The sequence below is a fragment of the Mesorhizobium sp. RSR565B genome (genome assembly GCF_054719465.1).
On the sequence record NZ_JBTTIE010000001.1, the window covers coordinates 3,782,806 to 3,892,324 of the forward strand.

A 109,519-nucleotide genomic window follows, 5' to 3' on the forward strand; every position below is an offset into this window, starting at 1 on the left:
CAGCTCCGGGATGACGTCGAAATTCATGCCGTAGATCGAAGCCACCAGCGTCGGCGGCAGGAAGATGACGGCGGCGACCGAGAAGATCTTGATTATGGCGTTCTGCTCGATCGAGATCATGCCGAGCGTCGCGTCGAGCAGGAACGAGATCTTCTGCGACAGGAAGGTGGCGTGGTCGGCGAGCGACAGGACGTCGCGCGATACTGTCTTGATGCGGGCGCGGACGTCCTTGCTCATCTTGATCTGGGTCGCGACGTGGGCAAGGAAGCCGGTGAGGCGCTGCAGCGAGATCAGGCTGTCGCGGATCGAGGAGGCAATGTCCTCCTTGCGGCCGATGGCCTTGAGCAGTTCCTGGAAGTCGCGATTGCGCTTGTTCACCTTGGTCGACCGCGCTTCGAAGATATCGCGCGAGATCGTCTCGATGTCACGGCCGGCGCGTTCGAGAATATCGGCTAGGCGATCGACGATCGCCTCCAGCAGGCCGATCAGGATGGTGTTGCCGGTGGTGCAGCCTGTCGCCACCTTCTCGGCGCGCAGGGGAAAGGTCTTGAACGCCTTCGGCTCATGATAGCGGATGGTGACCAGTCTCGGGCCGGCAAGCACAAAGGTAACCGGTGACATCAAGGGATCATCGATTTCGGTCTGCGCCGGCAAGGTGGCGGTCATGAAGTAGGCGCCGTCCTCGATGTAGAGGCGGCTCGAAATCTCGATCTCCTCCATCTCCTCGCGCGTCGGGATGGCAACACCGAGCCAAGTCTCGATCGTTGTTTCTTCTTCCTTGGTCGGGTTGAGAAGGTCGGCCCAGACGACCTGATCGCCATTGGCCACGAGATCGTCGGCGAGGCGCAGGCGATCATTGTCGACGACGAAGGCCTTGATCATCGCCGGTCTCCGTTGGTTGAGCCCAAGGTTTCGTTTAATAGCGATGGGTCTTGCACGCGCCGCCGTTCCCACGGGGACGGCCAAGTCGCATGCAAACGGCCATAGACCCGGTGCCAAGGGCAGTCAAGCGAAGCGGCATGCCGGCTCCTCCACTTGACGAAGCCGTGATCGGCCGCCGTCAGCGCGCCAGCCGCGGCGCCTCAGGTGTTGAACTTGAACAGCAGGACGTCACCATCCTGGACGACATATTCCTTGCCTTCGTCGCGCGCCTTGCCGGCTTCCTTGGCCGCCACTTCGCCGCCCAGCGTGATGTAGTCGTTGTAGGCGATGGTCTGGGCGCGGATGAAGCCGCGCTCGAAATCGGTGTGGATGACGCCGGCGGCCTGCGGGGCCTTGTCGCCCTTGTGGATCGTCCAGGCGCGCGTCTCCTTCGGCCCGGCGGTGAAATAGGTGATGAGATGCAACAGATCGTAGCCGGCGCGGATGACCTTGTTGAGGCCAGGCTCGTCCAGCCCGAGCGAGGACAGGAACTCCATCTCTTCCTCGTCGGAGAGCTGGGCGACTTCGGCCTCGATCGCGGCCGAGATCACCACGGTGCCGGCGCCTTGCGCGGTCGCCATCTTTTCCACGGCTTTGGTGTGCTCGTTGCCGGTGGCGGCGTCGGCTTCGGCGACGTTGCATACATAGAGCACGGGGTGCGAGGTCAAGAGGTTCAGTCCCTGCAGGATGCGCAGGTCTTCCGCTGAAATGCCGTTGAGCAGGATGCGGGTCGGCTTGCCGGCCTGGAGGAGCTCGAGTGCGGCCTCCATCATCGGCAGCACGGTGGTTGCTTCCTTGTCCTTGCTGCCAGCGCGCTTGCGGATCTGCACGATGCGGCGCTCGAGGCTGTCGAGGTCGGCGAGCATCAGCTCGGTCTCGACCGTATCGGCGTCGGCGACAGGGTCGATCTTGCCCTCGACATGGGTGATGTCGTCATCCTCGAAACAGCGCAGCACATGCACGATGGCGTCGACCTCACGGATGTTGGCGAGGAACTGGTTACCCAGCCCTTCGCCCTTGGAGGCGCCGCGCACCAGGCCGGCGATGTCGACGAAGGAGATGCGGGTCGGGATGATCTCCTTAGACTTGGCGATTGCGGCGATCTTCTGCAGCCGCGGATCAGGCACCGCCACCTCGCCGGTGTTCGGTTCGATGGTGCAGAACGGATAGTTGGCGGCCTGCGCCGCCGCCGTCCTGGTCAACGCGTTGAAAAGCGTCGACTTGCCGACGTTGGGCAAGCCAACGATGCCGCATTTGAAACCCATGTGTCCGGTCCTATCGGGAAACTAGAAATTTGATGAGGGCTATGGGCGATAGGGGTGAGCAACGTCAAGCCCCGCAGTCCCGATCCTATCGACGCTCAGTCCTTCTTGCCGAACAGTTTCTTCAGCATGGCGGCCATAGGGCCGCTTTCCGGCAGCTTGGCCGGCGCCTGCTGTGGCCGTGCCTGGCGGATGTGGCTTTGAGCCTTTAGACCTTCAGCCTTCGGCGCCTTGGGCGGCGGCCGGTCGTCGTCGCTGGTCGGCACCAGCTTGTCACGCAGGGCCAGAGTAATGCGGTTCATGAAGGAACTGTCGTCGCCCTTGGCCAGCAGCCCGGCATCGTCGGCGATGGTGTCGAGCAGCACGTCCAGCCACTCGCGATCGGCCTTGGCGAAGTCGCCGAGAACATGGGACTGCACCATTTCCCGGACGCCGGGGTGTCCGACGCCGATGCGCACGCGTCGAAAATTCTTGCCGACATGCTGGTCGAGCGAGCGGATGCCGTTGTGGCCGCCGGCGCCGCCGCCGACTTTGACCCGCAATTTGCCGGCCGGCAGGTCGATCTCGTCGTAAAAGACGGTCAGCGCCTCGGGGCCGAGCTTGTAGAAGCGCAGGGCTTCGCCGACCGGCTGTCCCGACAGGTTCATGAAGGTCTGCGGCTTGATCAGAAGAATCTTTTCGCCGGCAATCGTGCCTTCGGCGATCAGGCCCTGGAACTTCTTCGACCAGGGCGAAAACGAATGGCGGCGGGCAATTGCGTCCGCCGCCATGAAGCCGACATTGTGCCGGTTATCAGCGTATTTCGCGCCCGGATTGCCGAGGCCTGCAAAAACAAGCATCGTCTGCTCCGGGCTCGAAAATTACTTCTCTTCGGCAGCAGGAGCCGCCGCTTCGGGGGCTGCCGCTTCCGCCGTCTCTTCCGTCTCCGGCTTCATCGCCGAGGAGCCGGCAATGGTCGCGATGGTGAAGTCGCGGTCGGAGATCACCGGCTTGACGCCGGCCGGCAGGGTTACCGCCGAGATGTGGATCGAATCGCCAATGTCGGCGCCGGTGAGATCGACGGTGATGAATTCCGGGATCGCATTGGCCGGGCAGTGGAACTCGACTTCATGACGCACGATGTTGAGCACGCCGCCGCGCTTGATGCCGGGCGACTTGTCTTCATTGATGAAGTGGACAGGCACGTCGACGTTGACCTCGGTGTCCTTGCCGATGCGCAGGAAGTCGACATGGACCGGGAAATCCTTGACCGGGTCGAGCTGGAAATCCTTGGGCAGAACCTGGATTTTCTTGCCGTCCACATCGATCGTGGCGATCGTGGTCAAAAACCCGCCGCCATGGATTTTGTAGAAGACGTCCTTGTAGTTCAGCGCAATCGCCAGGGGAGGCTGTCTGTCGCCGTAGATAACTGCAGGCACTTTACCGTTGCGGCGAACTGCACGGGCGGACCCCTTACCGACCTGTTCGCGCGCTTCGGCCTTGAGCTCGTAAGTATCGTGGCTCATGGCATTTCCTTTCGCGTTTTATGGAGCGTTTGCGGTGGCAGTGTGCCTGGACCGTAAACGTCGAAAGCCGCCAGGCCTGGATGTCCGAATGCCAGAAACCGCATACGCGGAGCTTTGTTCGGGATCACAAGGGAAGGCAGCCTTCCGCCGCGTTGCCTCCAAGGGTGTCTACGCGGGTGGCGGCTCTATAGCGGAAGGCGGGCAGGCGTGCAAGCCATGGCGGGCAAGGGCGGCCGATGCCTGCGTTGGGCGCGCCGCATTGCGCTCAGGCCGGCAGGTTGGTGGGCGGATTTGATCCGTTTCCCTTGGCGCCACCGAGCGTGGACAGAGCGCTCAGCAGTTTCGTCCGGTCCTTGCCGATCATGAGCACGCCGCTGTCGGGCGCCAGCAGCGCCGAGAACGGAAGCATGGCAGCGCCGATCGAGGAGGCCTCAGGGCCGAATTGCCCCGACACGATCTCCGGCGCCACGATGCCGATTGCGCTGGCCTGGTTGAACTGGGTCTGCACCCTTGCCAGCAGTTCGAGATGGATCGGCCTGGGCAGGATCGAGTCGAGAACGATGGCCTCGATGTCGATGATGGAGGTGATGGCGATGATCGCCTCGACCAGCGCGCTCGCACAATCGTCGATCCATTCGAACAGCGGCACGCGCGCTTCGGGTGGCAACGGATCGAGTTCCCGCACACGATTGATCACCACGCCGCGCGACCTCAGGTGATTGACCAGCACATAGATCGAGGCGCGATGCAGCAGGCTCTGGTAGCGCGCAGGCTTCGCCGCCACCGAATCGAGGCTTGAGGGCGAGACCGGCAAGGGTCCGAGGGCAGCGCTGTTGCCATGCGGCCCGGTGTGGACCCTGCCGCCTTGCACCAGGCCGCCGCCGACAAAAGTGTCGATCGAGATGTGCATGAAATCGCGGAAGCGGGCGCCGGCGCCCTGGACAAGTTCGGCCAGCGCCGCCGACGTGGCGTCGTTTTCCACGAACACCGGCGTCTTTGCCGGCGTGGCAAAGCATGTCGTCAGGTCGATCGCTTCCCAGCGGCTGCCGAGATCGTCGGGAAAGCCGAGTTCCTCGCTCCAGCCGCCGAGGAAATAGGGGGAGGCAATGCCGACGCCGACGATGCTTGCATCGCCAAGTCCGTCGACGAGTTTCTCGAACGTGGCCAGCGCCATGTTGCCGGCCTTCAGCACCAGATCAGGATCGGGGAAGCGGTATTCGTGCGACTCTCTTGCGCGGATTTCACCGGCGAAGTCGACCAGAACGGCTTCCAGCGCACGCCGGCCGATCTTGATGCCGACGCTGTAGATGCGTTCTGGTGTCAGCCGGTAAAGCGTGGAGGGCGATCCGCGTTGCCCGAACCTTTTCCCCACTTGCTTTACGAAACCGGAGGATTCCAAGCCGTCGACGATGGCAGCGACCGCCGCCGGCGTCAGGCTTGCCGCGCGCGCCAGATCGGACTTGGAGGCTTCCTTGAGGCGACGGATGGCGTCGAGCACGAAACGCTCGTTGTAGTGGCGAACTTTGACAGAATTGCTGCCTTTCCCTGACAAAACCCACGTCTCCTCAAATGTCGCCGTTCTTACCGCAAGAGGCCGAAACCACCTTCGGCCGAAGCATCCTGCGATGCCTGTGCGAGAGGCGACAGTGCGCGTCGGAACCATGGAAGTCAATTTTGCCGTTGCGCCTTTGCGCGATTTAATATAGCAAATTGAAAAAATAACTAGTCAGGGAGGAGACGTGCTGCACTCGGGCACACAAAGCGAAGCCGACGCTGCGGAGGTGCGGGCTGTTCCCGTTGCGCTGGTTCAGGCGGCGAAGGCTTTCGGCGGCACGATTGCGCTCAAGGACGCCTCCTTCGAATTGCGCTCCGGCGAGGTGCTGGCGCTGCTTGGCGAAAACGGCGCCGGCAAGAGCACCTGCGTGAAGCTTCTGGCCGGTGTGCATTCTCCCACCAGCGGTCATGTCGAGGTTGACGGCAAATCAGCCGTGTTCCATTCGCCGCATGACGCGCAGGCGGCCGGCATTGCGGTCATGCACCAGCATCCTGGCCTGTTTCCCGATCTGTCGGTGGCGGAGAACATCTATCTCGGCCACATGCCGCGCGACCGCTTTGGCGGCATCGACAATGCCGCCGTGCTGGCCGGCGCCCGCAAGGTGCTGGCCACCGTCGGGCTCGATGTGCCGGCGGCAACGCGGCTGGGAACACTGCGTACCTCTGAACAACAACTGGTCGAGATCGCCCGCGCGCTGTCGCTGGATGCCCGCGTGCTGATCATGGACGAACCCACGGCCGCATTGTCGCAACGCGAGGTCGAGCGGCTGTTTTCCGTCGTTGCCGATCTCAGGCTGCACGGCGTGGCGATGATGTTCGTCGGCCACCGCATGGATGAAATCTTCCGCATCGCCGACCGCATCGCGGTGCTGCGCGACGGGCGCCTGATCGGCGTCAAGCCGAAGGCCGAGCTTGGCCGTGCTGCCGCCATCAGCATGATGGTCGGGCGTGAAGTCACCGACCTCTATCCCGAACGGCGCCATGCCTCAGGCGCGCTGGTGCTGGAGGCGAAGGGACTTTCGCGCGCCGGCGGGTTTGCCGGTATCGACCTCAAGCTTCACGCCGGCGAGGTGCTGGGGCTTGGCGGCCTGGTCGGCAGCGGACGCACCGAGATTGCGCGCGTGCTGTTCGGTATCGACCGGCCCGACGCCGGCGAAATCCTGATCGACGGCAAGCCCGTGCAGTTCGCCTCGGCGCGCGACGCCATGGATGCGCGCATCGCCTATGTGTCGGAAGATCGCATGGGCCAGAGCCTGGTGATGGATTTCTCCATCCTCGACAATGCGGTGCTACCTGTTCTCGACAAGGCCGCACAACGCGGTCTCTACGGCACCGACCGCGCCATCGGTCTGGTGGCGGACTGGCTGAAGCGCATGAAGCTGCGCTTTTCCGGCTACGGGCAGCCGGTGAAAGAGTTATCCGGCGGCAACCAGCAGAAGGTGGTGCTGGCCAAATGGCTGCGCACCGAGCCGCGCGTGCTCATCCTCGACGAGCCGACGCAAGGCATCGATGTCGGCACCAAGGCGGAAGTGCATGCAATGATCGCTGACCTTGCCGCGCAAGGCATGGCGATCCTGCTGATCTCGTCAGAGATGCCCGAGCTGATCGGCATGTGCGACCGCATTATCGTGTTGCGCGAAGGCCGCCAGACTGCCGAGTTTTCGCGCGGGCAAGCCACGCAGGAAAAGGTACTGGAAGCGGCGACCAGGACCGATGAACGTGCCGGCCAGGCAGCGCAGATAGAACGCGCCGCCGAGGAGGAAAAGGCAAAAGGACCGTTCGATTTTCTGAAGCGGCGGGAATTCGGCCTGCTTGCGGCGATGCTCGCCGTCGCCATTCCGGTCACCATCATCAACCCGCGCATGGTGAGCGCGGCGAACCTCACCGCTGTGTCGATGGACGCGGCCTTGCTGATTGTCGCCGCACTGGCGCAGATGCTGGTGCTGATCACCCGCAACATCGACCTGTCGATCGCAGCTGTGATCGGCCTCTCCGCCTATATGGCGGCCAGCATGGTTCAGGCCTATCCCGGATTGGACATCGGCATCGGCCTGATCACCGCCTGCGCGGTCGGCGGCTTTGCCGGACTGCTCAACGGCCTTGTCGTTACCAGGGGAAAGATCCCGGCCATCGTCGTTACGCTGGCTTCGATGTCGATCTTCCGCGGCTTCAACTCGATCTGGGCGGCGGGCGACCAGGTCAGCGCCGACGAAGTCACGCAAGCCTGGCTCGACATGACCGGGCTGAAGATCGCCGGCGTGCCGCTGATCGTCGTCATCGCTATTGTCATCCTGTGCGCCGGCTATGTGCTGCTCTATCGCACCGCAACCGGACGCGAGCTGTTTGCCACCGGCTCCAACCCGGACGGCGCACGGCTGATCGGCATTCCGGTCGACCGGCGCATCCTGCTGGCCTTCGGCATGGCCGGCCTGCTCGGCGGCCTGTGCGGGGCGCTGTGGGCATCGCGCTATGCCACCATCGATGCCCGCGTCGCGCTCGGCTTCGAGCTCACCGTGATCGCCTCCGCCGTGGTCGGCGGCGTCGCCATCCGCGGCGGCTCGGGCACGCTGCTCGGCATCATCCTTGGCGCGCTCACGCTCTTGGTCATCAAGAACGGGCTGACGCTGGTGCGCGTCGATCCGCTCTGGCTGCAGGGCGTCTATGGCCTGGTGATCCTGGTTGCCATCGGCATCGACACCTTCATCGTGCGGCGCGCCGAACAGGCGAGACAGGCGAGGGCGAGATGAGAAAGTTTATCCGCTCGATCGACTTCTGGGATCTGCTGCTGGCGACCGCCTGCCTCGCCGTCTTTATCTATGCGGCGGTGTTCGTGCCGAATATCGTCTCCGGCTTCAACCTCTCGCAATTGGCCGCAAGCGCCTCGGAAAAGGCGTTGCTGATCCTGCCGATGACGCTGCTCATCATCACCCGCGAGATCGACCTGTCGATCGCCTCGGTGCTGGCGCTGACATCCGTGGTGTTTGGCCTGCTCGTCCAGGGCGGCGTGCCGACGCTGGCGGCCATTCCGCTGACGCTGGTCTTCGGCGGCCTGCTCGGCGCCTTCAATGGCTATCTGGTTTCAGGGCTGGGGCTGCAGTCGCTGGTGGTGACGCTCGGCACCATGGCGCTCTATCGGGGCATTGGCTACATCCTGCTCGGCACCGGTTCGGTCAACATATTGCCGCCGGCGGTCGTCGATTTCGGCATCAGCAATCTGCCGGGCACACAAATCCCGTGGACCATCGTGCCGTTCCTGCTGCTGGCGCCGATCTTCGCGGTGGTGCTGCAGAAGACGCCGACCGGCAAGCGCATCTATGCGCTCGGCGGCAGCCCCGAAGTGGCGCGTTATTCCGGCATCGATACGCGCAAAATGGTGCTGAAGCTGTTCGTCGTTTCGGGCATGGTCGCAGCCATCGCCGGCATCGTCTATACCGCGCGCCTCTCCAACGCCCGCGCCAACAATGCGCTCGGCATGGAGCTCGATGTCATCACCATCGTGCTGCTCGGCGGCGTCAGCGTCTTCGGTGGTAAGGGGCGGCTCACGGGGGTCATGCTGGCGCTGCTGTTGATCGCCATCATCCGAAATGTGCTGGCGCTCAACCAGATCGGCGGCGACGCTCAAGGCATGATCATCGGCCTGCTTCTGATCGGCTCGCTGCTGGTCGGCAATTACTGGCGCTCCCTGGAGGAGCGGCTGTCAAGATCGCGCGTCCTGCGCGAAACCAAGGGGTGATCTCGGGCCCCTTTCTTCAAGCCCGAATTCTGACGGAGGAGACACAATGAAAGCGTTTAGAATAGCCCTGCTCGCATCCGCGGTTCTGCTTGCGCCGGCCTCGCTGGCCTACAGCCAGGAATGCGCCAAGGAACCGGTGACCGTCGGCTTCCTGCCCAAGCTCGACACCGATCCCTACTTCAAGGTGGCTTTCGACGGCGCCGAGGAGGCTGCGAAGGAAATTGGCGGCACCGCCACCCAGGTTGCCCCGTCGCAGGCGACGGCCGAGGCACAGATCGAATTCATCAACAGCCTTGTGTCGCAGAAGGTCGGGGTCATCGCTATCGCCGGCAACGACGCCAATGCGGTTGCGCCTGCGCTGAAGCGCGCCGTTCAGCAAGGCGTCCGGGTGATATCGTACGATTCCGACGTCGCGGCCGATGCGCGCGCGGTGTTCGTGAACCAGGTGAAGGGCGACAGTCTGGCCGAAATGATGCTGGAAAGCGCATTCAACCTCAGCGGCGGCGAAGGCGAGTTCGCCATCCTGTCGTCGACGCCGACGGCGACCAACCAGAACGCCTGGATCGACTTCATGAAGGCGAAGATGGCGGCAGAGCCGAAATACGCCAAGATGAAACTGGTGCAGGTCGCCTATGGCGAGGAGAGCGAGCAGGTCAACCAGCAGCAGGCCTTGGCGCTGGTGCAGGCGTTTCCGGATCTCAAGGTGATCATCGTGCCGGCAGGCATTGGCCTTCCGGCGGCCGCGCGCGCACTCGAGGAAGCCGGCATGATCGGCAAGGTCAAGCTGACCGGCCTTGCGCCGGCCACTTTGATTTCGAAATACATCAAGGATGGCTCTGCCCAGGATATCTGGTGGAATGTCACCGATCTCGGCTACCTGACCTATCAGGCGGCCCAGGCGCTGGCGCAGTGCAAGATCACCGGCAAGGAAGGTGAGAAGTTCACGGCGGGCAGGCTCGGCGAATACACGATCGGGGCCAGCGGCGAACTGATCCTTGGCCCGGCCAAGATCGTGACGCCGGAAAACCTGGCCGAGTTTAAGTTCTAAGCCTCCCAAGGCCCGGCGGGCGCCGGTTCAAGCCGGCGCCCGCTCGTTCAATTGTCAGTCGAAAAGCGTGAGGGCGACGATGAAACTCTTGCTGGCAGGCGAGACCTTCGCGGCGACGACCTCGGTCGCTGCCGGCGGCGACGTTCTGACAAGTGCGACATGGGTGAATGGCGCGACGGCCTTCAATGCCGCCCTTGCCGCAGAGGGCATAGCGGTGACGCAGATCGGTGGCGATCGCTGTGCGGCCGAATTTCCGTATGACCTCGACGCGCTGGCCGAATACCAGGCGGTGGTGATCTCCGATGTCGGCGCGCTGACCTTGCTGGTCACGCCGGAGGCCGGCGCCGGGCGCATCGGCGTCAACCGCCTCGACGTCCTCAAGGCCTATGTCGAAGGCGGTGGCGGGCTGATGCTGGCCGGCGGCTATATGGGGTTCCAGGGCATGTTCGGCACGGCGCGTTTCCACGACACCCCGGTCGAGGACATCCTGCCCGTGCGCTGCCTGCCATTCTCGGACGGGCTGGAAGTGCCGCAAGGCCTGCAGCCGTCGATCCTTCAGGCGTCGCATCCAATCCTTGCCGGTGTCGCGGGCCCGTTGCCGCCGATCCTCGGCATGAACAAACTCGATTTCAGGCGCGATGGCTCGTCCCAGCTGCTGGCGACCTGCCATTATCGTGGCACGGACTGGCCGCTGCTTGCTGCTCGCAGCGTTGGCCACGGCCGCACTGTCGCCTGGGCGACGGATATCGGCCCGCACTGGCTGTCGCAGGACTTTCTCGGCTGGCCGCTCTACGGCAAGCTGATGGGCAACGTCGTGCGCTGGCTGGCCGGCAAGGATTAAGCCTGGCGTGTTTGTAGGGCAGCTAGTCCGGCTTGCTGCTCAACGCTTCGCGCAGCGCCTGGATCCGCCGATTCAAGGCATCGAGATCAGCCATCGTCATTCCCGAGCGTTCGATCAGGGTTTCGTTGAGGCAGTTGCACTGGACGAGCAGCGCGCGGCCGGCAGGCGTCAGGTCGACCTGCACTTGGCGCTCGTCCGTCTGGCTGCGCTGGCGGGTGACGAGACCGGCCTGTTCCATGCGCTTCACCAGCGGCGTGATGGTGCTCGATTCCAAAGCGAGCCTGTGCGCAATCGAGCCGACCGACATCCCGCCGGCTTCGGCAAGTGCGTTCAGCACGAGATATTGCGGATAGGTGATGCCCATCTCGTCCAGCATGGGCTTGTAGGTGCGATTGATTGCCATGCTGGTGGCGTAAAGCGTGAAGCAGAGCTGGTTGTCCAACGGGAGAGGCACGAGGCATTCCTTTGCCGACTGAGCACATCAATATGTAGCACGAAAAATGATATCGCGATACATATTTTCTGTAGACAAGGATTTGGACCTGCGCTAGTCGTATGGTTATCGCGATATTGATTATCGCGGAAGCAATCAATGGAGAGCGAGATGACCAAGCCCGGCAGCAGCACGATCACCACCAAGGACGGCACCGAAATTTTCTACAAGGATTGGGGAACGGGACAACCCATCGTCTTCCATCACGGCTGGCCGCTGAGCAGCGACGACTGGGACGCCCAGATGCTGTTCTTCCTGTCCAAGGGCTATCGCGTCATTGCCCATGACCGGCGCGGCCATGGCCGCTCCACCCAGACCGATACCGGCAACGAGATGGACACCTACGCCGCTGATGTCGCGGAGCTTGCGGCGCATCTCGACCTCAAGGACGCGATCCATGTCGGCCATTCCACCGGTGGCGGCGAAGTGGCCCGCTATGTCGCGAAGTACGGTTCCGGTGGCCGTGTCGCCAAGGCCGCACTGCTCGGCGCGGTGCCGCCGATCATGCTGAAGACGGCGGCCAATCCGGGTGGCCTGCCGATCGAGGTGTTCGATGGTTTCCGCTCCGCCCAGGCAGCCAACCGCGCCCAGTTTTTCCACGATATTGCGGCCGGCCCGTTCTACGGCTTCAACCGCCCCGGCGCCCAGGTATCGCAGGCTGTCGTCGAGAATTGGTGGCGCCAGGGCATGATGGGCGGCACCAAGGCGCATTATGATTGCATCAAGGCGTTCTCGGAAACCGACTTCACCGACGATCTGAAGGCCATCGACGTGCCGGTGCTGGTCATGCATGGCGACGACGACCAGATCGTTCCGATCACCGACTCCGCGCTGCTGGCTGTCAAGCTCCTCAAAAAGGGCGAGCTCAAGGTCTACAAGGGTTTTCCGCACGGCATGGCGACCACCCACGCCGATGTGATCAACGCCGACCTGCTGGCGTTCTTCAAGGCGTAGAATCGTTCAGTTGAATAGACATCGTCCAGTTGGATAGGCAAGGCACCCGCCGCCGGGCGGGTGCCTTTGCTTTCATCGAAATGTCAGCGAGGCGGTGCCTTATTTATCGAGAAAACCAGTGATCAGCTTGACGGTCGCGTCGGGATTTTCCTCCATGATCCAGTGACCGGAGTCGGGCACGATGCCGCTCGTTACATCGGTCGCAACAAGCCGCAGGAGATCGGCCTGCGTAGTGCCAGCGGATTTTTCACCGCCGACAGCCAGTAGCGGCATGGTCAGTTTGCCGCCGGCGGCAAGCATCGCCTGGTTGTCGATCGCGTCCTGGTCAAACGCCTTGAACTGCTCGAAAGCGTCATGCATCGCATGCGGGCGGGCATAGAGTTTGGCGTAGTGCCTGCGCGTCGCCTCGTCGATCTTCTTGGGGTCAGCCGACAGCTCGTTGTAGAAGCGGTCGAGATAGATGCGCTCGCGCCCCGCGACCAGCCGCTCCATATCAGGGCCGCGGAAGTTGAAGTGCCAAAGCAGCGGGCTTTGCTTGATCTTTTCCCAGTCGCCTATGCCGGGCAGCGGCGCGTCGATGATAACCCATTTGGTGATGCGCTTGGGATACTGAGCGGCGAGCGCATAGCCGACCATGTTGCCGATGTCGTGGGTGACGAGATCTGCCTTGTCGATCTTCAGGGCATCCAACACGCCGGCGATGTCGACGGCCTGGTTCTTCTTGGCGTAGCCCGCTTCCGGGTGGGCCGACAGACCCATGCCGCGCAGGTCCGGCACGATGACGGTGTGGTCCTTTGCGAGGGCGATGGCCGCGGCGCCCCACATGTCTCCGGTATCGGCAAAGCCGTGCAGCAGCACGACGGCGGGACCCTTGCCGCCAACGCGCACATAGAGTTTGGTGCCGTTGGTTTCGACGGACTGCGTCTTGAAACCCGGTGGAAAGGGAACGATGCGTGCCGTCGCCGGCAAGGTAACAAGAAGCACACCCAATACGGCCAATACGATCTTGCGCATGTCATCCCCAGAGACGTCGAAGGCCCCAAGCCTTCGTTGATGACTATCTCTAGCAGGCTTTTCAACCAGCGCATGGTGAAAGAATCACAGAGGGCGCAGCAATGCCGCGCCCTGCGTCAAATCCGCAAAATCGACCGGTTTTATCTGGCCGCCGCTTGCGCCTTCCTGGCTTCCTTCATGTTGGGCAGGAACACCGTCAGCAGGCCGAGCAGCGGCAGATACGAGCAGATCTGGAAGACGAAATCGATGCCCTTCATGTCGGCGACGACGCCGAGCACGGCGGCTGCAATGCCGCCCATGCCGAAGGCGAAGCCGAAGAAGATCCCGGCGATGGTGCCGACACGTCCCGGCACCAACTCCTGCGCAAACACGACGATGTTGGAGAAGGCCGAGGACAGGATCAGGCCGATCAGCACCGTCAGCACCATCGTCCATTCGAAATTGGCGTAGGGCAGCGCCAGCGTGAACGGCAGCACGCCGACGATCGAGAACCAGATCATCGCCTTCTGGCCGTAGCGGTCGCCGAACGGTCCGCCGAGCAGGATGCCCAGCGCCGAGGCGCCGAGGAACAGGAACAGCATGACCTGGCTCATCTGCACCGACACGCCGAACTTATGGATGGAATAAAAGGTGTAGTAGCTGGAGAGCGAGGCGATGTAGGCGTTCTTGGTCAGCACCAGCAGCGTCAGCACCGCCAGCGCTCCCATCACCTTCTTGCGCGGGAAGGGGGAGACGAAGCTTGCCGCCTTGCGATTGCCCTGCGCGGCGCGCATCCGGCTGTACCAGCCGCCGACCCGCGACAAAACGATGATGCCGATCAGAGACCCGACGGCGAACCATGAAATGCTGGTCTGGCCGAAGGGCACGACGATGAAGGCAGCGAGCAGCGGCCCCATCGACTGGCCGAAATTGCCGCCGACCTGGAACAAAGATTGCGCCAGGCCAAAGCGGCCGCCGGAGGCAAAGCGGGCAATGCGCGAGGATTCCGGATGGAAGATCGCCGAGCCGATGCCGATCAGCGAGGCGCCGACCAGAAGCAGCGCATAGTGGCCGGCATAGGCGAGCACGATCAGGCCAATCAGCGAGGACGCCATTCCGTAGGGCAGCGAATAGGGCATTGGCCGCTTGTCGGTGATCATGCCGATGACCGGCTGCAGCAGCGACGCCGTGACCTGGAACGTGAAGGTCAAAAGACCGATCTGCCAGAAATCGAGACCGTAGTTCTCTTTCAGCAGCGGATAGATCGCCGGCAGCAGCGATTGCATGATGTCGTTGATGCCGTGGCAAAAGCTCACCGCCAGAATGACGGTGAAGGCGGTCGCCTGGGCTGAAGGGAGGCTGGCGCTTGGCTGCGGTGCAATGCTGGTGGCTGTCGTATCGGTCAAGGCAGGCTCCGAGGTCTTTTTGGCGGGTGTTTGCCCGCGGGCAGGCTTGGCGGCCGCTCCCGCGGACCGCCTTAAGGACGCTCGTCTGAAGCGCTTGGGCGACGCCCCTGCGGAGCGCCTTGGGGATGGCTGCCTTATAAGCCGCTTGCCAGGCGACTTCTTTCGTGGTTTGGTCCAATAGTTTCGCAAGTGGGCCATAGCCGATGCCACATGGCAGGGACATCTTCCGCGCCGGCAATGCCGATCTCGGCCGATTGCACGAAAGCCGCTGGCAGTGGCTGGAGGCGGTTTCCGGGCCGGCGGTGGCTTTGCCGACCGAATATCCCGACGGTTACCTCGTGCCGCAACACCGCCACAGCCGCAGCCAGCTGCTGCATGCGCTGGTCGGTGTCGTGCTGGTGACGACCAGGTACGGGCGCTGGATGGTGCCGCCCGACCACGCAATGTGGATACCGGCCGGCACCGAGCATTCTGTCGAAATGCTGGGCGACGTCTCGATGCGCTCGGTCTATGTCATGCCGGGCGCTATCCCCGGCCTGCCGGAAGGTTTGCGCGTCGTCGGCATCACCGAGCTGATGCACAGCCTGATCGTCGAATCGGAAAAGCTGCCGCAAGGCAGCGAACTGGAAGGCCGCGGCGGGCTGATCATGAACCTCTTGCTGCACGAGATCCCGACCTTGCCGGAACGGCCGCTCGGGCTGCCGTTCCCGTCCGACCCGAAGCTGGCGGCGCTCTGCCGACGCTTTGTCGCGGCACCTTCGCCGCACGCCACGATCGACGAGTGGGCGGATGCCGCAGGCATGAGCCGCCGTTCGTTCACCCGCGCCTTCCAGCGCCAGACCGGACTGTCCTTGTCGACTTGGCGCCAGCAGGCCTGCCTGTTTGCGGCCCTGCCCAGGCTCGCCGATGGCGAGCCGATCACCAGGGTGGCGCTCGACCTCGGTTATGACAGCGTGCCGGCATTCATAACCATGTTCAAGCGCATGCTTGGCGCCTCGCCGCGCGGCTATATGCGCGGCGCCCGCGACGAAGGCATGCGGCGGGCTCAGCCTCGACTTGAGGCCCCGGCGCCGTAGCGCCAGGAAAAGCCCGCAGTACTTTGCCGTAGGCCCTAGTCCAGCTGAACGCCGCTGTCCTTGACGATCGGTTCCCATTTGGCGAGTTCGGCCTTCACATGCACTCCAAGCTCTTCCGGGGTGGAGGCCACGATCGAGGCGCTGAACTGGGCCATGCGGGCGATCACATCAGGGTCTTTCAGGGCTTCAACTGCCGCCTTCTGAAGAACGGCGACGACCTCCGGCGGCGTGCCTGCGGGCGCGAACAGAGCGTTCCAGCTGTAGGTTTCATAGCCGGGAATGGTTTCGGCAATGGCCGGTATGTCGGGGAAGGAGGGAACGCGCTCCTTGGTGGTGACGCCAAGCGCTCTCAGCGTCCCGCTCTTGATATGGCCCGATGAAGAGGGGAGGTTGTCGAACATCATCGGCACCTGATTGCCGATAACGTCGTTCAAGGCCGGTCCGGCGCCCTTGTAGGGAATGTGCTGCATACTGACGCCGGCCATCGTCTTGAAAAGCTCGCCGGAGAGATGCAGCGGGGTGCCATTGCCTGATGAGGCGTAGGCATATTTGTCCGGGTCCTTCTTCAGCATCTCGATCAGTTCCTTGACGTCCTTGGCGGGGAATTCAGGGTTTACGACCAGGACGTTTGGCACCAGCACGAGCAACGATATCGGCGCAAAATCCTTCTCCGCGTCGTAGGGCTTTGTCTTCAGGATCAGCGGGTTGAGCGCGTGGGTTGCGACCGTGCCCATCAGGATCGTGTAGCCGTCCGGTTCGGCTCGGGCGACCTGGGCAGCGCCGATGCTGCCCCCGGCGCCGCCGACATTTTCGACGACAATCTGCTGGCCCAGCTTTTCGGACATCTTGTTGGCGACCAGGCGCGCGACCAGATCCGTCGAGCCACCGGCGGAAAAGGGGACAACCATGGTGATGGTCCGGTCCGGAAAATCGGCGGCCCAGGCCGCCGGTGCTGAAAGGGTGGCTGCGATGGAAACCGCGAGCCCGAGCAAAGTCCTACGCCGCATCTGCTACTCCTCCGTTGATTGGAGGGGCAGTATGGCCATGGTGAACTCCTCGCACAATGCAACCATGGACTGACTGCCCGCCTCAGGAGATCGGGCTTGACACCGATGCTTCGGTTGGCGTGCGCGAGAACGCCTCACCCCTCAGTTCAATCAGCCTTGGTCCAGCTGAAAACAAGCCATTTGTATCGTGACGTCTCTTCAGGCTCGGCCGTGTAGGTCATCTGCATGTCGCCGCCCTCGGCGTAGATGTCGAGCCTGGGCGCCGTGTCCAGTTCGAGCCACAGGGAATCGTTCTTGAACGACCATGTCCCGCACCAGACGCAAGGCCCCGATGCCGGGTCACCCGGTTGGTGAAAATTGTAGCGGCCGTCCGCCGTGATCTCCAGATAGTCGAAGGCGCCATAAAAGGCGGTCACAGTCTGCTGAAATTCGGTCGCAGACGCTTCCTGGTCGGGCTTCGCCGGCTCTTTCAGATCACGCGGTGGCCGGATTGCGGACCCTGCGATGCTCCATTTGCCGATGAAATCCTTTTCGGTGGGAAGATATTCCGTTTGCGCCTGCGCGGTCGAAACCGGAGCGATTGTCGGCGCATAGGCCGCGCTGGCGATGCCGATTGCGAGAAGCATTCCTGCGATGCCTGCAGCCTTGATTCGATTGCGCATCAGCTGGCTCCTTTCACGACGGTTTGGGGCAGATTCCAAAAAGGAGATTACCCCCGAGCCAGGCCCGTGGGCACGCTTTTGGGCAACATGGATTAATCGAACAGGCTCGACACGGACTCTTCGGTCGCTGTGCGCGAAATCGCCTCGCCCATCAGGTCGGCGATGGAGATGACGCGGATATTCGGGGCGTCGAGCACGCCTTGCGTCGGCTGGATGGAATCGGTGATCACCAGTTCCTGCAGCTTCGAGCCGCTGATCCGGGCGACCGCACCGCCCGACAGCACGCCGTGGGTGATATAGGCGGTGACGCTGGTAGCGCCGTTGGCGAGCAGCGCATCGGCGGCGTTGCACAGCGTGCCGCCGGAATCGACGATGTCGTCGATCAGCAGGCAATCCTTGCCGGCGACCGCGCCGATGATGTTCATCACTTCGGATTCACCGGGACGTTCGCGGCGCTTGTCGACGATGGCCAGTTGTGCGTCGAAGCGTTTGGCGAGCGCGCGGGCGCGCACCACGCCGCCGATGTCGGGCGAGACGACCACGACATTGGCAAGCTGTTTGTATTTTGCCTTCACGTCACGGGCCATCACCGGCACCGAGAACAGATTGTCGGTAGGAATGTCGAAAAAACCCTGGATCTGGCCAGCATGGAGGTCGAGCGTCAAGACGCGGTCGACGCCGGCGCGGGTGATCATGTTGGCGACCAGCTTCGCCGAGATCGGTGTGCGGCCCGAGGCCCGGCGATCCTGCCTGGCGTAACCGAAATATGGGATGACCGCGGTGATGCGCTTGGCCGAGGAGCGCATGAAGGCATCGATCATGATGAGCAGTTCCATCAGATGATCGTTGGTCGGGAACGAGGTCGACTGCAGGATGAAGACATCCTCGCCGCGCACGTTTTCCTGGATTTCGACGAAGATTTCCTGATCGGCGAAGCGTCTGACGCTGGCCTTGCCCAGCGGGACATTGAGATAGCGGGCGACCGCTTCGGCCAGCACCCGGTTGGAATTGCCCGCGAAAAGCTTCATGCACCGTTCCTGGCGAAGGATGGGGAGGTCCTCTTAATCGGGCTTGTAGCGAGCCGTGCCGGTATTGCAAGCCTCGTTGACGGGAATCCGCCGGCTAATCTCAAAAACGTCAACAGTGAACGGAAGCCGGTAACAGGCGGATCAGCCGGCGCTGCCGCCGAGCCAGGCCGCGAACTGGTCGATCGTCTGGTCGGCGATCGCCTGCATGGTAGCGGGTGCAACCGCGGGCCAGCCTTCGGCGGCATTGACCGAGGGCGCCTTCTGCTGGCCATTGATGCGGTGTAGCCGGTTGCCAGCGGGGTCATAGACGTCCCAGACATAGATAACGGTGGTATCCTTGCCTTCCGTCATGGTCGAGAAGTAGCCCTTCAGCACATGGGTGGCGGCCTGGTCGGCGCTGCCGGCAAGGGTGATGCCGCGCTGCTTGGCGCGTGTCTGCAGTTCGGCCGTCAGCGGCGTTGCCGCTTCCACGGAGGCGCCGACGATCGGCGCGATCTGCAGCCGGGTCTTCGACAAAGCGGCGGCGCTCTGCGCGGGGTTGGCGGGTGTCGTGGCGCCGACGGCCGGCGCTGGTGTGGCGGCGGGCGCGATGCCCGGGGCAGCCAAGGGCTGAGCCGGTTGGGCCGAGGCTGCCGGCGGCGTGATGGCGGACGGCTCAAGGACCTCCTTGGCATTGGTGCAAGCGGCCAGCACAAGCGCTGCGAGCAATGACACGGTCGTCACATGCGATCGTCTCATCTGCCCGAAAACTCCTTAGTCGCGAACGCCCCCGCGTGGACCAACCATTATGGATTCACTGTACGATCAAGTCGAGATCATGGCGTGAAAGCGGCTTCGGCTGGGATTCGGTGGTCAGGTAGGTGCGGCCAAGCGTCATCGCCGTCTCGGTTTCGGAGTCCATGATGATCATGTGCGCGAACAATGTCATGTTGGGCGCGATCGGCTCGGGATTGCCCTGGTAGAACATCGGCATATCCATCCAGGACGGGGTGAAGCGGGCGCCGACGGAATAGCCGCAGGCGTTCAACCGATGCTTGGTCAGGCTGTGCGCCTCCAGCGTGCGGGCATGCGCGTCGAAGACGTCGCCGAAGGTGTTGCCGGGCGTCATCGCCTTCTCGACCGCCAGAAGAGCCGCGCGGGCGGCGTCGAACAGCTCCTGATGGCGCTTCGACGCCTTGCCGGTCAGCACGGTGCGCATCATCGGCGCGTGATAGTGATGGAACACGCCGGCCCATTCGAGCGTCAGCTGATCGTTCTTGGTCAGCTTGCGGCGCCCGGCCTTGTAGCGGCAGAGCAGCGCGTCGATGCCCGAGCCGATGATGAATTCATTGGCCGGATAGTCGCCGCCGCCGGCAAACACCGCGCCCTGCATGGCGGCAAGGATCAGCGCTTCGTCGCCGCCCTGCTTGATCAGCGGCAGGGCCGCGTCGAGCGCGTCGTCGGAAAGGTTGGCGGCCTTTTCGGCCTTGGCGATTTCAGCCGGGCTCTTGAACAGGCGCAGACGGCCGACAATACCGGAGGCGTCGGCGATCTGGCCGAAGGTCTGCAGCTGCTCGTCGACGCGGCGGCCATTGAAGGCGGTCAGGCCATGGGTGTCGTATTCGACGCCGATGCGGGCGCCGAGGAGATTGAGGTCGTTGAGCAGGTTGCGCAGGTCGACCGCCGGGTTGGCGCCGTCGCGGTCGGTCCACAGCACGATGTTGTCGATGATCGATGTGTGGCGCGCCTGGCGCAAATCGGCCGAGCGGGTGAGCAGCACCATCGAGCCGTCAGCCTTCACAACCAGGCACTGGAAGAAACAGAAGCCGAACGTGTCGTAGCCGGTTAGCCAGTACATGCTCTCCTGGGCGAAAAGCAGTACAGCATCGAGCTTCTTTTCCGTCATCTCGATCATCAACCGGTCACGCCGGGCGTCAAATTCCGACCGTTCGAAATGCAGCGCCATTATCCGTTCTCCAAAACAATTGCCGAAACCTGCCGACCGTAGTCCGGTTCCTTGCGATGCGTCGCGCGCCGGTAGGAAAAGAAGAGATCCTCCTCGGCATAGGTGCAGCGGCCAAGCCCCTGCGCGGTCACGCCAGCCTTCTTCAGCCGGTCGACCGTATAGAGGTTGAGATCGAACATTGCATGCGCCGGATTGGCCGAAGGCGCGAAATAGCCGATGTTTTCGGCATCGGCTTCGACGAAACGGGCGACGAATTCCGGCCCGACCTCGTAATTGTCGGGGCCGATCGAAGGACCGAGAACCGCAATGATGCGCTCACGGCGGGCGCCGAGGCTTTCCATCGCGGCAATGGTGTTTTCAAGCACACCGGTAAAAGCGCCCTTCCAGCCGGCGTGTGCAGCGCCAATGATGCGCGCTTGCGCATCGGCGAACAGCACGGGGCCGCAATCGGCCGTCGAGGCGCCGATGGCGATGCCCGGCCGGTCGGTGACGATGGCGTCGGCCTTGGGCCGCGGGCCGGGAAAGGGTTCCCTGGCAATAACGACATCGGGCGAGTGGACCTGATGCGCGGTCAGGAGATGGCTGGCCGGCACACCCATCCAGGCAGCGACGCGGCGGCGGTTCTCGGCGACCAGCATCTGATCGTCATCCGAGCCGGTGCCGATGTTAAGTCCCTGATAGATGCCGCCGGAGACGCCGCCGATACGGGTGAAATAGCCATGGCGGATACCTCGCGGCTTGGCCGCTTCCAGCAGCGGCGAGCGAACAGGATCCGGTTTGGTCTGATTCAGCATGGATGGGTTTGTTGTCCGCGCCGGCGTTTTCGTCAAGGCGAAGTTCGGCCGAGTGATTGCGACAGTGCTGCCGCGTCGACTTTGCATTGGCCAAAAGCAGGCATGCGACCACAAGCGACATGGCGAGACGGCTTGTAACGATCTCTGAGGGTCAGACTGGCTGATGCGGCAGGATTTTCAGGATTTTGAACAGCGTGCCCATGCCGTCGGGGCCGGCCAGGCGCTCGACGGCATCGGCAATGGTTTGTCGTGCCTCTTGGCTTGCCTGGCTGCCCAACTGGCCAGCTCGCTCAAGCAATCCCGTGCCAAGCAGAAAGTCGCCCTGCGTCGCCAATTCCACATCGAGGCCATGCGCCCGCACGACGGCGGCCAGTGCAGCGAAGTCGACATGGGCGGTGAGATCGGCTTCGCCGGGATTGGCCAGCACATCTTCGGGGGCGTGCCTGCGCACGGCCTGCAATGTGTCGCCGAAACCGGGCTGGAGATGGCCGTAATCGGGGAACAGCCCGGCGCCGCCGTGGTCGGCTATGCGTTCGGCAATGGTCGCCATCAGTGCCGCGCGGGCCGGTGCTATTTCGAAAATAGAGCCTTGTGGCGCCTCGGCGGCGTCTTCCGGCAGCAGCGTCGCCTCGACCGAGCCGGCGCCGGCGAAGAAGCTCAACTCGTCTGAGACATCGAGGCCGATCACCCGTTCGCGCCAGCCGGCGCCGGCGCGGATGAACTGGCGGATCGGCACAGCGTCGAACAATTCGTTGCCGACAATCAGCAACGGCGCCTGCGGTAGTGTGGCGATGGTTTCGTGCCAGCCGAGCTCAACCGAAGTTTCGGCAAGCGTCTGCTTCTGGATTTCAGTCAGCCGCGGACTGGTCTCGACCAGAGCGAAGGATGCTCCGGCGGCGATAGCCGGATCGAGCCGCGTCAGGGTGCGAAGCATGTCCTTCATCAGCGTGCCGCGGCCAGGCCCGATCTCCGCGATGGTGACCGGCAGGGGTCGGCCGATCGCCAGCCAGGCCTGATAGAGCCAGACGGCGACGAGTTCGCCGAACATTTGGCTGATCTCGGGTGCGGTGACGAAGTCGCCGGCGGCGCCGAACGGCTCGCGCGTGGTGTAGTAGCCGTCGCTGGGATCGAACAGGCAGAGCGCCATGTACTCGTTGACGGGGAGGGGGCCGAGCGCGCCGATCAGGTCGACGATGCGGGTCTTCAGCCGTGTCATGCCGGCTGTGGTTGCGGCGCCGGTTTGGCTGTGGCCATCGCCCAGATGCCGGCCAGCACCATCGGCAGCGACAGCACCATGCCCATGGTGAGCCAGCCGCCGAGGAGGTAGCCGAGCTGCTGGTCGGGCTCGCGGAAGAACTCGACGAAGATGCGTGACAGGCCGTAGCCGCAAATGAAGGCGCCGCCGACAAAGCGCGGCGTCTTCAGCTTCAGCCGCGAATGGGTGAGGAAGCGCAGGACCAGGAACAGCACCGCGCCCTCGAGCAGCGCTTCGTAGAGCTGGCTCGGATGGCGAGGCTCCAGGCCCGCGACACAACCCGCCACGGTCTGCTGGAGACGCTCGTTGCAGAAGACGACGCCCCACGACACGTCGGTCACGCGACCCCAGAGTTCGGCATTGACGAAGTTCGCGATGCGGACGAGGCCGAGCCCGACCGGCACGCCGGCTGCCACCACGTCGAACAGCGTCCAGGTGCGGATGCCGCGCTTGAGGGAAAACAGCGTCATGGCGAGGATGACGCCAAGCAGGCCGCCATGGAACGACATGCCGCCCTGCCAGACGGCGAAGATGTCGAGCGGGTGGTCGATATAGCGCTTTAAATCGTAGAAAAGCACATAGCCGGTGCGTCCGCCGAGCACGACGCCGACGGCGGCCCAGACGATGAAATCGTCGAGGTCGATCGGCTTCATCGGCAAGACGCCATCAGGCCACAGCCTTGTGTTGGTGACGAGCCGCTTGGCGGACCACCAGGCGAACAGGATGCCGACGATATAGCCGATGCCGTACCAGTGCACAGCCAGCGGGCCGATCTGAACCAGGATCGGGTCGATGTTGGGGAAGGACAGCGACGCCATCGGCAGCGGGAAATAGTCGTTCAACAGGATCTCCTGGGAGGGCTCGCGTTAGGGCGCGGACCATGCGGCAGGGTTTTGGCGGGGTCAAGGCAAGGTGACGACAGCCTGATCGTCAGAGATAATGGGCTCAACCCTGCGGCTTGCCGGCGACCAATTGCCTGAGCGCATCGTTGATCCTGTCTTGCCAGCCGGGGCCATCTTCCTGGAAATGGTCGAGCACGGCGCGATCGATCCTGATCGAGACAAGCTCGCGAACGTTTGGTGCGGCGGAGGGTTCGCGAATGGGAGGCGCGGGTTTCTTGACCGGCTTGAAGGCCGCTTCAGCGGCTTCCATCGGATTGGTCGGTCGGCGCGGGGGCGTTGCCATTGGTTGATCCTGAATGAGAGTGACTCTTGCCTGGAGCAAGTCGTGAGGAAAACTAGGCCGCTGGTCTGTGAAGACCAGTAACTTCACTTGGTTCTCTCTGCCATTGCCCTGTATTTGGCTTCAAGCCTGTCCAGCACCTCGTCGCCAGGCTAGACCCGGCCCGCACTGGCATCCGAAATGCCCTTTGCGAGTGCTGCATCGAGTGCTGCAAAGCGCTTCTCCAAGTCCGCACTGTCCGTCACGGCAACCGTCGTTCCAAGAATCCATTTGCGATAATAGCAATCTGTCGGCCGGACCTGAGCCAAATCGCGTCCGACATGAAGCCGCACCAGCTTCAACGTTCTTGCATTCCGCAGGCAGTGCCACTACGTCAATTCCAGCAAGCGAGGATTTGCCATGTCGACCGGACCGAACCGCATTCTCGATGAATTCGCCAAGCTGATGACCGATGCCGCGGGTGCCGCACAAGGCGTGCGCCGCGAGGTGGAGACTGCCTTCAAGGGGCAGGCCGAGCGCATCCTCAACACCATGGATGTGGTGCAGCGCGAGGAGTTCGAGGCTGCCCGCGACATGGCTGCCAAGGCCCGCGAAGAAAACACCAGGCTGGCCGCCCGCATCGATGCGCTCGAGGCCAGGCTTGCCGAATTGACCGGACAGGCCGCACCTGTGGCTGCGGCAAAGCCCAAAGCAAAAAAATAAAATTTGAACTTTTCCACAAAGCACAATCCGAAAAAATGCTTTGCCGTGAATCGTTTACCGGCGATGCATGAATCTTTGTGACAGCGCCTTTCCACATGCTGATGACGCAGTGCGAAAAATTAGGCTGTTCACGCGACTCCCGATCAATAGACTGAATTTGTTGCATGATTCGGAGCAGGGTCATGCGGCCGGGCGGTGGGGTCCGGTCCGGGGTCTTTGTGTCGTGAAGTCCTGGCCGTCCGAGTTCAAGACAAGATTGTTCGTCGTGTGTGCCCCGCGGAGCGTGTGGCGCTCCCCTGAACACAGGAAGCATTCCATGGAACTTCTCGAACTCGAATTCTCCCGCGAAATCCATCCGGTGGATGTCATCGAGCAGGTCGCCCATAACAATGACTGGTCCTTCGAACGGGCCGGCGATGACGAAATCTCGATCTCGGTTGCCGGCAGCTGGACCGATTATCACGTCTCCTTCTCGTGGATGGAGGACTTCGAGGCGCTGCATCTGGCCTGTGCTTTCGACATCAAGGTGCCGGAAGCCCGCGCGCTGGAAGTGATGCGGCTTTTGTCGCTGATCAACGAGCAGATGCTGTTTGGCCATTTCGATCTCTGGGAGCAGGAGGGCGCGATCATGTTTCGCCAGTCACTGCTGCTCGCCGGCGGGGTCGAACCGTCGAGCCAGCAGGTCGAGGTGCTTTTGTCGTCGGCGCTTGAAGCCTGCGAATGCTATTTCCAGGCCTTCCAGTTCGTTGTCTGGTCGGGAACCTCGGCCAAGGATGCGCTGGCCGGTGTCCTGTTCGAGACCTATGGCAACGCTTGAGCTTCCATGAGTTCGAGCAGCGCGCGCAAGCCCGAGATCAGCTTTGCCGATTTTGATCGTGTCGACATCCGTGCCGGCACGATCGTCGAGGCCGAGCCTTTCCCCGAGGCGCGCAAACCCGCCTTCAAGCTGAAGATCGATTTCGGCCCTGAGATCGGCGTGAAGAAATCCTCGGCACAGATCACGAAATACTATGCGCCGGAAACGCTGGTGGGACGGCAGGTGTTTGCGGTGGTGAATTTCCCGCCGCGCCAGATCGGTCCGTTCATGTCGGAAGTGCTCACGCTCGGCTTCCCTGATGAAGAAGGCGCCGTGGTGCTTGGCGCCATCGAGCGCAAGGTGCCGGACGGCGGGCGACTATTTTAGGAAGATTGCGTCAGGCGGCCAGCTTGCGCGTGGTGCCGAGCGCCTCTTCGACCGTGTCCATGAACATCTCGGCGCAGGCTTTCCAGCTGTAGCGCATGGCGCGTTCGCGCGCCTCGGCGCGGTCGACATTGAGCGCGGCGAGCGAGGCCTTGCGCAGATCGGTCGACACCGCGCCGCCGATGCCGTCGCCGACAATGTCGATCGGTCCGGTGACCGGATAGGCGGCCACCGGCGTCCCGCTGGCCAGCGCCTCGATGATGACGTTGCCGAACGTGTCGGTGCGGCTGGGGAAAACGAAAACATCAGCCGAGGCGTAGATCTCGGCCAGCTCATCGTTCGGGCGATGGCCGAGAAAATGCGCCTGCGGGTATTTCGCCCTGAGCCTGGCCAGTTCCGGTCCTTCGCCAACGATCACCTTGCTGCCGGGCAGGTCGAGATCGAGGAAGGCGCTCAGGTTCTTCTCGATGGCGACGCGGCCGACGCACAGGAATACCGGGCCGGGAAAGCCGAGGTCCTTCTTCTTGTCCGGGCGGAAGTGATCGGTGTCGACGCCCCGCGTCCACGGCCTGAGCTTGATGAAGCCTCGCGACGCAAGGTCCTCCGCCAGCGACTGGGTGGCGACCAGCGTGCCTTGTCCGGAATTGTGGAAATCACGCAGCCAGCGATAGGCCCAGCTCTCCGGCACTGGCAGGCGGGCGCTCAGATATTCGGGAAAGCGGGTGTGATAGCTGGTGGTAAAGGGACGGCCGGCATTGCGGCAATAGCGCCGCGCCATGATGCCGAGCGGGCCTTCGGTGACGATATGGATATGGTCGGCCTTGCGAGCCTCGATCAGCCGCGCGACATGACCGGGCGTGGTCAGCGCCAGCCTGATGTCGGGGTAGGTCGGCAACGGCAAGGTGCGAAAGATGTTCGGGGTCAGGAAGTCGACCGCAACGTCGAAGGTTTTCAGCGTTTCGGTGAGCCGCTCCAGCGTGTGGACGACGCCGTTGACTTGCGGCCGCCAGGCGTCGGTGGCCATCAGGATGCGCATGGCGGTCCTTTGCTCGGATCAACGGTTGCCTTGATGCGATAGCGGTACGGCCCGGCTGCCCTCGCTTCGCTCCACCGCACCCGGGCAGGCACGAGGTCGAAGTAAGGCGGCTGAGCCGAATCAACTGAGGTCGCGCGCTTCATGCGCGCTCTTGACCATGGTTTCATGACGGGCGGATGAAGGTGGTTTTTGGCCGAGCCCCGCCTTCCAGATCATGCTTTGGTCAGGCGGGCACCTTGATTACCGCCCTTAGGCCGCCGAGCGGGCTGTCTTCCAGCATGATGTCGCCGCCATGGCTGCGGGCAATATCGCGGGCGATAGAGAGACCAAGGCCGGTGCCGCTGGCGTCTAGGTTGCGCGCCTCGTCGAGCCGCACGAACGGTTTGAACACGTCTTCGCGCTTTTCCGGCGGGATGCCCGGACCGTCATCGTCGATGGTGACGACGAGTGAGCCGCGGCCGTGATCGGCGCTGATCTCCACCGTCTTGGCATAGCGCAAGGCATTGCCGGCGACATTGGACAACAGCCGGGCGAAAGCGTGCGGGCGCACATGCACGTCCGGATCACCGGCAAGCACGGTCGATAGCTTGCGCTTGTGCAGCGACGCCTCCTCGCCGAGCTTTTGGAAATAAGCCTCGAGATCGAAATGGCCGGCATCTTCCGACGCTTCGCCGCGGGCAAAGGCGATATAGCCTTCCAGCATCGACTGCATGTCGTCGATGTCCTGGTTGAGCGCGGCCTTGGTCTCGGGCTTGCCGCCGGCCAGCGCCAGCTGCAGCTTGAAGCGGGTGAGGATGGTTCTGAGATCGTGGCTGACGCCGGTCAGCATGGCGGTGCGCTGTTCCAGCTGGCGTTCGATGCGCTCGCGCATCTGGATGAAGGCAAAGCCGGCCCGGCGGACCTCCTCGGCGCCGCGTGGGCGGAAATCGCGCGGCATCGGCCGGCCCTTGCCGAAGCTTTCGGCGGCCTCGGCCAGAGACAGGATCGGCCGGATCTGGTTGCGAAGGAAGGGGATGGCGATCGTCAGCAGCACCAGCGACGTCCCGACCATCCAGATCAGGAAGATGTGGGTGTTGGAGGCATAGGCCTGGCTGCGGCGCACGAAGACGCGCAGCACCTTGCCCTCGAGCTGGATGCGGACCTCGACGATGTTGGAATTGCCGACCGTGTCGATCCAGAACGGGCGGTTGATCTGGCGGGTGATCTCGGTGGAAAGGACGTCGTCAAGGATCGAGAAGAAGGGCTTGGGTCCAGGCGCCGGCAACGGGTCGGGCGGCAAGAGGTCGACCTTCAACTGCATGCGGTCCTGGGCGATGCGGATGATGTTGGCGTAGTCGCCATCATGCGGATAGGTCTCGATCATGTCGATGATCGCGGCGATGTCGCGCACGGTGGCCTGCGACAGGCGCTGCGTCACGGTTGCCCAGTGGCGTTCCATGAAGTCGAAGGCGACGACCGACTGCAGAAGGATCATCGGCGCGATGACGATGATCAGCGAGCGGGCATAAAGCCGCTTGGGCATATAGAACGCAACCAGCCGCCAGAACCGCTTCCAGGCACGCGGCATTGCTTTCAGCGCGCGTGATACGCGCGCGCCAAAGCCGCCTTGTTCCGGCCGTTCCAGTTGCGTGGTCGCCATTTATCCTTCCGCTGGGTCAATGGCCGCTGGTCGATGGCCACATATCTATGGCCAAAGGGCGGCCGTCAGCGGCATTCTATTCCACGCTGAGCCGATACCCAATACCGCGCACCGTCTGCAGCCAGACCGGATTGGACGGATCGCGCTCGATCTTGCGGCGCAGCCGGTTGATCTGAACGTCGATGGTGCGCTCGCCGACTTCCGAATCGTCACCGACAAGCTCATGGCGCGGGATGGTTTCGCCGGCCCGCGCGGCAAAGATCGCCAGGATCTCCTGCTCGCGGTCGGTCAGCTTCAGAGCCTCGCCGCCCCGCTTCAGCTCGCGCCTGGCGATCTGGAAGGTGTAGGGGCCGAAGACCAGCTGCTCGACCTTGGGCGTCGTCGCCGGGCCGCCGCGGCGCAGGATGTTGTTGATGCGCAGGATCAGTTCGCGCGGGTCGAAGGGCTTGGGCAGATAGTCGTCGGCGCCGGCCTCGAGCCCGGTGATGCGGCTGTCGGTTTCCGATAGCGCGGTGAGCATCAGGATCGGCACGTTCTTCTCCGCCCGCAGCGCCTTGGTGAGGTCGACGCCGGTCTCTCCGGGCATCATGACGTCGAGGACAAGGAGGTCGAAGTCGAGCCCGGCGAGCTTGCGCCTGGCCTCGCCGGCATTTCCGGCGACAGTGACGCGAAAGCCATTTTCGGTCAGATACTGCTTGAGCAAATTGCGGATGCGGGTGTCGTCGTCGACCACAAGCAGATGCGGCGCGTCATCGTCCGGCGCCGTCGGCTGGTCCACCCTCTCAATGGTCTCCATGACTTTTCCCTGACATGTTTGCAGGCACAATGTCGATCTGCGCCCTTAGTTCCGGATTGACCATGGCTTCCAGGAATCGTTCGATCAAGGGACGCTCGCTGGCTCCGGAATCTTCCAATGCAGCACGGATGCGGCGTGACTGTGGCCGCGCCAGGGCCAGCGCCAAGGCGCGGCCCTTGGCTGTCGGATAGAGCTCCCGCTGGCGGCGGTCGCGCGGACCCTGCAATTGGACGACATGGTCGGTGTCGATCAGCTGCTTGAGCACCCGCGCCAGGCTCTGCTTGGTGATCTTGAGCACGTCGAGCAGTTCGGCGACCGTCAGTCCCGGCCGGCGGTTGACGAAATGCAGCACACGGTGATGGGCGCGGCCAAAGCCGTAATCGGCCAGGATTTGGTCCGGATCGGAAGTGAAATCGCGATACGCAAAGAAGAACAGTTCGATGATGGCGAAGTCGATGCCGTCCTCGTCGGTGATCGGTGTCTTGATCGGTTTTCCGGCAGCTGGGCTTCGATCCGTCATCATTTCTCCGTCCATAGAGGGAAATTATGTCAGTACTATTGACGTAATTTCCCCGCAATGGTAATTTTTGACAAGCTTTTCGGGTGAATGCGAACGAAAAGGCAAGGGAGTGCGGTTTTTCCGGAACTTCCTGAGTTTGCCAGAGTTCGATTCTCCGCTTACGCTTCAAGGGCCGCCCGACGCGGCTGTCGCGCAACAAAAAACAACACTAATGATGTGCGGGTCGCCGCCCGCGGGAGGTTTCCATGGCATCCGTTCCCTTCGACCAACTGGACGGCTTCATCTGGATCAACGGCGAGTTCGTCAAATGGGCCGACGCCAAGATCCACGTGCTGACCCACGGCCTGCACTATGCCAGCGCCGTCTTCGAGGGCGAGCGCGCCTATGGCGGCGCCATCTTCAAGCTCAATGAGCACACCGAGCGTCTGCATGAATCGGCGCGCCTGCTCGGCTTCAATATTCCCTATTCCGTGGCCGAGCTCAATGACGCCTCGACCACGCTTCTGAAGAAGCAGGGTTTCCAGGACGCCTATGTCAGGCCGATCGCCTGGCGCGGCAGCGAACAGATGGGGGTGTCGGCGCAGAACAGCCGCATCAACTGCGCCATCGCCATCTGGCAATGGCCGAGCTATTTCGACCCGGCGCAGAAGCTCAAGGGCATCCGTCTCGATCTGGCGGAATGGCGCCGGCCCGATCCGCGCACCGCGCCGTCGAAGTCGAAGGCCGCCGGCCTCTACATGATCTGCACCATGTCCAAGCATGCCGCCGAGGCCAAGGGCTATGCCGATGCCATGATGCTCGACTGGCGCGGCCAGGTCGCCGAAGCAACGGGCGCCAACATCTTCTTCGTCAAGGATGGCAAGATCCACACGCCGAAGCCCGATTGCTTCCTCGACGGCATCACCCGCCGCACCGTCATCGGCCTCGCCAAGGACCGCGGCCTTGAAGTCGTCGAGCGCGCCATCATGCCTGAGGAACTCGAAGGCTTCGAACAGTGCTTCCTCACCGGAACGGCAGCGGAAGTGACGCCGGTCTCCGAGATCGGTCCGTACCGATTCGAGGTCGGCGAGATCGACAAGACTTTGATGAACGACTATTCTGCTGCGGTGCAACCTAAGCATGCGATAGCCGCAGAATAACGAAAGTCACAGCTTTTTTCGCAAGCAGGGGCGGTTTTGAGGCCGGCCCCTTTATTTCAGCATCTGTGCATTTGACTTTCGTACAATTCAGCGTCTCATGATGGTGTCGGCCCGGGAGGCTGGCAGCTATGGAGGGACTAGGTACATGGATACGAATACGCTCATTGCGCTCGTTGTACAGGTAATTGCAGGTGTTGTCGGTGGTCAGGCGGTCGGCGTTGCGCTGAAGAATGCGGCGATGGGCCAGTTGACCAAAATCCTCGGCGGCGCGGTTGGCGGCGTTGGCGGGGCGGCGATCCTCGGCAGCCTGCTCGGCGGCACGGCCGACCCGGCAGCGGCTGCAACGGCAGCGGGCGGATTGGGCGATACGCTGAACCTCAAAAACCTGCTCGGCGGCGCCGGCGGCGGCGCCATCCTGACCGGCATCATCGGTGCGGTCATGGGCGCGATGAAGAAGTAAGCCAACTAGATCATTCACCGTTTCACGGCGAATGATCTAGTTTGTTGTTTTACGCAATTCCGGACGGAAAACCGCTTTACACTTTTCCTGGAATTGCTTGAGACTGAGGCTTCGTCAAATGGGCGGCCGTTGGGCCGCCCATTTCTGTTTTAGGACGGACTGTTTGCCTTTCAGCAGTGGACGGCCTTCGCCCGCGCCTCTACATCACGCTGGAACAGCGAAAGGACAATCATGGGTCAGCTCAATGCCGGCATCGTGCCGGTCACGCCTTTCCAGCAGAACTGCACCATCCTGTTCGACATGGATGACAAGCATGGCGTCGTCGTCGATCCGGGCGGCGACATCGACAAGGTGCTGGCGGTGCTGAAGGACAATGCGATCACCGCCGCTGCGATCTGGATCACCCATGGCCACATCGATCACGCCGGCGGCGCCATGGAGCTGAAGGAAGCACTCGGCATCGAGATCATCGGCCCGCACGAAGCCGACAAGCTATTGCTCGACAATCTCGAGAACCAGGGCCAGCGCTACGGCATTGCCGGGGCGCGCAACTGCGTGCCCGACCGGTTTCTCGCAGAGGGCGAGACGGTTTCGTTCGGCTCACATATGTTCGAGGTGCTGCACTGCCCCGGCCATGCGCCCGGCCATGTCGTATACTACAATCGCGCGGCGAAGTTCGCTCATGTCGGCGACGTGCTGTTTCGCGGCTCGGTCGGGCGCACCGACCTGCCGGGCGGCGACCATGCGGCGCTGATCGCCTCGATTAAGAACAAGCTTTTGCCGCTCGGTGATGAGATCGGCTTCATCTGCGGCCACGGCCCGGGTGGCCGCTTTGGCGAGGAGAGGCGGACCAATCCCTTCCTGACTTAGCGATGTCTTTCTGCCAAAAAAAAGCGCTGGCCTTGCGGTCAGCGCTTTTTGTGGGACAGGGAAGCTCAATTCGCGACGCAGAAATGCTGCTCACCGTCATTGCCGGTGAACGTGCCGCTGCGGGCATTGAAGCTCCGGTAGCGGTCCGAGCAGTATTCGTACCAGTCGCGGGTCCACGGCTCGGCATAGCGGTCGGCATAGACGACCCGCGGTTCGGCATAGTAACGGCGCACCGGCGCCGGCCGCACTTCGCGGTAGTCGTAATCGTCATCATAGCTGCTGTAGCGCGGCTGCGGGTTGCTCAGCGCACCGGCGATCAGAGCGCCGGCCGCAAGGCCGACGACACCGGCCGCAAGCGCGTCGCCATTATGATGACGACCATGGCCATGATGCCAGCGGTTCCAGTCCTTGGCATTGGCGGCAGGCAAGGTGGCGAGGGTGGTCGCGGCGAGAGCGGCGCCCAGGATGGCGGTCTTGAAAATGCGATTCATTTTGGTCTCCTTCGTGCCGGCCCGGATAGTTTTCGGGGATGCGGTCCAGCCTAGGGGACGATTAATAGAAGACCGTGGCTGAACGGGGGCTGAACGGAATTGGCTGATACGATCCAGTTCTTGCGGCAAAACCAAGCGCGTACGCAAGGCGCTCCGCCTCGTCAATCTCCGTCCGGACTGTCTTGAGCCGGCTTAGCCGACCGACAGGTTGACGGCCTTTGGACCCTTGCCGCGCTTGTCCGGCTCGGTGTCGAATGTCACTTTTTGTCCATCCTCCAGACCGGAAAGACCCGAAGCCTGCACGGCCGAAATATGAACAAAGACATCCTTCTGCCCGTCGTCGGGCGTAATGAAGCCGAAGCCTTTGGCATGATTGAAGAATTTGACGGTGCCGGTCTGCGGCATGGGAAGCTCCCTTTGATCCCATAAAGTCCAGTTTCGGGCCGGCAAATGCCCGAAGGGAAATTTGTCCTTTATTTTAGCGCTATCGGCAAGAGAAAGTTTTGGCGACGGCGGCAACGCTGAAGGCTGGTCAAATAGATCGTGGCACCGAAGGCAATTCGCGCCAGACGATTGCTCCGGCGATCAGCCACGGCATTGACCGATAAAGCGTCCTTTGCCTCCGGCGACGGCGGTCATGAAAAAGGCGCAACGGGAAACGTCGCGCCTTCGAAACTCTGGACGGCTGACAAAGCCGGTTCAAACACGCTTTAGGTGCTTTTTCGAGCGCCCGACGGGCGCGCGGGCACCGCCGGTTCAGGCCGCGCGGAGGTTGACCGCCTTCGGACCCTTGCCCATGCGGTCGGGTTCAACGTCGAAGGTGACCTTCTGGCCGTCGACGAGGGTACGCAGGCCCGAGGCCTCGATCGCGGAAATGTGGACGAACACATCCTTGGCGCCGCCGTCGGGCGTGATGAAGCCGAAGCCTTTGGTCGCGTTGAAGAATTTAACGGTGCCGGTCTGGGCCATTGGGGAAACTCCTTCACCCGTGTCAGTCTTATGGTTTGCCCGCCGCCTGGCATCGTGGGCAAGTCCCGGTGGTTGCTTCGGCAGTCCTGCATTTGCGCATGGTAAAACCCCCCGCCGAAAATGGGGCCGTCAGAGATTCACAGTATCGGGGAAAGGTCGTCCAAAACGTTCCGCTCTCCGGGTCGCAAATGCCCGAACACAAAATTTATCGCACGGAAACGTGATCGTTGCAAGATAGCGCCGCGGGCCGCGTCCATCGACGCATCCCAACGAAGGCGCTTCGATAAACCTGGGTTCTTAAGTTTCATCAGCCAGAGCCCGGCCACGCATGGTCCAGCGGTTTGGTCCAGGGCCAAAGCAATGCGCGGGCCGGGCATCGCATGGCTCCCGCGCCGCAAACGGGGGTTGCATTTGGCAAGGGAATGGCGAGGATCGACAGGCGCGTTTTGCGCCGGGGACGGGGGTCTCGAGGGAGGCATATTCATGAGATTTCTTGCGACGATCTTCTCGCGCCAGGGTTTTACTATTCTCTTCCTGTCGGGTCTTCTTGCGGCCTGCACCGTCGTCGTCGATGACGGGCCGGGACCACGTCCGCGCCCGCCACGGCCGGAACCGGAATTCTGCACCAGGCAATACGAGCCGGTCTGCGCGCGGCGCGGCGGTGACCGCCAGACCTTCGCCAATGCCTGCCTTGCCGAACGGGAAGGCTACCGCATCGTTCGCGACGGCCCTTGCCGCGACGGCGGCGGTGGTGGCGGTGGTGGCGAAGAGCCGACATTCTGCACGCGCGAATACGCCCCGGTCTGCGCCCGCCGCCATGGCGAGCTGCGCACCTTTCCCAACGCCTGCGAGGCCCGTGCCGCCGACTACCGCGTCGTCGAGGACGGCCCCTGCTGATTTTTCCTTCTCCCCTGTCGGGTGAGTCCGCCGGAGGCGAATTCACCGTCCCACTGGCACGATAAAAAAGGCGGCGAATGCCGGGACCCTGCGAAGCAGCGGGGACCGGGCGGGTGGACCGGACCACCCTTGGTCCTTCGCAGGCTCAGGGCGTTCGAAACTCGAAAAGCCAACAATTGGCTTTTCGTCCGCTGCGCGGACCGCTTCTCACCTCCAAGGGAAGAAGGATACCTTGTCGAGCGTGGCTTCGTCGACGTCGCGCGAGCGGCTCGACGAAGAACGTCAAGCAAGCCTCCGTTGCAGAGTTTTGGGCGAGATCGTCAGTCCGAGATCGTCAGTCCATTGCCGGCAGGTGCGCCAGGCGCGCCCTGCCTGGTCAGCCCTTCGACTTCGGCTTCAGGCTGCTCTCTGCCTGCTTGACCGAGGAACCGAACGGGGAGGCGGCCTTGGCCACCACCTTGTCTTTCTTGGGCTTGCGCGTTTCGCGATTGCTGCGCTGCTGACCCTTGGCCATCTGTCTGCTCCTTCGTACGTGCTGGGTGGGTGCGGTGTCAGACTGCCTGGCTGTCGGGGACAGCCGGGGCGTCCGCTACTTCGAGGTTGTCTTCCGTGGTGACCCGCTCATAGGTCTCCTCCTCGCTGCGGATGCGATATTGCGGCGAGCCATCCTTGACCGGCAATCTGCTCTTGATCTGAAACAGCTCGGCGGTCTTCTGGGCGAGCCCGCTGCGGCTCTTCATGCGCACGGTCTGGCCGATGGCGAAGAGGTGCGAGGGCGTGTCGGTGCGCGGACGCGCATTCTGCTGGAAGCGGATCATGCTGCGTTCTCCTGGTCGCGCCTCAGCGCTGTTTCGAGTTCGAGGTAGTCGATGGCGACAAGCTGGCTGGTGGCCGGGTTCTTCACCGCCCTTGCCGGCAAATGGATGAAGGTGGCGACGCGACGCCAGGCAAGCCGCGACATGCCCTCGATCAGCTCTTCGTCGTGATCGATGTCATAGTCGCCGGCCGGCAGTTGCCCTTCCAGCCCGCCAAGCACGAAGGGTGCCGCGAAATGGGCGATGGAACGGGTGGTGCGATCCGGCATTGGCTTGGCTCTGGTTCGTCGATGCTTTCCGGCATCAACCGGGAACTCAACCATCGGCGATTGGAATGAGTTTGGCGGGTCGAGTATCTCCGACGCCGCTATATGCCAAGCTTGACCCAAAAAACGATCTCAGATCAATAATCCGAAATTGTTGGCTATTCAAGCTGATTTCCGCCACGGCTCGACCGGTATAAAAAATTTCTCGTATAAACCCCTAATAAATCTGCTATCGTGGAACAATATCAGCCAATTTCTTATTTAGAGCGCATCGGAATAATTATTCCGGTGCCCCTAAGATTATTTTTTACGAAAGGCAAAAATATATGAGATTCATGAAAACGCCGGATCGTCCGACCGCAACAATCGAGCCAATCGTCCTCTTCCCCAAGGCAATATCAGTGCGCCTGACGATAAGAAGCGACGAAGCGGCACGGCGCAAGATTGCCGACACCGACGGCACGCAACGGCGGGAGCGCCGGCTCGCCGAGAGCAACCGGCTGATTTGAACGCTACATTTTCCTGGAATTCCTCTAGAGTTTCGAAGAGGTCCGCGCCCTTGGCGAGCCCACTCTTCCCTTGAACCTGCAGCGCCGATGGCCTAGATCGCGGCAAGCGGACAAAACACGGCAGGTTTCCCATCAACAGAGATCAGAGAAGAGCGGCGGGTGCTGGAGCTGGCGGACAGCCGCCGCTGGGCCTCGACCAATATGTGCAGCAGGCGCTGCAGCTGCATCAGGCCGGGCGCCGGCAGGAGGCCGAGACGCTGTACCGGCAGGTGCTGGCGCGCAAGGCCAATCACCCGGCAGCGGCGCATTTCCTGGGCCTGTTGCTGCACCAGACCGGGCGCAACCCCGAAGGCCTGGAGCTGATCGAGCAGTCTGTGCGTCTGCAGCCGAAGAATCCCGATTTCCTCAACAATCTCGGCACGGTGATGCGCGATCTCGGCCGCATCGCAGCGGCCGCCGATTTCTTCCGCGGCGCGGTAGATCTCAAGCCCGACCAGCTCGCGGCACGCGACAATCTGGGTTCGGCGTTGAAACAGCTCGGCCAGTTCGAGGCTGCGGAGGACATCTATCGCGGCACAATCGGGCGCAATCCCTTCCATGTCCGCGCCCGCATCGGGCTTGCCGAAACGTTGCAGGAAGCCGGTCGTCTGGACGAGGCGCTGGCGACCTTTCGCGAGGCGCTGACGATCCGGCCCAGGGATGCCGACCTGTTGCACGGGCTCGGCGTCGGGCTGATGGAAAAAGGCAAGCTCGATGAGGCGGCCGACCTGTTCCGGCAGGCGCTGGCGATCACGCCAGGCATGGCAAAAGCCTGGCTGATGCTGACGCAGGTCAAGCGCCAGAAGGAGCGCGACGCCGAACTCGCCGGCATGGAGGCCCAGCATGCCAAGGCGCCGGCCGACAGCCTGGCGCGCATGCAGCTGTCCTTCGGTCTCGGCAAGGCCAATGACGATTTGAAGGACTACAACAGGGCCTTCGACTATTTCGCTGAAGGCAATGCGATCCGCCGCAAGGGCATCGATTATGATCCGGTCAGGACGCGGGCCGAATTCGAGGCGATGAAGACGGTGTTCAACGCCGGCTTTTTCGAAAAGCACAAGCCAAGTGCAATCTCCGACGACACGCCGATTTTCGTCGTCGGCATGCCGCGCTCCGGCACCACGCTGGTCGAACAGATCATCGCCAGCCATCCACAAGTCTATGGCGCGGGCGAGCTCAGCATGTTGAAAACCGCGGTCGGCAAGCAATTTCCGCTGACCATGCCGGGAGGTTTCCCCTGGGGACTGGTCGATGTATCCGACGCGGAGTTTGCGGAGGCGGGCCAAGCCTATCTCGACATGCTGCATGAGCGCTATCCCAACTTCAGGCATGTCACCGACAAGATGCCCGGCAACTTCCTGCTCATCGGCTTCATCCATATGATGCTGCCGAAAGCCAAGATCATCCATTGCGCGCGCGATGCGGCGGCGACCTGCCTTTCGATCTACAAGGTGCATTTCCGCGGCGACAACCACCGCTACGGCTATGATCTGGGCGAGCTCGCCGATTTCCACAACATCTACACCGACATCATGGCGCATTGGCACGATGTTCTGCCGGGCGTCGTCCATGACGTGCGTTACGAGGATTTCGTGGCCGACCAGGAGGGACAGACGCGGGCGCTGATCGGGCATCTCGGCCTGTCCTGGGACGACAAGGCGCTGTCGTTCCACGAGACCGACCGCCCGGTGCGCACGGCCTCGGCCGCGCAGGTGCGCCAGCCGATGTATCAGGGCTCGGTCGATCTCTGGAAGCGCTATGGCGACAGGTTGAAGCCGCTGCTGGACAAGCTGGCCTGAGCAGCGGCTAAAGCTCGATGAAGGGCTGGAAGCCGCCGAAGATCATGCGCTTCATATCGAAGGGCATGGGCCCCGAATCGGGCGTCAAACGCGGATCGGCCATAACCTTGGCCATTACCGCGTCGCGGCTTTGCCTGGACGAATAGACGGCCCAGGCGAAGACGACGATCTCGTCGTCTTTTGCCTGAACGGCACGCGGAAACGAGGTCAACTCGCCATAGGGCACGTCGTCGGCGGTACATTCGACGTAGGCGAGCGCTCCGTGTTCCTTCCATATCGGGCCTGCGAGGTTGGCCAGCTTCTTGTAGTCATCGATATTTGCCTTCGGCACGGCGAGCACGAAACCATCGACATAGGACATGAGGTTCTCCTTGGAGTATCTCACAAAGCTCCTTACCGGCGTCAGCCGGTGAGGAGCTTTGTCAGCGGTGGTCAGTCTTTCTTCGCCGGCGCGTTCATCGCCCATTCGACCCCGAAGGGGTCGCGCATGTTGCCCCACTGGTCGCCCCAGAACATCAGCTGCAGCGGCACTGCGACTTCGCAGCCGGCACCGACCGCGCGCTTCCACCAGCCATCGATCTCGTCGGCGCCGAGATGGAGCTGCATGGTATAGCCCTGCGGCTTGACGGCAGGCATGCCGTTTTCGGGGTAGAAATCGGAAATCATCAGCGTCGAGCCGTTGATGTGGAGATGGATGTGCATCGTGCGGCCCTGCTCATCGGGCGGATAGAAGAACACCTGTTCGGCGCCGAAAGCCTTCTTGTAGAATTCGGCGGCCTTGAAGGCGCCGTCCAGCTGCAGATAGGGGGTCAATCCACCGAGAACTTTCGCGGCCGGCTGAATGGGGGTCTGGTCGGTCATGTCTTGTTCCTCTTTGGGTTTGGTCTGGGCGCTTGGTTGGCCTTGCGAACCCTAGGACGAACGAGGCGGCGGCGATCCTACATGTCTGATGCGATTTTCTGGGCCGATGCGATTTTCTGGCGAAACGAACTTGCGTCGGCGGCGCCCAATCAGAGCGCAATCCTCGGTATGAGCAGGCTAGAAAAGGGGACTGCTTCTCCAACCCGCTGAGACGACAATGATCCTCTATTACCAGACCCATTCGCCCTTTGCGCGCAAGGCGCTCGTCTTCGCCCATGAGGTCGGGCTTGCCGACCGGCTCGAGGTCATTCATCACGAGACCAGCCCGACCTTGCGCAATGCCCGTGTCTACGCCGAAAACCCGCTCGGCAAGGTGCCGGTGCTGCTGCGGCCGGATGCGCCGCCGCTCTTCGATTCCGATGTCATCTGCGCCTATCTGGATACGCTGCATGACGGCCGCAAATTGCTGCCGCAGGACGGCGAAGCGCGCTGGCAGGCGTTGCGGCTGCAGGCGGTCGCCCAAGGCCTGGCGCAGACGGGCATAGGCCTGCGCTGGGAGACGGAAAGGCGGCCCGAACAGTTGCGCTATGCAGCGCTTGCCGAAGGCTACCGGGAAAAAATCGAGGCCAGCTATGACTGGATCGAAAGCGCGCTGGACGCCGAGACATCGCTCCATGTCGGCCATATAGCGCTTGCCACCACGCTGTCCTGGATGGCGTTCCGCCAGCTGCCGTCCTTTCGCGCGCGGGCGCGGCTGACGCGCTGGTTCGAGGCGTTCGAAAAGCGTCGATCGATGCAGGCGACGCCGCTGTCTGGCGATACGCATGACTGAGCAACGGTCGCCCCGCGGCGGCCTGCATCGATCTTTCCCGACCGCATGGTCAGGGCGCCCTGCAGATCCGCGGGCCGTTTTGCGCGTCGATGAGGATTTCCGGCCAGCCGATATCCTTGCGCAGTTCGATCGGCAGGGCCAGAAGCTCGCGCTCGCTGCGATAGCGGGCGCGGTTCTGTGCGTAACGGGCGGCGACGCGGCCTATGGATGACAGGATGGACATGATGCGTTCTCCTCAGATGAAGCCGGCATCATCGTGTCGGCATCCCAAGGACGCAGCAGGTTCAGGCGATCCGACAGAGCGCTGAAAATATTCTGAGAGATGTGAAACCATGGGCCGCAACACAGTGCGGCCCATGGTGGTAGTTCCTCAGCCCGCCGTTTCAGCCACTGAGCGGAAGAAATCCTCGGGGTCTTCGACTTCGGTCAGCTTCCGCTTGTCGATCAGCCAGAAGCGGTTGCCGATGGCGCGGATGAAGGAACGGTCGTGCGAGGCGAGCACACAGCTCGCCTGGTGCTTGAGCAGTTCCTCCTCCAGCGCTTCCTGGCCGTCAATGTCGAGATGGTTGGTCGGCTCGTCGAGCAGGTAGAAGTTGGGGTTGGCGAGTCTCAGCGCCAGCATCATCAGCCGCGCCTTCTGGCCGCCGGACAGCACGCCGATCTTCTTCTCCTGCATCTCAATGACAACGCCGGCGCCGGCAAGCAGCGAACGGGCGCGCTGCTCGCCGACATCGTAGCGGCGCGAGACCATGGCCAGAGGCGTGTCGTCGCCACTGATGCCGGCCAGCGCCTGGTCGCTGTAACCGAGCACCGTCGACGGCGTCACTTTGACGTTCGGCACCGTGTCAGGCTCGGAGATGGCATTGCGGATCAGGTTGACGAAACGCGACTTGCCGACGCCGTTGCGGCCGAGCAGCACGATGCGATCGCCCTGGCAGATGTGGCGCTTGCCGGTCTTGAACAGCAGCATGCCGTCCGGCGTTTCCACCGTGGCGTCGTCCAGCGTAATCAGCACCTTGGCATGGGTGCCGCGGTTGGCCAGCCGGATCGCGCCGGCTGATTTCTCGCGATGCGCCGATACCGCGGCGTCTTCCAGCTTCTCCGCCCGTTCCCTGAGTTGCTTGGTCTTCACCGTCAAAAGGTCGCTGCCGGAATTGATGCCGATGTTGTTGAGCTTGGCGGCCTGCTTGCGCAGTTGCTGCGCCACCTTCATGTCGCGCTCGAACCGGCGCGCCGTCGAAGCGTCCAGGTCGTCGAGCGCTTGCCTCGCCCTGGAATAGGGCAGTGCAAACACCGGCGAGTCCTCCGGGCGCAAGAACAGCGTGCGGTTGGTGACGGCGTCGAGAAAGGCGCGGTCGTGACTGGCGATGACCACCGGCACCTCGCGAGGCAGGGCGTTCAGCCAGCTTTCCAGCTGGCTGATCTTGGCGAGGTCGAGATGGTTGGTGGGCTCGTCGAGCAAAAGCACATCGGGGTCGGTGACCCAGACGCGGGCAATCAGCGCCAGCCGCTGCCATCCGCCGCTCAGCGCCTGCATCGGCCGTTCGCGCATCGGCTCGGGCACGTCGAGCGAATCCAGCGCCACGTCGACCCGCCACATCTCGCTGTCGGCCTGCCCCGCCGGCAAGGCGTCGGCCACCACCTGGTGGAAGCTGCGGCCGAGAAGGGCAGGAGGAACGGATTGTTCGACATGGCCGACGCGCAGGCCGCGCGTGCGGGAAATGTCGCCGGAGGTCGGCTCCATTGCGCCGGTCAGGCACTTCAGCAAGGTCGACTTGCCACGGCCATTGGCGGCAACGATGCCGAGCCGGTCGCCGGTGCCGATGGTGAGGTCGAGGTTGGAAAACAGCGGCGCACTCATGGTGACGCCGAGGGATTTGAGGCTGATCAGGGCCATTGTGATTTCTCTGGTCTTGCCGGTGTCCGGCTCAATGCACTTTGACGGTGCGCGTGCCGGCCATCAGGCTCAGCTTTGCGCACCACGAAGGGCAGACCAAAAAAATCGAAGCGGGAAAAAACCCGTGATGTCCCTGGTCAGCCCTGCAAGCGAACTCGCAGGGCAGAAATCGGGCCACGCTGACGATGGTGATCGATAGACACGCAGCCCTCCTTTCAAGACAAAACTTTGAGTGTGTGGAGCGATTACACCAAAGGCGGGGGTGGAGGCAAGTGGGCGACGGATGCGGCGGTGGTGGAGCGCTCTTCCCTTCTCCCACAAGGGGAGAAGGGAAGAGGTCTATTTCCCCGGCCGTCCCGTCTTGCCCGGCCGGCGCTTTTCGCGGCGGGCGTCGCCTGGGTCTTCGTAGGAGCCGATGCCGGCGCGCTGGCGAATCATTGGCTTGGCGTCGCGATCCTTCGCGCCTGTCCCGCCGGACATCTCCCCCAGCTGGGGGGAGATTGGCTGGGGCTTGGCCGGCATTTTTCCTTCGACCGGCTTTTCGGTCCGCCGAACCGTCATCTCGTCCAGTGAGTTCTTCTTGAACAGGGGCCTAGTCGCGTCGCCCGGAATGCCGAAGTCGGAGCCGTGCGCTTCCTGCGCCGACTGTTTCTTGAACAGCGAGCGCGACACCGCGCCTGACGGCGTCGGCATGTCGGTACCAGGCCCCATATCGTCGATCGACGGCTTGGCAAATAGCGGCTTCTTCACCGGCACGGCGCCCTCGGCACCCATTTCGTCGAGCGCCGGCTTGCGGAAGAGGTTGGACCGGGCAGCCCTGGCCGCCTCTTCAGCCGCGCGTGCGTCGTCGAACTTGCGGAAACGCTCCTGTTCCTCAGCCGTACGGTGCTTGGCCACGCCCTTGTTGTGCTTGCCCTTCTCGCGGCCGGAGACCGGGCTTTCCATGTCGGCGTATTTGGCCAGCGGGTCTTCCGAGATGGACAGTTCCATCTCGCGCAGCCGCTTGATCTCGTCACGGATGCGGGCGGCCTTCTCGAAGTCGAGATTGGCGGCGGCGTCGCGCATCTGCTTTTCCATGGCGTCGAGATGAGCCTTGAGATTGTTGCCCATCATCGCACCGGCGCCGTCGGTGAACTGCGAGATATCGGCGCGGACATGGTCCTTCTCGTAGACCGAGTCCAGAATGTCGGAGATGCGCGACTTCACCGATTCCGGGGTGATGCCGTTGGCCGCGTTCCATTCCATCTGCTTTTCGCGGCGGCGGTTGGTCTCGGCCATCGCCCGCTCCATCGAGCCGGTGACCTGGTCGGCATAGAGGATGACCTTGCCGTCGACGTTGCGGGCGGCGCGACCGATGGTCTGGATCAGCGACGTCTCGGAGCGCAGGAAGCCCTCCTTGTCGGCGTCGAGGATGGCGACGAAACCGCATTCAGGAATGTCGAGGCCTTCGCGCAGCAGGTTGATGCCGACCAGCACGTCGAAAGCGCCGAGGCGGAGATCGCGTAGAATCTCGATGCGCTCCAGCGTGTCGATGTCGGAGTGCATGTAGCGAACGCGCACGCCTTGCTCATGCAAATATTCGGTCAGGTCTTCGGCCATGCGCTTGGTCAAAACGGTGACCAGCGTGCGGTAGCCGGCGGCCGTGGTGTCGCGGATTTCGCCGACGACATCGTCGACCTGGCTTTTCGCCGGGCGGACTTCGACCGGCGGATCGATCAGGCCGGTCGGGCGGATGACCTGCTCGGCGAACACGCCGCCGGCCTGTTCCATCTCCCAGGCGCCGGGTGTCGCAGAAACCGCGACGGAGAGCGGGCGCATGGCGTCCCATTCCTCGAAGCGCAACGGGCGATTATCCATGCAGGAGGGCAGGCGAAAACCATACTCCGCCAGTGTCGCCTTGCGCCGAAAGTCGCCACGATACATGCCGCCGATCTGCGGCACGGTGACGTGGCTTTCGTCGATGAAGACCAGCGCGTTGTCGGGGATATATTCGAACAAAGTCGGCGGCGGATCGCCCGGCTGGCGTCCCGTGAGATAGCGCGAATAGTTCTCGATGCCGGCGCAGGAGCCGGTGGCTTCCAGCATCTCAAGATCGAAGCGGCAGCGCTGTTCGAGCCGCTGTGCCTCCAGCAGGCGGCCGGCGCGCTCGAGCTCGACCAGCCGGTGCTTGAGCTCCTCCTTGATCGACTTGATCGCCTGGTTGAGCGTTGGACGCGGCGTCACATAGTGCGAGTTGGCGTAGATCTTGACGCTCTTCAGCTCGCCGGTCTTCTGGCCGGTGAGCGGATCGAATTCGGTGATCGCCTCGATCTCGTCGCCGAACATCGAGATGCGCCACGCCCGGTCTTCAAGGTGAGCCGGGAAGATTTCGATCGTGTCGCCGCGCACGCGGAACGAGCCGCGGACGAAATTGATGTCCTGGCGTTTGTATTGCTGGGCGACGAGATCCGCGAGCAGAGCCCGCTGGTCGAGCCGGTCGCCGATCTGCATCTGGAAGGTCATCGCCGTGTAGGTCTCGACCGAGCCGATACCGTAGATGCAGGACACCGAGGCGACGATGATGACGTCGTCGCGCTCGAGCAGCGAACGCGTGGCCGAATGGCGCATCCGGTCGATCTGCTCGTTGATCGAGGATTCCTTCTCGATGAAGGTGTCGGTGCGCGGAACGTAGGCTTCCGGCTGGTAGTAGTCGTAGTAGGAGACGAAATACTCGACCGCATTGTCGGGGAAGAATTTCTTGAACTCGGAATAGAGCTGCGCGGCCAGCGTTTTGTTGGGCGCCAGGATCAAAGCAGGGCGCTGCGTCTGCTCGATCACCTTGGCCATGGTGAAGGTTTTGCCGGAGCCGGTGACGCCGAGCAGCACCTGAGTGCGATCATTGTTGTCGACGCCCTCGACAAGATCCTTGATGGCGGTCGGCTGGTCGCCGGCCGGCTCGAAATCCGACACCATCTTGATGGCGATGCCGCCTTCGGATTTTTCCGGGCGGGCAGGGCGGTGCGGCGTCCACAGCACGCCGTCCTTGTGCAGCGGGTTGCCGGATTCGATCAGCGCCGACAGCGCCGCGACCGTCGCGGTGACGCTGCCCGAGGCCATCGTCTCGGCGTCTTCCAGCGAGATGTCGAGACCGGCGACCGGGTTGAGGCCGGCGGCGGTGCGCTCGCGGGCCGTGGCCGCGCCGCCCATCGAGGTGCCGCGCGAACTGCGGCCGGGGGAGGTTGAGCGTTCCGGAATCTTCTTCGCCACCTTCGGCGGCTTGGCGCCGCCGGAACTACGCCCTTCCTTCTCGGCCTCCTGCTCTATCTGCTCTGCCCAGTCGGCAATCGAGCCGCTCAGCGGCGTGCCGGTGAAGTCGGCCTGCGGCGCCTCGGCGAAGCCGCCTCTGTGCAGAGGCTCCGAGGCATCGAGGAAATCGGTCAGCGGGCTGCGCCGCTTCGGCGGCGAAGCGCCGTTGTCACCCGCCGGAGACGGTGTCTTTTTGTCAGGGAGTTTGGCCATGCCCCAAATATGGGCAGAGTCCGCCAAAATGGAAAGAGTGCAGTGGCGAAGGGCGCTAAGCGGGTCGAAGCTCCTGACACAAGGGTGTCAGGAGCTGTGTTACGCGAAGCCAGGCCGCCTGCTCAATTGAACCACAGCGCGAAGGTCAAAAACCCACCGCCACCGAACTGGCGCTGGATCTGGTCGAACTCGCCGCTGGTTACGATCTCACCGCTCTCGAGGTAGGGCGCGATGGCCGGGCCGGTAATCGACAGCACTAGGTCGAAAGGCTTCGGTTCTTCGAAGAAACGCTTCATGTTGATGCCCTGGCCGGTGCTGACCGTGATGCGGAAATGCGGCAGCAGCTTGCGGCCTTCCAAAAGGTCTTCGGCCATGGTCAGAGTGGCGAGCCAGGCCTCGACCTGCTCCTCGCCGACTTCGAGCCCGGTGAGCGGGTTCTCGCCCTTCTGCTGCGGTCCCGGCAGCCATTCGCGGTCATTGTCGGTCTCGGCGCGGATCGCCTTCCAGTCCTGGCGCGACAGCCGGATCATTTCGAGCAGATGGCGGCGCGCCGCTTGACGTCGCTCGGGCTCGACCACCGGCCAGTTGACGAGGTGAACCATGGAGATGAAATCCGCGATGCGCCATTCCGATGAGAAGATGCTGCTGCCCATGTCCCCGGCGGGAGGCACCAGAACGTCCTGCAGCGGCAGTTTGGCGCGCGGGAACAGCATGTGGAACGAGCCGTCGAACATGGTCCTGAAATCATGCGCCAGCCAGAAATCGGCCTGCGCCATCAGGAATTCGGCATAGCCCTGCAGCCAGAAACCGTCGGCCCGGTCGAAGCGGAATGTGAGCGAGGGAGCGGCGCCGTCCGACGAGATACCGCCGCGCGACAGCGAGGCCATGATCGCGGCCATGCTTTCATCCGGCGCGATGGCACCGTCTTCGTTGAGATCGATGCCGGCATGGGTGAGGTCGACGACCATGCCGATATCGGCATCGGCGGGTACCGAGCCCAGAGTGGCCGCGGATGTCTCCAGCCGGTCGCGGAAGGCGACCAGAATGGCGCGGAACTGCTCATAGGTCAGCGGTTCGGGATTGGGATTGTCCGGAATCGGCAGCCGCATCAGCGGCAGCATGAATGATTGCGGGCTTTCGAACCCGTGGCGGTGCAGACCGCCGGCGAGGATTTCCAGCGCGGTGAAGAATTCGCCGGCCCCGGCGGCATAGGCTGACGCCGGATCGCCCTGGGCTGCAGCCTCGAGCGTGGTAAGCGCGGCGTTGCGCTCGGTCACCGTTTTGGCCTCGAACAAAGCGGTTGCCGCTTTGGGCGCGGCGGCGCGGGCCGAAGATAAAGGCAGCAACAGGAGGAGGGCGGACGCCAGCAGGCCTGCAAAACGTGTCATCTCATCCCTCCACTATGCGATGCGCAGACATTACACGCATTTGGCGCCGTGTCTGCCGGCGGCAGTGTTTCAAGGACTGACGGTCGACACTTCCCGGGCAGACCGTCTACACAAGCTAACCGATTGGGCAAACGATTGGGCGTCGCGTGTCGAACTATCCGCTTTCCTACAAACTGTCATGGCTGCCGCGCTTCCTGAAACCGTCTCTCGGCGGCGATGTCAGGGATCTCGCACCGAGGGCGGCGACGACGATCATCGATCCGCCGCCGGGGCGGAAGGTGCGGCTGGCCTTTGTAGGCGATATTTCGGCGGTGGCCAACCGTAGTGCGCCGGAGTGCGATCCGGAAATCGCAAAGCTCTTGGGCTCAGCCGATCTGGTGATCGGCAATTGCGAAAGTCCGGTCGTCGAGCGGCCGAGCGTGGCGTTTGGCACGCGGCTTGGCACTCACCATGCGATGAGCGAGCGGTTTCTTGCCGCGGCGCTTGCTGCCGTAGGCATCGCGCGTGAAAAGCTCGTGCTGTCGCTGGCCAACAACCATGTGCTCGACCAGGGCGTCGCCGGTTTCGACGAGACCGTTGCGGCGTTGAAGCGGCTTGGAATCCGCACCATCGGCACCGCGAAAAAAGGATCGGTCGAGCAGGTCAAGGCCGGGCCGCTGACGATCGGCTTTGCCGCCTTCACACTGTGGCGCAATGGTGACGCCGGGCCATTCACCGAGCTTGTCTCGATGCAAGGCGATCCGGCGGCATGGCCGAGAGGCGCGGCCGACAAGAACATCGATCTCACCTGTGCGGTGCCGCACTGGGACTGGGAGTTCCGGCATTTTCCGCAGCCGCAAACGCAAACGCTGGCGAGGTTGCTGGCCGGTCACGGCGTGGGGCTGATTGCCGGGCACCACGCCCATGTCGTGCAGCCGGTGCAATGGGTCGGCAAGACGCTCGTGGCTTACGGGCTTGGCGACTTCCTCGGCACGGCGCTGGCGCGGCAGCCCTGGCCCGGCCGCATCGCCGGCATTTTCGTCGTCGATGTCAGCGCAGATCTCGGCATGCGCGGTGCGATCGCCGGGTACCGGATGCATCCCTTCATGCGGCTGCGCGCAGGCGGGCATGAGCGGCTGGTTCCGGTCGAGGCGCTGACTGGCCGGATGAAGGGCAAGGTCCAGGCCAGGCTGAAGGCGATCTTTGGCGACTGACAACTTTCCCGTTATCATAGGTATAATAGGACTTTGCGAGGGGGCGATGGAAGCAGCTGAGTTCATGCCTGATGAAGCGGTGGTCGCCGGCATCAGGAAGAATATCGAGATCTATGAGGCTGGACGGGCTTCGGCCTGCCGCCAGGTGCGCTGGCGGGTGCCGGTGTTTCTGGGGCTGCTGCTGGTTTTTGTCGTGCTGGTGGCCTGGCTGTTCAACAAGGTCGCCGACTTGAACGAGCAATGGTTCTCGACGCCGCATGTGTTCCTCTATGTCGGCGGTTTCTTCGCGGCGCTGCTGCTGTACTTCCTGGCGATCAGGCCGGCGACGCGGCTGCAGCAATCGTTCCGTGACACGCTGCTGCCGATCATCTTCGGCTTCATCAGGGATGTGCGCTATCAGCACAGCGTGACGCCGAATTCCTTCGACCGGCTGCCGCGCGCCGTGGTCGGCGCCTTCAACCGGCAGAGCTTCGACGACATCGTGTCAGGCCGCTACGAGGATTTTCCGTTCGAGCTCTACGAGGCGGAGTTGCGCCAAGGTTCGGGCAAAGGCTCGTCGACGGTCTTCAAGGGCGTCATCGTTGCGTTCGAGACGATCGCGCCGTTCCCCGGCATATTGGTCGCGACGCGCCGCAGCAACGCGGTGGTCGGTTTCTTCCGCGGCATCTTCGCCGGCAAGATGCAGGAACTGTCCAGCGGCGATCCGCTGCTCGACGGCGACTACGAATTTCGCACCGACAATGTCGCCGCCGCGCAGCCGCTGGTGAGCGGCCGGTTGGCGCAGGCGCTGAAATGGCTGCACGAGACATGGCGCGATGATCCGGCGCGGGTGGCACTTAATGGCAGCGATGGTTTCCTGCTCTTGCCGCAGCCGAAGAATTTCTTCGAACTGCCCGCCATTTCCGTGCCACTCGATTACACCAAGCACATCGCCCCGATGATCGCCGATATGGGCGCGATCCTGGCGACCGCGGCGCTGGTGCGCAAGATCGGCGCGACGGATGGCGAGGCGGCCGCAAGCTAGGCAGTTCCCGATTGCAACAAGCCGCCATTCATCCGGGTGCGGCTCTCGCGACAAGGCGGACAATATCGCCGAGCCTGCGCTGCTCCTCGGCGGATCTGGAGCGGCTGACCGCGAGGTTGACGACTACCAGTTCGGCTGCCGGCAAGACGCCGATCATCTGACCGAAACCGCCATGGGCGAAATAGCGAACCCTGGGCAAATCCGCATTGCGAAGAACGGTGGCTTCGGACTGGGCTTCGCCATCACGGCCGGTCGTCCACCACATGTAACCATAGCCGCTTCCGTCTGGAGTGATCGAATAAGCCTTTGTGCTGTCTTCGATCCACGCCCGCGGCACGATCTCCGTGCCGCGCCAGCTGCCTTTGCGCAGGTACAGAAGGCCGAATCGGGCAAGATCGCGCGCGGTCATGCGAAAATGATAGGCGGGGTGCTCCGATTCGGGGCCGCGCAAATACGCGCCGTCGTCAGGGTGAAAATCCTGCATGCCGAGCGGGACGGCGATGTCGGCATGGAAGCCGTCAAAAACGGAGCGGCCGGTTGCCCTCTCATAGATGGTGCCAAGGGCGTTGAAGTCCCAATTGTTGTAATACCAGTGGCTGTCCCTGGGGTGGCTGCCGCGGACGGGCCGGTTGGCTTTCATCTGTTCGGATTCGGCGAGCGCCGGGTGGTAAATCCCGGACCGAGCCTTGATGAGATCGCCGACTGTTGCCTGCTTTTCGGCTTCGCTCAACGACGGCGCGACATCATCGATGCCGAGCTCGCCCAGCGTGTTGTCCAGACGAATGCGTCCGCGCTTGACCTCGATGCCGATTAGAGCGCTCAGCAGGCTTTTGCGGACCGAGCGGATGACGACTTTTTTCGAGGCCGAACCGCTGGATGCGACGACAGATCCGCGATGGATGGCCACAGACGCTATCGAACCAAATTGCCGTGCCGCTGCTTTCGCCTCGGCGAGGAGATCGACGTTCCATCCGGCATCGGCCGCCGATACGACGTTCCATTTTTCGCCGGGATATTCAGCCCCTTTCATGTCGCCGCGCCTCAGCAGTCGAAGCCGTAGTTCTGGCGATAATATTCGACATCTTCTTGCGCCATCGTCTTGAACATCACGCAGACGGTGAAGCTGCCGACCTGGCGACCGTTTCTGGTGTAGCCCCAGTCGGAAATATCGTCCCGGTTAAATTCGAGTTCCTGGCCGGCCACGACATTGTGCACCGCTTGCGGCTCATTGGCCAATGTTCCTGCAAAGCCGGTCGCGGTCTTGTGGAAGGGGATGATCCAGAAATGTTCCGAGGCGTCTCCGTCCCTGACCTCGACCTTCAATTTGTAGCTGGTTGTCCCGGCTGGCGGCGCATCCGACAAGGACAGGAATTCATCGAGGCTGGCGCGCGCCTGCGCAATGGCCGCCGCCATTTCCGGATCGTCCCTGGCGACGCCTACAACCTTGTCGCCGCCCTGGCCGGAATCCTGCGCACCGGCTGGAATCGGCGCCAAGGCCAGCACCAGGGACAGCACGGTTCGAACTGCATGCTTCATGAAATGGCGCTCCTGCGTGTCGATGCCTGACACCATCATGCATCTATCTGGAGTTTTCAACGGCAGTGCGACAGCGTGGTATGGTCCGAACGGCAGGCCGCTCACAACCCGCTCGGCACCAGCCCTGCCAGCCAGTTCGCGGACCGCTTGGCAATGCCGACCGTTGCCGACGCGACGCGGCCGAGATCTGTCTTGACCACGGCGTAGCCGTTCCTGGTGCGGTAGAGCACGCCTGTTCCGCCATCGACCACTTGCTCGTAGGCGACGGGCCGTACCGCTGCTGCCTCCATGGCCGTCGTCGGGGAGCCGACGGGAACGCTCGGCCGATGGCTCAGTTCCGGCGGCAACGGGGTTTGGACATTCCGGCTGGCCGGCTTCAGTTCCGGGCGGGATGCGGCCGCCGCCAGTTGCGAAGAAGACGCCGACCCCTTGCTGCGGCAGATGCCGGAGACCAGCGGATAGTCGAAGTTCTTCTGGTGCAGCATCTGGCTTTTCATCGCCGCTTCGCAGTCGGCGATAGTCGCCCACTTCGCCGGCGTCTCGCCGATATATTCGCAAAGCTTGGCGTCGCAGTCGCAGCCGACAATGGTCATGGCGACAAGGGCGGTCTTGATCACGGTCTTGTCCTTCGGATTGCCCCCCGGCAGCCAGTCCTTCCATCGCGCGCGAACAAGGCGGGATTTTGGCCGCGATCACGCGATGAGCCGGGGGATGCGTTTTTCGGGTACGGCTCACTATAGGTGGATTTCGAGACACCCGGTAGCAGATAGGGCGGGAGCGTGATGCATTTGCAGGAAGAAGCCTGAATAAATCTTGTCGGCTATGGCCGCGACAACTGTTTCTTGGCCCGGTTTTCTACTACGATACTCACGGGGCGATACAACAATATAGGAGGGGTTTGTCATGGGAAGAATTGTCCGGTCCGCTGAGCCTGTGCCGAAAAGGGATTCAACGCTCGAGGGCATTCCAGGCGATGCTCCGCTCGGCGTCGACGATGACAAGCAAGAAGATCAAGGATCGAAAGGCGGCGACGGCTATCTCGACCGGGTTGCGAAGTACGTGCCTGCCGAAGTCGTGGCATTTTTCATCTTCGTCAACTCCATCCTGGTCAATGCCACTGAGCAGCCGGTTGCCAAGGCGTTGACCGATGCGGTGGCGGAAGAGACCAAAGGCAATCCGGGGGACATTCCGGGTAAGGTGCAGGCAGCCATCTATAAGATTGAAATGGCCGGTATCAGCGTCTGGACCATTTCATGGATCATGTTGATCGTCGCGCTGGCGATGACGCCGGTGTATCTGAAATCGGTCAGCGATTCAGCCGACAATGCGGAGGCTCCGGGAGCCAACATCGTCATGTCGATGCTCGCCTTCCCATTCTGGGCCTATGCCGTCAACGCGCTGGCCCTCAGGCCATGGCATGACGGTGCGCTGGCCAGCATCATGCTCGCCACCTTCACGCTCATCAGCGGCGCCATACGGCCGGAATATATAAACGCTGGCCTCAATTTGATCCCGGGCATCGGCCCGAAGAAGTAGCTTGGCCCGCCGGGCAGGCCGCGGTGCGGGCGCGGCTTCAGTTGTAGACGCGCTCCAGCCTCGCGCCTGCTTCGAACAGCGCCGGCAGCACGATGTGCAGCTTGCGCACGGCGACGATCAGCCCGGTGCGACGGGTGGCGGATCGATCGGAACGGTTGGCTGAACAGCGCCCGGGCGCCTTCGGGCGGAGCGAAGTCTGCCGCCGAAAGCACGGTGAGCATGATCGCGTCATTGCCACCGATCTCGACGAAGGACACGCCTCTGTCGATCAGGCGCGGGATCATGTCGGTGAATTGCTGATCGCGCCTGGTGATGAAGATGGTTCCGTCAGCGCCGAAATCTCGTTCCAGCAAAGTATCGGCTTCTTACGCGTCGCTTCGCCGACCGGACCTTGGCCCAAAAGACAGTCGGCGCCGGGATTTCTCCCAGCGCCTCCCTGTCAGATCAGGACACGGTCGCGGCAGCAACTTCCGCAAAGTCGTCGCGCCATGCCGGCCTTGATTTTGACGGTCCTGCCAGTCACCGCCCGAGGGCAGTGCCCGTTCCAGACCACGCCGTTCTCCACCCTTGCGAGCTTCGTTCGGCGCGCCATCGAAGGTTTTCGCCGTCCTTCATGGCAGCATCGGTCCGCCGTTGGCGTTCGCACGCTTTCCGCGGCCCCGTAGGTCTCGGCATCCGTCCCTCCAACAGGCAAGCCTGCTCTCGCTTCGGGCCGTACGGGCCTCAGGAAATCCGCCTTTTCGCTTTGCCTTTCGGCGTGGCGATCGGTAGCCGCCTGAGATGGTTAAACTTACGCCGGGTAAGGGTTTTGGGGAATAGGTGTGAGCCTGTGGATAACGGGATTATCGGGGATCGTTTGCCACAAAGCTCGGAATTTCGACTCCAGCTGCATTAGACAGCCCGCCCGCTTTTTGGCGCCTGATCGGCTGTGCCCCTTGCTCCGCCGGCTGGCGCGGGCTTCAATGCAGGCAAAGCATCGAGCCTATCGGCTCGGTGCGGGGAGGGTGCGCATTGAAAGTCGGGGTGGTGCTCAATCCGATTGCCGGCGGCGGCCGGCTGAAACGGCATTGGCCGGAGGTCGCCGCATCGCTGAAAAAGCATTTCGGCGAATTCGAGCTGCGCGAGACGCAGGCCGAGGGCGACGCCGAAAGGCTGGCACTCGACCTCGCGGCAAGCGGCTTCGAGCTGGTGATCGCGGCCGGCGGCGACGGCACCGCCAGCGAGGTGGCCGACGGATTGCTGCAGGCTTTCGATGAGAGCGGCCGGACAACCGAACTTGGCTTGCTGCCTTGCGGCACCGGCATCGATTTCGCGCGCGGACTTGGCCTGCCGAAAGAGGTGGATGCGGCGTTGAAGCGGATCGCCGAAGCCAAGGCGCGCAAGGTCGATGCCGGGCGCATCTGCTACATCGACGACCATGGCGCGCTGGCCAGCCGGCACTTCATCAATATCGCCAGCCTCGGCCTGTCCGGCGCCACGGACCGTGCGGTCAATGCCGACAAGCGCAAGGGCAGGATGTCGGCCAAGGCGCTGTTTTTCTGGCGCACCGTGGTCGAGTTCATCCGCTACCGCTTCCAGGACGTCAGGATCACCGTCGACGATGGCACCCCGGTCGAGGCGCGCATGGCGCTGGTGGCGGTCGCCAACGGAAAGTTCTTCGGCGGCGGCATGATGATCGCCCCGGACGCCGAACTCGCCGACGGCCAGTTCGACATCGTCATCCTGCGCGCGGCCGGCAAGCTGAAGCTGATCTGGGATATTCGGCTGCTCTATGGCGGCCGGCACCGCAACCATCCCGCCATCACCATATTGCGTGGCCGGAAAGTGGTGGTCGAACCTATCGGCGATGTCGAGAAGAACGGCGCGCTGGTCGACATAGATGGCGAGTCGCCGGGGCGTATACCCGCGACGTTTGAGATCCTGCCCGGAGCGCTGACGCTGAGATATTGAATCAAGGCGTTGAGGGATTGATTCAGGTGGTTTGAGCGGCGATTCCGGCGAACCGGCCAAGGGCCTGAAATCGCAGGACATATTTACCCGGCTTAGCTTTCCAGCTTGGCTGGGAAACCGGGCGCGCGCAGATCCATGTCGACGGCATCCTCGAGCAGTTTGACGATCTGGGTCGACCAGGCGCCGCCGCCATATTCCTGTTTGCCCATCAGGAAAATCTCACTCACAAGCGGCGCCAGTTGGAGTGGCAGTCTGAACTCCCTGCCCATCGCAAGCGCAAAGCCGAGGTCCTTCAGTGCCAGGTCCATGGTGAAGCCAATGTCGTAGGAGCCGTTGAGGATGAGCTGGCTTTCGGTCTCATGGACGAAGCTGTTGCCGGAGGAGGCGACGATGGCGTGGTAGGATTGCGCGAGGTCGAGGCCGCCTTGCTTGGCCAACATCAGCGCCTCGCCGGCGGCGACGAGATGGATGAAGGCCAGCATGTTGGTGATCACCTTGATCACCGCCGCCGAGCCGACCGGACCCATCAGGAACGACTTTGCGCACATCGCTTCGATGGCCGGACGATGGCGCTCGTAAAGCGCAGCATCGCCGCCGACAAGCGCGGTGATCTTTCCGACCGCGGCCAGATGCACGCCGCCGGTGACCGGGCACTCAAGCGTTTCGACGCCCTTGGCCGAGGCGAGGGCGGCGAGGCGCAGAATCTCGTCGCGGCCATTCGTCGACATCTCGATCCATGTGCCGCCCTTGGGCAATCCTTCCAGCAGTCCACCGGGACCAGCCAGCACCGCTTCGCTGACCTTGGGCGAGGGCAGGCAAGTAATGGCATTGCCGGCCTGTGCCGCCGCTTCGGCCGGGCTGGTCGCGGCCGTGGCGCCGAGCGCCACGAGGCGCTCGACGGCGGCGGGGTCGCGGTCGAAGACGATGACGACAAAACCGTTGCGCAACAGGCTGGCGGCAAGGTTGCCGCCGAGATGGCCAAGGCCGATGAAGGCGTAGCGTTCGCTCACGGCATCAGCGGCGTTTGCATCATCTGCAAATGCAGGTCCTTGCCGGTGTAGGGATGCGCGTCGCAGACCGCTTCGTCCAGCTCGACGCCGAGGCCCGGCCCCTTCGATGGAATGACATTGCCGTCCTGCCACTCGATCTTCTTCTTCAAGAGCGTCGCGTGGAAGCCGTCCCACTGCTTCAGCGATTCCAGGATGAGGAAATTGGGCAGCGTCACCGCCAGCTGGATGTTGGCGGCGCCAACGATCGGCCCGCAATAGCAGTGCGGCGCGATCTGGATGTGGTAGGCCTCGGCCATGGCGGCGATCTTCTTGGTTTCGAGAATGCCGCCTGAGCGGCCAAGGTCCGGTTGCAGGATGGTGGCGGCGCGGTTCTCGATCACGCGAGCGAATTCGAACTTCGTGGTCAACCGCTCGCCGGTGGCGATCGGGATCGAGGTGCCGCGGGCGACCTGCGCCATCACTTCGGGCATGTCCGGCGGGACCGGCTCTTCGAACCACAAGGGATCGTAGGGCTCGATGGCTCGTGCCATGCGCAGCGCACCCGACGCGGTGAACTGGCCATGCGTGCCGAACAGAATATCGGCGCGGGTGCCGACGGCTTCGCGGATCGCCTTGACCATGCGGGTGGAGACATCGATGTCGATCAGGCGCGGCTGGTGGCCGTCGAAGGCGGTGTAGGGGCCTGCCGGGTCGAGCTTGACGGCGTTGAACCCCTGCTCGACATATTCGAGCGCGCAGGCGGCCGCCAATTCGGGGTCATTGTAGACGTTCCGGCCGTCCGGCGCGTCCTCCGAATGGACGCTGCCGGTGTGCGGATAGAGATAGGTGTAGGAGCGCAGCGTCTCGTGCACCTGACCGCCGAGCAGTTTGTAGACCGGCTTGTCGGCTTCCTTGCCGACAATGTCCCAGCAGGCCATTTCCAGCGCCGAGAAACAGCCCATGCCGGTAACGTCGGGGCGCTGGGTAAATCCTGAGGAATAGGCGCGGCGGAAGAAGGTCTCGATGTCATGCGGATCGTGGCCGATCAGGTAACGCTCGGCCATGTCCTCGACCAGCTTCGCTGTTATGTGAGCCGAGAAGGTGGCGTTGTAGGCCTCGCCGTAACCGACGACGCCGCCATCGGTGGTCAGCTTGACGAAGATGAAATACTTGCCGCCGATGCCGGGCGGCGGGTTGCCGACTACCCAGGTCTTGACGTCGGTGATCTTCATTTTTGGTCCTCCAGAACCAGTTCGGCGCCCTTCCATCCGGTCATGACCGAGGCGGCGTTGGTGTTGCCGGTGATGTTGGCGGGAAATATCGAGGCGTCTATGACGCGCAGACCTTCGAGCCCGTGCACTTTCAGGCGCGGGTCGACGACGGCGGCCCCGGCGTCCGGCCCCATGCGGCAGGTCGAGACCGGGTGATAGACGGTGCCTGAGCGCTTCCTGAAATCCTGGATCAGGTCAGCATCCGACTGGATCGATGGGCCCGGCAAAACCTCCTCAGTGATGATCTCGGCCATGGCGGGCATCGAGGCTATCTTGCGCACGAACTTCACCGCCGCCAGCATCTCGTCGACATCGGCGTTGGTGGAATAGGCGTTGGCGACGATCCTGGGATAGTCCAGCGGATTGCTGGAGCGGATCATGATCTCGCCGCGGCTGGACGGGCGGCAGTTGGAGAGGCCGATGGAAAAGCCCGGCCACGGATCTGGCGTCAGGATCGGCCGCTCGCCGCTCTTCGGAATGACGGTCGAGAAAGCCTGGAAATAAAGCTGCATGTTGGGGCGCGAAAACGCCGGGTCGGTTCGGAAGAAGCCGCCGCCATGGTTCATCGACAGCGACAGCGGGCCGGAGCGGGTGAGGATGTACTGCATGCCAACCAGCAGCTTGCCCCACCAGGGCCGCAAGATTTGGTTGAGCGTCGGCACGTTTCCCTTGAAGGTATAGTTGATGCCGACATGGTCCTGCAGATGCGCGCCGACATTTTCGTTGGCGTGGACGACCGGGATGCCAAGCCCCTTGAGCAGTGCGGAGGGACCGACGCCGGACAGTTGCAAGAGCTGCGGCGAGTTGATCGAGCCGGCGGACAGGATGACTTCGCGGCCGGCCCGCGCCGTCTTGGTCTCGCCATTCTGCAGATATTCGATGCCGACGGCGCGCTTGCCCTCGAACAGGATCCTGCTCGCCAGCGCATTCGTCTCGACGCGGACGTTTTTGCGCTTCATCGCCGGGCGCAGGAAGGCGCGCGCGGCCGACATGCGGCGACCATTCCTGGTCGAGATCTGGTAGGTGCCGACGCCTTCCTGGGCGGCGCCGTTGAAGTCGGGGTTGAGTGGCAGCCCTGCCTGCTGGCCGGCGGCGAGATAGCGCCTGGTCAGCGGATGGACGGCGTTCGTCGTGTCGGTGATATGCAGCGGCCCGCCGGTGCCGCGCCATTTGTCGGCGCCGGCCTCATTGTCCTCGAGCGCCTTGAAGCCCGGCAACAGATCGTCATAGCCCCAGCCGGGATTTCCGGCATCGCGCCAGTCGTCAAAGTCCTCGCGCGCGCCACGGATCCAGACCATGGCGTTGATCGAGCTGGAGCCGCCAAGCAGCTTGCCGCGCGGCCAATGGTCGACATTGCCGGCAAGGCCGGGGTCCGGCTCGGGCTTGTAGTTCCAGTTGACCGCCGGATCGAAGAAGGTCTTGCCGTAGCCGAGCGGCATCTGGACATAAAAGCGGCGGTCGCTGCCGCCGGCCTCCAGCACCAGCACGGAGAAGCGGCCCGAAATCGACAGCCTGTCGGCCAGAACCGAGCCGGCCGAGCCGGAGCCGACGATGATGAAGTCATAAGTCTGCATGATTGGTGTTGGCGGCTCCGCAAAACTGAGCGCAGCCTATCCGCGACGGCTTGGCCGCGCCCCTGCGGCTTCCGGCATGGCTTGTGAAAAAAGCGACCGTGAGACGCCTGGTCGGAAAAGCCACCATGGAACCGACATTGCGCCGGGAGCCTCGCCCGTCGCGTTGACCTCTTGGGTCCATGACGCTACGGGATCAAGGGCTATCGCTTCAGGGGAATCTCGGATGGTGCATTACGCGGACGGACGGCCGATCGGTGATCTGACCTTGCGTACGCTCGCCATGCCGGCCGATGCAAATGCGGCCGGCGACATCTTTGGCGGTTGGGTGATGGCGCAGATGGATCTTGCCTGCGGCATCCGTGCGGCCGAGCGGGCCAAGGGCCGCGTGGTGACGGCGGCTGTCAAGGAAATGTCCTTCGCCAAAGCGATGAAGATCGGCGACACGCTGTGCATCTACACCCATGTCGAGCGCGTCGGCCGCACCTCCATGACGCTCAAGGTCGAGGCGTGGGCGCAGCGCTACCTCTCCGACCTGATGGAGAAGGTCACCCACGCCGATTTCGTCATGGTGGCGCTGGATAGCGACGGCAAGCCGAAGCCGATTCCAACCGAAAGTTGACATCGTCGATTCTGCCAAGCTTGCGCTTATGTAACATCCCCCGCGCGGGCGACGCGCTACGCGACATCCAACGGTTGCCTTCACATCCGATTCTGCGGGCGGCGGAGGGAAGACAATGCGTCAACATATGCTGAACGTCTGGCTCGTGGCGGCCCTTGTCGCGGTGATCTGCCTGCTTGGCACGACCGCTTATACCGAGATCAGGAAAGAGCTTCCAGGCGTTGCCTGCACGCACGACCGGACCGTCGGCAACGAGCGGACTGCCCAGCGGTCTGCAAGAGTAGAGACGTGCGGCGCGATGTGTTGCAGCAACCCTGCGTCAAAGGCCTGAGGGCCCGTCAGCGGAAGACCTCGTCAGCCTCAAAATGATGATGCGCCGGCGAACGAAACGCTGCAGCTATGTCGCGATGGCGTGACCAACGATGCAAGGGCGGATCCAGTTAAACCCGGGTACGCGTCGTCGACGGCAAAATCCGTAAACTATCGCTGGGCAACGGTTTTCAGGCGTGCACGCCATCGAATCTTTCACGCGCCGCCTGGACCCGCGAGGTGTTTTTCCGCGCCCATTCGCCGAGCGCGCCGACCGGCACCAGCAGCTCATGGCCGAGCTCCGTCAGCTCATAGTCGACGCGTGGCGGGATGGTCGGGAACACGGTTCGGGTGACGAAGCCGTCGCGCTCAAGACCGCGCAAGGTGGTGGTCAGCATCTTCTGCGAAATGCCGCCGACAGCGGCGCGCAACTCATTGAAACGCAGCGGTCCGCCGCCCAGCTTGCCGACGACCAGAACGGTCCATTTGTCGCCGACGCGCTGCAGGATTTCCGAGACGGCGCGGCAGTCTTCGGTGTTGTGCGGGTGCCTCAGTAACATAACGGTGCCTCCTTGCGCTGCCATTTGTCAGTATCTCATATAGCGCCGGTATCCAAACGATACCAGCTTTTGCATATATGGAGAGCCCCATGTCCAAGCCCAAAATCGCCATCGTCGTCGGTTCGACACGCGCCGCGCGTTTCGCCGATGTGCCCGCCCAGTGGATCGCCAAGATCGCGAAATCTCATGCCGACATCGACGTCGAGACCGTCGACCTGCGCGACTGGCCGCTGCCCTTTTTCGACGAGGTCGCCTCGTCCGCCTGGGCGCCGTCGCAGAACGAAGTTGCCCAGCGCTGGCAAAAGAAGGTCGCCGAATTCGACGGCTTCATCTTCACCGCCGCCGAATACAATCATGGCCCGACGGCCGTGCTGAAGAACGCCATCGATTACGCCGCCAATGAATGGAACAAGAAGCCGGCCGGTTTCGTCGGCTATGGCAGCGTCGGCGGCTCGCGCGCTGTCGAACATTTGCGTCTTGCCGCGGTCGAATTGCAGATGGCGCCGGTCAAATCCGCCGTTCACATTGCCTGGAGCGATTTCCTGGCGGTGCGCCAGGGCGAGAAGAAGCTCGAGGAGATCGAGCATCTGAACCAGGCTGCCACGGCGCTGGTCAACGACGTTGCCTGGTGGGCCCGCGTGCTCAAGGCAGCGCGTCAGGCCGACGCGATTGCCGGCGAAGCCCAGGCGGCCTGAGCCTTATCCTCCCAAGGATCGATGATTTTTCCAAAGGGCGGCGTTTGCGCCGCCCTTTTTCATTCACGTGAAGAGGCGCTCTCGGCTCCCTTGGCCGGATGGTGGAGTCGGACCGGCAAGGTCGCGCTGATGCCTTGACGATCCCGCGCGAAGGATCGCCGCCTGTCACAGCCAACCGCCGGAAAACCCGGCCCGGCGCAGTCCTGTGGTGATGGCCGGCACGCGGCGCATCAATCGCCACAGGAAGTCGGACCGGTAGTTCTCGATCATCAGGGCGATCGGCCCCTGGTTGATGCCGACATGGTCCGGCGATACCCAACCGCAGGCGCGACCGTCGTCGGCAGCGATCGTCGGGTTGAAGCTCGCGGTGAAGCCGTAAGGGTTGCCGTCGCGCAGGTCCATCTCGTGGAAATGGCGCAGCGCCGGCAGCACGATTTCCGGCGCAAAAGGCAAGGAGGCGATTGCCGCCCATGGCGACAGCGTGCCGTCATCGGGGCCAAACGGTGCGCCGCGGGCGAGATAACCGAAGAAGCGGCGTCCATCGGCTCGCCGCGCGATCGGACCTGGGCCGTCGCTGGCGGTGACGCCCCAGCAATTCTCGCCATAGCCCGCGAACCCCCTCGGATTGCGGATTGCGTAATCGCGCTGCAGATACGTCGCCTGGCGGCTGTTTTCGAAATAGTCCCGGTCGTGATCGCGCATGAAGGCATCGCGGATGTCGCGAAAATCGATCCAGATATGCGAGAACTGGTGGATGAAAAGCGGGCCGGCATAGACCATCTCGCGGCCGTAGATGGTCTTCCATTTGTAAGTGGACAGCCAGGCCGCGTAGCTCTCGGGAGTTAGCGAGTGGGTCGGCGAACCGAGACCCAGGACGTACAGGATCAGCGCCTCGTCAAATCCTTCCCAGCGGTAGCGGAGAAAGCCTTTTCCAGGCCGCCAGCCATGGGTGACGGTGGCGCCGCCGTTCTGCGCCCAGCGCCAGTCGGCACGGCGGTAGAGCGCATCGGCAAGCTGGCGGATTTCCAGTTCGAGCTCATCGTCCTCGTCGAAATAAGCGCCGGCGGCCAGAACACCGGCAAGCAAAAGGGCGGTATCGATCGTGGACAGTTCGCAATTCCAGACGCGGCGGCCGGTCTTCATGTCGAGGAAATGATAGTAGAAACCCCTGTAGCCGGTGGCATCGGGCTCCGGCCCGTGCGGGGCGTTCCAGAAGAAGCGAAGCGTGGCGAGCGTCCGCTCGATTGCGGCATCGCGCGTCATGAAACCGCGCTCGACACCGACGGGATAGGACGACAAAGCGAGCCCGACGGCGGCTATGCTGGCAGGCGACGCCTGCGTGTTGCGGTCGGCGACCAGGCCGTTGGCAGGGTTGGCCTCGTTGAGAAAATACTCGAAGGACAGGCGCTGGATATCTTGGAGAAGCTCGTCGTTTAGCGCGTGTTCGTTCGATGCATCCATGACAATCGATATAGAGGCTTTGGCTGCTTTTGCCATTCTTCCAGCGGATCAATCATGGGTGAGGGCAGGCTGGGGCCGATAGCGAAAGGCGCTGCCGACGCACCGAATTCAAATCGAGGGGCTGCGAAGATCGGTTGGACCGCCATATGCACGGCCCTGCCATCTGGCCTGGCCGTCCTCCCCTGATATATCCGGCTGCGATCCATCACATGAGCATGCCCCGTGAAGTCACCCAGCCTGTCAGGCGTCGTTTCCCCCATGACCCCGGTGCTGGTCTGTGCACTTGCGATCTTCCTTCTGTCCGCCATGGATGCGGCGATGAAAATCCTGGTGATCGCCGTCGGTGTCTACAACACGGTGCTATGGCGAAGCATGCTTGCGAGCGTGGTCGCGGGCACGGCTTGGGCGGCGGGGCCGCGTTCCCTTCCCACGCCTTCCGTGCTGCGGCTACACGCGCTGCGCGCCGTGGTCGTGGGCATCGTTCTGCTGTCGTTCTTCTGGGGCCTTGCCAGATTGCCGCTGGCGGATGGGATCGGGCTTAGTTTCGTCGCGCCGCTGTTCGCTCTCCTGCTGGCGGCGCTGCTTTTGGGCGAACGCATACAGCGCCAGGCGATCTGGGCGTCGCTGGCGGGCATCGCCGGCGTCGTCATCATCATGGCCGGACAGTTCGGGCAAGGGAATTATACCGGGGATGCCCTGCTTGGAACGGTGGCGGTGCTCGCATCGACGGTGTTCTACGCCTACAATCTGATCCTCTCGCGGCGGCAGGCGCTGGTGGCCAAGCCAGTCGAGATCATGCTGTTCCAGAACCTGTGCGTTGCCGCCGTCCTTCTCCCCGCCGCTCCCTGGCTCGCGGTTGCCCTGCCGGGCAATCTCTGGCTTCCGCTGGCCGGGGTGACGGCGCTGTCGCTCTCCGGCCAGTTCCTGATGAGCTGGTCCTACGCGCGGGCCGAAGCGCAATATCTAATCCCGACGGAGTATTCCGCCTTCATCTGGGCGATCGTGTTTGGCTGGCTGTTCTTCGACGAGGCGGCGACCTGGACCACGCTGGCTGGAGCGGCCCTGATCGTGGCCAGTTGCCTGATCGCCTCGCGCTCCAATCCGAAGCTTGCCGAACCGATCGAAGCCGCGGTCTGAGGGCGCTATTCGCTTTGACGGCAGAGCGTCAACGCACCACTTCGCGATGGCCGCTGGGCAGCCGGGTGGCGATCAGCTTGTCGATGCGGCGGCCATCGAGGTCGACGACCTCGAAACGCCAGCCTTGCGCGTCGACGCATTCGCCGGTCGCCGGCAGATGGTGCATGTGCGACAGCACATAACCGGCGACGGTCTCGTAGTCGCGGTTTTCCGGCAGGTCGATACCGAGAACGTCAGCCATCTCGTCGGCTTGCATGTATCCCGCGAGCAGCCATGAGCCGTCCTCGCGCTTGACGGCGTTTTCCTCGTCGCCGGCATCAAGGTCGGCGCGGAAGACGCCGGTGATGGCCTCGAGAATGTCGGCAGGTGTGACGATCCCTTCGAAATGGCCGTATTCGTCATGCACCAGCGCCATCGGCACGTCGGATTCCTTCAGCTTCTGCAGCACATCCAGCGCGTCGGCCTGGTCGTAGACGATGGGGGCGGCGCGCACATGCTTGCTCGGATCGAGTGCGCGGCCGGCGAGCAGGGCGGCCAGCACGTCGCGCGTCTGAACAACGCCAACCATGACGTCGACGCCGCCGTCGCCGGCCGGCAGGCGCGAATGCTGGGTCTCCATCAAGAGCTTGCGGATGGCGCCCTCATCGGACTGCAAATTGATCCAGTCGACCTCGGTGCGCGGCGTCATCACGGCGCGCACGGCGCGATCGCCGAGCCGCATGACGCCGGCGATCATGCGCCGCTCGTCAGATTCGATGGTGCCGTGGTGCTCGGCCTCGGCGACCAGCATCTTGATCTCTTCGTCGGTGACTTTTTCCTCGCTCTCGCCGCGCTGGCCGAGCAACCACAATATGGCGCGGCCGGAAATGTCGAGCAGGAACACCAGCGGCGCCGAGACGGTGGCGAGGATGGTCATCGCAGGCGCTGCGCGGGCCGCAACACGCTCGGGATCGCGCAGCGCGATCTGCTTGGGCACCAGTTCGCCGACGATCAGCGAGAAATAGGTGATGATCGCAACGACAATGCCGACGCCGAGCGGATCGGCGATGTTTTCGCGCATGCCGGTCGAGGCCAGGTACACCGACAGCCTGTCGCCCAGCGTGGCGCCGGAGAAGGCGCCCGACAGCACGCCGACCAGAGTGATGCCGATCTGCACTGAGGACAGGAATTTGCCGGGATTGGAGCCGAGCGTCAGCGCACGCCCGGCGCCATTGACGCCGCGGTCGATCATCGCCTTGAGCCGCGCCGGGCGCGACGACACGATGGCGAGCTCGGACATCGACAGAAGGCCGTTCACACAGATGAGGACGACCACGGTGGCGATTTCGACGTATAGCATCAGGGCTCAATAGCATTGCGGCGGGCCGCAGGAAAATAGTCCGCGATGATTTTTGGAAAATGACAGTGGTTCAGGGGAATTGCCTGAGCACCCCGACAACAGCCTTGCCGTCGGTGAAATAGGGATCGCCGCCGCCGTTGCGTCCGGTCCTGGTGGCGCCGATGCCCGGGATGTCGCTCACCGAGATCACCATGCCGGCCGCCGACAGGTCGTGGATCACGAGATCGCGCTCGGCGTCGATGTCAGGGGCGATATGGTGGGTGATGGCGCCGGTATCGTGGCTGAGACCAACGCCGCGGTCGAAGCTGGCCGAGCCCATCCAGAGCGTTCGGCCGTCGTCGCCGGTCGCATCGCTGCGCCAGAAGCGGACATGATGGCGCCGGTCGGCGCTGCCGCCGACCGGCTTTTCGAAGGCGAGATCCTGGGCGCGGCCTTCGAACAGCAGCCGGCTGACCGGGGCGTCAGGATAGGGATGATCGAACAGCACGCTCTCACCGATTTCGATCGCTGTCTTTAGCGTCACGCCATCGGCCGTATCCCATCCGGCCATGGCGAAGGCATGGACCATCTCTTTTTCGGTACCGACAAGGCCGATATTGATCGGGTCGCCCGGAATGCCTTGCGGCGTGTGTGTCACCATCTCGAAAGTCTGCGTGCGAAAGCCGCGGTCGCGAACCGTCCAGAATTCCGGCGCAGCGACATAGGCGAGGGCCAGCCAGACCGCCAGAAGAGCGGCGAGCCAGGTCAATGCGCGTCGTTGCAGGCTTCGTCGGCTCATGAAAGCGGCTCGATCCGTGCGGTATCTGTGCCTGACGGACCCTGGAAATCAATGGCCAGCGGCGAGCAGCCGTTCTATCGTCGGCCATCGTTTTTGCGGGGGGTGAGCAGGAATGGATAAGAAGCCGGTGGGTCGCAGCTCGATGGCATTGACTGCGGACCTTGTCGCAAGGGTCGAGCGTGTCGAACCGGATCCGGGTCCCGAGCCCGGAACAACCGAGCATACAGACGCGGAGTTCGATAGTCTTGTCGAGCAACTTCTGTCGGAGCATCGGCCTGAAGCGCTATGGGTCTTTGCCTACGGGTCGCTGATCTGGAACCCCGAATTTGCCCATGTCGAGCAGCGCCCGGCCACGGCGCCAGGATGGCACCGCTCGTTCTGCCTGACGCTGACCCGTTGGCGCGGAACCCGTGATTTGCCGGCGCTGATGCTGGCGCTCGATCGAGGCGGCAGCTGCAACGGCATCGTCTATCGGCTGCCCGCGGAAGACCATGTCGGGCAACTTGGCCAGTTGATGCGCCGCGAGATCGATGCCAATCCGCCGACTAACGTGCCATGCTGGATCAAGGTCAAGACCAAGGATGGGCCGTTGCGGGCCTTGGCTTTCGTCGCCGCGCCAGACGGCAGGGCCTATGCCGGCCGGCTGCCATTGGAGCAGGTTGCCGACACGCTGGCGCGGGCTGCCGGGCATTGGGGCTCGTCGGCTCAATACCTGTTCCGAACCGTCAGCAAGTTGGAAGAGAGCGGTATCCGCGACAGGAACCTTTGGCGCATCCAGGATCTGGTGGCCCAGCAAATCATCGCTTCCACCAGGAACGCCAATCCCGACTGATTTCTGAACGGTGAAACGCCTTAGCGGCAGGCGCGGTAGCCGCTTTTGCGGTTCTTGATGTCGAAATGGAAATGGTTGCGGTGATCGTAATTGTAGCCGGGACCGAGCACGGTGGTGAAATACTGGCAGCCGTCGGCACGCACATTGTTGAGGAAGCCGCGGGTGCGGAAGGCAAACAGGCCGGGCTTGCGCACGTCGATGTCGTCGCCGTTGTTGAGCTCGATGCTCATGACGTCGAGGGCGTTGCCCTTGCCGTGCTCGGACAGGACACCTTCGCCGGCGATGTTGCGGCAGGAATAGCTTGAGCCCTGGTGGATGGTCTTGACGCCCGAGAAATAGCGCCAGCGGGCGGAGGGAACCAGTTCGTTGCTGGTCCAGGCGGCGAAACTTGCGGCCATGTCGCAGGTCAATGTCGCGGCGGGCTTCATCTGGATGCCGCCGATGGCGGAGACCTTGACCGGCCAGTCTATGCCGCACTGTCCCTCATGGATCGGCTGGACATCGGTGTAGACGACGCGAAGGCGCTTCAGCTCGCCACGGCAATCGGTTTCGCTGGCCGGCATCTGCTGCGGCTCCGACATCGGCTCGTCCATGCGCGGATAGGCGGCAGTCATATAGGGATTGGACGGGACGAGCTTCTGCATGCCTTCATATTGCGGCACGGCCGCGGTCTGCGAGCCGACATCGACGGCCGGCTGCAGCGACAGCACGCTGCCAGTGTTGCAAGCCGAAACGGCGGCCAGCGCAAGACCGGTGGCCAGTATCGCTGCGCTTTTTGCCTTCGCGGCGGCGCGAAATATTGCGGCCATGGGCGGAATCCTGTCCTTGATCGATGGGATTTTAACGATCAAGGGTAAAGGAAAACTCAGCGTCCACGTTCATGCCTGCGGCCGAAATGCGGCAGCCAGACCATTACCGGCATGACGATCACTGGAGGGCCATTACTGGCAGAAAGTGCCACCATTCCGGCGCGGTTCGAGATCGAGATGGAAATGCAGGGAATGGTCCGGGTCCGCGCCCGGCCCAAGCACGGTCTTGAACGGTCCGCAGGCGGCCTTGCGCACCGCATTGAGGAATTTGCCGTCCTTCTCGGGCGGCGTTGGACCGACTTCGACCTTTCTGCCATCCGACAACGTGAAGCTGGCAATATCGAGCGCATTGCCGAAGGCATGTTCCGACAGATGGCGCGTGCCGTTGCGCGGCCGGCAGACAAAGGCCGATGCCTGGTTGATCGATTTCAGGTCGGCGCCGAACTCGGCTTTCGCCGCAGGCTGGATGATTTCGGCGGCAAAGCGGGCTGCCGCCTCGGCCATCGGGCAGTTGAGTTCGGTCGTGGGTCCGATGGCGATGGATTTTCCGAGCGACTTCAGCACCAGGGGATAGGGGATCGAGCAGCCGATGTCGGGATTGCTTTCCGCCTTATGCTCCTCGAATTCGACACCAAGGGCCATCAGCCGCTCGCGACAGGCGACTTCCGCCGCCGGCATTTTTGCATCGGGCACTTCGGCCGAGCGCGCATCGGGCAGCATCTTCTTGTCGCCGGCATCGGGTTTTTCAGGTGGTTGCGGAGCAACGGCCGGCGGCTGAGCTTCAGGTTCCGAAGTGTCTGGCTTTTGTGTCGGAATCGGCGCCGCGGCCGGCGGCTCGGGCTCGCTTTGCCTATCGGTCGACGGCTTCGGGGCTGACGGTCCGGGCCGCGCCTGCTTTTTAAAACGGGACTTTTCTTCGTTGAATCGATCGTCATTGGACCGGTTGGGCGCGCCAAGGGGGTTCGGACCTTCGGCCTTTTGCTTTTCGATCGGTGCCGCGCCGGTCTTCGGCGCCTCTGAAGGACGCGCCTCGGGCAGCGGGACAACGCGCGAGGGCTGCACCGGAACATCGGCGGGCGAGGGCTCTTTATCCGGGGTCTTTTGTTCCACCTGCTTTGGCGTGATGTGCCGCTGTGGCCTGGGCTTCTGGCGGTGTTTGCTGCGCGGCTTAGGATGCGAGTCGACCCGCGGTGAAAACAGCTGCTCCAACCGCTGTGACAGCGGCGTGTAATGCTTCTTGCGCTGTTTGGCGTCGGCTTGCGTCAGCAGGGGCGTCAGCAGCAGAGCCGTGACGACCATGACCAGTGCAACCCTGCATGTTCGGGAAAGTACAACAGACCCCATCGTCCTCAACGGCGCGAACGCCCGGAGGTTGCCTGCGGCCCATCACGAACGGTAACGACGTCGTTACGCGCCAATCGCTTCCAGCCCTTCTTCCAGCCAGTCGGCCAAAAGCGGCATGCCGAGCAGGTATTTCGCCGTGCGCTTGTTGGCGCGGTCGCGCGCGGCGGCAACCGCATCGGACCATTCCGCTGCGTCATAGTCGCCGCGGCCGACCCAGGCCAGCGCGATCAACTCGGCCGCCTCGTCGACGTTGAGGTCGTTGATCAGCTCGCGCAGCTCTTCCTCGGTGAGGTCTTCCGCGCTTTCCTCCGCCAGACCGTCATGGTGGTGATTGGCATGTGATTCACCATCGAGCTCGACCTCATGCTCGGCACCGTCGGCATAGTCTTCGTTGACGGCAGCACTCAGTCCCTTTGCCTTGAGAATGAACAGGCGCACGGTGTCCGGGCCGATCGATAGCTCCCATTCCCGCTCACGGCGCTGTTGCACTCTCGGGCACCCCCGCTGATCATTTCCCGAATGATAGCGGATTTGCAGCGCGCGTCACGTCATGTTCTGATCCCTGGCTCCCGCCTTTGACCGAATTCAGGTTAGGCACGGCCGCACAAATAGTTTCGGCGGCTGCGGGTTTCCGGGATGAAAAGTCTGCACCCCGGCGTTAGCTTTTCATTATCGTCATTTTCCCTCAAGATCGTCATTATCCCTGAAGGAGGCTTCGATGCATAAAAGAGTGTTGATCCAGGCGGCTGCGGCGCTTGTCGCGCTGCAGTTCTTTGCGGTTCCGGTGTTTGCGGCCGGCGGCGGTGGCGGTGGTACCGAGACCACCACCCAGTGCAAGAAGGGGCAGGTCTGGGACAAGAAAAAGCAGAAATGCGTCGCGCCGAAGTACGGCATGCTGGACGACGACAACATCTACGATGCTGGTCACGACCTGGCCATGGCCGGGCGTTATGACGAGGCGATCGCCGTGCTCAGCCTTGCCGCCAACAAGCAGGATCCACGCATCCTCAACTATCTCGGCTATTCGCATCGCCATTCCGGCCGTGTCACCGTCGGCCTCGGCTATTACGAGGAAGCGCTCCGCATCAACCCGGATTACACGCTGGTGCGCGAATATCTCGGCGAGGCCCATCTGCAGATCGGCGATCTGGTCGGCGCCCAGGCGCAGCTGGCCGAGATCGAGAAGCGGACGGGCAAAGATTCGCGCGAATACGGCATGCTGGCCGAACAGATCTACCATTTCATGAGAAGCTGACCCCACCCCAACGGCTTCTCTGGGCCGGCTGCGAGCAATCGCAGCCGGTTTTTGTTGTCGCAACTGCAACACGCTGCACATGCCGTGACGGCAATTGCGCAAGTCGGCTCATGATTTTTCAAAAAGCCTGCTTTTTCAGCGTGAAAAACGCGCGAGGATCGCTATATTGGGGAAAATTGCGGTGAAACGGTTCCGTTAGCCCGAGGCTGCCGGACCCGTTTTCTTTTTATACCCATCGACAAGGCTTTCCCCGAAATGCGGGGGTGGCGGCAGGAAAGGTCAGGCATCATGAACAAGGTCCCGATGACAGGCGAGGGGTTCGCGTCATTGAAGGAAGAACTGCGCTGGCGCCAGCAGCAAGAGCGGCCGCGTATCATCGAGGCGATCTCCGAAGCGCGCTCGCATGGCGACCTGTCCGAAAATGCCGAATATCATGCCGCCAAAGAGGCGCAGAGCCTCAATGAGGGCCGTGTCAACGAACTGGAAGACTATATTGCTCGGGCCGAGGTGATCGACGTCACCAAGCTTAGCGGCGACAAGGTCAAGTTCGGCGCCACGGTGGTGCTGGTCGACGAGGACACCGAGGAAAAGAAGACCTACCAGATTGTCGGCGACCAGGAAGCGGATGTGAAATCGGGCCGTATTTCGATCTCCTCGCCGATCGCGCGCGCGCTGATCGGCAAGGAAGTCGGCGACGCCATCGAGGTCAACGCCCCCGGCGGCGCCAGGGGTTATGAGATCGTCCAGGTGCAATTTATCTAGCACCTCAGAATTGCTGGAAGGTCCTATGCCGAAGCTTGGAGCTTAAGGGCTAATAGCTTTTCTGCTTCCGGCACCACCTGTGCCGGCATGAGGCGCTCCCCCGCTGCGGCCAGCAACGTTGAGGCATATTGCCCGCGCGGGCCGGTCAAACCCGGCTCGGTCGCCAGGAACACCGCGACCGTCGGCAGGCCGAAGGCGCTGGCGAGGTGGGTCAGACCGGTGTCGGCGCCGATAACCAGCGTCGAGCGGCCAAGGATCGCGGCAATGTCTGCCAGCGGCGATCTCGGCACCACGATCGTTGACGGCACGGCTTTCGAGATCGCCTTGGCCACCGCCTTCTCACGCTCGTTCGACCAGGTGGTGACCGGCGTCATTCCGCTACCAACCAGCAGGCGAGCCGTTTCGATCCAGTCTTCGGCGGGCCATTTCTTGTCCTCGCGGCTGGTGCCGTGCAGCAGGAAGGCCGTCTTGCCGTCAATGCCGGCCAGGCCGCCGGGAGGCGGCACAATCCCGGATGCGAGCGCCGAAAGATCGGGCTCGTAGCCGAGCGCCAGCCCGAACAGCCGGCGCGTGCGTTCGATGGCGTGCAGGTTGCGCGGCACGGCGTATTTGCGCTGGTAAAACAACGTTGCCGAGGGCTCCCGCGCGCTTGCGCGGTCGAAACCTGCGATTGGTGCCGCTGCCTGTTTCGCAACCAGGGCCGATTTCAGCAGCCCCTGCGCATCGATGACGAGGTCGTACTCGCCTGCTTGCAGAGCGCGGCGCAAGCTTGTCGCCTCCCGCCATGTGCCGGCGTTGAACAGATGCTTGCGCCAGCGCCGGATGGCGACGGTATGGATCTTTGCTATCGCCGGATGCAGCGCGACGATGCCGGCAAAGGCCTCTTCGACGCACCAGTCGAAGGCGATATCGGGGCGCTTGCGGCGTGCATCTTCGACGGCGGGGAAGGTGTGGATGACGTCGCCCATCGAGGAGGTCTTGACGATCAACACCTTCATGCGGCGGCCGGGAGTTCCAGCAACCTGTCCGCCGCCGCTGCCACTCGGGCAACGTCCAGCGTCTTCAGGCAGTTGAGGTGGCCGAGCGGACAGACCTTCCGGTGGCAGGGCGAACAGGACAGATGCAACCAGATCAGTTCGCGCTGTTCAGCCAACGGCGGCGTGTTTTCCGGCGAGGTCGAACCGTAGACGGCAACGACCGGCGTGCCGACGGCGGCCGCGACATGCATCAGCCCGCTGTCGTTGGACACCGCCAGCCTGGCCGCGGCGATCAGGTCGATGGCGTCCTCCAGCCGTGTCTTTCCTGCCAGATCGACGACACCGGGCGCGAGTGCTGCGATCTCGGCGGTGACGTCGCGATCGTTCTTCGAGCCGAACAACGCGACCTTGAATCCTTTCGCCATCATCTCTCCGGCGAGGCCGGCATAGCTTTCGCTAGGCCAGCGTTTGGCCGGACCGAATTCGGCGCCGGGCATCATGGCGACGAATTTTCCCGGCTGCACTGCGAAGCGAGCGAGCAGATCTTTCTGATTGCCGGCGTCGACGGTGAGCCGCGGCGGCCGGAAATGTCCGCCTTGGGCGAGGCCAAAATAGGCCTGCGCGGTGCGCCGTTTGACGGCATCGGGCAGCGGCACGATGTCGGTCAGCAGGCCGTAGCGCATTTCCCGGAGATTGCCGAAGCGGCGGGGGATGCGGGCAAAGAACGGGATCAGCGCCGATTTCCAGCTGCCCGGCAGGACGTAGGCCATGTCGTAGCGGCCGCGCAGCAGGCGGCCGAAGCGGCGGCGAATGGTGAATTCGAGCGCGCCCGGTTGCAGCGGGAAATCGATCTGCTGGCGAATCTCGGGCATGCGCTTGACCAGCGGGGCCGCCCAGGCCGGGGCCAGCACGTCGATGGCGGCGTTGGGATGGACGTCCTTCAGCGCTGAAAACAGGCACTGCGCCATGACCATATCGCCCACCCAGCGTGGGCCGATCACGAGGATCGTTGGGCTTTCAGCCATTCGACATAGTCTCTGACGCCGGTTTCCACGCTGCGGAATTGCCCATTATAGCCGGCTGCGCGCAAGCGGGACATATCAGCCTGGGTAAAACTCTGGTAGCTGCCCTTGAGGTGATCGGGGAATTCGATGAACTCGATCTCGCCCTGGCCCAGCGTATCGATCACGGTCTCGGCAATGGCGCGGAACGGCTGGGCGCGGCCGGTGCCGCAGTTGAAGATGCCGCTCGAGCCGCGCTTCCACAGCCACAGATTGACGTCGGCGACATCGCCGACGTGAATGAAGTCGCGGCTTTGTTCGCCGGGGCCGAAGCCGTCATGGGCGCCGAACAGCTTTGGGTTTTCGCCGCGCCCGACCTGATTGAACAGATGGAAGGCGACCGAGGCCATGGCGCCCTTGTGCGCCTCGCGCGGGCCATAGACGTTGAAGTAGCGCAGGCCCGCGACCTGCGAATGATCGGTGTCGAACACGGTGCGCCTGACATAGTCGTCGAATAGTTTCTTCGAATAGGCGTAGACGTTGAGCGGCCGCTCAAGTGCGGGATCCTCGCGAAACTCCGAACCGCCGCCGTAGACGGAAGCCGAGGAGGCATAGAGGAACGGTATGCGCAGCGAAAGACAGCCATGCAGCAAGCGCTTTGAGAAGGCGTAGTTCACGTCCATCATGAACTTGCCGTTCCATTCCGTGGTGGTCGAGCAGGCGCCCTGGTGGAAGACGGCCTCGACGCGGCCTAGGTCGCCGGCTTCCAAGGTGGCCAAGAATTCGTCCTTGTCGAGATAGTCGGCTATCTGCAAATCGGCCAGGTTGGCGATCTTGTGGCCGTCGGTGAGGTCGTCGACGACGAGGATGTCATCATGGCCTTCGGCATTGAGTGCGGCGACGATGTTGGAGCCGATCATGCCGGCCCCGCCCGTGACGATGATCATGAAGGCCTCTGGTTGCTTGCGATTCCGGTCCTTATAAGGGAGGGCAGCCGGGCTGTCGATGAAGCACCACGACGCCATAGTGAGACCGCGGAGCGGCCCGCTTTATTCGAGGCCCGCAAGCTAGGGGACAAAAAATGCCGTCGACCGAACTGCTCATTGCGTTTTTCGCCACCACGGCGATCTTTGCCTATATTCCAGGACCGGCGATGCTCTATGCCGCCGCGCAGACCATGGCGCGCGGGCGCTGGTCGGGGCTGACGGCGGCACTTGGCATCCATCTTGGCGGTTATTTCCATGTCTTTGCGGCTGCCGCCGGGCTGTCGGTGCTCTTCCATGCGGTGCCGCCGCTCTACATGGCGGTCAAGCTCATCGGCGCGCTCTATCTGATCTGGCTTGGCGTGTCCTTGTTCCGCAAGCGCGGGGACGGTGACACGGCGCTGCCGGCGATCGAGCGCAAATCGGCGCGCCGGGCATTTTTCGAGAGCATCACCGTCGAAGTGCTCAATCCGAAGACGGCGATCTTCTTCATGGCGTTCCTGCCACAGTTCATCGATGCCTCGGCGGGTTTCCCGGTGTGGCTGCAATTCGTCGTGCTGGGCACCATCGTCAATTTAATGTTCTCTTCGGCAGATATTGTCTGCGTGTTGCTGGCAGGCATGGTGATCGCCCGGCTGAATCGCTCCAGCCGTGCGCAGCGCATCATGCAGAGGGCGGGCGGGGCGGTGCTGGTCGGACTGGGCGTCCACGTCGCGTTGCAGAAGAGCTGACGGCCGCCCTGACGTTGCGCTGCGCGGATTTGCGGTATATCGGCTTCGCCATGAACGATCCGGCCCGTAAATTGACAATTTTCAGCGTGATTGAGGTCGGCCTTTCCCTCGCATTGCCAGTGACATGATCAAGCACAATCCGCCTTCGCCCGAACCTTTGCACCGCGCCATTGCCCGCTTTGGCGACGTTGCCGTGCTGGTGGTCGGCGACTTCATCCTCGACCGTTTCGTCAACGGCGTCATCGAGCGCATCTCGCCGGAAGCGCCGATCCCGGTGCTGCACGGGCGCGGCGAGACCTCGACGATGGGCGGCGCAGGCAACGTTGTCGCCAACATCGTCTCGCTGGGTGCCAGCGCTATTCCCATATCGGTGATCGGCACCGATGTGGCCGGCGACAATCTGGTGCGCATGCTGCGCGAACTCGGCGCCGATACGGCTGATATGGCGCAGGAGCGCGGTCGCATGACGTCGTCGAAGAGCCGCTTCAGCGCGCTCAATCAGCAGGTGCTGCGCTTCGATGAGGAAGAGATCAAGCCGCTCGACGACAAGGAACGGGCGGACCTGGTCCGGCATTTTCGCGCCGCACTCACGCGCGCCGACATCGTCATTCTGTCCGACTATGGCAAGGGCATCTTGCTCGACGGCGTCGCCGCCGACCTGATCGCCATCTGCCGCGAGGCGGGAAAACCGGTGCTGGTCGATCCCAAGGGCCGCGACTATGCGCGCTATGCCGGCGCGACCGCCATCACGCCCAACCGCAAGGAGCTTGGCGAAGCTGTCGGTCGCCCGGTTTTCGCCGACGACGAGATCGTCGCGGCGGCACGCCAGCTGATTTCGGCACATGGCTTCGACTTCGTCGTCGCCACCCGCAGCGAAAAGGGCATGAGCGTCGTCGGCGCGGATGAGGCGCGCCACATCGCCACCCAGGCGCGCGAAGTGTTCGACGTTTCGGGCGCCGGCGATACGGTCATCGCGAGCTTCGCGCTGGCTCTGGCCGCGGGCGCCGATCGCGTCATGGCCGCCTCCATCGCCAATGCCGCCGGCGGTGTGGTGGTGGGCAAACGCGGCACCGCGCGGCTGACCGTGGAGGAACTCACCGGCGCGCTGTTCCGCTCGCACGGCCCCACCGCCCACAAGGACGCCATCCTCGACGCCGCATCGGCCGCGCGCATGGTGGCGGCGTGGAAGGACGAGGGCCTGAGCGTCGGCTTCACCAATGGCTGCTTCGATATATTGCATGCCGGCCATGTCAGTCTTCTCCACGCGGCGCGCAGCCAGTGCGACCGGCTGGTGCTCGGCCTCAACAGCGATGCCTCGGTGCGTCGGCTGAAAGGCGCCGGGCGCCCGGTCAACGATCAGCATGATCGTGCCTGCGTGCTCGCCGCCCTGGCCTCGGTCGATGCGGTCGTGGTGTTCGAAGAGGATACGCCGCTGGCGCTGATCGAGGCGCTTCTGCCCGACATTCTGGTCAAGGGCGCCGACTACACGGTCGAAACCGTTGTCGGCGCCGATGTGGTGCAGAAGGCGGGCGGGCGCGTCGTCCTGGTCGACCTTGTCGCCGGCAAGAGCACCACCGGCACGATCGGCAAATTGCGCGCCGGCGGCGGTACCAACTGAGGGATTTCATGTCCGGACTGAATGACTATCTGGTCCGCTCGGCGGCCGCGATCACCGCGACAGTCGAGCGTGACCTGACCGCCGAGATGGAACGTGCTGTGAGTGCGGTCGTCGCCGCGCTTTCCTCGGGCAAGGCGCTGCTGGTCTGCGGCAATGGCGGCTCGGCCAGCGACGCCATCCACATTGCCACCGAACTGGTCGGCCGCTTCCTTAAGGAGCGCAAGGCCTACAATGTGATTGCGCTGCCGGCCAACGCGGGCATGCTGACCGCCTGGGGCAATGACTATGGCTTCGACACCGTGTTTTCGCGCCAGGTCGAAGCGCATGGCGCGGCCGGCGGCGTGCTTCTGGCGATCTCGACCAGCGGCAATTCGCCGAGCATTCTGGCTGCCGCCGAACAGGCGCGCATGATGGGCATGACGGTGGTCAGCCTCACCGGCGACGGCGGCGGCAAACTGAAGCCGCTCACCGACATCCTGCTCAACGTGCCCTCGACCTCGACGCCGATCGTCCAGCAGGGACATCTCTGCCTCTACCACTATCTGTGCGAAGTGGTCGAAGCGCGCCTCAGCGATGGCTGACAGCGGCGCCTCCGGCCCATACCCGCTGGCTGCGCCCGGCCTGTGGGTCGAGCGAGTCGGTTCGCGGGTGTTTCCAGCCAACGCACCGGCGCTGTTCCTCGACCGCGACGGCACCATCAATGTCGATACGGGCTATCCCGACGATCCAGCCAAGATGGCGCTGCGCGACGGCATCGTGCCGGTCATCGCGGCGGCCAACCGGGGCAACATCCCGGTGGTCATCGTCACCAACCAGTCCGGCATCGCGCGCGGCTATTTCGGCTGGAAGGAATTTGCCGCGGTCAACGGCCGGGTTCTCAAGCTGCTTGCCGCTGGCGATGCCTTCGTCGACATGGTTCTGGCCTGCGCCTACCACGAGGCGGGCAGCGGGCCACTGGCGGTCGCCGACCATCCAATGCGCAAGCCCAATCCGGGCATGCTGCTACAGGCCCGGCAGCGTCTCGGCCTCGATCTCAAGCGCTCGCTGATAGTCGGCGACAAGGCCGCGGATATGCAGGCCGGACAACGTGCCGGCCTGCCGCGCGGCTGGCTGGTGGATGGCGAGGGAAGTAATGAGCCGGGCTTCGAGGTTCTGCCGCTGCGCAACCCCGATGATCTGGAACGGCTTTTGAGGGCTGTCGAGTCGCTCGGATCGAGACTGATTTAGCTTTCCGGATCTGTTGCGACGCAATCTCAATGGGTTAGCTTGAGCGTTTCACCGTTTCGCAGAAACGGCGAGCCGATCCATTTCTTTGCTTTGACGCTATTCCCCAGGAAAGCACCACGCTCTTTTGCGGAAAAACTGCAGAGATCAGACATCATTCAAGCAAGAAATTTGCAGATGTCATTCCATCGAAGAACGAGGGGAATTCATTGAAGAAAGCAATCTCTGTTGCCGTTGTCTTGTTGATATTGGCTGTGCTTTCAGCCGTGGGGTATGTCTGGCAAAAACACGGCGTGTATGGGCTCAATGCACTTCTTCGCCGCGGCGGAAGCTACTGGATCGCCGTTGCACCCGACGATGCGCGTCTCTCGCCTGCCATGCAGCTTGCGTTGAAATCGGAAATTCCTGATGTGACCGCTGGAGCCAGCTCATGGAATGAAACCGAGCCTGGATTCCAGGTCAGAGAAATCCCCGTCATGGCGGGCGACCGTGAAATTGACCGGCTCTATCTCAACCGTTTCGATCCAGCCAAATTCCGTTTCGTTGCCCGTAACGAGCCCAGTGGTGCCAAGGACATCGACCAGTGGGAAGCGGCACTCAATCCACAAGGCACAGGCGGCACCGTTCTGATCGTCAATGGCAGTTATTTCGGACTGAAGGGCGAAGCCGACACGCCCTTTGTCAGCATGGGTGCGAGGCTCGGGCCGGATGAATACGATGCGAAGGCCGGCGCCTGGTTCGTGAATGCCTCCGGCACGCATGTGGTCGATCTCAATTCACGTGACTGGCGCGCAGTCACGGAGAATGCCGAAAACGCTATGGTTTCCTATCCATTGCTTGTCGGTGAGGACGGCCGCAACAATGTACGCGCCAAGAGCAACTGGTTGGCCAACCGCACCTTTATCGCGGAAGATCGTCAGGGCTGGATCATCGTCGGTTCGACCAAGGACGCTTTCTTCTCGCTGGACCGGCTAGCAAACTTCCTGTTGCAGACCGACCTCGATCTCAAGACGGCGCTAAACCTCGATGGCGGGCCTGTTGCCTGCCTCAGCGTCCGCTCTGGGAACTACCGGTTGAAACACTATGCCAAGTGGGAAGCCCAGGTCGCGGATGGCGACGTCTCACTGCTTCAAGCACCGCTAGATGTGCCCTGGGGATTGCCTGTTGTACTCACGGTGGAGCGCAGGTAGCAGATCCTGCCCTTGGCAGGGTGGGTCAAAGTACTCCCGATTCCGTAGCTGAAACCGGATGGCATATTCAACCTTGGCCGCTCATGTTCACGCAATCTGACCCGGAATACCCTACGATTTCGGCGCCAGAATTCGCTTTCTGGCTCATATTCGTCGTCAACATAATTGTGATCGGCGCGGCGTTTCTCGCGTCAAAAAACATTTTCCGTCTCAAATGGTTGCCGCATGTCATCACATTCGTCTGGCTTGCTTGCTCACCTATTTTGCTAGCCTTTTTAGCTTTGCCGGAGATGTCCCCTGGTGAGAGCCCCGGCCCTGGCGACGGCTTCATTCTTTTGCCAGTTGTCGGAGAGGTAGCAGTGTGTCTGTTGGGGTATGTCTTGGTCGGCGTCGCACATGCTTTTTCGAAGTTAATCTCGCTTATCAGGCGCTGAACGCCACCAGCCCTTCGTCCTTGACGCGGCGGATGGTCAGCGCGGTGCGCACCGTGTCGACATTGGGGGCCGAGGCCAGTTCTTCAATGACGAAGGTCTGGAACGTGCCGAGATCGCTCGCCACGCAATGCAGCAGGAAGTCGGATTCGCCCGAGACCATCCAGGCGTCGCGCACGATCGGCCAGCCGCGAGTGCGCTCGGCGAAAGCTTTGAGCTCCGCATCGGCCTGGTGATGCAGGCCGATCAGGCAGAAGGCGACGACGTCCATGCCGAGCGCCGGCGCGTTGAGCAAAGCGCGATAGCCTCTGATGATGCCGGTTTCCTCCAGCCGCCGGACGCGGCGCAGGCAGGGCGGCGCGGAAATGCCGACGCGGCTCGACAGTTCGACATTGGTCATGCGCCCATCGGCCTGAAGCTCGCGCAGAATCTTCCAGTCGATGGCGTCGAGGTCGGCTTTCAGGGGCATGGCTGTCTCAGCTTAAGCGCAAGAATCTTTCGCGATCTCGTCCTTAAACGACTTTTGTGGCGATGCCAGCCCTTGGTCGGGCGATTTCGCAACCGTACGAAAGCGGCCATTGCGCGAATAAGCCCGTAGGCCGAAGCTTTCCGGGGACGACGGCCTGATTGTCTTGCTGGTGTGGTTGGCAACCCTTACATTACCAGCAACATTTCACGTCGTTTTCCAAGGCACACTCGATTGTCTGCCCCGCAGAGGCTTTAGATGACCACCAAGCACGCGCCTGTCCTTATCATCGGTTCCGGCCCGGCCGGCTATACCGCCGCAGTCTACGCCGCGCGCGCCATGCTCAAGCCGATGCTCGTAGCAGGCTTGCAGCAGGGCGGGCAGCTGATGATCACCACCGATGTCGAAAACTATCCAGGCTTCGCCGATCCGATCCAGGGCCCGTGGCTGATGGAGCAGATGCTGAAGCAGGCCGAGCATGTCGGCACCGATATCATCAACGACATCATCACCGAGGTTGACCTCAATGTGCGGCCGTTCCGCGCCACGGGCGATTCCGGCACCACCTACACGACCGACGCGCTGATCATTGCCACCGGCGCACAGGCGAAATGGCTGGGCATCCCCACCGAACAGACCTTCATGGGCTTCGGCGTGTCGGCCTGCGCCACCTGCGATGGTTTTTTCTATCGCGGCAAGGATGTCGCTGTCATCGGCGGCGGCAATTCGGCGGTGGAGGAGGCGCTCTATCTCTCCAATCTGGCGAAGAGCGTGACCGTCATCCACCGGCGCAACGATTTCCGCGCCGAGCGCATCCTGCGTGAGCGGCTGCTGAAAAAGGACAATGTCCGAGTCATCTGGGACACGATCGTCGACGAGATCACCGGCCGGCCTGGCAAGACGCCGCTGCCGCCTTCGGTCGAAGGGCTGAAGCTCAGAAATGCGGTGACCGGCGAGGTCACCCATCTCCAGGTGGACGGCGTGTTCGTGGCGATCGGCCATGCGCCGGCGGTGGAATTGTTTGTCGGCAAGCTGAAGCAGAAGCCGAACGGCTATTTGTGGACGGCGCCGAATTCGACCCGCACCGATGTGCCCGGCGTGTTCGCCGCCGGTGACGTAACCGACGACATCTACCGTCAGGCGGTGACCGCCGCCGGGCTCGGCTGCATGGCCGCGCTCGAGGCGGAAAAATACCTGGCCGGCATCGAGGTGCACCGCGAAGCGGCGGAATAAAATCTATCAAGACGGCGTCGCAAGCCGTTCAAAAGCCTGATTTTTCATTCAGACGCCAAGAACAGAACGAGGGGAATTCAATGGCGTTGGACTGGGACAAGCTTCGCGTGTTTCACGCAGCGGCGGAGGCTGGGTCGTTTACCCATGCCGCCGAGACTTTGCACCTGTCGCAATCGGCGATTTCACGCCAGGTCAGCGCGCTCGAGCATGACGTCGGGGTGCCGCTGTTCAATCGCCATGCCCGCGGCCTGGTGCTGACCGAGCAGGGCGAAATGCTGTTCCGCACGGCGCATGACGTGCTGATGAAGCTGGAGACCATCAAGTCGAAGCTGACCGAGGCCAAGGACCGTCCCTCAGGCGTGCTGAGGGTAACGACCACGGTCGGGCTCGGCGCCGGCTGGCTGACCGAGCGGGTGCAGGAATTCATCGAGCTCTATCCCGAAATCAGCCTGCAGCTGATCCTCGCCAATGAGGAACTCGACCTCACCATGCGCCAGGCCGACTGCGCGATCCGACTGCGTCAGCCGCAGCAGCCCGACCTGATCCAGCGCCGCCTGTTCACCGTGCATTTCCACCTCTATGCCTCGCCGGCCTATGTCGGCAAGCACGGCAAGCCGTCCTCGGTCGCCGACCTGAAGAACCATCGCATCGTCACCTTCGGCGTGCCGGTGCCGTCGCATCTGTCGGAGCTGAACTGGCTGGAAACGATCGGCGATTTCGAAGGCGGGCAAAGGGTGCCGACGCTGCAGATCAACGACATCTTGTCGATCAAGCGCGCCGTTCAGGGCGGCGCCGGCATCGCCATGCTGCCCGACTATGTGATCTCCAAGGAGTCGGATCTGGTGCAACTGCTGCCGGAGACCGAGGTGCCGTCCTTCGACACCTATTTCGCCTATCCCGATGCAATGAAGAACCAGGCCAAGCTGCACGTCTTCCGCGACTTCATCATCGCCAAAGCGCGCAGCTGGTCATTTTAAACATGCCCTTGGGAGGTGCTGGTCACCCCCGCCAAGGCGTCAGCCGTGGCAGCCAGCCGGGAACATTGCGGCGGTAGGTCTCGTATTCGCCACCGTAGCGGCGGGCGAGAGTCGGCTCCTCATAGAACCTGACGAAAGAGCCCATGACGATCGCGCCGATGGCGGCATAGGTAGCGAGGCTCCAGCTTGAAAACAGCAACGCCTGGCCGAGGATGATCGACAGCACGGCGACATACATCGGGTTGCGGACATGGCGGTAGACGCCGCCGATCACCAGTCTCTCGGTGGGTGCTACAGGCGCCGGCGTGCCCAGGCCTTCGAGCGCGAAGCGGGCAAAGGAATGGACGAGCAGGGCGATGGCCGCGACGATCAGGAGGGAGCCAGCCGGCACGAAGCCGGGCACCGTCGACAGCGGCAGACGGTAGCGGTCCGTCAGCAGCCAGGGCACCAGCCCGGCGACGACACAAGGTGCGGCGATGAAGAAGACCGCGCTGCCGGCGATCGCCTGGGGTGTCCGCATGTCAGGTCTCCCTTCTTCCGGCCGACCCTTCCCATCCCGCTGCCGCAAAAATAAACGCCTGCTGCCCGATTCAACGTCATTCGGCTTTTTGCCCGCGAGCGCGAGAATCAGCCCGACTTGCGGTTCTGCGAAGGCAACAGCACGGTCGCGCCATTCATTTGGCAACTTTTCGTGGTCCTATGGCCCCTAGACATGGGTTAGACCACAGCCTGTACCTTTTTGCATGCGTGTGTTGCAAAATAGATGCTTGTTTCTTGGGCATGAACAGCACATATATAGATCATCTCCTGGGCGCGTTCTCCTCCCATTAGCGCCCTCGAGTGTTCCCCTCTGGAGGTTAGCCTTAACAGGCACTTCCAATCAAACTCAGCCGGATCTTCATTGATCCGGCTTTTTTGTTTCCGGGCCTGCCGTAGCCAGCGAAAAATCGAGCAAAATCGCCGCGTAACAGTGACATGTAACCTCAGGTAACATGCCGCAAGCGCCATTCATCGTTTAAGCAGATCATAGGACGCGGTGTGGTTCGACCGGGAGATGGGGGCATCACTCGGAAGATCCGGGCTCAGGCGGCTACCGCGTCCGAACCTATTCGTCTGCCAGTGCCGTATGGCGCGGCGGATACGTGCGGCGGACCTGCCGTTTTCCTCCCAAGAAGACGGTCCGCAATAAGAGCGGCGTCCGGGTCATCCGGGCGCCGTTTTTTGTGCGGATCATCCTTTGGCCTGTCAGGCAGCCTTGCCGTTGGCGTTCATCGCCTCGTCGGCCAACCGTCCGGTCAGCTCGGCCATGTGATCGAAGGCGCAACGATAGCTGGCGACGCCGGAGGTCGCCGAGCGCAGTTCGATGATCAGGTCGCCGATCTCGGCCTGCGGCATGGTCGCCTCCACGACATCCCATCCCGGCCAGTCAGGCCGCGCGTCGTAGCCAAGGATCTGGCCGCGCCGTTGCGGGATCAGCGCGATGATCTTCGAAGTGGCTTCGGACGGCGTGACGATCTCGACCTTCATGACCGGCTCGAGCAGCACCGGCGAGCAGGCCGCCATGCCTTCCTTCATGGCCAGCTTGGCCGCCATCTGGAAAGCCATGTCGGAGGAATCGACGGCGTGGTAGGAGCCGTCGGAGAGGTTGACGGCGACATCGACCACAGGGAAGCCGAGCGGGCCGGATTTCAGATAATCGCGCACGCCGGTTTCGACCGACTGGATGTAGGTCTTGGGCACGACGCCACCGGTGATGGTGTCCGAGAACTGAAAGCCGGAGCCGCGCGGCAGCGGCTTGATCTCGATCACCACATCGCCGAACTGGCCATGACCGCCGGACTGCTTCTTGTGGCGGCCGCGCTGCTGCACCGTCTTTCGGATCGTCTCGCGATAGGGGACGGCAGGCGCATGGCCTTCGACCGGAATCTGATTCTTGCCTTCCAGCCGCTCGCGCACGACCCGCAGATGCATCTCGCCATGGCCGGACAGCACGGTCTCGGCCGAGTCCTGGTTGTGGCGCAAGGTGAGCGAGGGATCTTCCTCGGCCAGGCGCTGGATGGCCGCCGACATCTTGACCTCGTCCTTGCGCTCCTTCGGCCGCAGGGCAAAGGCAAAGACCGGCTGCGGCGGCGTCAGCGTGACCAGCGGCTTGATACCGCCCTTCGTGGAGCTCAACGTCTGGCCGGTCTTGACCTCGTCCAGCTTGCCCAACGCCACCGTGTCGCCGGCCTTGGCAGCGGTGAGCTTGGACTGGTCCTTTCCGAGCATCTTGTAGATGCCGGAGACCTTCGCCGTCTCGCCATTCGACAAATAGAGTTCGGCGGCATCGGCGATTTGGCCGGAGAGTACGCGCGACACGGACAGCTTGCCGCCATGCGCGGTGTGGATGGTCTTCATCACCTGGACCACGGTGTGATTGCCGTCGGGGACGCCGAGCCGTTTGCGCGTTGCCTCGACATCCGGTGCGTCATGGCGGATCGCCTTCAAAAGGCGCAGCACGCCGTTGCCTTTTTCGGCGGTGCCGATCAGCACCGGCGTTATGGCGCCGGCGCGCAGGTCGGCGGACAGATCGTCGAAAACCGCGTCTTTCGGCGGCTCGATCTCCTCCAGCAACTGCTCCATCAACTGGTCGTCATGGTCGGCAAGCGTCTCCAGCATGGAGAAGCGAGCCTCCAGTTCGCGCGCCTTGTCGTCAGTTGGAATTTCGGCAACCTGGCTTTCGGCATATTCGCGGTAGATGTAGGCGCGCTCCAGCGCCAGGTCGATCGAACCGATCACCACATTGTCCTTGCGCAGCGGAATCTGGCGCAGCAACAGCGGCGCCGCGCTCGTCGGCTGCAGCATCTTCAGCGTATCGCGTACGCCGGCGATTGCCTTGTCGACCTTGTTGAGGAACAGGATGCGCGGCACGCCGAGATCGTCGAGCTTGCGAATGATGAGCTGCAAGGCTGGGATCTTCTTCTCGTCGGCCTCGGCGACGACCACCGCGAGATCGCAGGCTGCCAGCACCGGCTCGGCCTCGAAGGAGAATTCGATCGATCCGGGACAGTCGACGAAGGTGATCTGCTCGCCCATGAATTCGGTGGTGGCAAAGGTCGCCTCGACGCTCATGGCGTGCGCCCGCGCCTCGGGCGAATGATCGGAAACGGTGCTTCCCGATGAAACGGGATTTTGGCGGGGGATGGCGCCCGTACGGGCGAGGATGGCTTCGAGAAGTGTCGTCTTACCGCTTGCAAAGGGACCGACTATGGCAATGCATTTCGGTCCCGTGCGTCGTCCTCCGGCGCGAGTACCCATGGCTGACCTCCACTCAGGCGTTGCCCTTGGAAGCGATCAGCAAAAGTGGAAACGTTTTGCGCCGATCGCACCCTGTCGTGAGCGGCGGCCGGCCTGTTCGACCGTCGCGGGCGGGGTTGTTTTCATTTAGCCACCTGCCCAACCCATCGTCCCACGGGTTAGCCGGCAGGGCAAGGAAAATAGAAATTACACCTCAGCCGCCATCAGGCGGAGAGGGCGAGAGCCCGGCTCAGAAACCGTCAGAAGATTTCAGCTGGCCTGGGTGCGGCGCGCCGGCGTGGCTGCACTGTGCTTCACCACCGTCTCGGCGTAGCGCGACAGCAGCGGGTTGAACAGGTCTGGGCGTTCCCAGAACGGTGCATGGCCGGCGCCTGATATGACATGGCATTGTTCCCACAGCGAGCCATAGGCCACCGTCTCGAAGTAACTCAGCCGCACCAGCGGATCATGCTCCCCATTGATCACCGCAACCGGGAACGGGGCGTGCTCGACCACCTGTTTCTGGTCGGCGCCCTTGCCGGCAAACATGCTGCGCGCCACGCCGGCGCGAAGCCGGCCGTCGGTGCGCCTGATGGCTTCGCGGAAAGACGGACTGGCGGTGTCGCCGAAGCAAAGCGCCTCGAAGCGCTCGATGTCGCGTTCGGAGTAGACCTTCTTGGAGGCCAGCAGCATGTCCCAGTTTGCGTGAAAGCCGCGCAGCATACCGAACGGCCCCCTCGACACCGGCGGCGCTCCGGTCAGCACCAGGCCGTTCACCGCATGGTGGAAGCTGGCAAGTTCGACCGCCACATGGCCGCCGAGCGACCAGCCGAAGATGATCGCTTGGCTGATGCCCAAAGCGTCGAGAAGCCGGGCTGAGGTCTGGGCAAGGCCGGTAATCGTATAGGCGGTCGCGGGGTCGCGGGCATCGGAGGACTCGCCATGGCCGGGAAGGTCGAAGGCGATCAGCCGATGGGCATCGGCAAGCGGGCTGTCGAACTGACGGGCAAACACGGCGCGCGAACTGCCCGAGCCATGGATCATGACGATGGGCATGCCGGACCCAGACGACTGGCTGAGGCGCAAGTCGGCCTGCGGCGTGCGGATGGTGCGGTGAGTGATGCTCATGCTGGATTAGACCTTGAGATTTGCCTGACCGCCAACATCGCATCGCTGGCTCTATATGTTCTTTAAACATGTGGTTAAGAATCGATTTCTAGAAATCCACCATCGGCGTGACCGCCGGCTCCATCGCAACCCGCGGAATCCCGACAATGGAACCAGTCCTCGATCTTCTTGTCTCGATCTGCAGCATCGCGACGCTTGGCCAATATGTCTGGTCGATGCGGGCGCATTTCCAATCGCAGGCGATGTCTCCAGGCGCCATGGTGATTTCGGCGGCGGTCATCGCCACGGCGCTGTTCTTTCTCGCCATCCTTTGGATCCAATCGCAGCCGGGTTCGGCAAAGCTCACCGGACTTGCCGTCGAACTGGCGAGCTCTGCCCTGTTCTGGTGGGCGATTGTCACGTCGCGCAAGGCGCGATTGCGCTTCGCCTTCGCACCCGACGATCCGCACAGCCTGCTGACCGACGGCCCCTACGGCCATGTCCGCCACCCCTTCTATACGTCCTACATCGTCTTCTGGATCGGGTGGGGGATCGCGACCTGGTCGATCTGGGCGGTGGTGCCGGTCGCCGGAATCGCTATCCTCTATGTGTTTGCGGCGCTGGACGAAGAGAAGAAATTTTCGCGCACGCCGCTGGCCGGAGCCTACGCGGACTATCGCGTACGTGCCGGCCTGTTCTGGCCCCGGCTGGGGTGGTAGCCGGCACCGGGGCAGGGTAGGTTCTGCCAAACTTAGGGGTCACCAGAGATGAAGATCATTGCCTGCGGCAGCGTGCCGACCATCATCGCACCGGAGAAGTATTTCACTGGCCGCGTGCTGCAGACGCCCATCATCGAGAAGGAAGCGCCGGCGCGGCTGCGGGCCACGCTGGTCAGCTTCGAGCCTGGCGCGCGTACCCACTGGCACACGCATCCGCTCGGCCAAACGCTCTATGTCACGTCGGGCGCCGGCCTTGCGCAGACATGGGGCGGGCCGATCCAGCAGATCAAGGCGGGCGACGTGATCTCGTTCGAGCCGGGCGAGAAGCACTGGCACGGCGCGGGTCCAAAGACGACAATGACCCACGTCGCCATGCAGGAAGCGCTGGACGGCGTCCACGCAGATTGGATGGAAGCGGTCACCAGCGAGCAGTATGGCGGCTGAGGTCTGCTCCTGACAAAAACCCGGCTCGAAGCCGGGTTTCATGTCTCGGTGCCGCCAGTTCAGCTCAGCGATGCAGTGAATCGCTGGATGCGCGTGCAGGCTTCCTCCAGCAGGCTCTCCGACGTGGCGTAGGAGATACGGAAGTTGGGGCCGAGGCCGAAGGCCGAGCCGAACACCACCGCGACACCCTCGCCTTCGAGCAATTCGGAGCAGAAAGTCTCGTCTGTGTCGATTATCTTGCCGGCCTTGGTCTTCTTGCCAATCAGCTGGGCGCAGGACGGGTAGACATAGAAGGCGCCTTCCGGCGACGGGCAGGTTATGCCGCGCGCCTGGTTGAGCATCGACACGACGAGGTCGCGACGGCCCTGAAAGATCGCCTTGTTCCTGGCGACGAAATCCTGCGGGCCGTTGAGCGCCTCGACCGAGGCCCATTGCGCGATGGTGCAGGCGCCCGAGGTCTGCTGGCCCTGGATCATGTCCATCGCCTTGATCAGCTGGACGGGACCCGCGGCGTAGCCGATGCGCCAGCCGGTCATGGCGTAGGCTTTCGAGACGCCGTTCATGGTCAGCGTGCGCTCGTAGAGTTTCGGCTCGACCTCGGCGATCGTCCTGAAGACGAAGTCGCCATAGGTCAGGTGCTCGTACATGTCGTCGGTCAGTGTCCAGACATGCGGATGCTTCAAGAGCACGTCGGCCAGCGCGCGCAGCTCGGCTTCCGTGTATGCGGCGCCGGACGGGTTCGACGGCGAGTTCATCAACAGCCATTTGGTCTTCGGCGTGATCGCCTTTTCCAGCACGGCGGGAGTGAGCTTGAAACCATTGTCGATCGAGGTGTCGGCGAACACCGAGGTGCCGCCGCAGATCGCCACCATTTCGGGATAGCTGACCCAATAGGGGCGGGGGATGATGACCTCGTCGCCTGGGTTCAGCGTCGCCATGAAGGCGTTGAACAGGATCTGCTTGCCGCCGGTGCCGACAATGGTCTGCTCGGGCTTGTAGTCGAGATTGTTCTCGCGCTTGAATTTTTTTGCGATCGCCTCGCGCAGCGGCGCGATGCCCGAAACCGGCGGGTATTTGGTCTCGCCGCGGCGGATCGCCTCGATCGCCGCATTCTTGATGTTGTCGGGCGTGTCGAAATCCGGTTCGCCGGCGCCGAGGCCGATAATGTCGCGGCCGGCATTTTTCAGCTCGCGGGCTTTCTGCGTCACCGCGATGGTGGCGGAAGGCTTTACGCGGGCAAGGGCGTCGGCAAGAAAGGCCATGACCAGATATCTCCAGAGGGGTCGGCGCAACCGCAAACAGCTGCGGCGCTTCTCATGTCGCATCGACCCGGCAAGTGCAAGCATTGTCGGATGAGCCAGGGTCAAGGACCCGTGGAGATCGGCTTTTTGGAGCGCGTGCATGACGGTTTCACTCTGCGTTGCGGGCTCTGCAATCGACGCCTATCCCCGGCAAGACTAAATTCATCAACGGCCGCTAAAACCTTTGACGGCAGGATCGCCAGCCATTTCGCCTGTCTCGCGGAGCGAGGGACCCTTGTCGCGCAGCACCGGGCTTGCCCACATCATCCGTCACGATGACGGCACCGCTTCAGGTGTCTGGGGTCCCTACACGCTGCAGAGCGCCTTTCAGCCGATCTTCGCCTTCAAGGACGGCAAGCTCTCGATCGCAGCGTTCGAGGGGCTGATCCGGCCGTTTCGTGACGGCGAGCCGCAATCGCCGATGAACTTCTTCCGCACCTGTCCGGCCGGCGACCGCCTGCATATCGAGGCGCTGACGCGCACGCTGCATTTGCTCAATGCCGGCGCCTGCCTGCCGCAAGAGGCTTCGATCTTCGTCAATTTCGATCCGTCGGTGTTTACCGAGCGCTCCATCGCCGACAACGCGTTGCGCGACATGCGGCTGGTGCTGCACGAAGCCGGGATCGATCCGCGCCGCATCGTGTGCGAGGTGACCGAGCAGAAGTCGGCGTCGCAGGAAACGCTCTACAGCTTTGTCGAGGCGCTGCGGGCCAATGGCTTTCGCATTGCCGTCGACGATTACGGCGCCGATGAATCCGACATCAACCGCATCAAGGAGCTCAAGCCCGACATCGTCAAATTCGATGCGCACTGGATCACGCAGCTCATGGAATCCGGCGCCGGCTTTGCCCTGCTGACTGCCATGGTGACGAACTTCGAACTACAGGGCATCCGCACGGTGTTCGAAGGCATCGAGGAAGGCTGGCAGCTTGAACTAGCCGAGAAATCCGGCGCATCGATGGTGCAGGGCTTTGTGCTGGCAAAGCCGGAACTGGCGCCGACCAGCTTTCGCGCTTTCGGCAAGGATACGCAGCCGTCTGTCGCGGCGGCCGAGCCTGGCAAGACGCCTGCCGGCCCGACTGCAGCGCCTCCGGCGCGGCCGGGCAGGGTGTTCGGGCGCAGGACCGGGCCATGACCGGGCAGCGCGAGAGGCGTCGCGATATCGGCGAAGCGATCTTTGCCGACGAGGTCGGCATCGAATACGGCGTCTACGGCGCGTTCCGGCTGAAGAGCGCCTACCAGCCGATCTTTGCGCCACGCGGTGGCGCGTTGGCCGCGGTTGCCGTCGAGGCGCTGATCGAACCGCAGCGCGCTTCCATGCCGGTTGCACCGGCCATGTTCTTCGACAGTGTTGCGCCGGGCGACCGCCTGTTTGTCGAGACGATGTGCCGGATGCTGCATCTGAAAAACTTCCGCAACATCGGCGTCGACGGGCTCGACCTGTTCTTCAATTACAACCCGATGATCAACGATCATCTCGGGCGGGCGCTGGCCGAGATCCGGCTGATGACGCGGCATCTCGGCGATCTCGACCTGCATGCCGCCATGCTGGTCTGCGAGATCACCGAACAGGCGGCCGACGATAATGTGCTGGCCCCGCTGGTGCGCGAGATGCGGCGCCACGGCATCCGCATCGCCATCGACGATTTCGGCACCGGCCACTCGACCGCGGAGCGGATGAGCCTGCTTCAACCGGATATTGTGAAGATCGACGGCGGCTGGTTCGCCGAATTCTGCCGCCACGCTGCCGCCGAGCGCTTCTTCCGGCCGCTCGTCTCGTCGCTGCACGATCGCGGCGCCAAGGTGCTGGTGGAAGGCATCGAGCAATCCGTGCATCTGCGCGTCGCGCTGGATGGCGGCGTCGACCTGCTACAGGGGTTCCATCTCGGCCGCCCGGCGCTGGCCGGCACGATCTTCAACCGGGAGCCGCTGTCGATCGAGGCGCTGCTTGGCGCCGACAACAAGGTGGTGCCGCTGCATCTGCGGCGCTGATTTGTGCTCGCGCTTGCCGCCGCTTAGCGGCTCGTTCCGGACCGGACGCCAACGGGCGCGATGCCCGGTTGGGCTTGCGGCCTTCGGCCGTAGCGCGCATTCAAAGAGGGCGAACTCGGCCCGCGTGAAGTTCAGCCAAAGCCTGCTCGGCAAACTTATCCAGCCGGCCAGCCTTGGCGTCCGCCTCGATCTGCATATCCCACACCTCTGCCTGATACGCTGCGAACCATTTGGTAAAGGCCTTTAGTTCTTTGGTGTTCAGGGCTGCGATGGATCTTTCAATCTGTTCGAGCTTGGTCATGGGGCGAAACTAGCATGGCCATCGTCCAATTCCAGACAAACAAAAAGGCGGGATAAATCCCGCCTTCCCATTTTCGGTAGCCTGATCGGAGCTTTAAGTCCGGGCCGGCAGCTATCTGCTGATCCAGCTTGTCGGGTCTTTCTGCTCCAGCGCGCTTCTCGCGCGACCGTCAGTACATCCGTGACTTGCCGCGCGCCCCGAACTCTCGTCCGGCGCGCGCTATCGCAAAATCAGGCTGCCTTGCTCAGAGAACCAGCGGACGACTTGCCTGTGCGGCGGTCCTGCTCGATCTCGAAGTTGATTTTCTGGCCTTCGACCAGGGTCGACAGTCCAGCGCGCTCGACAGCGGAGATGTGAACGAAAACGTCCGCACCGCCCGAATCAGGCTGAATGAAGCCGAAGCCCTTGGTGGCATTGAACCACTTGACCGTACCAGTTGCCATATGAATAGTCCTCGCATTTGCTTTGGTTTGACCGAACCGAGGTTCAGCCGGTTTGTATCGAGATTTTGGAGATAGACGTCAGCAAACGCGAAGATCGCGAGGCCCGGATCGATCGGCCGAAATATCAATGGAGCTGATATAGGCGGGTTTCGCACCAAAAACAAGATGGCTCGAAAAATGGCGTTGCGGTGGCGCCGCCCAAAGGCCGCCCCAATCGCATGAAAGCGTCGAGCAATCGGGAAGACCGGGACGCCCGACGGCGTTAGTCCGGTTTTGGGAGACTGTCATGAAAACGGTTGTGAAAACCATTCTGCTTGCCGCCTGCCTGACGCTGGCGGCCGCCGAGGCGCAGGCGATCTCGCGCTACGACCCCACTCGTATGAGCTGCGACAGGGTGCAAGGCACGATCGCCCGCCAGGGCGCGGTCATCCTGCGCTATCAGTCCAGGCGCGTGCCGGGGCTGCCGCTCTTCGACCGCTATGTGCAGAGCCAGCAATTCTGCAATATCGGCGAGGTCAGGAAGCGCGCCTATGTACCGAGCGCCGATACCGAGTCCTGCCCGGTCTATCTCTGCAAGCGGGTCGAGAACGACCATTTTCACCGCCGCTTCCTGCGCCGTCATTAGGCATATTGATATTCAGGTGAGGCCGGCCTGCGAACGATGGTCTTCTGCGCGTCCGGTGCCCACGTACATTAAGTACGCTCCGCTCCGGTTCTCGAAGACCATAGTTCTCGGTGCGGCCTGACCTGAATCTCAACATACCCAGCCGGCATACCATTCAAGCTCTTAGAACCCGAACGAGACCTGCGCCGCCGGCGGCGGGCCGACGCGCACGCCTTCCATGGCCAGCATCTTTGCCTTGGTGGCCGAGCCGCCGGGCGCCGAGAAGCCGCCGATCTTGCCGCCCGCGGCGAGAATCCGATGGCAGGGGATGACCAGCGGCACCGGGTTGGCGCCCAGCGCTGCCCCGGTTTCGCGCGGCAGGCCGGCTTGGCCAGCGCGCTTGGCCAGTTCGCCATAGGTGGTGGTTTCGCCGTAATGCAGTTTCCGCGCCGCGTCGTAGATGGCGAGACGGAAGTCGTCGACGCCGTCGAGATCGACCGGCACGCCGGAGAAATCGACGTCCTCGCCTGTGGCATACGCCTTGATCGAGGCGATCAGCTCGACCACCCATTGCGGCTGCCCAATGTTCGCAGTCGTATTGGCAACACCGGCATGCCGCATCAGTCGGCGTTCCACCGCTTCGCGGCTCCTTTCGGGCAGGCAGAGCCGGATCAGGCCCTTTTCGCTCCAGGCGATGCCGATGAAGCCGATCACTGTTTCTAACACTGCGTGGCCGGCTGTGATCGAAGATGCCGTTTCCATGATGCGTTCCTTTCCGCAAAGCGGCGAAAACCGGGATACCGACCGGTACATATGCAGAACAATATGGCATCTGAGCCCGGCTCTCGCCACCCGAAAACCACCAGATGGTCCCGATTGCCCACCAGGAATCGCTGGTGTAAGGACTTCTTAACAACCGACAAATCGGACCCGCGCGGCTTGCCAGCAAAATTCAACCTTTTCGCGATCTCTGTGATCGTCGGCGCAGCTGCCCTCAGCGGCTGCCAATCGACCTCGCAGATGAAGGCCACGCCTGCGCTGACCGAAACCGCGACCACCGCCGGCAGCGATGCCGGCTTCACCGTGCCGCTGCCCGATACGGTTTCGGTGCTGCCGCAACCCTCGGGCATAACACCCGTTCAGTCGGCCGAAGCGACGCCGGCGACGCCAGCGCTCGATGCCGCCCCGCAGCCGGCTGCCGCGACCGCGGCCTTTGCCGGCGCGACGCCCACGGCCCCGGCCCTGCCTGCGGTGATGGCCGCCAACGCCTGGCAGGCGCCTGCGCCCGCCAAGGCCGGACAGCCGGTCGCGGCGCAATATACGACCGCCAGCCTTGTCATGCCGGCGACCGCCAAGGGCGGCCAGAACGCCATGCCCGGCGTGCAGCAGGTAGCCTATGTCGTGCCGCAGAACCCTGCTTCCCTGGGCCAGTTCCCCGCCGCGCCCCTCGGTCTCCCGGAAGAAGAGCATGCGACCGGCATGCGCGGCGACGTCGACCGGCTGATCCAGAAATACGCTGCTCTCTACGAGGTGCCGGTCGATCTGGTGCGCCACGTCGTCAACCGCGAAAGCACCTACAATCCCAAGGCTTACAACAACGGCCATTGGGGGCTGATGCAGATCAAGCACGCGACGGCGCGCGGCATGGGCTATGACGGGCCGGCCAAGGGCTTGTTTGACGCCGAAACCAATCTGAAATACGCGGTCAAATATCTGCGTGGCGCCTGGCTGGTGGCGGGTGGCAACGCCAAGAAGGCCGATTGGCTCTACCAGACCGGCTATTATTTCGACGCCAAGCGCAAAGGCCTGCTCGAGGCCACCGGCCTCGGTGTCGACCGCAAGCGCCGCCGGCTGCAGCCCGACGCCTGAGCGCGATGCCTGAACCGCGCCCGCCGGCTCCAAACGACATCCGGCTGCGCAAGATCCTCGACGAGACGCTCGTTGCACCGCACTGGCCGGACGGCTTTACCATGCGCTGCTTCGAACATGGTGACGCGCAGCCCTTGCATGCGCTTTTGGGCGAGGTGTTCGACGACGGCACCGACGGCCCGTTCGACCAATGGTGGCCGCGCATATCCAGCGATGCCGAATTCGACCCGGCGCTGTGTTTCCTGGTCATCGACGCCAAGGGACGGCTGGCGGCGGCAGCGCTGTGCTGGACCAGGGCCTTCGTCAAGGACCTCGCGGTCCATCCCGAAGCGCGCGGCACAGGCATTGGCGAAGCGCTGATGTGGCAGGCTTTCAACGCCTTTCGCGATCGAGGCGCGGCCCATGTCGACCTCAAGACCAACACGGTCGAGAACGCTGCCGCGCTCAGGCTCTACGAGCGGTTGGGAATGATGCCTGTCGCCTGGGAAGGGTAAGGTTTTTTTCTTGCCGCAATTCCCTGGGGAAAACGCTACGCGCTTTTCACGGGAAAACCGGTTCCCACCTTTCCTGGAATTGCTCGAGCGCTGTTGAAATCCTTCGGATTGTGAACTGCTTCACATTGGCCGCTGCAACCGGATGCTAACTCACCATCCATGCCTTTCGACCGATGGCGGATCGACGACTGGCAGATGTGGAGGGGCTGCACCGGCATGTGTTCAGCCACTCCTTGGCGGGTCCCAGGCGGGGGTTTGGGGCCCGCCAGTCGTTTTACGGTCGCCCTCAGATATCGGGCGCATTGCCGATCTTCTTTTTGAGCTCAAGCGCCCAGGCGCGGCCCTCGTCGCCGCCCCACAGCAGCCAGGCGATATGGCCGGCCGATGGATTGTCTTCATTGCCGTAATTCTTGCCGCGCTTGTCGACCTCGTGGCGGGCGAAGTAGCTGACCATGCGGCGGATAGTGGATGGCGCCAGCTTTTCGCGGTTCTTGAGTTCCGTCGCCCGCGCCACGCCGATCTCGGTGCCGCCCCGGCCGAATTCTCTTCGCAGCCTCAACCCCTTGGCGGCATTGTCGGCCACCACTTGCGGGCAGCGCAGATCGATCTCTTCATCCTCTTGCATGTGTCTCCCCAGCTCCGGAAATCTAACCTGCAGACGCAATACAGGGAAGTGCACCGGCTCCCAATGCAGCGCCGTCCATTAGGATCAGCGCGCCATCGGCATCTGCGAGATCCTGTGGAACCTTATGGATGTCACGCCTGAGGGTCGGCCGAACTGGACCGAACAGCTGCAATATGGCGAGGCGTGCTGTCCTGAGGTTTGTCCGCCAGGGGCTCGGGACGGCTCTTCGGCAGATGGTCGCTGACGAATAGTTCTCCGGACGCAACCCTGCCGCCAATGCCGCGTTTGATTAGCCGAGGGAAATTTTCAAATCGGAGAACTCAGATGAAAACGCTTCTCACCATTGCCGCCGTCGCCTTGTTCGCCGGTGCCCCTGCCGCCCTTGCGGCCAACTCGACTGCGGTCGCGCCTGCCATGGCCGCCAGCAAGGTCGATACCCCAACCTTCGTCAAGACGGTGCCTAGCTCCAACGAATTCGAAATCCAGTCGAGCAAGCTCGCCGAGGAAAAATCCAAGGCGGCTGACGTCAAGAAATTCGCCAAGCAGATGGTCAAGGACCACACCAAAGCCGGCAAGGAGTTCAAGGCGGCGCTGAGCCAGGGCCAGACCACCGGTTCGACCAAAGCCGCGGGACCGGCCCTGCAGCCGAAGGAGCAGGCAATGCTCGACGAGTTGAAGAGCGCAAGCGGCAAGGATTTTGACGCCAAGTACATCCAGATGCAGACGGACGCGCATAAGGAGGCCGTTGCCCTTTTCAGCAGCTATGCCAACTCGGGCGACGACCCGGCGATGAAGGAATTCGCCAAGAAGACGCTGCCGACGCTGCAGATGCACGAGAAGCACGTGAAGGAACTCGCGGCCGCGCATCAGGGTTGAGGGTTGGTGACTGGCCAGCAATAGCATTCTACGGCGCCCTCCTCTGTCCTGCCGGACATCTCCCCCACGAGTGGGGAGATCAGCAGCGTCGGCGCCGTGCTTTTCTTGCGACGGTGAAAATTGGCGAAGCTGAGGCGACAGCCAATCTCCCTTCTTGTGGGGGAGATCTCCGGCAGGAGAGAGGGGGGCGCCGTAGAGTGCGACGGCCGATGCCTGCCGTTGGCAAGGCATTGCGGCAAAGTGGCTCTGTGGCTGCGCCGGCAGTGACATACACTGCCGCCACCAATTCAATGGAGCTCCCATGCCCAAGATCGACCTGTCCACCGTGCCTGTCCGCAAGGGCTCCGGCTACCCCGCACCCTTCGACGCCCCTTGCGCCGAGCGCACGCGCCGCCGCCTCGGCGATGCCGGCGGGCTCAGCGATTTCGGCGTCAATCTGATGACCCTCCCGCCCGGTGGCTGGTCGAGCCAGCGCCACTGGCACAGCCATGAGGATGAGCTCGTCTATGTGCTGGAAGGCGAACTGGTGCTGGTCGAGGATGGCGGCGAGACGGTGCTCAAAGCCGGCGACTGCGCGACGTTCGCCAAGAACAGCGGCAACGGCCATCACATGATCAACCGCTCGTCGGCAACGGCGCGCTATCTCGAAGTCGGCTCGCGCAATCCCGACGATGTCATCACCTGCTCCGACATCGATATGATGAGCCCGAGTTCAGATGGCCGGTTCCTGCACAAGGATGGGACGCTGTATCCGGGGCAGGGGTGAGGGCTGGACCATGCTTCGGCGCTGGTGTTCGCTGGGTGGGGGGATAAGTTCCTCACGATTAAAGGTGGCGCCGGCCCCCTCATCCGACCGCTTCGCGGCCACCTTCTCCCCGCTGGGGAGAAGAGGGAAGCGCTGGCGCTGACCGGCTCCTCTCCCCTCGGGGTGAGGTCAGCCGAGCGAAGCGGAGGCTGGGTGAGGGGGCCTTGGCGCCAGCTTGGCAAACAAAGGGAGCATCACCGTGAAAAAAGAAGTCATCGAAGTGCCCGTGATGTCGGCCAAGGTGCGGGCGCTCGGGCTGCCCTGCTCGACGGCGGTGAGGGCCAACGGCTTCGTGTTCATCTCGGCGACGCCGCCGGTGGACATGGTGACCGGCGAGATGGTGCGCGGCGACATCGAAACCCAGACCGAGGCGTCGCTGAAGGCGCTGAAACACTGTCTGGAAGCGGCCGGCACCTCGCTGGAAAACGTGGTGATGGTGCGCATCTACGCCGTCAATTCCGGCTTCTACAACGCCATCAACCGGGTCTATGCGAAGTACTTTTCGAAGAACCCGCCGGCGCGGAGTTTCGTGCCGGTGGCGTCATGGCCCATGGAGTTCGATATCGAGATCGAGTGTGTGGCGGTGGGGTGAGGGCTCTTCTTTCTCTCTCAACAAGGGGAGAAGAAAGTTCCGCTGCAATTGGCGGGGTGGTGGGCTCCTCCCAACTCACGGATTGGGCACTCAACATCCCTCCACACCGCAACAGACTGTCTAGTAAGGCCTTCACCCACTACCATAGAAAGTGCCAGATTTGGTCGAGCGGCAGGCCTCAGCGCGGCACGTGATATAAGTTGCCTTACATACGCTCGAGAAGGTAATAATTTAATGATCTGCGTAGCCTCCCTTAGTAGATGAAGAGCCATGAATTCCATGTCAGGTAAGCCACCTCGCGTCGACGATTCTGAAAAAGAGCTCATAAAGGCCCTTGTCAGATCGGAAGCGTTTAGGCGTTTGCAAGAGGTCTCTTTTCTTGGTGCTATCGATTATTACAATTTTCACAAATCTAGGGAAAGCACATGGAATTTTACACGGTCCGACCACACTATTGGTGTTCTATTACTGTCGCAGAGGTTGATAGACAGCATAAACTTTTCTGCAGAAGATAGGCTTTATGTAATAGCATCCTCTATATGTCATGATCTAGGCCATAGCCCATTCTCTCATAGTACCGAGCGCGCCTTCAAGAAGATAAATCCCAGCATCAATCATAGAGTTATCTTGGAGTTGTTGCTTTCTGATCCTGAAATGGGGGTGTCTTCTGCACTTTCGAAGTTTAATTTAAAAGGGGAGAGGGTTCTGGCGATAAGCGTCGGATCTGACAATAAGCTAGGCTGGATTTTTCACAATCCCATAAATGTTGATACCCTCGACGGCATATTCCGTTTTATGGTTTCATTCCGACTTTTGCCGCCTTTCGATGTTCTTGAGGCCGTAAATTCACTTTCTGAACTCTTTTATGAAAGAACGCTGAGTGAGAGCTCAGTCGAGAATCTTGATAAATTTTGGGAGGTAAAGGCCGCTTTCTATGATGAATTCTTAAGGCATGGCGCTTATGCCAGATTCGAGAATGCGTACATCAACCTAGTTGTGTCTAAGAAGAGCAATATTGAGTACCGCGACTTCCTAAAGAGTGATCGGGAATTGGCGGACGAAATAGGTCTCGACCCGAATTTGTACTATGGGCAAACAGGTAACAAGTTGGAGCTTAGAGAGTCGAATTTCGACGTGGACAAGTCGATTGTGCTGGGTTCAATTTCCGATCTATACCGTAGATATATAAGAAGGGGGAAGCTGTGAAAATAGATGAACTTGACGGGCGTTTTATCAACATAAAGAACGCTCATTTTGCTTCAGAAAATACGCTAAAAAAGTTAGATAAGTTGAGCGCTTCTTGCGCAAATTCGGGCACTTTCCTAGTGGTAAATGGCTCGCTGGCTCGAAAGGAGCTCGTAAATGGGTCTGACTTTGATGCCTTTATAGTTAGGGGGAAGGCTCTGGACACCTCAATCCAAAAGCTTTGGAAGGATGCGCATGATGCAGTTGGGTTAAAGCTTCCTGGCTCTTCGGGGATATTCGGCAAAGACAGTATAGTTCAGCATGAGGAAATGCTCCTGAACATTGGGGGCGCCGACGATAGCAATGAGAGCATCACTAGGCGGATGCTTCTAGTACTTGAATCAACTGGTGTCGGAGACATGGTTGCTTATCGGGGATTGATAAGCTCTATGCTTAGTCGGTATATTTCTGATCAAATAACTGACCATCAGCTGGGCCTTTTTCTTCTGAACGACATAATTAGGTACTACAGAACGGTTTGCGTCGATTTCGAATTTAAGACGGAGGAAGATGGGAAGCCATGGGGGATTAGAAATATCAAGCTGGTCTTTTCGCGAAAACTTATATATTTTTCCGGTCTTTTGATTTGTGCTGAAACCGCTCAAAGAAGTGCATTGGAAAAGAGGGAAATCTGCGAACGACTAGTGCGCCTGACTCCCATTGAGAGAGTGTTGAGCGTATTGGGCGAGGACGCGTTCGAGCCTCTCATATATTACGACAAATTCTTGGAAAGGATGGCTAAGACCGAAATTCGCAAGAAGCTGGAGAGCAATGATAGAGAGGAGCTCAGAAAAAGCGAGATATTTCGGTCCTTGAAGAACGACGGACATCACTTTTCGATGTCACTGAGAAGCGCCTTTGTTCGCCACTACGATGGTAGCCATCCCATTCATAGAGCGATTATGTTTTAGGGCCGACTACATAGATTGGCCAATCGTCCTAGGCAAAATACTCCTGCAACGGCCTGACCTCGAGGCTCCCCGCCTTCAGCGCCGCAATCGCCTCGGCCACCGCCGCCGCCCCCGACAGCGTGGTGTAATACGGCACTTTCTGCATCAGCGTCGCCCTGCGCAGCGACTTCGAGTCCGACACCGCCTTCTGGCCATCGGTCGTGTTGAAGACGATCTGAACCTGGCGGTTGCGGATGGCGTCTTCGATGTGGGGGCGGCCTTCCAGCACCTTGTTGATCTTCTGGGCGTCGACGCCGTTTTCGGCGAGGAAGCGGGCGGTGCCGGATGTCGCCAGCACCTTGAAGCCCTGGCCGGCGAGGCGCTTGACCGCCGGCAGGATGCCGGCCTTGTCCTCGTCGCGCACCGAGACGAACAGCGTGCCGGAGCGGGGGAGATCGACGCCGGCCCCTAACTGGCTCTTGGCGAAGGCGAGCGCAAAGTCGCGGTCGAGGCCCATGACCTCGCCGGTCGAGCGCATTTCCGGGCCGAGCAGGATGTCGACGCCGGGGAAGCGGGCGAAGGGGAAGACGGCTTCCTTGACCGCGATGTGGCCGGGATTGCGCGGATCGGGCATGGCGCCGTAATGGGCGAAGGCGTCTTCCAGTTTCTCGCCGGCCATGATGCGGGCGGCGATTTTCGCGATCGGACGCCCGATGGTCTTGGCGACGAAGGGCACGGTGCGTGACGCGCGCGGGTTGACTTCCAGCACATAGACCGTGCCGTCCTTGATCGCATACTGCACGTTCATCAGGCCGCCGACGTTGAGCGCGCGGGCAAGCGCCGCCGTCTGGCGCTCCAGCTCGTCGACCAGCTCGGAAGGCAGCGAGTGAACAGGGAGCGAGCAGGCGCTATCGCCGGAGTGGATGCCGGCCTCCTCGATGTGCTCCAGAATGCCTGAGACGAATGTCGACTTGCCGTCGCAGAGGCAGTCGACATCGACCTCGATGGCGCCGGAGAGATAGGTGTCGAACAGAAGCGGGTTCTTGCCCAGCAGCGTGTTGATCTGGCCTGTCTTGTCGTTGGGGTATTTCTGCTTGATGTCCTCCGGCACCAGGCCGGGCACGGTGTCGAGCAGGTAGCTCTGCAGCATGCCTTCGTCATGGATGATCTGCATGGCGCGGCCGCCGAGCACATAGGAGGGGCGCACCACCAGCGGGAAGCCGAGCTCGCCGGCGACTAGGCGCGCCTGCTCGACCGAATAGGCGATGCCGTTCTTCGGCTGGCTGAGGTTGAGCTTATGAAGCAGCTTCTGGAAGCGGTCGCGGTCTTCGGCGAGATCGATCATGTCGGGCGACGTACCGAGGATCGGGATGCCGGCCTTCTCCAGCGCATCGGCCAACTTCAGCGGCGTCTGGCCGCCGAACTGGACGATAACGCCGACCAGTTCGCCCGAGGCCTGTTCGGCGCGCAGGATCTCCAGCACGTCCTCCGCCGTCAGCGGTTCGAAGTAGAGCCGGTCGGAGGTGTCGTAGTCGGTCGAGACGGTCTCGGGGTTGCAGTTGATCATGATCGCTTCATAGCCGGCGTCGCGCAGCGCGAAGGCGGCATGGCAGCAGCAATAGTCGAACTCGATGCCCTGGCCGATGCGGTTCGGACCGCCGCCAAGGATGACGACTTTTTTCCGCGCTGACACTTGCGCTTCATTGGCCAGCGCGCCGGCGAAGGGCACTTCGTAGGTCGAGTACATGTAGGCGGTGGGCGAGGCGAACTCGGCCGCGCAAGTGTCGATGCGCTTATAAACCGGATGAACGTCGAGCTTTTCACGAATCTTCGCAATCACTTCGGCGTCGGTCTTCGTCAGCGAGGCGAGGCGGGCATCGGAGAAGCCCATCGCCTTCAGCATGCGCAGATTGACGGCGTCTTGCGGAATGCCGTGCTCGCGGATGCGGGCTTCCATGGAAACGATGCCGGCGATCTGTTCGAGGAACCACGGGTCGATCTTGCACATGGCGTGCACGTCTTCCAGCGAGGTGCCCATGCGGATCGCCTGCGCCACCATGCGCAGCCGGTCGGGCGTCGGCGTGCCGAGCGCGGCGCGGATGGCGTTGCGGTCGTCGGCGTGGTTGGCAGCCACGGCACCGTGGCCGAGGCCGGGGATCTCGATCTCGTCTAGGCCGGTGAGGCCGGTTTCCAGTCCACGCAAAGCCTTCTGCAGCGATTCCTGGAAGGTGCGGCCGATGGCCATGACTTCGCCGACCGACTTCATGGCGGTGGTCAGCACCGGCTCGGCGCCGGGGAATTTCTCGAAGGCAAAGCGCGGGATTTTGGTGACGACGTAATCGATCGACGGCTCGAACGAAGCAGGCGTGGCGCCGCCGGTGATGTCGTTCTCCAGCTCGTCCAGCGTGTAGCCGACGGCAAGCTTGGCCGCGATCTTGGCGATGGGGAAGCCGGTCGCCTTCGAAGCCAAGGCGGAACTGCGCGAGACGCGCGGGTTCATCTCGATGACGACGAGGCGGCCATCGGCCGGATTGACGGCGAACTGCACATTGGAGCCGCCGGTCTCGACGCCGATCTCGCGCAGCACCGCGATCGAGGCGTTGCGCATCATCTGGTATTCCTTGTCGGTCAGCGTCAGGGCAGGGGCGACGGTGATGGAATCGCCGGTGTGCACGCCCATCGGGTCGATGTTCTCGATCGAGCAGACGATGATGCAATTGTCCGCCTTGTCGCGGACGACCTCCATCTCATACTCCTTCCAGCCGAGCACGCTCTCCTCGATCAGCACTTCGGTGGTCGGCGAGGCGTCGAGGCCGGACTGGACAATGTCGTAGAATTCGGCGCGGTTGTAGGCGATGCCGCCGCCTGTGCCGCCCATGGTGAAGGACGGGCGGATGATGGCGGGCAGGCCGACATGGTCGAGCGCCTGCGCGGCGATCGCCATGCCATGGCTGATGTAGCGCTGCTTGCGGTCGCCTTCGCCGAGGTTCCAGCGGGTTTCCAGCGCGTCGAGCGCGGCATCGAGGTCGGCAGGCGCCTCGGCCTTGACGGCGGCGCGCTCGGCCTCATGGGTCTTGCGGTCGGCGTTCTTGACATCGGTGGCATTGGCAAGCATCGACTTCGGCGTTTCGAGGCCGATCTTCTTCATCGCCTCGCGAAACAGCGCCCGGTCCTCGGCCTTGTCGATTGCCGTGGCGTCGGCGCCGATCATCTCGACATTGTAGCGCTCGAGCACGCCCATGCGGCGCAGCGACAGAGCGGTGTTGAGCGCGGTCTGGCCGCCCATGGTCGGCAGCAGCGCGTCGGGCCGCTCCTTGGCGATGATCTTGGCGACGACTTCAGGCGTGATCGGCTCGATATAGGTGGCGTCGGCCAGTTCCGGGTCGGTCATGATGGTGGCCGGGTTGGAATTGACCAGGATGACGCGAAAGCCCTCCTCCTTCAGCGCCTTGCAGGCCTGTGTGCCGGAATAATCGAACTCGCAGGCCTGGCCGATGACGATGGGGCCGGCCCCGATGATCAGGATCGACTTGATGTCGGTGCGTCTTGGCATCGTTGTGAGTTCCGTTCGGCGAGCGGCTTGCACGAAAAACCGGGACGGGAAGACCCGGCCGGTTGTGCTTGCGATTCTGGTATCAGGCTAGGAGGGCCTTATAGGGAAGAGTTTTGGGAGATGTAACCCCGAAAATGAGGCTAGGCAGTAGGGATTAGGCAGTAGGGATCAGGCAGCAGGGATTAGGCAGGAGCGAGGTTAAGGCGCCTGTGCCCATTCCCTACTGCCTGACACCTAATCCCCCAGCGCGAGCTGATCCGTAATCTCAAACCGCTCGGATACCCCGACGCGGATCATGTTGAGGGCGCCTTCCCTTGTGAAGCGGAACTCGCTGGGCGAATCCGAGTTGGCCGGCATGCCGGCATAGAAGGAGATGACGCGCGTGCCGCCATCGGGCCAGGTGACGGTTATATCGGCCTTGTCGGTGCCCTTGTGCGCGATGTTGACGGCGCAGCGGGTCATCGGCTGGCCGACATAGCGGGCGCAGGGGATCTCGGCGGTGGCGCCGAGGGCGGGCGGGGGTTCCAGCCGTGCAACGGTTTGCGTAGCGGTCGCAGCTTTGGCCTGATCTGGCCGTGGCGTCGGGGATGGTACCCCGGGCGCGGACGCCGCATCCGGCGCTGCTCCCGCAGACGCGGTGGAATCCTGTACCGGCGTCCCTGTGGCCTCCGTCGCCGGAGCCTCTGTGGCAGGGATTTCGTCCGTCGGCGGACTTTCATTCGCTGCGAAGGCAAGGCCGTAAGCATCCTGCATGGCGGTCCTGCCGATCTCGGCGGCGGACTTCGGCGCGCCTGGATCCGTACCGCCAAGGCGCTCCGTCAGGTCGAGTGGAGCCGGCGCGGGTGCAGCCGGGGTGGGTGGAGCCTGAGTGGGTGCAGCCGGAGCGGCAGAGGCGGCAGGTGCAGTCGTCCGGGGCGCTGCGGCCACGTCGGCCGGCTGCGTCGACATGTCGGGCGCGAGCGTCGGGCCGCCGGCTTCAGCGCTGGCGGTCACCTGGGGCGGCGCGGCGTCTACTTCGACCACGGTCGGATTGTCGGGGATAAGATAGCGCGCGGGCGCCCAGCCTTTGACCAGTGGATTGTCAATCTCCTCGACCTTGCACCAGCGGTGGCCATCCACTTCGTTGCAGCCGAAATTCCTGACGCTCGAGCCGATCGGCAGACGCGCCTGGGTTCTGCCGACCGGCGACGGCGTGGCGCGGATGTTGAGGAGATCGCCTGGGCCGAGCTCGGTCACTATGGAAACGATGTCGGCAGGCGCGTCCTCGGCATTGGCCGGCAAGCTCACCAACAACGGGCCCACCACCAACGGACCCGCCAACAACCGGGCTGCCCGCAGGAGCGGAGCGCCAGTCAGTCGATGCAAAATGGTTCGGATTGTGCGCCTCATCATTTGGCCGTGCGCCGATTACCCTTGCGGCAGCAGTCCTGCCGTATGCCAAGGCGGTTTTATAAGGGACGATACGCGGCCATGTAAGTCTGAAAATGCGTCCGATGTTTGGTGCCGCGAGGCGGAAGCAGGGCGCAGCCATGCGGTCAAGCGGAGCCTTGCCAAGAGGGTTTGGGCATGAAGCCGGTCCTCAGCGCATGCGCCCATTCCGGTCGGCCCGCCTGTGCGGCCTGTCTCGCCGCCGCTTCGTGGTCGTAGTCGACGGCGATGGTCTCAAAACGGTCTGGACCATCGCCATCCAAGGTGAGGATGCCGTAGCGCGCATGCGGGCTGCCTTGCTCCGAAACATGCGCCGGCGGCGTGTCATCTTCATAGGCGGGGGCGCCGACGCTGCCGGGATTGAAGAGCAAGGGGCCGCCGGGGATACGGACCAGTTCCGCGCGGTGGCTGTGGCCGCACAGCACGATGCGGCAGGCCGGGTCCAGCGCCTGCAACCGCCGCTGAATAGCGGCAAGCGGCGCGCGCACCAGTTGGCCATCGACGATCGCGTCGAGCAGGTATTTCTCGTCATGGTCGGGCCGCGCATGGAAAGCGACCACGCCGGGAACAATCTCCAGCGTGAAGGGCAGGGCGAGCAGGGCTTCGCGCTGCGCTGATGTCAGCCGTTCCTGCGCATAGCGGTCTGAAGCCCACATCGTATCGTCGGCCGGATCGACCGCGACCCGGCGGTCATGGTTGCCGCGCACCGTCGGCAGGTCGAGCGCTTCGAGCCGCTCGAACGTCTCGCGCGGCCAGAGCGGGCCGGAGACACAGTCGCCAAGGTTGACGGTGAGATCGGCGCCGCCGCGCCGCGCTAGATCGGCGAGCACGGCATCCAGCGCCAGCACATTGCCATGGATGTCGGCGAGAACGGCAATGCGCATGCGAGGGCTCCCTTGGTGCAGCCCCGTTGGAGGCTTGCGGCCGTCTTCCTATCAAGCCGCTGCCTTCATTATCAAGCCTTTGAGATCGTTCGAGACAGCCGGGAGCTGGCTATCGCGGAAGCACTCCATCTGCTAGCGTCCACGCCGTTCCGAAGTTCATCCGGGGGAAGACAGGCGATGACTCGCGACCAGATGGTTGCCCACCTCCGCGCCGCCAATGATGTCGCGCGCGAGACTGCCGCGCACGGGCACCATCCTTTCGGCTGCGTGCTCGTCGGCCCCGACGATCGCATCCTGATGCGGCAAGGCAACATCAACACCGTGCGCCACGCCGAAACCGAGCTCTCCCGGCGTGCCGCCGACACCTATCCGCCGGATTTCCTCTGGTCCTGCACGCTGGTCACAACCGGCGAGCCCTGTGCGATGTGCACGGGAACGCTGTACTGGGCCAATATCGGCCGGCTGGTCTACGGCTTCGAGGAGACCAAGCTTCTCGCGCTGACCGGCAACCACGCCGAGAATCCGACGATGAACCTCTCGTCGCGCACAGTCCTCGGCTCCGGGCAGAAGCCGGTCGAGGTCCACGGACCCTTCCCCGAGATGGACGAGGAGCTCCTCGCCCCGCATATCGGTTTTTGGCAGCGCTAGGACCTTGACCTCTGAACCGGTTAGCCCGGCATTTCGATGTCGTGGCCACCGACGATGGGCAGTGCCGGATCATCTCCGGCCGCCGCAATCACGCTGTCGAGCAGGCCGGGGAAGCGGGCGTCGAGGTCGGCGCGGCGCAGCGTGATCATCCGGTTGGTGCCGGCCACTTCGGCGCGGGTGACGCCGGCCTCGCGCAGTTTGGCCAGGTGATAGCTGAGATTGGTCTTGGAGCCGAGGTCGAGGAACCGGCTGCAGTTCAGCGGCACGCCTTCCTTGCTGGCGAGATAGCGCACGATGGCGAGCCGGGTCGGGTCGCCAAGCACGCCGAGCACAACCGGCAGGCTGATCTGGTCTGTATTGGGGTGCGGCAAAGTCATGGCCCGAAACTAAGCACAGTCGGTGGCGATTTCAACGCGTCCATGTTTCGCGGGCATGCACAGTCCGCTTCGCGATTGGCCCAATGGCTGTCCTGACACAGGGCTGTCAGCAGGCTTCAGCTATTTTCGTCTGGCTTCATTGACATCACGCCCTGTTATGTCCAATTGTTCAATAACTTTTGAACTAAGGACACGCCCTATGGACAAGCGCCTCTTTTGGCTTGCGCTCGGATCGTTCACGATCTCGACCGAAGGCTTCGTCATCTCCAGCCTGCTGCCTGACATCGCCACCGACGCCCGCATTTCCATTCCGCTCGCCGGCACGCTGATCACCGCCTTCGCGCTGGCTTACGCCATCGGCACGCCGATCCTGGCAACGCTGACCGGCGAACGGGACCGGCGCCGCGTCATCTTGTGGACGCTGGCGTTCTTCGTCATCGGCAATGTGGTGGCGGCGCTGAGCTCGTCCTTCGAGCTGCTGCTCATTGCCCGCATCATCATGGCGCTGTCGTCAGGCCTGTTTGCCGCTACCGCTCAAGGCACGGCGGTGGCGCTGGTCGATGACCACCACCGGGCGCGGGCCATTGCCGTCGTCGTCGGCGGAACCACGGTGGCGGTTGCGCTCGGTGCACCGCTCGGCGCGCTGGTTGCCACGATAGCCGGCTGGCGCGGGACCTTCTTTGCCATTGCCGGGCTCGGCGCGCTGGTCGGCGCCATCCTGTGGTACCGGCTGCCGCGCGGCATTGTCGGTACCAAGCTGCCGCTCAGGCGGCGGCTGGCTGCGGCGCTGCGCCCCGGCGTCATGCCGATCCTGCTGACCACCGCTCTTGCCCTGATCGGCGCCTTCTCGGTGTTTTCCTATATCGCGCCGCTGGCCATCCAGAGCGGCGGCCTCAGCCCGATTGCGCTGCCCGGCATGCTGCTCGCCTTCGGTGTCGGCGCCGTCATCGGCAACATAGCCGGCGGCCAGGCGGCCGACCGTTTTGGTGCGACGCGCACCGTCGGCTGGTCTCTGGCGCTGAGCGCCGTCATGCTGGTGATGCTCTCGGTCATCCCGACCTTCCTGCCGCAGCATCTCGCCGGGCCGGCATTGATGGCCATGATGGTGCCGTGGGGCATGGTCGGCTGGGCATTTCCGCCGGCGCAGGCCAGCCGCATCATCAAGCTGGCGCCCGACGCCGCCCCGATCGTGCTGTCGCTCAACGCTTCGGCCCTCTATCTCGGCGTGGCGCTGGGTGCTGTGGTCGGCGGCGCCGTGCTGCGCTACGGCGTGCCGGCCGATCTCGGCCTGGTCGCCGCCATCTTCCCGCTGATCGGGCTTGGCGTGGTGCTGGCCGGCCGCTGGGCGGCCCGGCCGGTCGCCATGCCGGCCGAATAGATCTTTGCAAAGGACCGGCGGCCGCTCTTTCAGCTTGAAGGGGCGGCCGCCGGCACGTCGTACTCCAGCGCCGCGACTTCATCCAGCATAGCGCGCAGATCTGCCGCTCGCTGCTGGCCGACCAGCGCCTCGAAGCGCTGCTGGGCAATGGTCCACAATTTCGTCGTCTCCTCGAGCTTGGCCTGGCCTTGCGGCGTCAGCCGCACCCGCTTGACGCGGCGGTCGTCCTTGTCGGCGAAGGTGTCGACATAGCCGTCGCGGATCAGCGGCTTCAGCGTATGGCCGAGCGCCGACAGGTCCATGACCATCGCTTCGGCTATCGTGCCCATCGCCGGCTCGTTGCTGACATGGATCTGGTAGAGCAGGCCGTACTGTGTGCCCTTCAGACCCGAAGGCGAGATTACATCGTCATAAAAGCGGCCGAGCTTGCGCGCGGCGCGCCGCAGCGTGGCGTTGTTGCAAAGGCTGAATCCCGGCAGCGCGGTCTTGCTCATCACGACTCCTTGCCGGCAAAACCGCTGCCGGCCTGTCGCAGAAATAGTTTCTGCCGCCTCCGTTGACAAGATGGTGGTATATGCCTACTTCCCGGAAAATGGTATATGCCACTAATTGGAGATCAGGGCGGGACAAGGGTTCATCGACCTGTCTCGCCGGGCAGAAAAAAGGAACAGGACAATGAGTGGACAGGACAACAAGGGTACCGCAGTCGTCACCGGCGCATCGGCCGGCATCGGCGCGGTCTATGCCGACCGGCTGGCCGGGCAAGGCTACGATCTGGTGCTGGTAGCGCGGCGCGCCGACCGGCTGGAGGAACTGGCTGAAAAGCTGCGATATGCTTACAAGCGCAAGGTCAGCGTGATATCAGCCGATCTTGCCGACGACAATGATGTGCGCCGCGTCGAGCAGGCGATCGCAGCCGACGACAGCGTCACGCTGCTGGTCAACAATGCCGGCATTGGTGGCCAGGCCGTGGTGGCAACGGCCGACGCCGACGAGGCCGAGCGCATGATCAAGGTCAACGTCATCGCCTTGACCCGCCTGACCCGCGCCGTTCTGCCGGGGCTTCTTGCGCGCAACCGCGGCGCCATCGTCAACATCGCCTCTGTGCTCGCCTATGATACCTCGTTCGGCGGCATCTACAGCGGCACCAAGGCCTATGTCGTCAACTTCACCGAGGCCCTGCACCGCGAAGTCGCCGGCACCAATGTGAAGGTCCAGGCGGTGCTGCCGGGCGCGACCCGCACCGATTTCTGGGAGCTCGCCGGTGGCGATATCGACAATCTGCCGAAGGAGATCATCATGTCCGCCGACGATATGGTCGATGCCGCGCTTGTGGGCCTATCCAGGGGCGAAGCCGTCACCGTGCCGGCACTTGCCGATGCGACCAAGCTCGACGCCTTCCTCGGCGCAAGGCAAGTCTTCTACGGCAGCCTGCACGCCGACAAGCCTGCTGCCCGCTACGCGGTCTGAGGAGAGAGCTGGTTCGCTTCGCGAACCAGGACCCCCACCCCGCTCACTTCGTTCGCGGCCCTCCCCACAAGGGGGAGGGTAAAGTGCGCGCTCCCCTACCTCCCCTTTGTGGGGAGGTCGGACCGCAGGTCCGGGTGGGGGTACTGGCGCCGACCTCTGCGTTTACGCTCCCCGCCACATCGGTATGATCGATGCAGCCAGCACCAGCGCCAGCACGATGTTGAGCGCGCGCCATTGCCATTCGGTCTCGAGCAGCCGTGCCAGCACCATGCCCGCCACGCACCAGATCGACAGCGAGACGGCTGCAGTGAGGCCGAAGGTCGAGCCGAGCAGCAGCGCGAGTTGTCCCGGCCCGTCGGCAAGGGCCGCGAACGAGGCCGCCGCCCCCAGTCCCATCGCCCAGCCCTTCGGGTTCATCCATTGAATGCCGGCGCCGCCGAAGAAGCTGTTGGGTTTTGCCATCGCCACATCGAGATTGGGCGGCCCGGCGCGGCCGATCTTGATTGCCAGCCAGATGAGATAGAGCGAGCCGATGATTTTCATCGCCAGTTGCAGCGAAGGCATGGCCAGCAGCAGACCGGCGAGCCCGGCGGCGGCAGCAGCGGTCACGGTGGCGAGACCGGCGGCGCTGCCGACCAATAGGGGAACGGAACGGCGAAAACCGAACTGTGCACCTGAGGCAGTCGACAGGGTGGTGGCGATGCCGGGCGTGACGGTGGCCACGAAGGCAAACAGGATGAGCGGAAAGATGGGCTGCAACATGAGGCGTCCTTCATCAAAAGCCCAATGGTAGACTTCCGCATACTTCAGTAAATGCAATGTTTGCGATGGTTGGCATTAGCAGATATAATGCCATCCATGATCCGCAACCTCGACACAGCGCTGATCCGCACCTTCGTCACTGTCGCCGACAAGGCCAGCATGACGGCGGCGGCGAACGCGCTGCATCTGACGCAAGGCGCCGTAAGCCAGCAGATCAAGCGGCTGGAAGAAGCGCTCGGCTGCAGCCTGTTCGAGCGCGACCGGCGTGGCTTGCGGCTGACGCGGCCCGGCGAGCGGCTGTTCGGCAAGGGCAAACGGTTGCTTGGCCTCAATGACGAGATCTGGGCCGAGATGGCGGGCACCGAGGTCGCCGGCCAGGTGCGGCTCGGTGTTCCCTATGACCTTGTCGGCACTTTGCTGGCGCCGGTGCTGAAGGCCTATGCCGAGACCTATCCGCAGGTCGAGATTTCACTGCTCTGTGCGGCTTCGCCGGACCTTGCCGCGGCCCTCGCGGCCGGCACCATCGACCTTGCCGTCATCGAGGAACGGGTCGGCCCGTCGGCCGGTGAGTGCCTGGCCATTGACCGGCTGGTCTGGGTGGGGGCCAAGGGCGGCGTCGCCCGCGCCAAGCGGCCGCTGCCGGTGTCGATCGTCGCCGACACCTGCGCCTTCCGCCCGGTGGTGCTGTCGGCGCTGAACGAGCACGGGCTGGAATGGCGCACCGTGTTCGAGAACGGCAACATCGACGCCACGACCGCGACAGTGCGCTCCGACCTTGCCGTCACCGCCTGGCTGGCCTCCACCGTGCCTGCCGATCTTGACATCCTGGCTTTTGATGCCGGGCTGCCGCCGCTGCCGAATTTTTCCATCAATCTGCATTTGCCGAAGTACGGCACGGCGCCGGCAGCGCAGGAGTTCGCGCGGTATATCCGGGGTGGGTTGGCACGGCGGGCTGTGGCGGCTTGACAGAACTTGCATTGTCCAGCCGATAGATGGGTAACACTTTGAACCGGATACATAGGTGACACTTCTCTCCCCCTATGCGTCCGCCGCAGCGCCAAGCGGATTGGTTGGCGCGGCGCTGCGGCGGACAAGCTTCATGTGCCGTGTGTCGATGATGCCGAGCGGGTGGGCATGGAATGAGAGTGTCCATTGTCCGTCTTCGGTCTCCAACGCAGCGACCGGTTCGCCCGCCAGCGCTTGCGAGACATATATGAAGCCGCCATTCCATCGGATCTCGCCATTGTGGCGCACGCGGCGGACCGAGGCCTCGGCCGGATAGACGGGCTCGGGTGGTGTCCTGGGCATGGCGCGCTGTGAGGACCGGTAGTGCTGGGCGGGCGTATCCATGCCCAGCGCCTCATGGGGAC

Annotated in this window: 114 protein-coding genes and 1 pseudogene (2 of these 115 running past the window's edge); 50 read left to right on the plus strand and 65 right to left on the minus strand. The window is 62.9% G+C overall.

All coding sequences use genetic code 11. The features are described 5' to 3' along the window. The 5 genes from corA to ACYG9R_RS18405 form a co-directional block, all read right to left on the minus strand. On the minus strand, window positions 1–882 hold the 5' portion of the coding sequence (corA, locus tag ACYG9R_RS18385) for a magnesium/cobalt transporter CorA (RefSeq protein WP_023814992.1). 93 nt of this gene lie to the left of the window's left edge; 882 of the gene's 975 nt are visible here — the first part of the coding sequence; the start codon lies at window positions 880–882; its stop codon lies beyond the left edge, outside the window. Between the two features lie 200 nt (window positions 883–1,082). Next, on the minus strand, window positions 1,083–2,186 hold the full coding sequence (gene ychF, locus ACYG9R_RS18390; RefSeq protein ID WP_023701570.1) for a redox-regulated ATPase YchF: 1,104 nt from the start codon (window positions 2,184–2,186) through the stop codon (window positions 1,083–1,085). A gap of 95 nt (window positions 2,187–2,281) precedes the next feature. Further along, window positions 2,282–3,022 (minus strand): aminoacyl-tRNA hydrolase, encoded by a 741-nt coding sequence (gene pth, locus ACYG9R_RS18395; RefSeq protein ID WP_023823406.1) that lies wholly within the window; start codon window positions 3,020–3,022, stop codon window positions 2,282–2,284. A gap of 21 nt (window positions 3,023–3,043) precedes the next feature. Then, window positions 3,044–3,688: a 50S ribosomal protein L25/general stress protein Ctc gene (locus ACYG9R_RS18400; RefSeq protein ID WP_023686131.1), complete on the minus strand. Its 645-nt coding sequence runs from the start codon at window positions 3,686–3,688 to the stop codon at window positions 3,044–3,046. A gap of 265 nt (window positions 3,689–3,953) precedes the next feature. After that, window positions 3,954–5,240, minus strand: coding sequence for an ROK family transcriptional regulator (locus tag ACYG9R_RS18405; RefSeq protein WP_023823407.1), 1,287 nt, complete (start codon window positions 5,238–5,240; stop codon window positions 3,954–3,956). Between the two features lie 187 nt (window positions 5,241–5,427). On the opposite strand from ACYG9R_RS18405, the gene ACYG9R_RS18410 reads away from it, so the two are divergent. The 4 genes from ACYG9R_RS18410 (at window position 5,428) to ACYG9R_RS18425 (ending at window position 10,864) form a co-directional block, all read left to right on the plus strand. After that, window positions 5,428–7,989, plus strand: coding sequence for an ATP-binding cassette domain-containing protein (locus ACYG9R_RS18410; RefSeq protein ID WP_023823408.1), 2,562 nt, complete (start codon window positions 5,428–5,430; stop codon window positions 7,987–7,989). After that, a complete protein-coding gene (locus ACYG9R_RS18415) occupies window positions 7,986–8,975 on the plus strand; it encodes an ABC transporter permease (protein ID WP_023823409.1) in 990 nt (329 codons plus the stop codon). Before ACYG9R_RS18410 ends, ACYG9R_RS18415 begins: the two co-directional genes overlap by 4 nt. A gap of 46 nt (window positions 8,976–9,021) precedes the next feature. After that, the gene (locus ACYG9R_RS18420) at window positions 9,022–10,023 is read left to right on the plus strand and encodes a rhamnose ABC transporter substrate-binding protein (protein WP_031199224.1); all 1,002 of its coding nucleotides are present in this window, start codon (window positions 9,022–9,024) and stop codon (window positions 10,021–10,023) included. A gap of 79 nt (window positions 10,024–10,102) precedes the next feature. After that, entirely contained in the window at window positions 10,103–10,864 is a 762-nt protein-coding gene (locus ACYG9R_RS18425; RefSeq protein ID WP_023823411.1) for a glutamine amidotransferase, read from the plus strand. A 22-nt stretch (window positions 10,865–10,886) separates the two neighbouring features. Here the strand turns inward: ACYG9R_RS18425 and ACYG9R_RS18430 are convergent, their stop codons facing one another. Next, window positions 10,887–11,318, minus strand: a complete 432-nt coding sequence (locus tag ACYG9R_RS18430) for a MarR family winged helix-turn-helix transcriptional regulator (protein ID WP_023670043.1) — start codon at window positions 11,316–11,318, stop codon at window positions 10,887–10,889. Window positions 11,319–11,468: 150 nt separating this feature from the next. Between ACYG9R_RS18430 and ACYG9R_RS18435 the strand changes: the two genes are divergently transcribed. Continuing rightward, window positions 11,469–12,311, plus strand: a complete 843-nt coding sequence (locus tag ACYG9R_RS18435; RefSeq protein WP_155923213.1) for an alpha/beta fold hydrolase — start codon at window positions 11,469–11,471, stop codon at window positions 12,309–12,311. Window positions 12,312–12,410: 99 nt separating this feature from the next. Here ACYG9R_RS18435 and ACYG9R_RS18440 read toward each other — a convergent pair whose 3' ends face one another. Beyond that, window positions 12,411–13,325, minus strand: a complete 915-nt coding sequence (locus tag ACYG9R_RS18440; RefSeq protein ID WP_023823413.1) for an alpha/beta fold hydrolase — start codon at window positions 13,323–13,325, stop codon at window positions 12,411–12,413. A 140-nt stretch (window positions 13,326–13,465) separates the two neighbouring features. Continuing rightward, complete coding sequence (locus ACYG9R_RS18445; RefSeq protein WP_023670046.1) at window positions 13,466–14,710, minus strand: MFS transporter; 1,245 nt, start codon at window positions 14,708–14,710, stop codon at window positions 13,466–13,468. A gap of 203 nt (window positions 14,711–14,913) precedes the next feature. Between ACYG9R_RS18445 and ACYG9R_RS18450 the strand changes: the two genes are divergently transcribed. After that, a complete protein-coding gene (locus tag ACYG9R_RS18450) occupies window positions 14,914–15,786 on the plus strand; it encodes an AraC family transcriptional regulator (RefSeq protein WP_023823414.1) in 873 nt (290 codons plus the stop codon). 35 nt (window positions 15,787–15,821) lie between these two features. On the opposite strand, the gene ACYG9R_RS18455 is transcribed toward ACYG9R_RS18450, so the two are convergent. The 9 genes from ACYG9R_RS18455 to ACYG9R_RS18495 all read right to left on the minus strand — a co-directional run bounded on the left by ACYG9R_RS18455 (window position 15,822) and on the right by ACYG9R_RS18495 (window position 23,662). Further along, on the minus strand, window positions 15,822–16,793 hold the full coding sequence (locus ACYG9R_RS18455; protein WP_023823415.1) for a Bug family tripartite tricarboxylate transporter substrate binding protein: 972 nt from the start codon (window positions 16,791–16,793) through the stop codon (window positions 15,822–15,824). A 146-nt stretch (window positions 16,794–16,939) separates the two neighbouring features. Further along, window positions 16,940–17,455 carry a hypothetical protein gene (locus tag ACYG9R_RS18460; RefSeq protein WP_023686120.1) on the minus strand — a complete coding sequence of 172 codons (516 nt, stop codon included), beginning with the start codon at window positions 17,453–17,455 and terminating at the stop codon, window positions 16,940–16,942. Between the two features lie 92 nt (window positions 17,456–17,547). Further along, window positions 17,548–18,483: a ribose-phosphate pyrophosphokinase gene (locus tag ACYG9R_RS18465; RefSeq protein ID WP_023686119.1), complete on the minus strand. Its 936-nt coding sequence runs from the start codon at window positions 18,481–18,483 to the stop codon at window positions 17,548–17,550. A 141-nt stretch (window positions 18,484–18,624) separates the two neighbouring features. Further along, a complete protein-coding gene (locus ACYG9R_RS18470) occupies window positions 18,625–19,221 on the minus strand; it encodes a hypothetical protein (protein ID WP_023823416.1) in 597 nt (198 codons plus the stop codon). A 55-nt stretch (window positions 19,222–19,276) separates the two neighbouring features. Further along, a complete protein-coding gene (locus ACYG9R_RS18475) occupies window positions 19,277–20,428 on the minus strand; it encodes a M24 family metallopeptidase (RefSeq protein ID WP_023683716.1) in 1,152 nt (383 codons plus the stop codon). Then, on the minus strand, window positions 20,428–21,222 hold the full coding sequence (gene pgeF, locus ACYG9R_RS18480) for a peptidoglycan editing factor PgeF (protein ID WP_023695793.1): 795 nt from the start codon (window positions 21,220–21,222) through the stop codon (window positions 20,428–20,430). Before pgeF ends, ACYG9R_RS18475 begins: the two co-directional genes overlap by 1 nt. A 151-nt stretch (window positions 21,223–21,373) precedes the next feature. After that, entirely contained in the window at window positions 21,374–22,438 is a 1,065-nt protein-coding gene (locus tag ACYG9R_RS18485; RefSeq protein WP_023683719.1) for a class I SAM-dependent methyltransferase, read from the minus strand. Further along, the gene (lgt, locus tag ACYG9R_RS18490) at window positions 22,435–23,319 is read right to left on the minus strand and encodes a prolipoprotein diacylglyceryl transferase (RefSeq protein WP_023823417.1); all 885 of its coding nucleotides are present in this window, start codon (window positions 23,317–23,319) and stop codon (window positions 22,435–22,437) included. The genes ACYG9R_RS18485 and lgt overlap by 4 nt, the downstream gene beginning before the upstream one ends. A 103-nt stretch (window positions 23,320–23,422) precedes the next feature. Then, entirely contained in the window at window positions 23,423–23,662 is a 240-nt protein-coding gene (locus tag ACYG9R_RS18495) for a BrnA antitoxin family protein (protein WP_023683720.1), read from the minus strand. Between the two features lie 396 nt (window positions 23,663–24,058). On the opposite strand from ACYG9R_RS18495, the gene ACYG9R_RS18500 reads away from it, so the two are divergent. From ACYG9R_RS18500 to ACYG9R_RS18510, 3 genes are all read left to right on the plus strand, one after another. After that, the gene (locus tag ACYG9R_RS18500; protein WP_023672029.1) at window positions 24,059–24,361 is read left to right on the plus strand and encodes an accessory factor UbiK family protein; all 303 of its coding nucleotides are present in this window, start codon (window positions 24,059–24,061) and stop codon (window positions 24,359–24,361) included. A 316-nt stretch (window positions 24,362–24,677) separates the two neighbouring features. Beyond that, entirely contained in the window at window positions 24,678–25,178 is a 501-nt protein-coding gene (locus tag ACYG9R_RS18505) for a type III secretion system chaperone family protein (RefSeq protein WP_006202532.1), read from the plus strand. 6 nt (window positions 25,179–25,184) lie between these two features. Next, a complete protein-coding gene (locus ACYG9R_RS18510) occupies window positions 25,185–25,544 on the plus strand; it encodes a tRNA-binding protein (protein WP_023672028.1) in 360 nt (119 codons plus the stop codon). Window positions 25,545–25,554: 10 nt separating this feature from the next. Here the strand turns inward: ACYG9R_RS18510 and ACYG9R_RS18515 are convergent, their stop codons facing one another. From ACYG9R_RS18515 to ACYG9R_RS18530, 4 genes are all read right to left on the minus strand, one after another. Beyond that, the gene (locus ACYG9R_RS18515; protein ID WP_023823419.1) at window positions 25,555–26,577 is read right to left on the minus strand and encodes a glycosyltransferase family 4 protein; all 1,023 of its coding nucleotides are present in this window, start codon (window positions 26,575–26,577) and stop codon (window positions 25,555–25,557) included. 223 nt (window positions 26,578–26,800) lie between these two features. Further along, a complete protein-coding gene (locus ACYG9R_RS18520) occupies window positions 26,801–28,216 on the minus strand; it encodes an ATP-binding protein (protein WP_023672026.1) in 1,416 nt (471 codons plus the stop codon). A gap of 76 nt (window positions 28,217–28,292) precedes the next feature. After that, the gene (locus ACYG9R_RS18525) at window positions 28,293–29,012 is read right to left on the minus strand and encodes a response regulator (protein ID WP_023672025.1); all 720 of its coding nucleotides are present in this window, start codon (window positions 29,010–29,012) and stop codon (window positions 28,293–28,295) included. Further along, window positions 28,999–29,532 carry a MarR family winged helix-turn-helix transcriptional regulator gene (locus ACYG9R_RS18530; RefSeq protein WP_023734975.1) on the minus strand — a complete coding sequence of 178 codons (534 nt, stop codon included), beginning with the start codon at window positions 29,530–29,532 and terminating at the stop codon, window positions 28,999–29,001. Before ACYG9R_RS18530 ends, ACYG9R_RS18525 begins: the two co-directional genes overlap by 14 nt. A gap of 245 nt (window positions 29,533–29,777) precedes the next feature. Between ACYG9R_RS18530 and ACYG9R_RS18535 the strand changes: the two genes are divergently transcribed. The 3 genes from ACYG9R_RS18535 (at window position 29,778) to ACYG9R_RS18545 (ending at window position 32,001) form a co-directional block, all read left to right on the plus strand. Continuing rightward, on the plus strand, window positions 29,778–30,671 hold the full coding sequence (locus ACYG9R_RS18535; RefSeq protein ID WP_023701589.1) for a branched-chain amino acid aminotransferase: 894 nt from the start codon (window positions 29,778–29,780) through the stop codon (window positions 30,669–30,671). A gap of 145 nt (window positions 30,672–30,816) precedes the next feature. Then, entirely contained in the window at window positions 30,817–31,131 is a 315-nt protein-coding gene (locus ACYG9R_RS18540) for a hypothetical protein (RefSeq protein WP_023672022.1), read from the plus strand. A gap of 231 nt (window positions 31,132–31,362) precedes the next feature. Continuing rightward, a complete protein-coding gene (locus tag ACYG9R_RS18545; protein WP_023695789.1) occupies window positions 31,363–32,001 on the plus strand; it encodes an MBL fold metallo-hydrolase in 639 nt (212 codons plus the stop codon). A gap of 65 nt (window positions 32,002–32,066) precedes the next feature. Here the strand turns inward: ACYG9R_RS18545 and ACYG9R_RS18550 are convergent, their stop codons facing one another. From ACYG9R_RS18550 to ACYG9R_RS18560, 3 genes are all read right to left on the minus strand, one after another. Continuing rightward, the gene (locus ACYG9R_RS18550) at window positions 32,067–32,492 is read right to left on the minus strand and encodes a BA14K family protein (RefSeq protein ID WP_023672020.1); all 426 of its coding nucleotides are present in this window, start codon (window positions 32,490–32,492) and stop codon (window positions 32,067–32,069) included. 192 nt (window positions 32,493–32,684) lie between these two features. Continuing rightward, a complete protein-coding gene (locus tag ACYG9R_RS18555) occupies window positions 32,685–32,897 on the minus strand; it encodes a cold-shock protein (RefSeq protein WP_023672019.1) in 213 nt (70 codons plus the stop codon). 351 nt (window positions 32,898–33,248) lie between these two features. Beyond that, the gene (locus tag ACYG9R_RS18560; RefSeq protein ID WP_006202520.1) at window positions 33,249–33,461 is read right to left on the minus strand and encodes a cold-shock protein; all 213 of its coding nucleotides are present in this window, start codon (window positions 33,459–33,461) and stop codon (window positions 33,249–33,251) included. Window positions 33,462–33,944: 483 nt separating this feature from the next. Between ACYG9R_RS18560 and ACYG9R_RS18565 the strand changes: the two genes are divergently transcribed. Then, window positions 33,945–34,358: a Kazal-type serine protease inhibitor domain-containing protein gene (locus ACYG9R_RS18565; protein WP_023672018.1), complete on the plus strand. Its 414-nt coding sequence runs from the start codon at window positions 33,945–33,947 to the stop codon at window positions 34,356–34,358. A 376-nt stretch (window positions 34,359–34,734) separates the two neighbouring features. On the opposite strand, the gene ACYG9R_RS18570 is transcribed toward ACYG9R_RS18565, so the two are convergent. Genes ACYG9R_RS18570 through ACYG9R_RS18580 form a run of 3 tightly spaced genes read right to left on the minus strand, consistent with a single transcriptional unit; the run spans window position 34,735 to window position 35,442 of the window. Continuing rightward, complete coding sequence (locus ACYG9R_RS18570) at window positions 34,735–34,872, minus strand: hypothetical protein (RefSeq protein WP_023683725.1); 138 nt, start codon at window positions 34,870–34,872, stop codon at window positions 34,735–34,737. A 37-nt stretch (window positions 34,873–34,909) separates the two neighbouring features. Then, window positions 34,910–35,176, minus strand: coding sequence for a hypothetical protein (locus tag ACYG9R_RS18575; protein ID WP_023672015.1), 267 nt, complete (start codon window positions 35,174–35,176; stop codon window positions 34,910–34,912). After that, window positions 35,173–35,442 carry a hypothetical protein gene (locus ACYG9R_RS18580; protein ID WP_023672014.1) on the minus strand — a complete coding sequence of 90 codons (270 nt, stop codon included), beginning with the start codon at window positions 35,440–35,442 and terminating at the stop codon, window positions 35,173–35,175. Before ACYG9R_RS18580 ends, ACYG9R_RS18575 begins: the two co-directional genes overlap by 4 nt. Before the next feature lie 323 nt (window positions 35,443–35,765). Here ACYG9R_RS18580 and ACYG9R_RS18585 point away from each other — a divergent pair, with 323 nt between their 5' ends. Together ACYG9R_RS18585 and ACYG9R_RS18590 are read left to right on the plus strand one after the other, a co-directional pair. Further along, a complete protein-coding gene (locus ACYG9R_RS18585) occupies window positions 35,766–35,948 on the plus strand; it encodes a hypothetical protein (protein WP_023683727.1) in 183 nt (60 codons plus the stop codon). A gap of 203 nt (window positions 35,949–36,151) precedes the next feature. Next, window positions 36,152–37,786 carry a tetratricopeptide repeat-containing sulfotransferase family protein gene (locus tag ACYG9R_RS18590; RefSeq protein ID WP_023691564.1) on the plus strand — a complete coding sequence of 545 codons (1,635 nt, stop codon included), beginning with the start codon at window positions 36,152–36,154 and terminating at the stop codon, window positions 37,784–37,786. A gap of 7 nt (window positions 37,787–37,793) precedes the next feature. Here ACYG9R_RS18590 and ACYG9R_RS18595 read toward each other — a convergent pair whose 3' ends face one another. Both ACYG9R_RS18595 and ACYG9R_RS18600 read right to left on the minus strand, forming a co-directional pair. Then, window positions 37,794–38,147, minus strand: a complete 354-nt coding sequence (locus ACYG9R_RS18595) for a DUF1428 domain-containing protein (RefSeq protein WP_023733342.1) — start codon at window positions 38,145–38,147, stop codon at window positions 37,794–37,796. Between the two features lie 71 nt (window positions 38,148–38,218). Next, on the minus strand, window positions 38,219–38,647 hold the full coding sequence (locus tag ACYG9R_RS18600) for a VOC family protein (RefSeq protein WP_023691563.1): 429 nt from the start codon (window positions 38,645–38,647) through the stop codon (window positions 38,219–38,221). Between the two features lie 217 nt (window positions 38,648–38,864). On the opposite strand from ACYG9R_RS18600, the gene ACYG9R_RS18605 reads away from it, so the two are divergent. Beyond that, entirely contained in the window at window positions 38,865–39,479 is a 615-nt protein-coding gene (locus tag ACYG9R_RS18605; RefSeq protein ID WP_023691562.1) for a glutathione S-transferase family protein, read from the plus strand. Between the two features lie 49 nt (window positions 39,480–39,528). Here ACYG9R_RS18605 and ACYG9R_RS18610 read toward each other — a convergent pair whose 3' ends face one another. The 4 genes from ACYG9R_RS18610 to ACYG9R_RS18625 all read right to left on the minus strand — a co-directional run bounded on the left by ACYG9R_RS18610 (window position 39,529) and on the right by ACYG9R_RS18625 (window position 46,262). Beyond that, window positions 39,529–39,702 carry a hypothetical protein gene (locus ACYG9R_RS18610; RefSeq protein ID WP_023672009.1) on the minus strand — a complete coding sequence of 58 codons (174 nt, stop codon included), beginning with the start codon at window positions 39,700–39,702 and terminating at the stop codon, window positions 39,529–39,531. Window positions 39,703–39,849: 147 nt separating this feature from the next. Beyond that, on the minus strand, window positions 39,850–41,376 hold the full coding sequence (locus ACYG9R_RS18615) for an ABC-F family ATP-binding cassette domain-containing protein (RefSeq protein WP_023823420.1): 1,527 nt from the start codon (window positions 41,374–41,376) through the stop codon (window positions 39,850–39,852). 339 nt (window positions 41,377–41,715) lie between these two features. Then, on the minus strand, window positions 41,716–44,874 hold the full coding sequence (gene uvrB / locus ACYG9R_RS18620; protein ID WP_023672007.1) for an excinuclease ABC subunit UvrB: 3,159 nt from the start codon (window positions 44,872–44,874) through the stop codon (window positions 41,716–41,718). A 122-nt stretch (window positions 44,875–44,996) separates the two neighbouring features. Continuing rightward, on the minus strand, window positions 44,997–46,262 hold the full coding sequence (locus tag ACYG9R_RS18625) for a hypothetical protein (protein ID WP_023754565.1): 1,266 nt from the start codon (window positions 46,260–46,262) through the stop codon (window positions 44,997–44,999). A 146-nt stretch (window positions 46,263–46,408) separates the two neighbouring features. Between ACYG9R_RS18625 and ACYG9R_RS18630 the strand changes: the two genes are divergently transcribed. Further along, on the plus strand, window positions 46,409–47,455 hold the full coding sequence (locus tag ACYG9R_RS18630) for a CapA family protein (RefSeq protein WP_031199227.1): 1,047 nt from the start codon (window positions 46,409–46,411) through the stop codon (window positions 47,453–47,455). A gap of 46 nt (window positions 47,456–47,501) precedes the next feature. Next, window positions 47,502–48,479, plus strand: a complete 978-nt coding sequence (locus ACYG9R_RS18635; RefSeq protein ID WP_023741083.1) for a DUF3137 domain-containing protein — start codon at window positions 47,502–47,504, stop codon at window positions 48,477–48,479. A gap of 28 nt (window positions 48,480–48,507) precedes the next feature. Here ACYG9R_RS18635 and ACYG9R_RS18640 read toward each other — a convergent pair whose 3' ends face one another. The 3 genes from ACYG9R_RS18640 to ACYG9R_RS18650 form a co-directional block, all read right to left on the minus strand. Continuing rightward, window positions 48,508–49,509: a serine hydrolase domain-containing protein gene (locus ACYG9R_RS18640; protein WP_023823422.1), complete on the minus strand. Its 1,002-nt coding sequence runs from the start codon at window positions 49,507–49,509 to the stop codon at window positions 48,508–48,510. A gap of 11 nt (window positions 49,510–49,520) precedes the next feature. Next, entirely contained in the window at window positions 49,521–50,015 is a 495-nt protein-coding gene (locus tag ACYG9R_RS18645; protein ID WP_023823423.1) for a YegJ family protein, read from the minus strand. A 101-nt stretch (window positions 50,016–50,116) separates the two neighbouring features. After that, the gene (locus ACYG9R_RS18650; protein ID WP_023672002.1) at window positions 50,117–50,632 is read right to left on the minus strand and encodes a hypothetical protein; all 516 of its coding nucleotides are present in this window, start codon (window positions 50,630–50,632) and stop codon (window positions 50,117–50,119) included. Window positions 50,633–50,918: 286 nt separating this feature from the next. Between ACYG9R_RS18650 and ACYG9R_RS18655 the strand changes: the two genes are divergently transcribed. From ACYG9R_RS18655 to ACYG9R_RS18665, 3 genes are all read left to right on the plus strand, one after another. Continuing rightward, complete coding sequence (locus ACYG9R_RS18655; protein ID WP_155923215.1) at window positions 50,919–51,551, plus strand: hypothetical protein; 633 nt, start codon at window positions 50,919–50,921, stop codon at window positions 51,549–51,551. Window positions 51,552–51,652: 101 nt separating this feature from the next. Continuing rightward, complete coding sequence (locus ACYG9R_RS18660) at window positions 51,653–52,216, plus strand: hypothetical protein (RefSeq protein ID WP_155923217.1); 564 nt, start codon at window positions 51,653–51,655, stop codon at window positions 52,214–52,216. Between the two features lie 346 nt (window positions 52,217–52,562). After that, window positions 52,563–53,501: a diacylglycerol/lipid kinase family protein gene (locus ACYG9R_RS18665; protein ID WP_023728217.1), complete on the plus strand. Its 939-nt coding sequence runs from the start codon at window positions 52,563–52,565 to the stop codon at window positions 53,499–53,501. Between the two features lie 92 nt (window positions 53,502–53,593). Here ACYG9R_RS18665 and ACYG9R_RS18670 read toward each other — a convergent pair whose 3' ends face one another. The 3 genes from ACYG9R_RS18670 to ACYG9R_RS18680 are packed head-to-tail and all read right to left on the minus strand — an operon-like array spanning window position 53,594 to window position 57,335. Continuing rightward, window positions 53,594–54,511 (minus strand): NAD(P)-dependent oxidoreductase, encoded by a 918-nt coding sequence (locus ACYG9R_RS18670; protein ID WP_023823425.1) that lies wholly within the window; start codon window positions 54,509–54,511, stop codon window positions 53,594–53,596. Further along, a complete protein-coding gene (locus ACYG9R_RS18675) occupies window positions 54,508–55,722 on the minus strand; it encodes a mandelate racemase/muconate lactonizing enzyme family protein (RefSeq protein ID WP_023823426.1) in 1,215 nt (404 codons plus the stop codon). Before ACYG9R_RS18675 ends, ACYG9R_RS18670 begins: the two co-directional genes overlap by 4 nt. Continuing rightward, entirely contained in the window at window positions 55,719–57,335 is a 1,617-nt protein-coding gene (locus tag ACYG9R_RS18680) for a GMC family oxidoreductase (protein WP_023823427.1), read from the minus strand. Before ACYG9R_RS18680 ends, ACYG9R_RS18675 begins: the two co-directional genes overlap by 4 nt. 223 nt (window positions 57,336–57,558) lie before the next feature. Here ACYG9R_RS18680 and ACYG9R_RS18685 point away from each other — a divergent pair, with 223 nt between their 5' ends. Next, the gene (locus ACYG9R_RS18685; RefSeq protein ID WP_023671995.1) at window positions 57,559–57,954 is read left to right on the plus strand and encodes an acyl-CoA thioesterase; all 396 of its coding nucleotides are present in this window, start codon (window positions 57,559–57,561) and stop codon (window positions 57,952–57,954) included. 500 nt (window positions 57,955–58,454) lie between these two features. On the opposite strand, the gene ACYG9R_RS18690 is transcribed toward ACYG9R_RS18685, so the two are convergent. Next, a complete protein-coding gene (locus ACYG9R_RS18690) occupies window positions 58,455–58,823 on the minus strand; it encodes a winged helix-turn-helix transcriptional regulator (RefSeq protein ID WP_023683744.1) in 369 nt (122 codons plus the stop codon). 89 nt (window positions 58,824–58,912) lie between these two features. Here ACYG9R_RS18690 and ACYG9R_RS18695 point away from each other — a divergent pair, with 89 nt between their 5' ends. Continuing rightward, window positions 58,913–59,518, plus strand: coding sequence for an NADPH-dependent FMN reductase (locus tag ACYG9R_RS18695; protein WP_023671992.1), 606 nt, complete (start codon window positions 58,913–58,915; stop codon window positions 59,516–59,518). 165 nt (window positions 59,519–59,683) lie between these two features. Here ACYG9R_RS18695 and ACYG9R_RS18700 read toward each other — a convergent pair whose 3' ends face one another. Further along, a complete protein-coding gene (locus ACYG9R_RS18700) occupies window positions 59,684–60,979 on the minus strand; it encodes a glucoamylase family protein (RefSeq protein WP_023724933.1) in 1,296 nt (431 codons plus the stop codon). A 258-nt stretch (window positions 60,980–61,237) separates the two neighbouring features. Between ACYG9R_RS18700 and ACYG9R_RS18705 the strand changes: the two genes are divergently transcribed. Further along, window positions 61,238–62,116 (plus strand): DMT family transporter, encoded by an 879-nt coding sequence (locus tag ACYG9R_RS18705; protein ID WP_050588054.1) that lies wholly within the window; start codon window positions 61,238–61,240, stop codon window positions 62,114–62,116. A gap of 28 nt (window positions 62,117–62,144) precedes the next feature. Here the strand turns inward: ACYG9R_RS18705 and ACYG9R_RS18710 are convergent, their stop codons facing one another. Together ACYG9R_RS18710 and ACYG9R_RS18715 are read right to left on the minus strand one after the other, a co-directional pair. Next, window positions 62,145–63,455 (minus strand): hemolysin family protein, encoded by a 1,311-nt coding sequence (locus ACYG9R_RS18710; protein WP_023728213.1) that lies wholly within the window; start codon window positions 63,453–63,455, stop codon window positions 62,145–62,147. Between the two features lie 70 nt (window positions 63,456–63,525). Further along, window positions 63,526–64,233, minus strand: coding sequence for an LssY C-terminal domain-containing protein (locus tag ACYG9R_RS18715; protein ID WP_286440051.1), 708 nt, complete (start codon window positions 64,231–64,233; stop codon window positions 63,526–63,528). Between the two features lie 112 nt (window positions 64,234–64,345). On the opposite strand from ACYG9R_RS18715, the gene ACYG9R_RS18720 reads away from it, so the two are divergent. Continuing rightward, window positions 64,346–65,065: a gamma-glutamylcyclotransferase gene (locus tag ACYG9R_RS18720; protein ID WP_023705875.1), complete on the plus strand. Its 720-nt coding sequence runs from the start codon at window positions 64,346–64,348 to the stop codon at window positions 65,063–65,065. Window positions 65,066–65,085: 20 nt separating this feature from the next. Here ACYG9R_RS18720 and ACYG9R_RS18725 read toward each other — a convergent pair whose 3' ends face one another. From ACYG9R_RS18725 to ACYG9R_RS18735, 3 genes are all read right to left on the minus strand, one after another. Then, window positions 65,086–65,874 (minus strand): extensin-like domain-containing protein, encoded by a 789-nt coding sequence (locus ACYG9R_RS18725; protein ID WP_023683749.1) that lies wholly within the window; start codon window positions 65,872–65,874, stop codon window positions 65,086–65,088. Window positions 65,875–66,006: 132 nt separating this feature from the next. Next, on the minus strand, window positions 66,007–67,083 hold the full coding sequence (locus tag ACYG9R_RS18730; RefSeq protein ID WP_023823430.1) for an extensin-like domain-containing protein: 1,077 nt from the start codon (window positions 67,081–67,083) through the stop codon (window positions 66,007–66,009). 198 nt (window positions 67,084–67,281) lie between these two features. Then, the gene (locus tag ACYG9R_RS18735; RefSeq protein WP_023683751.1) at window positions 67,282–67,707 is read right to left on the minus strand and encodes a DUF3775 domain-containing protein; all 426 of its coding nucleotides are present in this window, start codon (window positions 67,705–67,707) and stop codon (window positions 67,282–67,284) included. Window positions 67,708–67,936: 229 nt separating this feature from the next. On the opposite strand from ACYG9R_RS18735, the gene ACYG9R_RS18740 reads away from it, so the two are divergent. Beyond that, a complete protein-coding gene (locus ACYG9R_RS18740; protein ID WP_023705872.1) occupies window positions 67,937–68,473 on the plus strand; it encodes a tetratricopeptide repeat protein in 537 nt (178 codons plus the stop codon). 288 nt (window positions 68,474–68,761) lie between these two features. Next, window positions 68,762–69,235, plus strand: a complete 474-nt coding sequence (greA, locus tag ACYG9R_RS18745) for a transcription elongation factor GreA (RefSeq protein WP_023683753.1) — start codon at window positions 68,762–68,764, stop codon at window positions 69,233–69,235. 23 nt (window positions 69,236–69,258) lie between these two features. Here greA and waaC read toward each other — a convergent pair whose 3' ends face one another. The 3 genes from waaC to rfaD are packed head-to-tail and all read right to left on the minus strand — an operon-like array spanning window position 69,259 to window position 72,160. Beyond that, window positions 69,259–70,233 (minus strand): lipopolysaccharide heptosyltransferase I, encoded by a 975-nt coding sequence (gene waaC / locus ACYG9R_RS18750; protein WP_023683754.1) that lies wholly within the window; start codon window positions 70,231–70,233, stop codon window positions 69,259–69,261. Further along, window positions 70,230–71,237, minus strand: coding sequence for a lipopolysaccharide heptosyltransferase II (waaF, locus tag ACYG9R_RS18755; RefSeq protein ID WP_023695762.1), 1,008 nt, complete (start codon window positions 71,235–71,237; stop codon window positions 70,230–70,232). Before waaF ends, waaC begins: the two co-directional genes overlap by 4 nt. After that, window positions 71,210–72,160 carry an ADP-glyceromanno-heptose 6-epimerase gene (gene rfaD, locus ACYG9R_RS18760; protein ID WP_023683756.1) on the minus strand — a complete coding sequence of 317 codons (951 nt, stop codon included), beginning with the start codon at window positions 72,158–72,160 and terminating at the stop codon, window positions 71,210–71,212. Before rfaD ends, waaF begins: the two co-directional genes overlap by 28 nt. 134 nt (window positions 72,161–72,294) lie before the next feature. Between rfaD and ACYG9R_RS18765 the strand changes: the two genes are divergently transcribed. The 5 genes from ACYG9R_RS18765 to ACYG9R_RS18785 all read left to right on the plus strand — a co-directional run bounded on the left by ACYG9R_RS18765 (window position 72,295) and on the right by ACYG9R_RS18785 (window position 76,959). After that, the gene (locus ACYG9R_RS18765) at window positions 72,295–72,927 is read left to right on the plus strand and encodes a LysE family translocator (RefSeq protein WP_023823431.1); all 633 of its coding nucleotides are present in this window, start codon (window positions 72,295–72,297) and stop codon (window positions 72,925–72,927) included. A 124-nt stretch (window positions 72,928–73,051) separates the two neighbouring features. Beyond that, window positions 73,052–74,545 (plus strand): D-glycero-beta-D-manno-heptose-7-phosphate kinase, encoded by a 1,494-nt coding sequence (gene rfaE1, locus ACYG9R_RS18770; protein ID WP_023671976.1) that lies wholly within the window; start codon window positions 73,052–73,054, stop codon window positions 74,543–74,545. Between the two features lie 8 nt (window positions 74,546–74,553). Continuing rightward, window positions 74,554–75,126, plus strand: coding sequence for a D-sedoheptulose-7-phosphate isomerase (locus tag ACYG9R_RS18775; RefSeq protein WP_023817628.1), 573 nt, complete (start codon window positions 74,554–74,556; stop codon window positions 75,124–75,126). Beyond that, the gene (locus ACYG9R_RS18780) at window positions 75,119–75,772 is read left to right on the plus strand and encodes a D-glycero-alpha-D-manno-heptose-1,7-bisphosphate 7-phosphatase (protein WP_023823432.1); all 654 of its coding nucleotides are present in this window, start codon (window positions 75,119–75,121) and stop codon (window positions 75,770–75,772) included. The genes ACYG9R_RS18775 and ACYG9R_RS18780 overlap by 8 nt, the downstream gene beginning before the upstream one ends. 206 nt (window positions 75,773–75,978) lie before the next feature. Further along, window positions 75,979–76,959, plus strand: a complete 981-nt coding sequence (locus tag ACYG9R_RS18785) for a phosphodiester glycosidase family protein (protein WP_245260033.1) — start codon at window positions 75,979–75,981, stop codon at window positions 76,957–76,959. 423 nt (window positions 76,960–77,382) lie between these two features. Here ACYG9R_RS18785 and ACYG9R_RS18790 read toward each other — a convergent pair whose 3' ends face one another. Beyond that, window positions 77,383–77,859 (minus strand): Lrp/AsnC family transcriptional regulator, encoded by a 477-nt coding sequence (locus tag ACYG9R_RS18790; protein WP_023689719.1) that lies wholly within the window; start codon window positions 77,857–77,859, stop codon window positions 77,383–77,385. Window positions 77,860–78,114: 255 nt separating this feature from the next. Between ACYG9R_RS18790 and trxB the strand changes: the two genes are divergently transcribed. After that, a complete protein-coding gene (gene trxB, locus ACYG9R_RS18795) occupies window positions 78,115–79,089 on the plus strand; it encodes a thioredoxin-disulfide reductase (RefSeq protein ID WP_023823434.1) in 975 nt (324 codons plus the stop codon). 80 nt (window positions 79,090–79,169) lie between these two features. Further along, the gene (locus ACYG9R_RS18800) at window positions 79,170–80,066 is read left to right on the plus strand and encodes a LysR family transcriptional regulator (protein WP_023823435.1); all 897 of its coding nucleotides are present in this window, start codon (window positions 79,170–79,172) and stop codon (window positions 80,064–80,066) included. 22 nt (window positions 80,067–80,088) lie between these two features. On the opposite strand, the gene ACYG9R_RS18805 is transcribed toward ACYG9R_RS18800, so the two are convergent. The 3 genes from ACYG9R_RS18805 to ACYG9R_RS18815 all read right to left on the minus strand — a co-directional run bounded on the left by ACYG9R_RS18805 (window position 80,089) and on the right by ACYG9R_RS18815 (window position 84,470). Beyond that, a complete protein-coding gene (locus tag ACYG9R_RS18805; protein WP_023823436.1) occupies window positions 80,089–80,586 on the minus strand; it encodes a methyltransferase family protein in 498 nt (165 codons plus the stop codon). A gap of 725 nt (window positions 80,587–81,311) precedes the next feature. Beyond that, window positions 81,312–83,363 (minus strand): elongation factor G, encoded by a 2,052-nt coding sequence (locus ACYG9R_RS18810; RefSeq protein WP_023823437.1) that lies wholly within the window; start codon window positions 83,361–83,363, stop codon window positions 81,312–81,314. A 249-nt stretch (window positions 83,364–83,612) separates the two neighbouring features. Beyond that, window positions 83,613–84,470 (minus strand): alpha/beta fold hydrolase, encoded by an 858-nt coding sequence (locus tag ACYG9R_RS18815; RefSeq protein ID WP_023823438.1) that lies wholly within the window; start codon window positions 84,468–84,470, stop codon window positions 83,613–83,615. A 146-nt stretch (window positions 84,471–84,616) separates the two neighbouring features. Between ACYG9R_RS18815 and ACYG9R_RS18820 the strand changes: the two genes are divergently transcribed. Beyond that, window positions 84,617–85,168 (plus strand): methyltransferase family protein, encoded by a 552-nt coding sequence (locus ACYG9R_RS18820; RefSeq protein ID WP_023724921.1) that lies wholly within the window; start codon window positions 84,617–84,619, stop codon window positions 85,166–85,168. A 48-nt stretch (window positions 85,169–85,216) separates the two neighbouring features. Then, on the plus strand, window positions 85,217–85,612 hold the full coding sequence (locus ACYG9R_RS18825) for a (R)-mandelonitrile lyase (RefSeq protein WP_023711180.1): 396 nt from the start codon (window positions 85,217–85,219) through the stop codon (window positions 85,610–85,612). Between the two features lie 59 nt (window positions 85,613–85,671). Here ACYG9R_RS18825 and ACYG9R_RS18830 read toward each other — a convergent pair whose 3' ends face one another. After that, window positions 85,672–86,874: a pyridoxal phosphate-dependent aminotransferase gene (locus ACYG9R_RS18830; RefSeq protein WP_023823439.1), complete on the minus strand. Its 1,203-nt coding sequence runs from the start codon at window positions 86,872–86,874 to the stop codon at window positions 85,672–85,674. Between the two features lie 274 nt (window positions 86,875–87,148). Here ACYG9R_RS18830 and ACYG9R_RS18835 point away from each other — a divergent pair, with 274 nt between their 5' ends. Continuing rightward, window positions 87,149–88,048, plus strand: coding sequence for an EAL domain-containing protein (locus tag ACYG9R_RS18835; RefSeq protein WP_023683766.1), 900 nt, complete (start codon window positions 87,149–87,151; stop codon window positions 88,046–88,048). Further along, window positions 88,045–88,905 (plus strand): EAL domain-containing protein, encoded by an 861-nt coding sequence (locus ACYG9R_RS18840; RefSeq protein WP_023689726.1) that lies wholly within the window; start codon window positions 88,045–88,047, stop codon window positions 88,903–88,905. Before ACYG9R_RS18835 ends, ACYG9R_RS18840 begins: the two co-directional genes overlap by 4 nt. Window positions 88,906–89,005: 100 nt before the next feature. Here ACYG9R_RS18840 and ACYG9R_RS18845 read toward each other — a convergent pair whose 3' ends face one another. Together ACYG9R_RS18845 and ACYG9R_RS18850 are read right to left on the minus strand one after the other, a co-directional pair. Next, on the minus strand, window positions 89,006–89,206 hold the full coding sequence (locus tag ACYG9R_RS18845) for a hypothetical protein (RefSeq protein WP_023671961.1): 201 nt from the start codon (window positions 89,204–89,206) through the stop codon (window positions 89,006–89,008). A gap of 230 nt (window positions 89,207–89,436) precedes the next feature. After that, window positions 89,437–89,649 (minus strand): cold-shock protein, encoded by a 213-nt coding sequence (locus ACYG9R_RS18850; RefSeq protein WP_015316174.1) that lies wholly within the window; start codon window positions 89,647–89,649, stop codon window positions 89,437–89,439. A gap of 298 nt (window positions 89,650–89,947) precedes the next feature. Between ACYG9R_RS18850 and ACYG9R_RS18855 the strand changes: the two genes are divergently transcribed. Continuing rightward, on the plus strand, window positions 89,948–90,274 hold the full coding sequence (locus tag ACYG9R_RS18855; RefSeq protein WP_023823440.1) for a hypothetical protein: 327 nt from the start codon (window positions 89,948–89,950) through the stop codon (window positions 90,272–90,274). A 162-nt stretch (window positions 90,275–90,436) separates the two neighbouring features. On the opposite strand, the gene ACYG9R_RS18860 is transcribed toward ACYG9R_RS18855, so the two are convergent. Beyond that, window positions 90,437–91,015, minus strand: coding sequence for a methylated-DNA--[protein]-cysteine S-methyltransferase (locus ACYG9R_RS18860; RefSeq protein WP_023823441.1), 579 nt, complete (start codon window positions 91,013–91,015; stop codon window positions 90,437–90,439). Between the two features lie 177 nt (window positions 91,016–91,192). Here ACYG9R_RS18860 and ACYG9R_RS18865 point away from each other — a divergent pair, with 177 nt between their 5' ends. Together ACYG9R_RS18865 and ACYG9R_RS18870 are read left to right on the plus strand one after the other, a co-directional pair. Next, window positions 91,193–92,122: a lytic transglycosylase domain-containing protein gene (locus ACYG9R_RS18865; protein WP_023823442.1), complete on the plus strand. Its 930-nt coding sequence runs from the start codon at window positions 91,193–91,195 to the stop codon at window positions 92,120–92,122. Between the two features lie 5 nt (window positions 92,123–92,127). Next, the gene (locus ACYG9R_RS18870; protein WP_023823443.1) at window positions 92,128–92,616 is read left to right on the plus strand and encodes a GNAT family N-acetyltransferase; all 489 of its coding nucleotides are present in this window, start codon (window positions 92,128–92,130) and stop codon (window positions 92,614–92,616) included. 286 nt (window positions 92,617–92,902) lie between these two features. Here the strand turns inward: ACYG9R_RS18870 and ACYG9R_RS18875 are convergent, their stop codons facing one another. Continuing rightward, window positions 92,903–93,241, minus strand: coding sequence for a hypothetical protein (locus tag ACYG9R_RS18875; protein ID WP_023697061.1), 339 nt, complete (start codon window positions 93,239–93,241; stop codon window positions 92,903–92,905). 324 nt (window positions 93,242–93,565) lie between these two features. Here ACYG9R_RS18875 and ACYG9R_RS18880 point away from each other — a divergent pair, with 324 nt between their 5' ends. From ACYG9R_RS18880 to ACYG9R_RS18900, 5 genes are all read left to right on the plus strand, one after another. Continuing rightward, window positions 93,566–94,117 (plus strand): DUF4142 domain-containing protein, encoded by a 552-nt coding sequence (locus ACYG9R_RS18880; RefSeq protein ID WP_023691533.1) that lies wholly within the window; start codon window positions 93,566–93,568, stop codon window positions 94,115–94,117. A 301-nt stretch (window positions 94,118–94,418) separates the two neighbouring features. Further along, on the plus strand, window positions 94,419–94,883 hold the full coding sequence (locus ACYG9R_RS18885; protein WP_023823444.1) for a cupin domain-containing protein: 465 nt from the start codon (window positions 94,419–94,421) through the stop codon (window positions 94,881–94,883). A 238-nt stretch (window positions 94,884–95,121) separates the two neighbouring features. After that, a complete protein-coding gene (locus ACYG9R_RS18890) occupies window positions 95,122–95,514 on the plus strand; it encodes a RidA family protein (RefSeq protein WP_023823445.1) in 393 nt (130 codons plus the stop codon). 270 nt (window positions 95,515–95,784) lie between these two features. Next, complete coding sequence (locus tag ACYG9R_RS18895) at window positions 95,785–96,720, plus strand: HD domain-containing protein (RefSeq protein ID WP_081726818.1); 936 nt, start codon at window positions 95,785–95,787, stop codon at window positions 96,718–96,720. Then, window positions 96,717–97,670 carry a hypothetical protein gene (locus ACYG9R_RS18900; RefSeq protein ID WP_155923219.1) on the plus strand — a complete coding sequence of 318 codons (954 nt, stop codon included), beginning with the start codon at window positions 96,717–96,719 and terminating at the stop codon, window positions 97,668–97,670. The genes ACYG9R_RS18895 and ACYG9R_RS18900 overlap by 4 nt, the downstream gene beginning before the upstream one ends. A gap of 28 nt (window positions 97,671–97,698) precedes the next feature. Here the strand turns inward: ACYG9R_RS18900 and carB are convergent, their stop codons facing one another. The 3 genes from carB to ACYG9R_RS18915 form a co-directional block, all read right to left on the minus strand. Further along, complete coding sequence (gene carB, locus ACYG9R_RS18905) at window positions 97,699–101,202, minus strand: carbamoyl-phosphate synthase large subunit (RefSeq protein ID WP_023823448.1); 3,504 nt, start codon at window positions 101,200–101,202, stop codon at window positions 97,699–97,701. A 234-nt stretch (window positions 101,203–101,436) separates the two neighbouring features. Continuing rightward, window positions 101,437–102,495, minus strand: coding sequence for an SH3 domain-containing protein (locus ACYG9R_RS18910; protein WP_245260034.1), 1,059 nt, complete (start codon window positions 102,493–102,495; stop codon window positions 101,437–101,439). A 242-nt stretch (window positions 102,496–102,737) separates the two neighbouring features. Then, window positions 102,738–103,514, minus strand: coding sequence for a metallophosphoesterase family protein (locus tag ACYG9R_RS18915; protein WP_023689739.1), 777 nt, complete (start codon window positions 103,512–103,514; stop codon window positions 102,738–102,740). Between the two features lie 177 nt (window positions 103,515–103,691). Here ACYG9R_RS18915 and ACYG9R_RS18920 point away from each other — a divergent pair, with 177 nt between their 5' ends. Then, on the plus strand, window positions 103,692–104,162 hold the full coding sequence (locus ACYG9R_RS18920; protein ID WP_023672423.1) for a nucleoside deaminase: 471 nt from the start codon (window positions 103,692–103,694) through the stop codon (window positions 104,160–104,162). A 20-nt stretch (window positions 104,163–104,182) separates the two neighbouring features. On the opposite strand, the gene ACYG9R_RS18925 is transcribed toward ACYG9R_RS18920, so the two are convergent. After that, on the minus strand, window positions 104,183–104,539 hold the full coding sequence (locus ACYG9R_RS18925) for an ArsR/SmtB family transcription factor (protein WP_023689740.1): 357 nt from the start codon (window positions 104,537–104,539) through the stop codon (window positions 104,183–104,185). 199 nt (window positions 104,540–104,738) lie between these two features. Here ACYG9R_RS18925 and ACYG9R_RS18930 point away from each other — a divergent pair, with 199 nt between their 5' ends. After that, window positions 104,739–105,917: an MFS transporter gene (locus ACYG9R_RS18930; protein ID WP_023689741.1), complete on the plus strand. Its 1,179-nt coding sequence runs from the start codon at window positions 104,739–104,741 to the stop codon at window positions 105,915–105,917. A gap of 29 nt (window positions 105,918–105,946) precedes the next feature. On the opposite strand, the gene ACYG9R_RS18935 is transcribed toward ACYG9R_RS18930, so the two are convergent. Next, window positions 105,947–106,411, minus strand: coding sequence for a MarR family winged helix-turn-helix transcriptional regulator (locus ACYG9R_RS18935; protein WP_023689742.1), 465 nt, complete (start codon window positions 106,409–106,411; stop codon window positions 105,947–105,949). Window positions 106,412–106,592: 181 nt separating this feature from the next. On the opposite strand from ACYG9R_RS18935, the gene ACYG9R_RS18940 reads away from it, so the two are divergent. Beyond that, complete coding sequence (locus ACYG9R_RS18940) at window positions 106,593–107,387, plus strand: SDR family NAD(P)-dependent oxidoreductase (protein WP_023689743.1); 795 nt, start codon at window positions 106,593–106,595, stop codon at window positions 107,385–107,387. A gap of 162 nt (window positions 107,388–107,549) precedes the next feature. On the opposite strand, the gene ACYG9R_RS18945 is transcribed toward ACYG9R_RS18940, so the two are convergent. After that, entirely contained in the window at window positions 107,550–108,149 is a 600-nt protein-coding gene (locus ACYG9R_RS18945; protein WP_023689744.1) for a LysE family translocator, read from the minus strand. 87 nt (window positions 108,150–108,236) lie between these two features. Here ACYG9R_RS18945 and ACYG9R_RS18950 point away from each other — a divergent pair, with 87 nt between their 5' ends. After that, entirely contained in the window at window positions 108,237–109,115 is an 879-nt protein-coding gene (locus tag ACYG9R_RS18950) for a LysR family transcriptional regulator (protein WP_444848984.1), read from the plus strand. Window positions 109,116–109,187: 72 nt separating this feature from the next. On the opposite strand, the pseudogene ACYG9R_RS18955 reads toward ACYG9R_RS18950, so the two are convergent. After that, window positions 109,188–109,519 (minus strand): annotated as a pseudogene (locus tag ACYG9R_RS18955) (integrase core domain-containing protein) (it continues 846 nt past the right edge of the window).

Bases quoted from the DNA above. Each gene is read 5' to 3' on its own strand.
- ACYG9R_RS18560 (WP_006202520.1), bottom strand. From the start codon at position 33,461: ATGGCCCAGACCGGCACCGTTAAATTCTTCAACGCGACCAAAGGCTTC.
- ACYG9R_RS18450 (WP_023823414.1), top strand. From the start codon at position 14,914: ATGCCACATGGCAGGGACATCTTCCGCGCCGGCAATGCCGATCTCGGC.
- ACYG9R_RS18710 (WP_023728213.1), bottom strand. From the start codon at position 63,455: ATGCTATACGTCGAAATCGCCACCGTGGTCGTCCTCATCTGTGTGAAC.
- ACYG9R_RS18860 (WP_023823441.1), bottom strand. From the start codon at position 91,015: ATGGAAACGGCATCTTCGATCACAGCCGGCCACGCAGTGTTAGAAACA.
- ACYG9R_RS18740 (WP_023705872.1), top strand. From the start codon at position 67,937: ATGCATAAAAGAGTGTTGATCCAGGCGGCTGCGGCGCTTGTCGCGCTG.
- ACYG9R_RS18675 (WP_023823426.1), bottom strand. From the start codon at position 55,722: ATGAAGATCACCGACGTCAAGACCTGGGTAGTCGGCAACCCGCCGCCC.
- ACYG9R_RS18790 (WP_023689719.1), bottom strand. From the start codon at position 77,859: ATGCCCCTGAAAGCCGACCTCGACGCCATCGACTGGAAGATTCTGCGC.
- ACYG9R_RS18635 (WP_023741083.1), top strand. From the start codon at position 47,502: ATGGAAGCAGCTGAGTTCATGCCTGATGAAGCGGTGGTCGCCGGCATC.
- ACYG9R_RS18510 (WP_023672028.1), top strand. From the start codon at position 25,185: ATGAGTTCGAGCAGCGCGCGCAAGCCCGAGATCAGCTTTGCCGATTTT.
- ACYG9R_RS18920 (WP_023672423.1), top strand. From the start codon at position 103,692: ATGACTCGCGACCAGATGGTTGCCCACCTCCGCGCCGCCAATGATGTC.
- greA (WP_023683753.1), top strand. From the start codon at position 68,762: ATGAACAAGGTCCCGATGACAGGCGAGGGGTTCGCGTCATTGAAGGAA.
- carB (WP_023823448.1), bottom strand. From the start codon at position 101,202: ATGCCAAGACGCACCGACATCAAGTCGATCCTGATCATCGGGGCCGGC.
- ACYG9R_RS18685 (WP_023671995.1), top strand. From the start codon at position 57,559: ATGGTGCATTACGCGGACGGACGGCCGATCGGTGATCTGACCTTGCGT.
- ACYG9R_RS18595 (WP_023733342.1), bottom strand. From the start codon at position 38,147: ATGTCCTATGTCGATGGTTTCGTGCTCGCCGTGCCGAAGGCAAATATC.
- ACYG9R_RS18520 (WP_023672026.1), bottom strand. From the start codon at position 28,216: ATGGCGACCACGCAACTGGAACGGCCGGAACAAGGCGGCTTTGGCGCG.
- ACYG9R_RS18440 (WP_023823413.1), bottom strand. From the start codon at position 13,325: ATGCGCAAGATCGTATTGGCCGTATTGGGTGTGCTTCTTGTTACCTTG.
- waaF (WP_023695762.1), bottom strand. From the start codon at position 71,237: ATGGCTGAAAGCCCAACGATCCTCGTGATCGGCCCACGCTGGGTGGGC.
- ACYG9R_RS18815 (WP_023823438.1), bottom strand. From the start codon at position 84,470: ATGAGCATCACTCACCGCACCATCCGCACGCCGCAGGCCGACTTGCGC.
- ACYG9R_RS18515 (WP_023823419.1), bottom strand. From the start codon at position 26,577: ATGCGCATCCTGATGGCCACCGACGCCTGGCGGCCGCAAGTCAACGGC.
- ACYG9R_RS18575 (WP_023672015.1), bottom strand. From the start codon at position 35,176: ATGATCCGCTTCCAGCAGAATGCGCGTCCGCGCACCGACACGCCCTCG.
- ACYG9R_RS18765 (WP_023823431.1), top strand. From the start codon at position 72,295: ATGCCGTCGACCGAACTGCTCATTGCGTTTTTCGCCACCACGGCGATC.
- ACYG9R_RS18540 (WP_023672022.1), top strand. From the start codon at position 30,817: ATGGATACGAATACGCTCATTGCGCTCGTTGTACAGGTAATTGCAGGT.
- ACYG9R_RS18555 (WP_023672019.1), bottom strand. From the start codon at position 32,897: ATGCCGCAGACCGGCACCGTCAAATTCTTCAATCATGCCAAAGGCTTC.
- ACYG9R_RS18415 (WP_023823409.1), top strand. From the start codon at position 7,986: ATGAGAAAGTTTATCCGCTCGATCGACTTCTGGGATCTGCTGCTGGCG.
- ACYG9R_RS18915 (WP_023689739.1), bottom strand. From the start codon at position 103,514: ATGCGCATTGCCGTTCTCGCCGACATCCATGGCAATGTGCTGGCGCTG.
- ACYG9R_RS18545 (WP_023695789.1), top strand. From the start codon at position 31,363: ATGGGTCAGCTCAATGCCGGCATCGTGCCGGTCACGCCTTTCCAGCAG.
- rfaD (WP_023683756.1), bottom strand. From the start codon at position 72,160: ATGATCATCGTCACGGGCGGGGCCGGCATGATCGGCTCCAACATCGTC.
- ACYG9R_RS18805 (WP_023823436.1), bottom strand. From the start codon at position 80,586: ATGCGGACACCCCAGGCGATCGCCGGCAGCGCGGTCTTCTTCATCGCC.
- ACYG9R_RS18840 (WP_023689726.1), top strand. From the start codon at position 88,045: ATGACCGGGCAGCGCGAGAGGCGTCGCGATATCGGCGAAGCGATCTTT.
- ACYG9R_RS18720 (WP_023705875.1), top strand. From the start codon at position 64,346: ATGGATAAGAAGCCGGTGGGTCGCAGCTCGATGGCATTGACTGCGGAC.
- ACYG9R_RS18655 (WP_155923215.1), top strand. From the start codon at position 50,919: ATGGGAAGAATTGTCCGGTCCGCTGAGCCTGTGCCGAAAAGGGATTCA.
- ACYG9R_RS18585 (WP_023683727.1), top strand. From the start codon at position 35,766: ATGAGATTCATGAAAACGCCGGATCGTCCGACCGCAACAATCGAGCCA.
- ACYG9R_RS18690 (WP_023683744.1), bottom strand. From the start codon at position 58,823: ATGTTACTGAGGCACCCGCACAACACCGAAGACTGCCGCGCCGTCTCG.
- ACYG9R_RS18700 (WP_023724933.1), bottom strand. From the start codon at position 60,979: ATGGATGCATCGAACGAACACGCGCTAAACGACGAGCTTCTCCAAGAT.
- ACYG9R_RS18945 (WP_023689744.1), bottom strand. From the start codon at position 108,149: ATGTTGCAGCCCATCTTTCCGCTCATCCTGTTTGCCTTCGTGGCCACC.
- pth (WP_023823406.1), bottom strand. From the start codon at position 3,022: ATGCTTGTTTTTGCAGGCCTCGGCAATCCGGGCGCGAAATACGCTGAT.
- ACYG9R_RS18875 (WP_023697061.1), bottom strand. From the start codon at position 93,241: ATGCAAGAGGATGAAGAGATCGATCTGCGCTGCCCGCAAGTGGTGGCC.
- ychF (WP_023701570.1), bottom strand. From the start codon at position 2,186: ATGGGTTTCAAATGCGGCATCGTTGGCTTGCCCAACGTCGGCAAGTCG.
- ACYG9R_RS18780 (WP_023823432.1), top strand. From the start codon at position 75,119: ATGGCTGACAGCGGCGCCTCCGGCCCATACCCGCTGGCTGCGCCCGGC.
- ACYG9R_RS18610 (WP_023672009.1), bottom strand. From the start codon at position 39,702: ATGTCCATCCTGTCATCCATAGGCCGCGTCGCCGCCCGTTACGCACAG.
- ACYG9R_RS18470 (WP_023823416.1), bottom strand. From the start codon at position 19,221: ATGAGACGATCGCATGTGACGACCGTGTCATTGCTCGCAGCGCTTGTG.
- ACYG9R_RS18820 (WP_023724921.1), top strand. From the start codon at position 84,617: ATGGAACCAGTCCTCGATCTTCTTGTCTCGATCTGCAGCATCGCGACG.
- ACYG9R_RS18830 (WP_023823439.1), bottom strand. From the start codon at position 86,874: ATGGCCTTTCTTGCCGACGCCCTTGCCCGCGTAAAGCCTTCCGCCACC.
- ACYG9R_RS18680 (WP_023823427.1), bottom strand. From the start codon at position 57,335: ATGCAGACTTATGACTTCATCATCGTCGGCTCCGGCTCGGCCGGCTCG.
- ACYG9R_RS18940 (WP_023689743.1), top strand. From the start codon at position 106,593: ATGAGTGGACAGGACAACAAGGGTACCGCAGTCGTCACCGGCGCATCG.
- ACYG9R_RS18800 (WP_023823435.1), top strand. From the start codon at position 79,170: ATGGCGTTGGACTGGGACAAGCTTCGCGTGTTTCACGCAGCGGCGGAG.
- ACYG9R_RS18870 (WP_023823443.1), top strand. From the start codon at position 92,128: ATGCCTGAACCGCGCCCGCCGGCTCCAAACGACATCCGGCTGCGCAAG.
- ACYG9R_RS18715 (WP_286440051.1), bottom strand. From the start codon at position 64,233: ATGAGCCGACGAAGCCTGCAACGACGCGCATTGACCTGGCTCGCCGCT.
- ACYG9R_RS18885 (WP_023823444.1), top strand. From the start codon at position 94,419: ATGCCCAAGATCGACCTGTCCACCGTGCCTGTCCGCAAGGGCTCCGGC.
- ACYG9R_RS18640 (WP_023823422.1), bottom strand. From the start codon at position 49,509: ATGAAAGGGGCTGAATATCCCGGCGAAAAATGGAACGTCGTATCGGCG.
- ACYG9R_RS18950 (WP_444848984.1), top strand. From the start codon at position 108,237: ATGCCATCCATGATCCGCAACCTCGACACAGCGCTGATCCGCACCTTC.
- ACYG9R_RS18605 (WP_023691562.1), top strand. From the start codon at position 38,865: ATGATCCTCTATTACCAGACCCATTCGCCCTTTGCGCGCAAGGCGCTC.
- ACYG9R_RS18845 (WP_023671961.1), bottom strand. From the start codon at position 89,206: ATGACCAAGCTCGAACAGATTGAAAGATCCATCGCAGCCCTGAACACC.
- ACYG9R_RS18810 (WP_023823437.1), bottom strand. From the start codon at position 83,363: ATGGGTACTCGCGCCGGAGGACGACGCACGGGACCGAAATGCATTGCC.
- ACYG9R_RS18705 (WP_050588054.1), top strand. From the start codon at position 61,238: ATGACCCCGGTGCTGGTCTGTGCACTTGCGATCTTCCTTCTGTCCGCC.
- ACYG9R_RS18420 (WP_031199224.1), top strand. From the start codon at position 9,022: ATGAAAGCGTTTAGAATAGCCCTGCTCGCATCCGCGGTTCTGCTTGCG.
- ACYG9R_RS18530 (WP_023734975.1), bottom strand. From the start codon at position 29,532: ATGACGGATCGAAGCCCAGCTGCCGGAAAACCGATCAAGACACCGATC.
- ACYG9R_RS18850 (WP_015316174.1), bottom strand. From the start codon at position 89,649: ATGGCAACTGGTACGGTCAAGTGGTTCAATGCCACCAAGGGCTTCGGC.
- ACYG9R_RS18880 (WP_023691533.1), top strand. From the start codon at position 93,566: ATGAAAACGCTTCTCACCATTGCCGCCGTCGCCTTGTTCGCCGGTGCC.
- ACYG9R_RS18895 (WP_081726818.1), top strand. From the start codon at position 95,785: ATGAATTCCATGTCAGGTAAGCCACCTCGCGTCGACGATTCTGAAAAA.
- ACYG9R_RS18455 (WP_023823415.1), bottom strand. From the start codon at position 16,793: ATGCGGCGTAGGACTTTGCTCGGGCTCGCGGTTTCCATCGCAGCCACC.
- ACYG9R_RS18495 (WP_023683720.1), bottom strand. From the start codon at position 23,662: ATGGCAACGCCCCCGCGCCGACCGACCAATCCGATGGAAGCCGCTGAA.
- ACYG9R_RS18535 (WP_023701589.1), top strand. From the start codon at position 29,778: ATGGCATCCGTTCCCTTCGACCAACTGGACGGCTTCATCTGGATCAAC.
- ACYG9R_RS18625 (WP_023754565.1), bottom strand. From the start codon at position 46,262: ATGACACGTTTTGCAGGCCTGCTGGCGTCCGCCCTCCTCCTGTTGCTG.
- ACYG9R_RS18400 (WP_023686131.1), bottom strand. From the start codon at position 3,688: ATGAGCCACGATACTTACGAGCTCAAGGCCGAAGCGCGCGAACAGGTC.
- ACYG9R_RS18465 (WP_023686119.1), bottom strand. From the start codon at position 18,483: ATGAAGCTTTTCGCGGGCAATTCCAACCGGGTGCTGGCCGAAGCGGTC.
- ACYG9R_RS18550 (WP_023672020.1), bottom strand. From the start codon at position 32,492: ATGAATCGCATTTTCAAGACCGCCATCCTGGGCGCCGCTCTCGCCGCG.
- ACYG9R_RS18935 (WP_023689742.1), bottom strand. From the start codon at position 106,411: ATGAGCAAGACCGCGCTGCCGGGATTCAGCCTTTGCAACAACGCCACG.
- waaC (WP_023683754.1), bottom strand. From the start codon at position 70,233: ATGAAGGTGTTGATCGTCAAGACCTCCTCGATGGGCGACGTCATCCAC.
- ACYG9R_RS18600 (WP_023691563.1), bottom strand. From the start codon at position 38,647: ATGACCGACCAGACCCCCATTCAGCCGGCCGCGAAAGTTCTCGGTGGA.
- ACYG9R_RS18570 (WP_023683725.1), bottom strand. From the start codon at position 34,872: ATGGCCAAGGGTCAGCAGCGCAGCAATCGCGAAACGCGCAAGCCCAAG.
- rfaE1 (WP_023671976.1), top strand. From the start codon at position 73,052: ATGATCAAGCACAATCCGCCTTCGCCCGAACCTTTGCACCGCGCCATT.
- ACYG9R_RS18505 (WP_006202532.1), top strand. From the start codon at position 24,678: ATGGAACTTCTCGAACTCGAATTCTCCCGCGAAATCCATCCGGTGGAT.
- ACYG9R_RS18695 (WP_023671992.1), top strand. From the start codon at position 58,913: ATGTCCAAGCCCAAAATCGCCATCGTCGTCGGTTCGACACGCGCCGCG.
- ACYG9R_RS18500 (WP_023672029.1), top strand. From the start codon at position 24,059: ATGTCGACCGGACCGAACCGCATTCTCGATGAATTCGCCAAGCTGATG.
- uvrB (WP_023672007.1), bottom strand. From the start codon at position 44,874: ATGGCCAAACTCCCTGACAAAAAGACACCGTCTCCGGCGGGTGACAAC.
- ACYG9R_RS18460 (WP_023686120.1), bottom strand. From the start codon at position 17,455: ATGCGCAATCGAATCAAGGCTGCAGGCATCGCAGGAATGCTTCTCGCA.
- ACYG9R_RS18580 (WP_023672014.1), bottom strand. From the start codon at position 35,442: ATGCCGGATCGCACCACCCGTTCCATCGCCCATTTCGCGGCACCCTTC.
- ACYG9R_RS18615 (WP_023823420.1), bottom strand. From the start codon at position 41,376: ATGGCCCTGATCAGCCTCAAATCCCTCGGCGTCACCATGAGTGCGCCG.
- ACYG9R_RS18565 (WP_023672018.1), top strand. From the start codon at position 33,945: ATGAGATTTCTTGCGACGATCTTCTCGCGCCAGGGTTTTACTATTCTC.
- ACYG9R_RS18645 (WP_023823423.1), bottom strand. From the start codon at position 50,015: ATGAAGCATGCAGTTCGAACCGTGCTGTCCCTGGTGCTGGCCTTGGCG.
- pgeF (WP_023695793.1), bottom strand. From the start codon at position 21,222: ATGCTGAATCAGACCAAACCGGATCCTGTTCGCTCGCCGCTGCTGGAA.
- ACYG9R_RS18425 (WP_023823411.1), top strand. From the start codon at position 10,103: ATGAAACTCTTGCTGGCAGGCGAGACCTTCGCGGCGACGACCTCGGTC.
- ACYG9R_RS18930 (WP_023689741.1), top strand. From the start codon at position 104,739: ATGGACAAGCGCCTCTTTTGGCTTGCGCTCGGATCGTTCACGATCTCG.
- ACYG9R_RS18925 (WP_023689740.1), bottom strand. From the start codon at position 104,539: ATGACTTTGCCGCACCCCAATACAGACCAGATCAGCCTGCCGGTTGTG.
- ACYG9R_RS18435 (WP_155923213.1), top strand. From the start codon at position 11,469: ATGACCAAGCCCGGCAGCAGCACGATCACCACCAAGGACGGCACCGAA.
- ACYG9R_RS18775 (WP_023817628.1), top strand. From the start codon at position 74,554: ATGTCCGGACTGAATGACTATCTGGTCCGCTCGGCGGCCGCGATCACC.
- ACYG9R_RS18485 (WP_023683719.1), bottom strand. From the start codon at position 22,438: ATGACACGGCTGAAGACCCGCATCGTCGACCTGATCGGCGCGCTCGGC.
- ACYG9R_RS18725 (WP_023683749.1), bottom strand. From the start codon at position 65,874: ATGGCCGCAATATTTCGCGCCGCCGCGAAGGCAAAAAGCGCAGCGATA.
- ACYG9R_RS18475 (WP_023683716.1), bottom strand. From the start codon at position 20,428: ATGGCGCTGCATTTCGAACGGTCGGAATTTGACGCCCGGCGTGACCGG.
- trxB (WP_023823434.1), top strand. From the start codon at position 78,115: ATGACCACCAAGCACGCGCCTGTCCTTATCATCGGTTCCGGCCCGGCC.
- ACYG9R_RS18825 (WP_023711180.1), top strand. From the start codon at position 85,217: ATGAAGATCATTGCCTGCGGCAGCGTGCCGACCATCATCGCACCGGAG.
- ACYG9R_RS18525 (WP_023672025.1), bottom strand. From the start codon at position 29,012: ATGGAGACCATTGAGAGGGTGGACCAGCCGACGGCGCCGGACGATGAC.